Genomic DNA, 115,343 nt, shown 5'->3' on the forward strand with positions numbered 1-115,343 from the left:
AGCTCGCGGCGAATGGTTTTCACCGCATCGAGGACGTAGGGCAGATCCGCTTCTGGATTGACCACATCCAGTGCCATGATATCGGCTTCAGTACGCACCGGCTTTTCAAACTTGGGGCCTTCACCGGGCTCAAAGTACAAGCCCAACCCCATTGCATCAGGGATAGTGAGAATGTCCGAGAACAGAATGGCCGCATCCAGCGGGTAGCGCTCCAGGGGTTGCAGCGTCACCTCACAGGCCATGTCCGGGTTGCCGCACAAACCCATGAAGTTGCCGGCCCGCTCGCGGCTGGCCCGATATTCCGGTAGGTAGCGACCGGCCTGACGCATCATCCACACCGGAGTGACGTCCACCGGTTCGTGGGCCAGGGCGCGCAGGAAGCGGTCGTTTTTCAGCTCGGTCATAGTAATGGTCCGGTACAGTCGGAGAACGGGGGAGGGGAGCGGCGGATGCGGAGGTGTCGTAGGGCGGATAAGTGCGAAGCACGCATCCGCCGTCACCCAAGTTCTTACACTTCGAGGTAGTCCATGATCCCTTCGGCCGCTTCGCGCCCTTCCCAGATGGCGGTCACCACGAGGTCGGAACCGCGCACCATGTCGCCACCGGCGAACACCTTCGGGTTGGAGGTCTGGAACTTGTACTGCTGGGTTTCCGGCGCTTCCACACCACCCCAGTCGGATACGGTGATGCCGTGCTCGTCAAACCAGGGCGCGGGGCTCGGACGGAAACCGAAGGCAATCAGCACCACATCGGCCGGCAAGACTTCTTCACTGCCCGGAATCGGTTCGGGACGGCGGCGGCCATTTTCATCGGGTTCACCCAGTTCGGTGGTCACCACTTTCACGCCTTCGACTTTGTCCTCACCAACGATGGCCACCGGCTGACGGTTGAACAGGAACTGCACACCCTCTTCTTTGGCGTTGGCCACTTCGCGGCGCGAGCCGGGCATGTTCTCTTCGTCACGGCGGTAAGCACAGGTCACGCTCTCGGCGCCCTGGCGAATGGAGGTGCGGTTACAGTCCATGGCGGTATCACCACCGCCGAGCACCACCACGCGCTTGCCTTTCACGCTGATGAACTCGCTCGGGTCTTTTTCAAACCCCAGGTTGCGATTGACGTTGGCCACCAGGAACGGCAGAGCGTCGTGTACGCCGGGCAGGTCTTCACCGGGGAAGCCACCTTTCATGTAGGTGTAGGTACCCATGCCCATAAACACCGCATCGTACTCCTTGAGAATTTCGTCCATGGTGATGTCGGTGCCGACTTCGGTATTCAGACGGAATTCCATACCCATTTCGGTGAAGATCTCACGCCGACGGGTCAGGACGTTTTTCTCGAGCTTGAATTCGGGGATACCGAAGGTCAACAGGCCGCCTATTTCCGGGTAACGATCAAAGACCACCGGTTTGACGCCATTGCGCACCAACACGTCGGCGCAACCCAGACCGGCCGGGCCGGCGCCGATGATGGCGACTTTCTTGTCGGTCCAGGTGACCTTGGACATGTCCGGCTTCCAACCCATGGCGAAAGCGGTGTCGGTGATGTACTTCTCGGCATTACCAATGGTCACGGCACCGAAGCCGTCGTTCAGGGTACAGGCGCCTTCACACAGGCGATCCTGGGGGCAGACACGACCACAGACTTCCGGCAGAGAGTTGGTCTGATGACTCAGCTCGGCCGCTTCAAAGATGTTGCCTTCGGAAATCAGCTTCAACCAGTTGGGAATGAAGTTGTGCACGGGGCACTTCCATTCACAGTAGGGATTGCCGCAGGAAAGACAGCGATGCGATTGACTGGCTGCCTGGTCCTGGTCAAACGGTTCGTAAATTTCCACAAACTCGTGCTGGCGCACTTCCATGTCTTTTTTGGCGGGGTCCTGACGGCCCACATCAATAAACTGGAAGTTGTTGTTTAAACGTCCGGCCATAATCACTGCCTCAGCTAATCGGTGTGAGCCCGCGCCGCACTGGCGAACGGGCTCTGTATCGTTCTAGTGTCCTGTGCGCCCGAAGGCGCACCGGCGGGTTATTCGCCGCGTTTTTCCATGTCGTTGAGCAAACCGCTCAGGCTCGCCGCCTTGGGCTTGACCAGCCAGAATTTACCGACGTAATCATCGAAGTTGTCCAGCAGGTTCTGGCCCCACTCGCTTTCGGTCTCTTCGGTAAATTCCGTGATGACCCGACGCAGGTAGTTGCGGTGCGCTTCCAGCGATTCGCCATCCACCCGGTGAATGTCCACCAGTTCGTGGTTGTAGCGATCCACAAAGCTGTTGTCCTCATCCAACACGAACGCAAAGCCGCCAGTCATACCCGCACCGAAGTTCACCCCGGTGCGACCGAGTACGGTCACCACGCCACCGGTCATGTACTCACAGCAGTGGTCACCGGCACCTTCCACGACGACGTGAGCACCGGAGTTACGAACGCCGCAGCGCTCGCCCGCCTGACCGGCCGCGAACACCTTACCGCCGGTCGCGCCGTACAGACAGGTGTTACCCATGATGCTGGTGTCCTGGGACTTGAAGCCGGAGTTGCGCGGTGGGCGCAGCACCAGTTTGCCGCCGGCCATGCCTTTGCCGACGTAGTCGTTGGCATCGCCTTCCAGGTAAATATACAGGCCACCGGCGTTCCACACACCCAGACTCTGACCGGCCACACCGGTGAGTTTTAGCGTAATGGGCTTATCCGCCATGCCCTGGTTGCCGTGGCGCTTGGCAATTTCACCGCTGATGCGCGCGCCGATAGAGCGGTCGCAGTTGGTCACGGTAAAGGCGTATTCACCGCCGGATTTGCTCTCAATGGCCGGCAGCACTTCATTGACCATCGCCTCGGCCAGCTCGCCCTTGTCGAACGGTTCGTTACGATCCACCGCGCACAGCTGCGGCTTGGTTTCCAGGAACTTGTCGGTGTAAGTGATGCGGCTCAGGTCCAGACGCTTCTGCTTGCTGGTCTGGCCTTCGATCGCTTCGAGCAGGTCGACGCGACCGACCAGATCACCCAGACTGCGCAGTCCCAGTCGGGCCAACCACTCACGGGTTTCCTCGGCAATAAACTTGAAGAAGTTCATCGCCATTTCAACGGTGCCGATGTAGTGGTTTTCACGCAGGTCGTCGCGCTGGGTGGCCACACCGGTGGCGCAGTTGTTCAGGTGACAGATCCGCAGGTACTTACAGCCCATGGCCACCATCGGGCCAGTACCGAAGCCGAAGCTCTCGGCGCCGAGCATGGCCGCCTTGATCACATCCATGCCGGTTTTCAGGCCGCCGTCGGTCTGCACCCGGACCTTGTCGCGCAGATCGTTGGCGCGCAGGGTCTGGTGGGTTTCACTCAGGCCCAGCTCCCAGGGAGAGCCCGCATAGCGGATGGAGGTCAGCGGGCTGGCCGCGGTACCGCCGTCGTAGCCGGAAATGGTGATCAGGTCCGCGTAGGCCTTGGCCACACCGGCGGCAATAGTGCCGACGCCGGGACGAGACACCAGCTTGACCGACACCTGGGCGTCCGGGTTGACCTGCTTGAGGTCAAAGATCAGCTGCGCCAGATCCTCGATGGAGTAAATGTCGTGGTGCGGCGGCGGTGAAATCAGGGTCACACCGGGCACCGAATAGCGCAGCCGGGCGATCAGATCATTGACCTTGCCACCGGGCAACTGGCCACCCTCCCCGGGCTTGGCGCCCTGGGCAACCTTGATCTGCAGCACTTCGGCATTGACCAGGTAGTGCGGGGTCACACCAAAGCGGCCCGAGGCGATTTGCTTGATTTTGGAGACCTTATCGGTGCCAAAACGGGCCGGATCTTCACCACCCTCGCCGCTGTTGGAGCGGCCACCGAGACGGTTCATGGCCTGCGCCAGACACTCGTGCGCTTCCGGCGACAAGGCCCCGAGGGACATACCGGCGGAGTCAAAGCGCTTGATGATGGCCTCGATCGGCTCCACTTCGCTCAGTGGAATGGCCTGAGCACTGTCTTCTTTGACTTTCAGCAGGTCGCGCAGCGTCGCCACCGGGCGCTCATTGACCAGGCTGGAGTAATCGCGCCACAGGCTGTACTCACCGGTCTGCACGGCACGCTGCAGGGTCTGGATCACGTCCGGGTTGAAAGCGTGGTATTCCTGACCGTGAACGTATTTGAGAATGCCGCCCTGCACCAGGGGCTTACGCGCCAACCAGGCGGTACTGGCGATGATCTTCTGGTCTTCTTCCAGATCCGGGAAGCCGGCGCCCTGAATGCGGGACTGAGTACCTTCAAAGCAGGTGTCCACCACTTCATCGGCCAGACCGACTGCCTCAAACAACTGCGCACCGCGGTAGGAGGTGATGGTGGAGATGCCCATTTTGGACAGAATCTTCAGCAGGCCCTTGTCGACGCCCTTGCGATACCCCTTGTACGCCTGATCGGTATCCAGCTGCAGTTCGCCGGTTTCCATCAGGTTGTTGAGCACGTAGTAGCTCAGGTACGGGTAAACCGCCGTCGCACCGTAGCCGATCAGTGTTGCGATCTGGTGGGAGTCGCGGGCCGTGCCGGTTTCCACAATGATGTTAGCGTCACAGCGCAGCCCCACCTTGGTCAGGTGGTGGTGCACCGCGCCGGTGGCCAGCAGGGCGTGGATCGGCAGCTGGCCTTTTTCCAGATGGTTGTCGCTCAGTACCAACAGCACCTTGCCCGCCTTCACCTGCTCGGCGGCGTCATCGCACAGCTTGGCGATGGCCTGCTTGAGGTTGTACTGGGCCGGATCGTAATTGAGCGACAGAACGGTCGCCTCATACCCCGGACGGGGAATATCCATCAGGGCACGGAACTTCGCCGGTGACAGCACCGGTGAGCGCAGAATCACCCGATCGGCGTGCTCTTCGGTCTCTTCGTAGACCGACAGTTCGCGTCCCAGACAGGTTTCCAGGGACATGACGATGGCTTCACGCAGCGGATCAATCGCCGGGTTGGTCACCTGGGCGAACTGCTGGCGGAAATAGTCGTACAGCGGCCGCTGCTTGGCGGACAAGACAGCCATGGGGGTATCGTCACCCATGGAGCCGACCGCTTCCTGGCCGCCCTCGGCGAGCGGACGCAGCACCTGATCACGCTCCTCGAAGGTGACCTGGTACATTTTCATGTAGGCCTTGAGCTGCTCTTCGGTGAGGCCGTTTTCGGCCACATCGTCTTCCAGAGTGGATTCGATGCGCAGCGCCTTCTCTTTCAGCCACTGCTTGTAGGGCTGGCGCCCCTTGAGCTGCTCGTCAATGTCCTTGGTGTGGTACAGCTTGCCGGTCTCGGTATCCACCGACAGAATCTGGCCCGGTCCAAGACGGCCCTTGGCCACCACGTCTTCCGGCTTGTACTTGTACACGCCGACTTCGGAGGCCACGGTGATGATGTCGTCTTTGGTGATCACCCAGCGCGACGGACGCAAGCCGTTGCGGTCCAGGGTACAGACCGCGTAGCGGCCGTCGGTGATCACCAGGCCCGCCGGGCCATCCCAGGGCTCGACGTGCATGGAGTTGTATTCGTAGAACGCACGCAACTGCGGATCCATGTGCTCGACATTCTGCCAGGCCGGCGGTACCAGCATGCGCACCGCACGGTGCAGCTCCATGCCGCCGGTGATCAGCACTTCGAGCATATTGTCCAGGCTGGAGGAGTCGGACCCATCGCGGTTGACCAGGGGCGCCACGCGATCCAGATCCGGCAGCAGGGGCGTGCTGAACTTGGAGGTGCGGGCCACGGACCAGTTACGGTTGCCCATCACGGTATTGATTTCACCGTTGTGCGCCAGCATACGGAACGGCTGGGCCAGGGGCCACTGGGGCAGCGTATTGGTGGAGAAGCGCTGGTGGAACACGCAGATGGCGGTTTCCAGGCGCGGATCCGCCAGGTCGGTAAAGAACTTGGGCAGGTCCACCGGCATCATCAACCCTTTATAGGAGATGACCGTGGAGCTGAAACTGGCAATATAGAACGCCTTGTCTTCGGCCAGGCGCTTTTCGGCCTGACGCCGGGCGAGGAACAGCCGGGCGTTAAACTGCTCGAGACTCAGGTCTCCATCGTTGTTGATAAACAGGTGATTGAAACGCGGCAGTGACTCCAGGGCAATCGGCCCCAGGCAGCTGCTGTCCACCGGCACCTCGCGCCAGCCCGCCGGGCTGAGCTCCTGAGCGCGCAGCTCCTCCTCAACCACATCGCGGGCCTTCTGGGCCTGGGCATCGTCGGTGCTGAGCATGATCGAGCCGACGCCGTAAACGTCAGTCAGCTCGGCGCCGCAGGCCTCCTTGGCCACGGTGCGCAGAAAGCCGTCCGGCTTCTGAAGCAGCAGGCCGCAACCGTCACCGGTCTTGCCGTCCGCCGCGATACCGCCGCGGTGGGTCATGCAGGTCAACGACTCGATGGCGGTTTCCAACAGGCGATGACTGGCCTTGCCCTTCAAATGGGCAATCAAGCCAAAGCCGCAGTTGTCTTTAAACTCATCTAACCTGTAGAGGCCCGTGGTCATACGCTGTCTCTCTCGATACCGATAGAATCCGGAACATGGCTCGCTCCGCTCACGCCCCAGACAAAAAAGCCCCTCCAAAAAGGGGCCAGGCAAATGGGCGCAGCATATTACCCGCAAGTGGCCCCAAAGGCAAGACGAGCGGGGCTCTCAGCGCCCAACAGTAAAGCTAATTTCGGCAAAATGGTGGTAAAAAGTCGAAATATTCAGTGATTTTCCGAGAACTCCCCCGGCTCCAGACAGACTGCCTGAATGACCGCTGAAGCCGGGCCCGTAGCACCGTCCGTCAGAACAGTCAGCAACACGGAGGGCCCACTCGACAAGCTACCACAGTTTTCCGAAGATACCTATACGGCCCGAACCGGATAAACGGTCAATTTGAGCGACCTTGCGCATTAGACAGCAATTCCCGGAGCCAGCTAGAATGGGGGCTCAGTGACACATTGGGTCGAAAGCAGCCCGGGTGTCAGCAGGAGAAACCAAAATCAAAACATCGGGACTTTGCATGCAGCTTACACATCTTTCGGGAAGCTTCCCTCGCGCTTTTTGGCGCATAGGCAAAACCGTCACCCTAACCTTTTTCTCCGTACTGCTTTTCTCAGGTTGCGAATGCGACACGGCGTGCGATGAGCGCATAACCGGAGGCTCCGACCCCAATAGCGGCGGCAGCAACGGTAGCAGCAGCTCAAGCGGCGGCACCCCAAACGGTGGTTCGGCCGACGATATTGCTTTGAACTGTTCCGAGTTAGACCCGGACACCGTTTATTTGTTGGGCTCGTTCCAGGAGTTCACGGGCGACCGGAGGGTTTTGATCGATCCGGAAGAACCAGAAGCACTATGTACGGCGTTTCCGGATGGAGTCGACGGAGGCGCTGTGACCAGTTCGGGCTCTCTGATCTATACCCACCATGGCAACAACGTTACCTTCGATGGAGGAACCATCTACCAGTTGACTCAGGATCCCCTGACCCTGAGCAGCGATGGATTGGAGTGGACTTACCCGATCAACCCTAACAACAACGACGAGCAGTTGCTATTTGGCAAATCCACCCAGCTGTTTATCCATCACGATAGCTCTGCCGCCGAGGTCGTTGACATCTACCAGGCGAAACTGGAATCAACCGACAAAGTCATATACCGTAACGACGAGTCTGATCCCTACTACACGCTGGAGCGCTCCGATCCATTCGACTCGCAAGTCTACATGCTGGGCGTCACACCTGATGGCTCGCTGTTGATGGGCGACTCTCAAACAGGCCTCATACTGGTAGACACCGACAGACAACTGACCCGGCTAGATGCTCCCGGCACACCGCCCTACCGCTTCAAGGAAACATCACGCCTGTTCACGGACTCAGTGACCGGGAGCCCAAGCGTCTGGGTCGTGCTCGAAGAGTTCAACGGCGCTGACACACCCAGCGACTGGCGTCGGTGGAGCCTGGACCTGACCACCCTGACCGTCAGCGACGACGGCCTGTTTGCCACACCCCCTCAGGACGTGGCGACGGAAACCGACAAGCTGAAGCTGGACGCTGACGGGGTGCTATGGCAGATCGCCTACAGCCCACTTGATGCCGAGCAGAACCTGACCTCTTACCTTGTGCGCAAACCCACACAGGCCTCGGGAGAGAGCTCCGCGATCATATACAGTGACGCCTACAACCCTGACGACACACGCTCCTGGAGCCGACAGGAACGTCCGTTCGCGAGAATTGGGCTCATCGGCGAGCTTGTCACGGCTCCTTAGTCTCGCCTTTTAGGCTACAAGCCTCGCAGCTCCCGTATCTCGCCATGCAGCTCACCCAATCGGCGGGGCCAAGGCCCCGCCTTCCTCTGGTCCTCAGGTAAGTCATTGATCGCCTCTCTGGCTGACTCAGTGCTTGAATAGCGACCGGTTACCACCACAAACCAGGGCTTCCCCTGACGGAGGGTTTCAAAGCTCAGGAGCTGTTGCCGGTTGGGCTGTGCCTCAATATAGCGATCCACCGATGCCCGGGAGCTGGCACCCAGAAGCTGTAGGGTATACTCGGAGGCGCGCCAGGAGAGCAGCACCTGCTCGTCTTCCGGAATGTCGGGCAAGCTGGAAGCCTGAGCAACGGCCGGCTCTTCCGAAGGGGGCTGCTCGGTCGGAGTTTTCGCCCCGGCCGCCGGCGCCGATGTTTCCTCGGGCTCAGACGCTTCATCGGGCTGTGGGATCTCCGGACGCTCCTCCACCGATGGTTCGGGGGACGGCGATTCGGGCAGCGCCCGCTCTGGCGCGGCCGACTCGGGTGTCTGGACGGTTTCTGCAGCGGGCTCCGATTCTGCAGAGGACTCCAGCTCTGTACGGTTGGACGCCTCGTTGCTGGGAGACAGCGTCAGGGTCTGGGTTTCTCTCGACTCGGGCAGCCGTGTCGTCGACTCACGCTCAGGGGCTCCGGAATCACCCTGATAGATAAACACCATCAACAGCACACCAAGCAGCACAGCAATCACCACAATATGCACCAGCGGCAGGGCATTGCGGCGCTCCCCCGGCCTGCCCGAGCTGGCGCGGGCGGAAACCGATTCAAGCAGCCAGCGACGGGCCTGCTCGTGCAGCCGGGGAATCCGCCCCTCAGCCCGACGCCACCAGGGTTCCACCTTTTCCTCGGTGAACAGCTCCGGCCCCATATAGTCGGCCATTTCCATGCGGAAGTTGAGGTAATCGGTGGCTTCTTCAAGGGAGAGTGGCGCCAGGTCGAAATCGTGGATCAGCACGTCGTGCATGTTGAACTGATCCAGCCGTGTGACCATCTCAGAGTCGGCAAACAGCACGATGTGCAGGCGCCGACCGGTGGAGTCCTGCCCCTGCAACAGACTGATCAGGGCTCCAAGTGTTTTCTCATCCAGATGATGGGCATCATCGATGATGGTCAGCGCCAGGCGGTCTTCTTCATCCGCTATCTGGGCGAAATGACGAAGCGCGGCGAGCAACCGACCCACCGAGGGGTTGTCGTCTACCGAGAGGGCAAAGTGCCTGGCCATTTGCCCCAGCACCGCTTCGGCGCCCGCGCCAGGCTCGGCGGTGAGCAGGCAAATGTCATCATCGAATTGAAAACTGTTGGCCAGCTCAAGGGCAACGCGACTTTTACCCACCCCGGATTTGCCCAGCACCGCCAGCAAACTGGCACTGAACTGACACAGGTGCTGTAACTGTTCGAGCAGAGCGCGTCGGCCACCGCCGCCAAAGAACGCAAATTCCGGGTCATCCCGGAAGGGATCTTCACTCAAACCGTAGTATTGACGATAATCCGCCACAGGGGATTCCGGGGCGGCCGATTGACCCGCTAGGTTGTCGTGCTCCGAGCTGTCTGTTGGGTCGGTGTTCATAAACGCTCTCCCGGAAAGGATTGTCGCTAGGCGCCCGGTGGCGCGGTATGTTCATCCGCCCGACAGGCTGCAAATGTTTCCTGTAATAGATCCTGTTCGATATCGCTGGTGATCAACGCTTCGCCGAGTTTGCTCAGCAACACCAACCGCAGCCGACCGTCGACCACTTTTTTATCCACCCCCATCAACTGCAGGAAATCGTCGGGAGTCATGCTGGCCGGTGCTTTCACCGGCAGGTGGGCCCGCTCCAGCAGGCGAACAATCCGGTCCAGCTCATCAGCCGTAATGGCCTCTCGTCGATGGGACAGGTCTGCCGCCATCACCATACCTGCGGCGACTGCTTCACCATGCAACCAGACGCCATAGCCCTGATGGGTTTCAATCGCATGGCCAAAGGTATGCCCCAGGTTGAGAATGGCGCGCAGCCCACCTTCTCGCTCATCCCGGGCCACAACCTGCGCCTTGTTCTCACAAGAACGCTTGACGGCATAGGCCATCGCTTTAGGGTCCCGCGCCAGGAGATCGGGCAGATTCGACTCCAGCCATTCAAAAAATTCCCGATCGGATATCAGGCCGTATTTGATCACCTCGGCGATACCCGCCGACAGCTCGCGCGGAGGTAGAGATTCCAGCACGGACATGTCCGCGATCACCGCTTGCGGCTGATAGAAAGCGCCGATCATGTTTTTGCCGAGCCGGTGATTGACACCGGTCTTGCCCCCCACAGAGGAGTCCACCATGGATAACAGGGTGGTCGGCAACTGAATGAAATCCACTCCACGCTGATAACACGCAGCGGCGAAGCCCGCCATGTCACCCACGACACCACCGCCCAAGGCCATGATTGTCGTCGTACGATTGTGTCGAGCCTCGAGCAGACCATCAAAAATCTGATTCAGCGTCTCCAGATTCTTGAACGATTCTCCGTCGGGTAACACGGTAGTATCGACCTGATAGCCGTCGAGAAGTTCGATCAGAGCGGGCAGGTAAAGCGGCGCGATGGTATCGTTGGTGACGATGTATACCTGCTTGGCGCGCACGTGGCGTACCAGCAGCTCCCGGTTCTTCAGGAGCTGCTCGCCAATATGAATCGGGTAGCTGCGATCGGCGAGATCAACGGTCAGAGTTTGCATAGTCGGCACTGCGTTCGGGTTGTCGGAAAACCCTCATCTTAGCACACCGCCCGAAACTTTAACCGAGCTCAATCCTGGCCTAGACGTTCGGCAATATCCCGCGCCACCACCTTCGGCGGGCGTCGGTCGGTCACCACCACCCAGTCCGCTACCGCCCGGTACAGAGGGTCGCGCTGCTCAAGCAACTCGACGATTTTCTGGCGGGGGTTGTCCACCTGCAACAGCGGGCGCTTTTTGTCCTTGGCGGTGCGCTCTACCAAGTGTTCCACCGAAGCGGTCAGGTAGCACACGCGGCCACCGCGGTGCATCACCTCGGCATTTTCGGGGCGCAATATGATGCCGCCTCCGGTGGCAATCACGGCGCCGGGCTCCTCGGCCAGCTCGGCCAGAACCGCCGACTCGCGATCACGAAAACCGGACTCGCCTTCGACATCAAAAATCCAGGGGATATCGGCACCGGTGCGCTGCTCGATCACACGGTCGCTGTCATAGAAGGGGACTTTCAACTCGGCCGCAAGAAGGCGGCCGATGGTTGATTTGCCGGCCCCCATGGGGCCGACCAGAAACACATTATTGGGCATGGATCAGTCAGTTAAGGTATCGGCCATGATTTTGGGGGTAATGAACACCAACAGCTCGCGTTTTTCCTGACTGGTAATGTCCCGCTTGAACATACGTCCCAGTACCGGGATGTCGCCCAGGAACGGAACCTTGTCTTCGCCCTTGACCTGTTCAACCTGGAAGATACCACCGAGCACGACCGTTTGGCCATTTTGCACCAGCACTTTGGTCATCACCTCGGTCACATCAATGGTGGGAATACCGGAAGCCTGGTTAAGAGCGCCGACAGAATCCTGATTGATCACGAGGTCCATGATGATGCGGTTATCAGGCGTAATCTGTGGTGTGACATCGAGCTTCAACACGGCTTCTTTGAACGCTGTGGTGGTCGCACCACTGGCCGAGGCTTCCTGATAGGGAATTTCCGTACCGGACATGATGGTCGCCTGCTGCTTGTCCCCGGTGATCACCTTGGGCTGGGAAACGATCTCGGCCTGACCATTGTTCTCCAGAGCGGACAGCTCCAGGTCGATAAAGGCACTGTCGGACAGAACGCTGAAAGCGAAGCTACCGGCCGAATTGTCGACCCCCAGGTCCACCATCATGTTCTCTTCCAGATCCAGTGTGCCGGTTCCGGTGAGCCACTCGGCGGGCGAGCCCGGGTTAGAGTCGAGACCGGCTGTGGAGCCCGCCACTTCGACCAGCGTATCGGAGGAGCGATCAAAGCCGACGCCACCCCAGCGAACCCCCATTTCACGACGGAAGTCGGTGTTGGCAATCACCAGACGGGCCTCGATCATCACCTGGCGGATCGGAATATCAATCTGTTCCACCAGGCGCTTGAAGGCTTCGATACGATCAGCGGTATCGGTGATGATGATGGAGTTGGTGCGCTCATCGACGATCGCATCACCCCGCTCGGACAGAACACTGCCAGTCGCGCGGTTACCGCCCTGACCACCCGATGAGCCACCACTGCGGCCACCCTCGCCTTCCTCACCACGGAACAGTTCAAACATCTCCCGGGCATTGGCGTAGCGAACCCGAATGTACTCGGTGCGCAGCGGTGCCAGCTCTTCCAACTGTTGACGGGACTCGAGCTCCTGACGCTCACGCTCAGCGATCTCGGCCGCCGGCGCCACCATCAGAACATTGCCGTTCTGACGCTTGTCGAGGCCTTTGGTTTTCAACACCAGATCCAGCGCCTGATCCCAGGGCACATTATCCAGACGCAGGGTAATCCGGCCCTGGACCGTATCACTGGCCACAAGGTTGAGGTCGGTAAAGTCGGCAATGATCTGCAGTACACTGCGCACTTCGATGTCCTGGAAGTTCAGGGACAGTTTGTCGCCGGTGTAACTGAACTCCTGATCCCGCGCTTCAATTTCCCGCTCGGTCAACGGCTTAACGCTGATCACATACTCATTGTCGGCCTGGTAGGCCATGTAGTCATATTCGCCATTGGCATCAATATTCAGGATGGTTCCGCGGCGGTCCTGAGAGGCCGACACCATGGTCACAGGGGTGGCGAAATCCACCACGTCGAGACGACGGCGGAGCGCTTCCGGCAAATTGACCCCACCCAGCTCAAGCTCAATGCCTTTGGCCGTTTCGGTGACATCGGCACTGATGTTGTCATCGGACAGGTTGATGATAACTCGGCCTTCGCCTTCCTCACCACGACGGAAGTCGATATTGGTGACCCGAGGTTCACTGTCGGCGCGGGGGGCCGTTTGCGACTGACGGTCGCCCGCAACGCTGGTCGCCTGTGCGGGGCGGGAAACATAGCCGCCCTGGGCCGCGCCCACCTCGAGCACATAGGTATTACCGTCCACCCGTGCACTGTAAGTGGTCAGTTCGCTAAGGTTGAGAATCAGGCGCGTGCGGCCTTGGGAACTAAGCACCAGCGCGCTCTTGCTGTTCTCGAACGACAGGGGGAAACGCCGCTGTTCCAGTGCGCTGGTTACCTCCGGGAAGTCGAGCACGATACGTGCCGGCTGCTCGATGGTGTAGCCCTCGGGTTCCGGCGGCATGTCATCGAAGCCCAAACGGACTTCGAATCGCTCCCCCGGCAACTCCGAGAACTGGATGTTGTTCAGTGACTTGGCCCACACAAGGGAAGGCGCCAGACAGACCAGTAACAAGGCTAGATTTCGCATGGTTAACCCCAATAAGCACAGTGCTCGCATGATGGCCTATTCCTTTTCTTGTAATTCAATAATTCTGGGACGCTCGACCCAGCCGTTGGCGCCATCGGCGACGATTTCCAAAAGTTCAAGCTGTGACCGCGATGCGGACACGATGCGTCCATGATTTTTACCCAGGTAATTACCCTCCGTGACCGCGTGAACACCGCCTTGGCCGTCGTTGATCAACGCCCAAAGCTGACCGTTTTTGGTCAAGGTGCCGACCATGGTCAGGTTGGCCACGTTAAAGCTTTCCAGATACTCTTTTTCCCGATTCAGATCCGGCTGAACCTGTTTACCACTTAGCTGCACCCGCCGCTCCTCTTCCCGGGCCGGCGGATCAAACGGGCTGCGCAGGGTCATGGCGCTGTAGCTAAACGGCCGGTATGGCTGGAACGCCGGCAGGGGCTCGATCTGCCCCGCCGGACGGGCCTTGGTCTGCTGGATATACTGCTGCAGGTCGCGGTGATCGGACGAACTACCACAGGCGGTCAGCGCGGCCAGACAGATGGCTAAACTGGTAAACGTTATAATTCTATTCATCACTAGATTCATCCTGTGACTTATAGCGATAGGTCTTCGCCCCGATCTGCATGGTCAGCGTTCCGCTGTCTTGTTGGCGGGCAATCGTGAAGTTGTGCAGCGTCACGATACGCGGCATGCCGGCAACACCACTGACGAACGTACCCAGATCGTGATAGCCGCCTTCAACATCAATGCTGATGGGCAGTTCCACGTAGTACTCGGACTGCTGCTCGGACTCCAGGCGGATACTGTTGATGTCCAGTCCGCTTTCAGACCCCCGGGCATCAATGTCTTCCAACAGACCCGGCACCTCGGTATCACTGGGCAAACGGGAGAGCAGTGCGCCGAACGACTTTTCCATTTCAACCATCTGCGCCCGGTACTCTTCCAGGTTGGCGGCCTGGAAACTCTTGGTCTCGAAGGTCTGGCGCAGATTGGTCTCTTCAGCCACCACGCGATCAAGCTGGGTATTCAGATCTTTGACTTTCAGGTAATAGGTCAGCGCAAAGACCACGACCACCAACAGCACACAGACGAATATCTTGCCCGGCAGAGGCCAGACACCAATGCGTTCAAAGTCGATGTCGTTGACATCAAAGTTTTTCAACTGCTCCAGGGTATCGGAAAATGCCATGATCAGTTTCCTCCCTCATCAACACCGGCCTGATCTGCCGGCGCAGAGGTGCGTACCGACATTCTGAAGGCATTTGCCTGTTCACCCTGCTCCGGTGCGGCGGTCACCGAGCTCAAATTGGGCGCCGCGAACCAGTCGGACTCATCAAGATTGCGCATAAAACTGGAGACCCGATTATTGGACTCCGCGATGCCTTCGAGCAGAATCACTTCGCCTTGGCGCTCCAGCCGGTTCAGATAGACCCCGTCAGGTACGGCACGCACCATCTCATCGAAATAGCGCACGATTACCGGCCGCTTGCCCTCCAGGTCCTGAATCACCCGCATGCGGGCCAGCAACTCTTCGCGTTTCTCGCGCAGCTCCCGGATCTCGGCCACCGCCGCTTCCAGAGCCGAAATTTCGGTCTTGAGCAGTCGGTTGCGGGCTTCCTGATCAGAAATTGAGGACTGGATGCTCGATACCCACAAGTAGGCCACCAGGCCCGCGAGAATCAGCACACCCACCAGGATGCCGATAAACTCTTTTTTCTTCTCCTGGCGGTAGGCTTCCCGCCAGGGCAATAAGTTGATTCTTGCCATCAGTCGAAACTCCTCAGCGCCAGACCGGCCGCGATCATCATCGAGGGGGCGTCATTGGCCAACGCGACCGCATTCACTTTCGAGGACACCGACATATTGGCAAAGGGGTTGGCCACCAGGGTCTGGGTGCCGAGCTTCTCTTCAATCAGCCCGACCAGCCCCTCCATGGACGCGACACCACCGGCGAGCACGATGTAGTCCACATCGTTGTACTGGCTGGCGGAAAAGAAAAACTGCAACGAGCGGGTCACCTGCTGGACCACCGCCTCTTTGAAGGGGCCGAGCACTTCTGACTCGTAATCATCCGGCAGACCGCCCTGCTTCTTGGCCAGCCCGGCTTCTTCCATTGACAGTCCATAGCGCCGCTGGATTTCCTCGGTCAGTTGCTTGCCACCGAACAACTGCTCTCGGGTATAAACCGTCCGGCCATCCACCAGAACGCTCAGCGTGGTCATGGTCGCCCCGATGTCGATCACCGCGACTACCTGGCCGTCCTGGTCTTCTAGCTGCTCTGCAACCAAGCCGTAGGACCGCTCCATTGAGTAGGCTTCCACATCGACCACTTCTTCCTGAAGATCGGCCAACTGCAGAACGTTGACCCGCAGATCGATATTCTCCCGCCGACAGGCCGCCAGCAGGACTTCCACCTGCTCGGGGTTACGGGGCGATTCGCCCTGCACCTCGAAATCGATGGCCACTTCTTCCAGAGGGAACGGAATGTATTGATCGGCCTCTATAGAGATCTGAGTCTCCATGGCGTCGTCGCTGAGCCCTGCCGGCATGTCGATCATTTTGGTGATCACGGCAGAGCCGGCAACCGCAACGGCCGCGTGCTTGAGCTTGGTTTTGGATTGCTTGACCACCGTTCGGACCACATCGGCGACCGCTTCGGGGTCGTTGATGTTTTTCTCGACCACCGCCCCAGGGGGCAGCGGGCGTACGGCATAGGTCTCCACCCGGTAGCGATCACCGTGTCGGCTGAGCTCCAGAAGCTTGACCGACGTTGAACTGATGTCCAACCCCAAGACCGGCTTCGCCCTTTTTTCCAGGAAGCTTAGAATGCCCATTTTTCTATCTATATCCGTAACTTAGAGGAAGTTTATGTTATAGGACTTTAAGTTAAGCCTGCAACAAGACCGCGCATATGTAAACAGGCAAAAAGCCCGTATAATGCGGCGACTTGCCGCCATTTTCGCTAACTTATTAATTCTCATAGAAAAAATGCCTATCAAAAAGTCTTATCTGAACCTGCTTTTCTGGTTGTTTATCGCCGGAACTGGCGCCTCCCTCACCGTTTTGGCGGGGTTGTACCTCTATCTGAGCCCCAAACTGCCCCCAGTGGAGAGCCTCAGGCAAGTTCAATTACAGACCCCTCTGAGGGTTTATTCAAGCGACGGCAAGCTGATTGGCGAGTTTGGTGAACAGCGTCGCACACCGGTTTCGTTCGAAGAGCTGCCTGACCTTTACATTAAAGCGTTATTATCCGCCGAAGATGCGGAATTTTACGACCATCCGGGCGTATCTATTCGCGGACTTTTGCGAGCCGCGTCACAATTATTGAAAACAGGTGAGATTCAATCGGGGGGAAGCACCCTCACGATGCAGTTGGCCAGGGATTTTTTCCTGAGTCGGGAGCAGGTTTTTTCCCGTAAATTCAATGAGATCCTGCTGGCTCTTCAGATTGAGAACGAGCTCACAAAACAGGAAATTCTTGAGCTGTTCAGCAATAAAATGTTCTTCGGCAATCGCGCCTACGGTATTCAGGCAGCGGCCCAGATTTACTACGGCGAGGACATTGACGAGCTGGAGCTTCATCAGTGGGCCATGATAGTGGGCGTTCTCAAAGCCCCCTCGGCCTACAACCCCCTGGCCAACCTCGAGCGAGCCATGATTCGGCGCAACTGGATTCTCGGCCGCATGCTGGAGCTGGGGCACATTGATCAGGCCACCTATGAAGTCGCCATGAACACGCCAGACGATGCCCGCTATCACGGTGCCACTCTGGAGCTCTATGCGCCCTATGTCGCCGAGCTGGCCCGCCGCGAGGCCGTTGACCGGTTTGGCGAGAACGCCTACAACGCTGGTTACAAAGTCTACACCACGATCCACAGTGACTATCAGGCGGCGGCCCAGCAGGCAGTGGTTGACGGGCTGCTGACCTACGATTGGCGTCACGGCTATCGCGGTCCCGAGCAACAGCTCGGTGAGCGCCCGGAAGACCTGTCCAGCTGGCAGGAACTGCTTTCGGACACCCCGGTCTACGGCGGCCTACTTCCCGGCCTTGTGCTTTCGCTGGAAGAGCGCTCGGCCGAGATTCTGCTGGCCAATGGAGATACCATTGAGCTGGGGTGGGATCAGAGCCTGTCGACCGCGCGCCGCTATCTCAACGAAAACGCCCGCGGCCCGCTACCCGAGAGCGCAAGCGATGTCCTGGCGGTCGGCGACCTGATCCGCCTGCGCCAGATTGGCGGCGTGTGGCATTTGCGCCAGCTCCCCCAGGCCCAGGCCGCGCTGGTCAGCCTCGACCCGCGCGATGGTGCTGTGCGCTCGCTAGTAGGTGGGTTTGACTTCCGCCAGAGCAATTTCAATCGCGCCCTGCAGGCGGCCCGCCAACCCGGGTCCAGCTTCAAGCCATTTGTTTATACCGCCGCGCTGGAGAATGGCTTTACCCCGGCGACCATCGTCAACGATTCCCCCATTGTCATCGAAGACGCCAGCCTGGAAGGCGCCTGGCGTCCGGAGAACGACGGCGGCACCTTCCTCGGGCCGACCCGGTTGAGGGAAGCGCTGTACCGCTCCCGCAACCTGGTCTCGATCCGGGTGCTGCGCAGCATCGGCCTGCCGGCGCTCCTCGACACGCTCGAGAAGTTTGGCTTTGACCGCGAGGCCTTGCCGCGCAACCTGTCCCTGGCACTGGGGAGTCACGCCCTGACCCCCATGGATATGGCGCGCGGTTACGCCATCTTCGCCAACGGCGGCTTCCGCATTGCACCCTATCTGGTTGAACGCATTGACGATGATCACGGTGAAGCGCTGCATGTCGCTCGCCCCGCCACCGTCTGCGAAGACTGTGAGCGCGAGCAGGAAGAAGAGGAAGAGCCGGTCAGCCTGATCGCCGACATCTACGCCAGCGAGCCCGAACGCGCGGCCGAGACCGGCCCGGACGAACGCCTGGCGCCAGAGCAACCCGCCCAACTGGCGCTGCTGGATGAAGACGAAGCGACCCTGGAGCCGCTCCCCATCGCCCCACGAGTGCTGGGTGAGCGCACCGCGTTCATCATAGACTCGATGCTGCGCGACGTCGTGGCCCGAGGTACCGGCCGTCGAGCCAGAGTGCTGGACCGGGCGGACCTCGCCGGCAAAACCGGTACCACCAACGGCCCACGTGATGCCTGGTTCGCCGGTTACAACCCCGACCTGGTCACCGTCGCCTGGCTGGGCTTCGACCAGAACACGCCGCTGGGTCGAGGCGAGTACGGCGGCACGGCCGCACTGCCGATCTGGATTGATTACATGCGGAGCGCACTTGCCGGTAAGCCGGACCGCCCGGCACCGCAACCCGAAGGCATCGTGACCGTGCGCATTGACCCAGAGAATGGCCAGCGGGCTCAGCCCGGGGACCCGGATGCGATCTTTGAGATTTTCCGTGCCGAAGAGGTACCGCCGTACAACGATAATGGCAACGGCAATGGCAGCAGTGACAGCGAACGACTGCCGGAGGAGCTGTTTTAGGGGCGGCCCGCAGCCGGTCGCTCGATGGCGAAGCCGGACGGTACGGACAGGACCAGCGGTTTGAACCCGCGGCGAACCGCACGGCTTCCGGCGCGACTGGTCACCCAGCCCCGAACTTCGATCCTCTGACCGGGCGCCAGAACCGGACTGGACGACCACACGGAATCGGGCACCTTCAGTACGAGGGGCCCGTCAAGCTCCAGCCAGACCGAGCCACCGCCTCGGCTGACATCCGTGATCGTTCCACGGATTCGCTGAAAACCGGTGTCCTGCAAGGTCAGGCCGCTCGCCTCAAGGGCCGGCCATTGGTTCTCGGCCCACACCCCACGGGACGCCGCCCGCGCCTCACCTTCCGCCTCAGACAGGCAGGAGGCCAAGGTCATGTTCGGCGGTATCGCGATATGAAAACCCAGCCCCTGACGCAACAGGGCGGCTTCCAGGCTCTTTCCCTCCAGGGTGAACAGGTGTCCCAGGGTGCGGCCGTAGTGGTCGTGCCGCTCCTGATCCTGGACCAGCAGAACCTCACTCTCAACAAGCTGTTTTTTTAATTCCTCGCGCGCTGCTTTTGCCAGCGGCTCTGCGGGCCGCCCCTCGCGCGCCAACTCCGGCGCGTTGATGCCAATCAGGCGCACCCGGCGCCCATCGGCCAGGCGTACGCTGTCGCCGTCATGAACCCCAGCCACCTGTACCGACTCGTGCTCAAGCCCCTCCGGCAAGGGGCAGGCAGCGCCGGGAAACGCGCTCAGGGCCAGTAGGGCACCCAAAAAAACGCCGCGGGTTTTATATGAGAATACGCTGAAGGCTCTGCAGGAAAATACGCTGAAGGCTCTCCATAAAAAAACGCCGAGGGCTCTCGCCCCCGGCGTTTTCATGTCGCTTATCAGCAAGGGCCCAAGGGCCATGCCAATCGCCTTATTTGGCGGCGATGCGGCTGCCGAAACGCTTCTTGAAGCGATCGATACGGCCGCCGGTGTCTACCACTTTCTGCTTACCGGTGTAGAAGGGGTGACATTCTGAACAAACGTCAACCAGGAAATCTTTACCCAGAGTAGAGCGAGTCTTGATGGTATTGCCGCAGCTGCAGGTCGCAGTTACGTCTTCGTATTTGGGGTGTAAATCAGCTTTCATGGTGAATGCCTTTCATCTTTGTGCCGCCACTCAGTCGACCTGAGCCCATCTGGAACGCAGGATTTTGCCGAGCACCGCACAACGGTTAATGGATACGGCTGGTTTTGAGAGCTGGGCATACTACCAGAAACACCCGGCAACGCAAGGACTTTAGAGCATTTTTCGTACAGGCACGAGCGCTGCCAAAGGGGCCGTCAATCGGTTATTCTGGGCGCCTTTTGAATTCAACCACGCGACGGGAGTACATGGCCGCCCCTACTGTTCTGGAAATCGCCCTGCCCACACCGCTGCGCCGCCGGTTTGATTACCTGCCGCCAGAAGGGGTAGACACCACCCTGCTGAAGCCGGGGCAACGGGTACGGGTGCCCTTCGGCAACCAGCGTCTGATCGGGCTCATTCTCCGGGTAAAAAGTGAGTCATCACTCCCGCTGCAGAACTTGCGCCCGGCCGAGGCCCTGCTCGACACCAAGCCACTGTTGCCGGACGATCTGTGGCGCCTGTGCCTCTGGGCGGCCGATTACTATCAGCACCCCATTGGCGACGCCCTGCACACGGCCCTACCGGTGCTGCTGCGCCAGGGCGAGCCCGACCGGGAGAAAGGCGAGCCCTACTGGCAACTGACCACCGAAGGCAAAGGCCTCCCCGAGGGCGCCCTGAAGCGGGCCCCTCGCCAGGCGGAACTGCTCGCCGCCCTGCAACAACGGGGGGCATTGAACCGGGCGGACCTGGCGGCATTGGGCATCGCCCGCAGCCACGTCAAGACACTGGAAGACAAGGGACTGGTATTCAGCCGTGAGCAAGTGCTCACACCATCGCCGGAACCCAATATTCTGAGGGATACCCCGCTTACGCTCAGCGATGAGCAGGCCGCCGCCCTGGCCCAGATTCCAGAGGACGGCTTTCACATCAGCCTGCTCGACGGCACCACCGGCAGCGGCAAAACCGAGATTTACCTGCAGGCCATCGCCCGCACCCTGTCTCAAGGTCGGCAGGCCCTGGTACTGGTACCGGAAATTGGCCTGACCCCCCAGACCCTGGCCCGCTTTCAGCGCCGCTTCGCCCAACCCGTGGTGGCCCTGCATTCGGGCATGAATGACCGCGAGCGGCTCGATGCCTGGCTGCAGGCCCGGGACGGTCGAGCCCGGATCGTGATCGGCACCCGCTCCGCCATTTTCACCCCCATGGCTGATCTGGGCATCCTCATTGTGGACGAAGAGCACGACAGCTCCTTCAAGCAGCAGGACGGTTTTCGCTACTCGGCCCGGGACCTGGCCGCCCTCCGCGCCCACCGCCTGAACATTCCACTGATTCTGGGCAGCGCCACGCCGTCGCTGGAAAGCCTGCACAACGCGCGCACCGGCCGCTACCATTACCTGCGCCTGACCCACCGGGCCGGCAATGCCCGGGCACCGGAGTTGCTCACTCAGGATATTCGCCGCCAGCCCCTGGATGAAGGCTTCAGCCGCGATACCCTGGAGCGGATTCGCACCACCCTCGATGCGGGCAACCAGGTTCTGGTCTTTCTCAACCGACGCGGCTACGCCCCCACACTGGAATGCCCGGACTGCGGCTGGCTGGCCGAGTGCCGCCACTGCGACACCCGCCTGACCCTGCACCAGACTCCGCGCCATCTGCACTGCCACCACTGCGACCATCAGCGCGCGGTGCCCCGGGCCTGCCCATCCTGCAAGAGCACCCGCCTGCAGCCGCTCGGCCAGGGCACCGAACGCAGTGAAGAAGCCCTGCAACGACACTTCCCTGACACCCGGGTGCTGCGGGTCGACCGGGACTCCACTCGCCAGAAAAACGCATTCCGCGATCTGGTTGAGGAAGTTCACCGGGGCGACCCCTGCATTCTGGTGGGCACCCAGATGCTGGCCAAAGGCCATCACTTTGCCGACGTGACGCTGGTGGTCATTCTCGACTCGGATGCCGGTCTGTTCAGTACCGACTTTCGCGGCCCCGAGCGCATGGGCCAGTTATTGCTTCAGGTCGCCGGACGGGCCGGGCGCGCGGACAAACCGGGGCAGGTCATCATTCAGACCCACCACGCCGAGCATCCTCTGGTGCGCACCCTGCTCGAGCGGGGCTATCACGCCTTTGCCGAGCTGATTCTCAGTGAACGGCGCCTGACAGGGCTGCCCCCGTTCCGGCACATGGCGCTGATCCGCGCCGAGTCCAAGCGACCGGAAAATGCGGTCGCCTTCCTCAAACAGGTTCGAGCCCTGGCCGAGCAGCGTCACCCACCCGGTCACGAGCTGGGCTATCTGGGGCCTTTGCCCGCCATGCTGGAAAAGCGCGGTGACCGGTTCCGCTACCAGTTGCAAGTCAATGCGGCCAACCGGGGAGCACTGCAAAAGCTGTTGAGCCAGTTGGCCCCGGAAATGGAGCAGCACGCCCTGGCCAAGCGCAATCGCTGGTCCATTGATGTCGACCCACAGGATATGGGCTAGTGTTCGCCCGCCCCAAAGACCACTGGCCGGGCGGGTCGGCGATGGGTACAATTGCCGCGCTGTGACCACTGGAAACCAACGCGATCATGACCCGAGACTACGCCAAGAAAAATCGTCCTGCCCCCCGTCGCAACCGGCCCAAGAGCCAGGTGCCCGGCTGGGTGTGGCTGTTTACCGGGGCGGTGCTCGGGGGCTTTATCGTGTTTCTGATGCGCCTGACCGATGTCGAGGTCCCGGAAACCGACCCGGCGGACACCGCGACCCAAGAAACCCAGACCGCGCAGCCGGTGGAGCCCCAGGCCGAGCCCAGCAACCCCAAACCGCGCTTCGATTTCTACAAGCTGCTGCGAGAGAGCGAAGTGATCGTCCCGGCGACCGAGCCCAGCGAGAGCCAGGCAAATGCCGAGCAAAACGACACCGCCAACCGGGACGAATTCATCCTGCAGGTGGGCTCCTTCCGCAAGGCCACCGAAGCGGACAGCCTGCGCGCCCAGTTGCTGCTGCTGAACCTGGACGCCTACACCGAGCAGGTAACTCTGAACAACAACGAGACCTGGCACCGGGTGCTGGTGGGACCATTCAGCAACCAGTCCCGCCTGGCCAGCGCCCGCTCTACCCTGGTGTCCAACGACTACCACGCGCTGGTGCTCAAGCGGAAGAAACAATAACCGCCCGTCCGCCTCCCTTGCTTGCTTGAAATCCCGGGGCCCAGCCCCCACTTCTGCCATTCAGACTTCATACTTATTGCATTGATAAAGGATGGCTTGTGGAACAATACCGAGGAACCACGATTCTCTCCGTGCGCCGCAACGGCCAGGTCGCCATTGGCGGCGACGGGCAGGTGTCGCTGGGCAACACCATCATGAAAGGCAACGCCCGCAAGGTTCGCCGCCTGTACAAAGATCAGGTGATCGCGGGCTTCGCCGGCGGCACCGCCGATGCCTTCACCCTGTTCGAGCGCTTTGAAGCCAAGCTTGAAGCCCACAACGGCCAACTGACCCGCGCCGCTGTGGAACTGGCCAAAGACTGGCGCACCGACCGGGCCCTGCGCCGCCTGGAAGCCCTGCTGGCAGTGGCCAACGCCGAAGCGTCCCTGATCATTACCGGTAACGGCGATGTCATTCAGCCGGAAGATGACCTGATTGCCATTGGCTCCGGTGGCGCCTTCGCCCAGTCCGCCGCCCGCGCCCTGCTCGATAACACCGAACTGGATGCCCAAAGTATCGTCGAAAAAGGACTGACCATCGCCGGCGACATCTGCATCTACACCAATCACAACCAGACCATCGAGACCCTCGGCTACTGAGCCTCGCTGGCCTGACGAACTGACGAGTCCGTTATGTCAAACATGACCCCCCGGGAAATTGTCCACGAACTGGACAAACACATCATCGGCCAGAACGAAGCCAAGCGAGCCGTGGCCATCGCCCTGCGCAACCGCTGGCGCCGGATGCAGGTGGATGAAAACCTGCGCGCCGAAATCACCCCCAAAAACATCCTGATGATCGGCCCCACCGGGGTCGGTAAAACCGAAATCGCCCGCCGCCTGGCCAAGCTGGCCCACGCGCCCTTCATCAAGGTCGAGGCGACCAAATTCACCGAGGTCGGCTACGTCGGCCGCGACGTGGAATCCATCATCCGCGACCTGGTGGACATCTCCATCAAGATGCACCGCGAACAGGCCATGAAAACCGTCCAGCACCGCGCCGCCGAAGCCGCCGAAGAGCGCATCCTGGACGTACTGCTGCCCCCGGCCCGTGGCGGCGACACCGAAAACACCGGCGAATCCGGCACTCGCCAGATCTTCCGCAAAAAACTGCGCGAGGGTGAGCTGGACGAGAAAGAAATCGAAATCGATGTCGCCAGCACCCCCATGGGCGTGGAGATCATGGCCCCTCCCGGTATGGAGGACATGACCAGCCAGCTGCAGAACATGTTTTCTTCCCTGTCCAAAGACAAGAAGAAGACCACCAAAATGACCGTCAAGCAGGCCTTCAAACAGCTTCAGGAAGAAGAAGCCGCCCGCCTGATCAACGACGAAGAAGTCAAAGCCGACGCCATCAAAGCGGCCGAACAGAACGGCATCGTCTTTATCGATGAAATCGACAAAGTCGCCAAAAAAGGCGAAACCAGCGGCGCCGACGTCTCCCGCGAAGGCGTCCAGCGCGACCTGCTGCCGCTCATTGAAGGCTGCACCGTGAGCACCAAACACGGGATGATCAAAACCGACCACATCCTGTTCATCTCCTCGGGCGCCTTCCACCTGAGCAAGCCTTCGGACCTGATTCCGGAGCTACAGGGCCGACTGCCCATCCGCGTCGAACTCAACGCCCTGACCCCGGATGACTTCGAACGCATCCTCACCGAACCCAGCGCCTCCCTGACCGAACAACACCAGGCGCTGCTCAAAACCGAAAGCGTCGAAGTGGTCTTCAAACCCGACGGCATCCGCCGCATTGCGGAGACCGCCTTCGAAGTCAACGAAAGCACCGAAAACATCGGCGCCCGCCGCCTCCACACCCTGCTCGAACGCCTCCTCGAAGACGTCTCCTTCGACTCCGGCAGCCAGCAGACCAGCGTGGAAATCGACGCCGATTACGTGCAGAAGCAGTTGGGTGAACTGGCGAAGGATGAGGACCTGAGTCGGTATATCCTGTAGTTGGGTCAACAAGGTCGCTCCATAACAGGGGCGAGCCCCGGGGTGTTGTTGCAAGACCGTAAGCGGAGGGACTCCGCGAGGCGAGCCCCCAGGGATGGGTTCACGGCGTGTCTTGCAACAACACCCCGGGGATCGACCCGGCGCTAGAGGCACCTAAACCACAGGACCATCTACATGACGCCCGACAAAATCCTGCTCCACAAGAAATCCCGCCAACTGGAACTCACCTACGGCGACCAAAACTACCGCCTGGACGCCGAGTACCTGCGTGTCCACTCGCCGAGCGCCGAAGTGCGCGGCCATCACGGTCAGGGCGGGCAACTCCCGTTCGGCAAAAAACAGGTCGCCATTGCCCACATCGAAGCAGCCGGCAACTACGCCCTGCACATCGTTTTCGACGACGGCCACGATTCTGGCATCTACACTTGGGATTATCTGCACGATTTGTGTGTCAATAAAGAAACCCATTGGCAGAAATACCTGGACGATTTACACCAACAGGGTAAATCCCGGGATCCCGACACACAGATTGTAAAATTGATGTAGTAACGGTAGGTCGGATTAGCGAAGCGTAATCCGACACTTTACCGACGGCCTTGAAGACAAGTGACAAGGCAATCCTTCGTTCAACCTACGATACTAAAGGGTAGCCCGGCGTCTGCAGGGTCTATCGTTCAGAGACCCGCCGTGAATACATCCCTGTAGGCTTCTCGTCGACATCCATGTCTCCGAGAGTCTCTGAACGATAGACCCTGCAGCCACCTCAGTGCCATTAGCGCACGTAGGTGGAAGAGTGTGAACCTACCCATGAAGCCACGTTGTCGGTCGGAGTTTCTACCAACACGCAGCCAGAACAGGACTCAACAATGAATCGTTTGACTAGACTATCTTTCGTTTTCATCTTGCTGGCCGTCATCACCGCCTGCGCCGGCCCCAAGGTCTCACAGGACTATAACGAAGACACCGAATTTGATCCCGGCTGGGGCCGCTATGAATGGCGCGGTGGCACGTCGCAGATCGACGGAGTGTCCCACAGTCGGTTGCAGCGCATCACCGAGCAGGCGATGGTGCAACGCGGTTACCGGCTTGATCCCGACAACCCCCAGCTTTATGTCAGCGTCAGCGGCACTACGCGCGCCGCGGTAGGTGGCGGCAAGTCGGTGGGCATTTCCATCGGGTTGCCCGTGGGTAATAGCGGCAGTATCGGACTTGGGGGTAGCAAGAGCCTGGAAGACCGCAAGCAGGAGGGGGTGATCATTGTGGATATCACGGATGCCGAGAGCAATGAGCTGGTCTGGCGTGGTAGCGCGGAAGGGATTGCCTTGCGGGATTTTGAGTTGGCGCGAGAGCAGCAGTTACGAAAAGTCATTGGTCGGTTATTGGCGCAGTTTCCGCCGGAATAAACTCAGGCATTTATGCGGCGCCAACTTCAGTGAAGCGTCACGCCCGGGCCGGGGAGGGGAAGCCCTTTCAAGACACGCCGTGAACCCATGACGTGAAGGGATTCACTAATGCCGAGATGGCATGGGTTCACGGCGTGTCTCACAAGGGGTTACCCAGGCGGAGCATTCCAATACGAAGCACAGAACCGATAGCGAATTACAACTCGTCGCGGAACTGCATGGAGTGCAGGCGGGCGTACTGGCCGCCGGCGGCAAGGAGTTCGGTGTGGCTGCCGACTTCCAGAATTCGGCCTTCTCCCATCACCACGATCCGGTCCGCTCGCTCGATGGTGGACAAGCGGTGCGCTACCACGAACGTGGTGCGGTTTTTCATCACCTGCTCCAACGCCGCCTGAATATGACGCTCTGACTCCGTATCCAGGGCCGAAGTGGCCTCATCCAGAATCAGGATGGGGGCGTCTTTGAGAATGGCGCGGGCGATGGCCAAACGCTGACGCTGCCCGCCGGACAGACGTGCGCCGCTCTCACCGATCAGAGTGTCGTAGCCCTGGGGTAACTGCTCGATAAACTCGTGCGCATGAGCCGCTTTGGCCGCTTCGCGCACTTTCTCCGGGTCCGTGGCCGCCAGCGCGCCGTATGCGATGTTGCCCGATACCGAATCATTGAACAGCACCACGTTCTGATTGACCAACGCCACCTGCTCGCGCAGGTTATCCAACCGGTAGTCTTCCAACGGGTGGCCGTCCAGCAGAATGCGGCCTTCACCCGGATCGTAAAAACGGGTCAGCAGGCTCACCAGGGTGGATTTGCCGCTGCCGGAGCGTCCCACCAGGGCAATGACTTCGCCCGGTTTCACATCCAGATCAATGTGTTGTAAAACCCAGTCGTCACTGCTGTCGTAACGGAAGCTGACGTCCTCAAAACGCACCTCGCCCTGGGCTCGCTTGACCGTGCGATCACCGGTATCTTTTTCCGTCGGTTCATCCAACAACTGAAAAATACTGTCCGCCGCCGCGACGCCTTTCTGAATGGTGGGAACGACTTCACTCAGTTGGCGTAGCGGTTTCAACACCAGGCCCGCGGCCGTGAAATAGGCAATGAAAGCACCCGGATCATTGATCTCCATCACCGTCAGGGCGACATAGAGCATCAGCCCCATTGAGAGCGCGACCAACATTTGCATAATCGGGGTATTGAGAGAAGAGGTGAACACGATTTTCATGTTTTGCAGATAGTTGCGCCAGCTGGCCTGATTGAAGCGACGCTTTTCATACTCTTCGCCGCCAAAGCTGCGCATGACCCGATAGCCATGGATCATCTCGGAAGACACCTGGGTAATGTCCCCCATACTGTGCTGCACCTTGGCACTCAAACGACGCAGGCGCTTACCGACATACCCGACAATGCCTGCAATCAACGGCGCCACCAGAAGCAATAGCAATGTCAGCTTCCAGTCTTTGTAAAGCAGGAAGCTCATCAGCGCGAGTACGGTAGCGCCTTCGCGAATCAGTATTTTCAGGGCATCGGTTGCCGCCGTCGTCACCCCATTGACGTTATAGGTGATCACCGACATCAGGTGCCCGGAACTGTGCCGATCAAAGTACTGACCGGGAAGCAGGGCCATATGATCAAACAGACTGACCCGCAGTTTGTGCACGATGCGAAAGGCCAACTGCGAAATGAAATAATTCCCGAGAAAAGCCCCGACACTGCGAAAGAAAACAATGCCCACAATAATGAGCGAGGGCATATAGGCCGGACCGCGCCCATCGAGCGTGGTGGCAGAAGCGTCTGCTGAGGCCTGGCCACCTGCAAAGGGGTTCGCCAAGTAGGCAGGCTCACTGGTTTTCTCGGCGCCAATAAAGTCCAGCAGGTATTCCATGAACTGGGCCATGGCCGGCTGGGAGGCGGAGTAGATCACAAAACCAAAGACACTGATGGCAAATAACACCCAGTAGGGTTTGATATAGGCCAGTAAGCGAAGATATACCTTGAGGGAAGCGGTATCGGTCTGCCGCAGCGTGTCTCGGGAATGAAGGTCGTGAGAGAGCGGCGTGCCTTTATCGCTCATGATGCAGGGGGTCCTCCTGAAGCGCGCCCTCCGGAGAGGGCGCGTTTTGGATCAGCGGTTCAGCCAGCCACCGGTGCCAGCCATTCGGTGTGGCCGGACAACTTGCCCTTGACCGCATCGAAGTAGAGTGACTGCAGCTGGGTGGTGATCGGGCCGCGACGACCCTCGCCAATCACCCGACCGTCCAGCTCACGAATGGGCAGAACCTCGGCCGCGGTACCGGTAAAGAAGGCTTCATCGGCAATGTAGACTTCATCCCGGGTGATGCGCTTTTCCCGGACTTCGTAACCGCAATCCGCCGCCAACTGGAAAATGGTGTTGCGGGTAATGCCGTCCAGACAGGAGGTCAGCTCCGGCGTGTAAAGGACGCCATCACGCACCAGGAACACATTCTCGCCGCTGCCCTCGGCCACATAGCCTTCATTGTCCAGCAGCAGGGCCTCTTCACAGCCGCTGTCCAGCGCCTCGCGCAGGGCCAACATCGAGTTGATGTAGTTGCCGTTGGCCTTGGCCTTGCACATGGTGATGTTCACATGGTGGCGAGTGTAGCTGGAAGTGCGCACCTTGATGCCCATGTCCCGCGCTTCCGGGGACATGTAGGACGGCCAGTGCCAGGCGGCGACCATCACGTGCACCTTCAGGTTATCGGCGCGCAGGCCCATGCCCTCGGAACCGAGAAACGCCATGGGACGCAGGTAGCTTTCATGCAGGCCGTTTTCCCGCACCACCAGCTTCTGGGCTTCGTTCAGCTCATCTTTGCTGTAGGGCAGGTCCATCCGCATGATATGGGCGGAACGGAACAGCCGGTCGGTGTGCTCCTTCAGGCGAAAAATACAGGTGCCCCGGTCGCTGCTTTCGTAGGCGCGCACGCCCTCGAACACGCCCATGCCATAGTGCAGGGTGTGGGTCAGTACGTGAACCCGGGCATCCCGCCAGGGCACCAGTTCGCCATCCAGCCAAATAACGCCGTCGCGATCGGCAAATGACATAACCAACTCCTAAATATGAAATTCGTGGGGCCGTGGTCGACGCTCGGCAGGACCGATCATTGATGGGATTCCAGCAGTTGCCGCCACAGGCCAGTTACTCGGCGCCGCTCCTCGGCAAAGGGCGCGCCATCCTCCAAGACTGCCTCCTGGCGCTGTAGCGCGAGGCGGTGGCCGGTGGACCGATAGGCCTTGTAGGCATCAATCAACTGGGCGACGGCTTCTGCGCCCAACCGGCCGGATTGTTCCAGCGCACCGAGTATGCGGATGTTGTCGGTATACTCGGTGAGCCCAGGCTCACTCTCGGCCCAGGCTAAAACCGTATATTGAACCATAAATTCAATATCGACGATACCTCCAGCGTCCTGCTTGAGATGAAAAGGCGTCTTTTCATCATCGCCCTGAGCGCCCGGCTTGGGGCGGGTTCCGAGGTGCTCGCGCATTTTCTGGCGCATCTTGATCACCTCCTCACGCAGCGCCGCCAGGTCCCGCGACTGACACAGCACCTGTTGCCGGACCTGCGCAAAGGCCTCGGCCAGCTCGGCATCGCCGGCCACCACGCGGGCCCGCACCAGCGCCTGATGCTCCCAGGTCCAGGCTTCCTGTTGCTGATACTTCTCAAACGCCGGTAAGGAAGTGGCCAGCATGCCCGCATCGCCATTGGGGCGCAGGCGCATGTCCACCTCGTACAGGGTGCCCGAGGGCATCCGGGTATTCAGAATGTGGATGATCCGCTGGCCCAGGCGGGTGTAGAACACGTTGTTGTCCACCGACTTTTCGCCATCGGTTTTGCCTTCCGGGTCGCTGTTGTGAATAAACACCAGGTCGAGGTCCGAGCCATGGGCCAGCTCGATCCCGCCCAGCTTGCCATAGCCGACGATCACAAAGTTGGGGTGTTGCTCCGGTTCGCCCCGGGAATTGCTCGGGCGACCGTGGCGCGGAATCAACTGCTCCCAGGCCAGCTCCAGAACGTGCTCCAGAATCACTTCGGCCAGATCGGTCAGGTAGTCACTGACCTTCATCAGCGGCAGGGCCCCGGTCACCTCGCTGGCCGCCACCCGCAGCGCGTGGGCGGAACGGAAATAGCGCAGCGCTTCCATATGCCCCTCAAGGTCATCCCAGGCGGTGCGCAGCAGCTCACGGCGCAGTTCATCGCGCAGCTCGTCTTTACCCGGCGGCGCGTAGAGGCTCTCCGGGGTGAGCAGCTCATCCAGCAACGCCGGGAACCGGGCCAGCTCATCCGCGATCCAGGGGCTCGCCGCACAGAGCCGGACCAGTTGCTCCAGCGCCACGGGGTTTTCCACCAGCAACACCAGATAGGCACTGCGGCGCACGATCGAGACCACCAGCGGCTGAATCCGCGCCAGGGTATCGCCCACCGACTCCCCCTCGCCGAGCATGGCGAGCAGGCGGGGCATAAAGGCATCCAGACGATCCCGGCTGCTGGCCTGCATGGCCACCACCTGACGGTGCGAGCGGATGTCCGCCAACACCGACAAGACCCGCTCGGGCTGATCAAAGCCCTGCCCGGTCAGCCAGTCCACGGCTTCGTCACCCTCCAGGCTGCCCTCCCAGAGTGACACCCAGTCCTGCAGGTTCTCGGGCTCCTGCCCCTGATCGGCATCCGGGTCGGCGATCACCTCCTGGAACTCGCGATTGACCCGCGCGCGGTGCTCGGCAAGAGTGTCGGAAAACGCCTCCCAGTTCTCAAAGCCCAACACCCAGGCCATCCGGCACTGTCCATCGGGGTCGGACGGCAGAGCCTGGGTCTGCCGATCCTGATAGCCCTGGATCGCATGCTCGGTGTTGCGCAGAAACTCATAGGCATCCAGCAGAGCCTGACCACTGCCCTCGGGCAGATAGCCCTCCGCCTCCAGCAGGGGCAGCAGCTCACACACCTGTCGCTCACGAAGGCGCGGGTCCCGCCCACCGCGAATCAGTTGGAACACCTGGACCACAAACTCGATTTCCCGAATACCGCCCTCACCGAGCTTCACATCCTCGCTCATGCCCCGGCGTTGCACCTGGCGGCTGATCAGTCCCTTCATGGCCCGCAGGGATTCAATCACGCTGAAATCGATGTACTGGCGATAGGTGAACGGCCGCAGCAACTCCACCAACTCCTCCGCCGCCGGCTTGGCCCCCTCACCGCTGGCCGCCACCGGACGGGCCTTGATCATGGCATAGCGCTCCCAATCCCGGCCCTGGCTCTGGTAGTATTCCTCCATGGCATCGAAATTCGACACCAGCGCCCCGCTCTGACCATAAGGGCGCAGGCGCATATCCACCCGGAACACAAAACCTTCCGCGGTGGGCGCATCCAGGCTTTTGATCAACCGCTGCCCCAGGCGGGTGAAAAACTCCTGATTGCCCAGCGAGCGCGACCCACCCTGGGTCTCCCCCGCCTCCGGGTAGGCGAAAATCAGATCGATGTCCGAAGACACATTCAGCTCCCGGGCCCCCAACTTGCCCATGCCAAGCACAATCAACGGCTGCGGCTTGCCGCTGTGCTTACCGGTCGGCACCCCCCAACGGGGTTTGAGCTGCTCAAAATGATAATCCAGCGTGCTCTGAATAGCCGCCTCGGCGAAGCGGGACAACTCATCGGTAATCTCCCGCATGGAACCCAGACGATTCAGGTCCCGCCAGATGATGCGCACCATGGCCCGGTGACGCTCCCGACGCAGCACCTTATCCAACGCCCCATCATCCTCACAGGCCGCCACGGCCTCGACCAGATCGGGAAAAGAGTCGTCCTCCAGCGGCGCAAACAACGCCCCGGAACGCACCAACTCCAACAACAGCTCCGGTCGGGTCGTAGCGGTTTTCGCGATGTATTCGCTGGCGGCGAACGCAGTGTTCATCTGTTCGCGGAACGCCGCTTCCGACACCCCTTTGGGCAAGAGTGACTCCGGACGATCCAGCTCCCTCTGCTCGATGACCTCGTAAAAGTCATCGAAGCGTTTGCGGGTGGCTTCGTGGAGTTGGGTGGGGACCTGGTTTGGGTCGAACATAAATTTGGGAGCTCCGTTGTTTGTTCTGTTGGGGCTTTAAAGTTGGGTTACGGCGGATGCGCTTCGCATTCCGGGGCGTCGGGCCGATCCGCCTTAGCCAATCATTCACTTTGGGTTACGGCGGATGCGCTTTGCTTATCCGCCCTACGCGAACTTTGGTACTGAGGGCTGTTGAGGGGTATAGCCTTTGGAGACTCTCGGAGGCAGGGAGCCGACGAGAAGCCCCCAGGGAAGGGTTTACGGCGGGTCTCCAAAGGCTATACCCCCCAACAGACCGGACCTCCACAGAACCACCCACAATCATCAGCGTTCTTTTTCGGGAGGTGGAGCGACGCGCATGACTTCTTCTACGGTGGTCAGGCCGGCGGCGACCTTCTGGGCGCCGGATAAGCGAAGCGTGCGCATCCCCTCGCGCATCGCCTGCTTGCGCAACTCCCCCAGACTCGTCTCAGTCCCGATCCGATCCTTCACCGACTCCGACAACAGCAGAATCTCATACAACCCCTGACGCCCCAGATACCCCGTATTGCGACACTCAAGACAACCCACCGGCCGATAAATCCGCTGCGGCACCGACACCTTCCAGGGCGTCACCAACTGCTGCCAGTCCTCCGAACTGATCTCCCCCTCCTCCTTACAGTGCGGGCACAACGTGCGTACCAGACGCTGCGCCATCACTCCCAAGAGAGTCGCATTGATCAGATAGGGCGGAATGCCCAGGTCCAGAAGACGCGCCACCGTCGCCGGCGCATCGTTGGTATGCACCGTGGACAACACCAGATGTCCCGTCAAGGCCGCCTGCACGGCCATCTGCGCCGTCTCCAGATCGCGGATCTCCCCGACCATGATGATGTCCGGGTCCTGACGCATCAGGGTGCGAATGCCCGCCGCGAAATCCAGCCCGATCTTGTGATGCACCTGGGTCTGATTGAAATGCTCCTCCACCATCTCGATCGGGTCCTCGATGGTGCTGACATTCACCTCCTCCGTGGCAATCTGGCGCAGCGAGGAATAAAGCGTGGTGGTTTTCCCCGACCCCGTGGGGCCAGTCACCAGAACAATCCCGTTGGGCCGCTCAAGCATGCCCCGCCAGCGTTCGTAATCTTCGCCCACCAGGCCTAGGTCGGCAAAGCTGCGCAGCAGCACGTCCGGGTCGAAAATCCGCAGTACCAGCTTTTCGCCAAAGGCGGTCGGCAAGGTAGACAAGCGCAGCTCCACTTCGCTGTCATCGCTGCGCCGGGTCTTGATCCGACCATCCTGGGGCTTGCGCTTCTCGGCGATGTTCATCCGGGCCAGCACCTTGAACCGGCTGGTGACCGCGTTGGCGACATTAGCGGGCAATTCGTACACCGGATGGAGCACCCCGTCGATGCGAAACCGCACCCGGCCCACTTCCCGGCGCGGCTCGATATGAATGTCACTGGCGCGCTGGTCGTAGGCGTACTGCAGCAGCCAGTCGACGATTTTCACCACATGCTGGTCGTTGGCCTCCGGGTCCTCGCTGAAGCTGCCCAGGTCCACCAACTGTTCGAAGTTACCCGCACCGCTGGCGCCGGGGCCGCCGCTGGCCCGATTCACCGAGCGGGCCAGGGTGTAGAACTCCACTAGATGCCGGTCAATATCCGCCGGGTTGGCGAACACCCGTTTGACGCTGCGCCGCGCCACGTGCTCCAGCTGGGGCTCCCAGCCGGTGATAAAGGGCTGGGTGCAAGCCACTACCACAGTTTCCTGGGTCACTTCCACGCAGAGGATGCCATGGCGCTTGGCGAAGGCGTAGGACATTACATCCGTCACCTTGGGCACGTCGATTTTGAGCGGATCGATGTGATAGACCGGCAGCTCGGCCTTATCCGCCAGCCAGGCAGTCAGGGTATCGCCATCGAGTACCTTGCCCGGGCGGGCCAGATCCTCCAGCCCCTGGGAGGCAATATAGGCCAGGGGGTGCATCATTGCCTGCTCGCGGGTCCGGACGGCACCCAGCAAGCGATTGGCGTCTTCCTGCCCCAGGCGATCATCCTTGACCAGATCATCCACCAGGCGGCGTAAATCGAGGCTATGCTGTGCAGTAGCAACTGAGGCCATAAGGCGCATTCCCGTTCTTTAATCAATGCGCCCGATTGTAGCCTGTCTGATCCGCGGACAACACCAAGGAAAGGCGCTTCGCCCCGTACGAACCATACACGGCAGGGGTATGACCAGGGATTCTGTCATAAAAATGTCAAATTCAAGGGTGACCTGCCGGGCATAAGTTTTTATACTGCCCGCACTTTCGCAAGGGGGAACTACCGCTATGGCTATCAACAACCCTTTCTCGAACCTGTTTGGGCGCTCTCCGATCAAGCCCATGCAGGAGCATATGGCCGTGGCCATCCGCGCCACCGGCGAGCTGCAGCGCTTCTTTGAGTGCGTGATCGCCGACGATTGGGAGCAGGTCGAAACCGTTCAACAGCGCATTGTCGAGCTGGAGCGCGAGGCCGATGCCCTGAAGAAGCAGCTCCGCCTGCACCTGCCCAAGAGCCTTTTCCTACCCGTCCCGCGCACCGATCTGCTGGAACTGCTGAGCATGCAGGACCGCATCGCCAACCGCGCCAAAGACATTGCCGGCATCATGCTCGGCCGCAAGATGACCATTCCCGCCACCATGCAGGACATGACCCTGGAGTATGTGGGCGCCGCGGTGAAAGCCGCCGAGCAGGCGCTGGTGGCCATCAACGAGCTGGATGAACTGCTGGAAACCGGCTTCAGCGGTCGGGAACTGGGCATTGTGGAAAAGATGATTCAGGAGCTGGATGCCCTGGAACGCAAGACCGACCAACTGGAAGTGGAAATGCGCGCCACCCTGTACAGCCTGGAGGCCGACCTTCCGCCGGTGGACGTGATGTTTCTGTATAAGGTGATCGACTGGATCGGTGACCTCGCCAATCGCGCTCAGGATGTCGGTGGCCGTCTCGAACTGCTGCTCGCGCGTTAATTCAATCCTGCAAATGACTATTGGGGTAACCACATGACCGTGATCGCAGAATACGGCCAGACGCTGCTCATCCTCGCCTGCATCTTTGGCGTCTTTATGGCCTGGGGCGTTGGCGCCAACGACGTCGCCAATGCCATGGGCACCTCGGTGGGCTCTCGAGCCCTGACCATCAAACAGGCCATTCTGGTGGCCATGGTGTTCGAATTCCTCGGCGCCTACCTCGCCGGCGGCGAGGTGACCTCCACCATCCGCAAAGGCATTGTCGACCCCGTCATCATGGCGGAAAACCCGGACCTTCTGGTCTTCGGGATGCTATCCGCCCTTCTGGCGGCCGGCACCTGGCTGTTGATCGCCAGTATTCTCGGCTGGCCGGTATCCACCACCCACTCCATCGTCGGCGCCATTGTCGGTTTCGCCGCCGTGGGCATTTCCATGGAAGCCGTGGCCTGGAACAAGGTGGGCACCATTGTGGCGAGCTGGGTGGTATCGCCCCTGCTGGCGGGTACCATTTCCTTCTGGCTGTTCCGCTCGGTACAGAAGCTGATCCTCAATACCGAAGACCCCTTCAGCAACGCCAAGCGCTATATTCCACTGTACATGTTCGCCGTAGGCTTCCTGATCGCCATGGTAACCCTGGTGAAAGGCCTCAAGCATGTGCTGAGTGATTCGGCTTTTCAGCCCAGTTTCTTCCAGAGCATGGGAGTATCCGCCGTGATCGGCGTCCTGGTCGCGCTGCTCGGCATGCGCATGATGCGCGGCATCAAGAGAGACAACGAGGCCGACTCGGTCAACCGCTTCACCAGCGTTGAACGGGTATTCGGCATTCTGATGATTTTTACCGCCTGTGCCATGGCCTTCGCCCACGGCTCCAACGATGTGGCTAACGCCGTGGGGCCGCTGGCGGCCGTGGTCAGCGTGGTGCAGACCCAGGCGGTCAGCGCACAGGCGGTGGTACCCGCCTGGGTCCTGCTGATCGGTGCGGCAGGCATCGTCGTGGGCCTGGCGACCTACGGCTGGAAGGTGATTGCCACCATTGGCAAGAAAATCACCGAACTGACCCCAAGCCGCGGTTTTGCCGCCGAACTGGGCGCGGCCGGCACGGTGGTTCTGGCCTCCGGCACTGGCCTGCCGGTATCCACCACGCACACCCTGGTAGGTGCAGTATTGGGTGTTGGCCTGGCACGGGGCATCGGCGCTCTGAATCTGCGGGTGATTGGCACCATTTTCATGTCCTGGGTTATCACTTTGCCCGCTGGGGCCGGTTTGGCCATTCTGTTTTTCTTCTTCTTCAAAGGCGTGTTCGGGTAATCCCAATATCACCAAGGTGGATGACGGCCCCTTGGGCCTTATCCACCCTACCGACGCCACGACATTCATGCCTCGCGCCAAATTTCGGGTTACGCCTTTGGCTAACCCGACCTACCCGGGTTTGTTGGCGTGCCCTACCGATGATTTCCGTCCTGTATTACACTGCCGATACATTCTCTGAATCCGGCCGTGTATGACTTTCGATCTCAAACTGTATTCTGACCAGCTGGCCCAGTTGGTCGCCCAACCGTCGGTGAGCTGCTCCGACCCCCAATGGGATATGGGCAACCGCAAGGTGCTCGACCTGCTGGCCGACTGGCTCGAGGCTCGCGGCTTCCAGTGCGAGCTTCTGGCAGTGCCGGGCAAGAGCGGCAAGCACAACCTGATTGCCACCAAGGGCTCCGGCGCCGGTGGGCTGGTTCTGTCTGGCCACAGCGATACCGTACCCTACGATCAGAACCGCTGGCAGAGCGACCCCTTTTCGCTCACGGAAAGAGACGGCAAGCTCTACGGTCTGGGCGCCACCGACATGAAAGGTTTTTTCCCGGCGGTGCTCGCGGCCATCGATGCGGTTGCTGATCAACCTCTGGCGCAACCCTTGATCGTCATCGCTACGGCCGATGAAGAGAGCAGCATGAGCGGCGCCCGGGCGCTGATGGAGCTGGGGCGCCCCAAGGCGCGCTACGCGGTGATTGGGGAACCGACCGAGCTGCGCCCGGTGCGCATGCACAAGGGCATCATGATGGAGTCGATTCGGGTGCGCGGCGCCAGCGGGCACTCCTCGAACCCGGCGCTGGGCAAGAACGCTCTGGAAACCATGCACGGGGTCATCTCCGAGCTGCTCACATACCGGAGTGAACTGCAGACCCGCTACCGCAATCCCGGCTTTCAGGTGGATGTGCCCACCATGAACCTCGGCTGCATCCATGGCGGCGACAACCCCAACCGGATTTGCGCCGAGTGCGAATTGCATTTCGACCTGCGGGCGCTGCCCGGCATGGACAACGACGAGCTGCGCGCGGCCATTTACCGGCGCCTGCGCCCCATTGCCGAGCGCTCGGGTACCGACATTGTGTTATCGGAACTGTTTGCTGGCGTGGAGCCCTTCGAGCAGGACGAGCACTCCGCCCTGGTAAAGGCCTGTGAGCGTCTCACGGGCCACACCAGTGAGGCGGTGGCCTTCGCCACAGAGGCCCCGTTTCTGCAATCCTTGGGCATGGAGACGCTGGTGCTCGGGCCCGGCTCGATCAACCAGGCCCATCAACCCGACGAGTTTATCGACATTCAACAACTGGCACCGGCGGTGGACATTCTCAGCGGGCTGATTGATCGCTTCTGCATCCAGCCCGACACGGCGGCGTCCGAAGCCCCTGTGTCTGACAAAAGGAACTAACGCTTTGACCGGTTCAACCCAAGACTACGTCAAATGGTTCAGGCACTCCTCGCCCTACATCAATGCACACCGGGGTAAAACCTTTGTATTGATGTTGCCCGGCGAAGCCCTGGTGCACCCCAACTACGGCAACATCATCTACGACATCGCCCTGCTCAGCAGCCTGGGAGTACGACTGGTGGTAGTGCACGGTGCGCGACCGCAGATTGATGCCCGACTGGCCGAGTCCGGCATCGAGAGCCAGTTTCACCGCAACCTGCGAGTCACCGACGCCGCCAACCTGGAACAGGTCACCCAAGCCATTGGCCAGGCCCGCATTCAGATGGAGGCGGCCCTGTCCACCGGGGTGCCCAACTCCCCCATGCACGGCGCACGCATGCAGGTGATCAGCGGCAACTTTGTGGTGGCCATGCCCCACGGCGTGCTCGACGGCGTCGATCTGCAGCACACCGGCAAGGTCCGCCGGATCAACACCCGCTCACTCAATACCGTACTCGACTCCGGCGCCATCGCCCTGCTCTCGCCGCTGGGTTACTCCACCACCGGTGAAGCCTTCAACCTTTCCTTCACCGATGTCGCCACTCAAGTGGCCTCCGCACTGAAAGCGGACAAGCTGTTGGCCTTCATTGAAGCCGAGGGGGTCAGCGATGCCAGCGGCGAACTGGTCAGGCAGTTGGCTGTGCAGGAGTGCCGGGACTTTCTGGAACAACAGGGCGAACAGATCAGCGGCGATATCCGTCAGGCACTCTCGGCCTGTTACCTGGCCTGCCTGCAGGGCGTGCCCCGCGCCCAACTGTTCAGTTACGCCGCCGACGGCGCCATGCTCAGCGAGCTGTTCACCCGGGACGGTATGGGCACCATGGTGCACTCGGACAGTTACGAACAACTACGCCGGGCCACCATCGATGATGTGGGCGGGATTCTGGAGCTGATCGCGCCGCTGGAGAATGAGGGCATTCTGGTGCGCCGCTCCCGGGAGCTTTTGGAGACGGAGATCGACCGGTTCCATGTGCTGGAAAAGGACGGCACCATCATCGCCTGTGCGGCCATGTATCCCTTTGAGGAGAGTGCGGAACTGGCCTGTGTGGTCACCCATCCGGAGTACCGCAAGGGCGGCCGGGCGTCGACGCTGCTCACTCAGATGGAGAAAATGGCGCGGCGTCAGGGCATCAAGCAATTGTTTCTGCTGACCACCCAGACGGCTCATTGGTTTATCGAGCAGGGGTTTGTTCAGGCGCAGATTGATGACCTCCCTGTTGCGCGGCGTCGGTTGTATAACTATCAGCGGAATTCGAAGATTTTTATCAAAAACCTATAGGACAGGTTGAGAAACCGTTAGAGCTTCGTATCGAAACGCTGCGGTTGGGTATACTGTTCCCGGACCGTGGAGCGGGGGACCCGCGATGCGAGCCTACATGGATGTATTCACGGCGTGTCCGGGAACAGTGCACCCTACACCGGACCGGACGCGACACCACCCACAGGGTTTTCTGCTATTATTGACGCCTTTTTTATTACGTCAGACGAAGAGTAGAACCATGCCCGTTTATCGCTCCAAGACCACCACCGCTGGCCGGAATATGGCTGGTGCTCGCGCCCTGTGGCGTGCCACCGGGATGAAAGACGAAGACTTTCATAAACCCATTATCGCCGTCGCCAACTCCTTTACCCAATTTGTGCCCGGCCATGTTCATCTCAAGGACATGGGCCAACTGGTCGCAAGGGAAATCGAAAAAGCCGGTGGTGTGGCCAAAGAGTTCAACACCATTGCGGTCGACGACGGCATCGCCATGGGCCATGACGGCATGCTCTACAGTCTGCCCTCGCGAGACATCATCGCCGACTCCGTCGAGTACATGGTCAATGCCCACTGTGCCGACGCCCTGGTGTGCATCTCCAACTGCGACAAAATCACCCCCGGAATGCTGATGGCCGCGATGCGCCTGAACATCCCTGTGATTTTTGTATCTGGCGGTCCTATGGAAGCGGGCAAAACCAAACTCGCAGATCACAACCTGGATCTGATTGATGCCATGGTCATTGCCGCCGACGACTCGGTGGACGACGAAACCGTGGCCGAGTACGAGCGCTCCGCCTGCCCGACCTGCGGTTCCTGCTCCGGGATGTTCACCGCCAACTCCATGAACTGCCTGACCGAGGCACTGGGTCTGTCACTGCCCGGTAACGGCACTCTATTGGCGACCCACGCCGACCGGGAGGAGCTGTTTCTTGAGGCCGCCCGACGTATCGTGGACATCACCAAGCGCTACTATGAGGAAGACGACGAGCGGGTGCTGCCACGCTCAATCGCCAACTTCAAAGCCTTTGAGAACGCCATGGCCCTGGATATTGCCATGGGCGGTTCCACCAATACCATTCTGCACCTGCTGGCGGCCGCGCAGGAAGGCGAAGTCGATTTCACCATGTTCGATATCGACCGTCTGTCCCGCGAGATTCCTCAGCTGTGCAAAGTCGCACCCAACACTCAGCTCTATCACATTGAAGACGTGCACCGCGCCGGTGGGGTCATGAGTATTCTGGCCGAACTCAACCGGGCCGGTCTGCTCCATGCCGACCTGCCCACCGTTCACAGCAACACCTTCCAGGAGGCGCTGGATCACTGGGATATTACGACGACCACCTCCGATGAGGTACGCACCTTTTACAAGGCCGGTCCGGCGGGTATCCCGACCCAACAGGCGTTCAGTCAGGCCACTCGCTGGCCCAGCCTCGATGACGACCGCGCCAACGGCTGTATCCGCTCACTGGAGCACGCCTTTACCCGCGAAGGGGGCCTGGCAGTCCTGAAGGGCAATATCGCCCTGGACGGCTGTGTGGTGAAAACCTCGGGGGTCGATGAGAGCTGCTGGGTGTTTGAAGGGCCGGCGCGCGTAGTGGAAAGCCAGGACGAGGCGGTCGATGCGATTCTCAGTGGGAAAGTCAGAGCCGGCGAAGTGGTAATTGTCCGTTATGAAGGGCCTCGCGGTGGTCCCGGTATGCAGGAAATGCTGTATCCCACCAGCTACCTGAAATCCAAGGGGCTGGGTAAGGATTGCGCACTGCTGACCGACGGCCGTTTCTCCGGCGGGACTTCTGGCCTGTCGATCGGACACGTATCGCCGGAAGCGGCGGCGGGTGGCGCCATTGGTCTGGTAGAGGACGGCGACACCATTCTGATCGATATTCCCAACCGCAAGATCGAGGTGCGCCTGAGTGACGAACAACTGCAGGCGCGCCGCGACGCCATGAATGCGCGGGGGGCGTGGAAACCCCAAGAAGCCCGTCCGCGCAAAGTCAGCACCGCCCTGAAAGCCTACGCCATGCTGGCGACCAGTGCCGACAAAGGCGCCGTACGGGATCTGAGTAAGCTCGACTGAGCCCGTCTTGCGGGCACTTGGCAGGGACGCCTCGCGCGCTGCATTCAATTTTGCCCGATACAAAAAAACCGGCTCGAGGCCGGTTTTTTTGTGCGTTGAGAGCAGAGGCTTAAGCGCCTGGCAATACCAGACCGTCTTCCTCTTCCCACTTACGCTTGCGCTCCTGATAACGCTCTTCTTCTTTACGAGCCTTCTCTTCGCGCGCTTTCTCTTTCTCGGCGAAACTGATCCACTGCTTGGCCGCTTCTTCGCTGCGCTTGTCTTTGGCCGCTTCCTTCAGAGTCTCAATCGCATCGTCATACTGCTCCAGATTGACATAGGCAGTGCCCATGCGCAGATACACCTGGTCAGCACGTTCAACCCCTTTATCCAACGCTTCACGAGCTGCGTCGATAGAGTCTTCGTAGCGATCGTTCAACATGTAGATAGCGGACAAGCGCGCAAACAGATCGCCCTCGTCAGACTTCTCGGCCGCCTTTTCCATTTCAACCATGGATTTTTCAACTTCCTGAGCCATGCTCCAGGCATTGGCAAGAAGCTCCAGATTGCGGGAGGTCGGCTCGATGATCTCATCCTCGTAGATACCTTTTTCAAGGACCTTGGCGGCCTTGTAAGGGATATCCCGATCGAGATACATGGAAGCCATGGATACCAGGATGTTTTCCTTGTCCAGGCCGTCGAGCAGATACACCACTTCCAGGGAGTGCAGACGATTGTCGAACTCTTCCAGCAGGCTGTACATGTCAGACAGCTGGCGCCAGGTCGACACCTTCGGGTAGTCCCGAACCATCTTCTTCAGCACATTCAGCGTGTTTCTGTAATCTTCTTTTTCGAAGTACAACAGACGCTGCATGGCATACCAGTTTTCTTCGGGAACCTCGCCATCCTGCTCGGCCATCTCAACCGCTTCGTTGACATGAACCAGCGCACGATCCGCATCACCCATCTGGTAGAACAGCAGAGAGAACACGTAGTACTGGTCGGCGTCGATACTGGTGACCATGTTGGTCCAGTTTTCGAAGGCGTCCAGTGCTGCATCAAAGTTCTCTTCCTGCATGTGCAGCTTGCCCAGAACCTGCCATGTGGAAGTTTCCAGACCCGATGGAATCTGCGGAGAACGAGCTACAACCTTTTCGAACGCATCAATGGTGCGATCCATGTTATCCATCTGGAAATGGACATTGGCAACGAAGTTGTAGATCTGAGCCTGCTCATAGGCGTTGTATTCGCCGATGTTGCGTTCCATTTCCTGCAACAGACGCAACGCTTCGTTCAGGTCCGGCTCACGACCGGAATCTTCTTCCGGATCAATGAAACTCTGAACCTCAGAGAGCTCTTCGTTCAACCGCTGACTGATACCGGGAATCCGGCGGGTTTCCGGCGGCGTGCTGGACGGCCTGATGAGCTCCTGGGCCATAACACTGCCCTGAAGCCAACCACTGGCCTCCGGTGCCACCTCATTCACAACCACAGTAGAGACGGCAGGAGCGGTGATCAGCGCCGCCGCCAACAGGCTGCGATTCAGCGTACCGGCAAAAAATGCTTGTAGTTTATTCACTGTCATAACCCCCAACCTACTCGTCCGCCAGTTCAAAGACGAAACGATAGCTAACACCGGCCACTTCCACCGGCTCGCCGTCTACAGTCCGCGGACGGAACTTGAAACGCTCTGCAGCGCGAATCGCCGAACGGTTGAAGATACTGGTCTCGCGACCTTCGGTATCCACAGCATCCACCACCACTACGTCACGAGTTGAACCGTTAGTCGTCACGGTAAAGCTTACCGTCACAAAACCCTCGATTCCGCGCTGAGCCGCGCGACGTGGATACTCGGGCGCCACGGCCACGATAGGCATATATTCGCCGTCACCGGAGAAGTTGCCACCCGTGCCCATGTTCATGTCGAGCCCCATACTCGGCGCGGCCATGTTCAGAGCACTCGCATCAACATCCGGAGAGTCAAACTCGGGCTCCGGAATATCCGGCGGAGGCTCATTGGGATCCTCCGGCTTCTGTGGCTTAGCCGCCTCGTACTGAGTTTCAATCTCCGTATCCGGCATATGGATGTCGGCGATTTTACGGTCTTCCGGCTTTTCGTCCTGACCAAGGTCGGAGTTGATCAAGGACTGCATCAAAAACAGCAGGGCCACCGTCACGACGACCGACAACCCCCCCGCGATACCTACTCTTGCAAAATTCATAGCAGCCTAGTTCTCTTCAGTGGAGACAGCGACGTTGGTAATACCCAGCTCGCGTGCGGATTCTGTAATGGCGATAACAAACTCCATATCCGCACCCTGGTCCGCCTGGATAACCACTGTCCCATTCGGGTTTTCGGCCTGCAAACGCTCAATTTGAGCCCGGACACCACGTTTGTCCACCTGCTGTTTGTCGATCCAGATTTCGTTATTTGCGTTAACGGCAATCAGAATCGCAGCCTCTTCCTTCGGATCCGCGGTGGTCGCTTCAGGACGATTGACTTCAATCCCCGTCTCTTTAATGAATGTAGCAGTCACGATGAAGAAGATCAGCATGATGAACACCACATCGAGCATGGGCGTCAAGTCAATGGCCTGAGCTTCTTCTTCGGCTTTCTGATTGTTCCTGCTCATGGGATATCTCTTAAATACCGGGTTTAAACTGGGTGCTCGCCTTAGTGATCCATCGTCAGGTGATCGGCAAACAGGTGATTTTCGCGATCGGCAATCCGCTCAAGGTAAGTGTTGGCAAACAGGCCGGAAAGGGCCGCCACCATACCTGCCATGGTCGGAATTGTTGCCCGCGATACGCCGCCGGCCATCTGTTTGGCGTCGCCGCCGCCCGTCATCGCCAGAACGTTAAACACCTCGATCATACCGGTCACGGTACCGAGCAGACCCAACAGAGGGCACAGACTTACCATGGTGGCAATCATGTCCATGTTGGTGTTGATCTTCTCGGAGATCCGGGAAATCATCGCCTCACGAATTTGGTGGGCATTCCACGATTTCCGCTCACTACGGCTTTCCCACTGATCCAGTGCCGCCTGGACATCGCTTTTCAGACCACCTTTGAAGTACCAGACCCTCTCAAAGATGAGGGTCCACATCAGGAAGGTTAGGATGGCGATGAGCACAAGCACACCGCCCCCTTGATCCAAAAAGGCTTTAATGGCTGCAAACGCTTCCATTATTGCCGTCATGGTCTATCTCCTACTTATTGCGCTCGGAGTTCTCGGCAACGATGCCGGTAGTCTGCTCATCCAGAATGTGGATGATACGCTTGGCGCGACCGTTAACAATGGTGTGCAGCAATACTGTCGGAATTGCCACAACCAGACCCAGAACGGTGGTGATCAGAGCGGAGGAGATACCGCCTGCCATGTTCTTCGGATCGCCGGCACCAAAGATGGTGATCGCCTGGAAGGTCAGAATCATACCGACCACGGTACCCAACAGACCCATCAGCGGCGCGACGGCAGCAATGATCTTCAGCAGGGCCAGACCACTTTCGATCTTCGGACGCTCTTTCAGAACGGCTTCTTCAAGCTTCAGTTCCAGAGTCTCGGGATCAACCCCTTTGTTGTCCTCAGCCACCTGCAGCACACGACCCAGCGGGTTGTTGGCGCTCGGGGTGCTGGACTTCAGCTGAGAGGTCACTTTGGCACTGACCGCACTCAGGACGATGATCCGCCAGATACCCAGCAGGAAGCCGAAGATACCCACGGCGGTGATGACGTAGCCTACGCCGCCGCCCTGATGCCAGCGCTCACCCCAGGTGGGGCTGTCGATCAGCGCGGTCAGCAGAGAACCGCCGGTCGGGCCAGTCGGGTCGATACCCACACGAACGAGGCCAGAATCGGCCGCTTGCAGGTTGGCAGCCGCGTCCTGAATGTTGCCGGCAGGCTGACGAGCCAGCTCTTCCATTTTGGCACCATCCGGAATAAAGGCCAGGTACTTGCCTTCGGACACCAGGTTGTAGGAACCGATACGGACAACTTCCTGATCCACCTTGTCGCCATTGGGCTTGATCACTTCGCCATTAAACGTGACGATGCGACCGCTTTCGACCATCTGACGCTGCACTTCGTACCACAGGCGCTCGATTTCCTCGATGCTGGGCAGACGAGTGTTGCTGTTCATCTTGTCGATCAGGCCATTCAGGAACTCACCCCGGTTCGGGTATTGAGCACTGATGATTGAAGTCTGAATGTTAGAACGCAAGTCACCTGCAGTTGAGGTCAGGTGACCGAACAACTCACGCAGAGAACCCAGACGCTCATTCAACTGGTTGCGCTTGGCATCCACTTCGAGCTCTTGCTCGTCGTAGCGGGCTTCCAGGGTTTCAGAGCGGTTTTCTTCTTGAGCCCGGGTATTGCGAGCCTGTTCCAGCAACTGCTGCTGCTGGCCGCGCTCCTGACGGAACTCAGCTTCGCGCTGACGGTGCTCCTGGGATTCGTTGACACGTGACTCACGCACCATCTCCAGCAGCTCGTCGAGCGAACCGGCCTGGTCATCGTCTTGGGCCAGAGCGACATTGGCGCTCAGCAGACCCGCGGTCAGGGCAACCAGAGAGCCCTTCAAAAACGTCATCTTCATTGTGCTGCCTCCGGAGCCTGAACGGGTAACATCATGATGTCCTGGCTTGCCTGGTCACGGGCAATGCGCAGACCCTTGAGAATGTGATTCCGGTAAGAATCATCGAGCGGAACCCAGGCTTCCTGTTCTTTATCCCAGGCGCCCTGCTGCTCGGTATCTGTGGTCTGATACATGAGGGAGATACGACCAACGCGCAGAATGTTCACTTCGCGCTCCTGGCCATCCACTTCCAGCGAATCGCGGTAAGTATCGAGGAAGCGACCGTATTCAGATTCGATGCGATAGGCTTCCAGAACCTGGCGGAACTTTTCCGCCACGGAAATATCGGCGCGATCCTGATTGTCACGCAACATCTGCAAGCGGGCACGACGTTCGTCCAGGTGGAAAGGCATGTCCAGCTCTACGAACTGCTCCAGTGCGTCCAGCATGTTCATGACCAGCGGCTGAATCTGACGCTCGATCACGGTGACCTGCTCGATGGACTGATCCAGATCGCGCAGTACGCGCTGCTGGGCTTCGATTTGACGCTCCAGCTGGAGATTGTAGGTACGCAGACCTTCAATTTCCTTGTTTACCACCTTGAACTGCTGCAGCAGATCGTCGGTTTCCTGGGCCAGGCGGTCAATCCGCTGTTGAGATTCCTGGGCCATTGCGGTTTTGGCCTCACCGACCTGGAGAATCTGCTCCAGGGTTTCATCTGCCACGGCAACGCTACCCATTAGCGCGCCGGCAGAAAGCGCGGTGGTCAGAGCCACGGCTTTCAATCGCTGCTTTTTCATATTTCCCCCAACTCGGGTGCTTGCATCAGATGAGTTTGCGACAGGCAGCTGCCACACAACACGTTATCCACACAGTGCCTTCAAAAGGCTGGCAAAAACCTCTACGAGGCAGCCAAGAACGCAGCATTGTAATAAGAGGCTTACTTCACATTCAATGCTTTAAGGAAACCGTTTCCTAAGTGGGTAGATCGGTATCACTCAGGTAACAAATTGTCCCGCTGACTGTCTGATTAAAGTAACACCTGCTTAAAAATTGACCAATGCTTTTGCGCTGTCATCAAACGGTAATACGATCGTACCGTTGAAAGACGTGCCCCACCGAAGCGTCATTCGCTCCGGGCTGCTCGTCGGTGAGGTGCCACTCTTCGCCATTGAGCGACGGAAAGTGGGCATCCCCTTCCACCTCCAGGTCGATCCGGGTCAGATAAACCCGATCGGCCAGAGGTAAACTCTGGCGGTAAATCTCTTCACCGCCCATAACCATGATTTCCTCAGCGTCCGGCTGCTCCCGGCGGGCCAAGGCTATCGCGGCCTCGATACTGGTCACCCAGCGCAGGCTCGGATCCCGCGCCTCTCGAGACTGCCGGCTCACCACAATGTTGAGTCTTCCGGGCAGCGGGCGCCCGATGGACTCATGGGTCTTGCGTCCCATGATGACCGGTTTGCCCAGAGTAACCGACTTGAAATACTTCAGGTCGCCGGGCAGATGCCAGGGCAGCTCATTGTTCCGGCCAATGACTCCATTGCGGGCGGCCGCCACTATTAAGGCCACAGTCATACGTCGAGGTTCCCCTTTTCTGTGACGAACTTCACACCGCAATCGGTGCCTTGATTCTCGGATGGGGGTCGTACCCCTCGAACTGGAAATCTTCCAACTGGTAATCAAACACCGATTCCGGTCGGCGCCCGATCACCAGCTTTGGCAACGGCCGGGGTTCGCGGCGCAGTTGCTCGTAGACAATATCGTCGGTCAGGTGATTGTGGTACAGGTGACAATCACCGAAGGTGTGCACAAAGTCCCCCACCCCCAGGTCACACTGCTGAGCAATCATGTGGGTCAGTAGCGCATAGCTGGCAATATTGAAAGGCACCCCCAGGAACAGGTCGGCGCTGCGCTGGTAGAGCTGACAGGACAATTTCCCGTCCGCCACGTAAAACTGGAACAGGGTATGGCAGGCCGCCAGGGCCATCCGCCCCTGCTCGGCGTTCTTCTGGGGGCTCAGGGACTCATCCGGCAGGTCCGCCGGATTCCAGGCACTGACAATCAGGCGCCGGGAGTTGGGGTTGGTGCGAATCTGCTCGATCACCTCGCCGATCTGATCGATGGTGCGACCATCGGGGCAGGCCCAACTGCGCCACTGCTTGCCGTAGACCGGGCCCAGATCTCCCTCCGCCGTGGCCCATTCGTTCCAGATTTTACAGCCACGCTCTTGCAGCCAGGTGACATCCGTGCGCCCCTGCAGAAACCACAAGAGCTCGACAATCACACTTTTCAAGTGCACGGTTTTGGTGGTGACCAACGGAAAACCGTCAGACAGATCAAACCGAAGCTGTCGCCCGAATACCGACCGGGTGCCGGTTCCCGTCCGGTCCCCACGATCCAGACCGTTGTCGATGACATCGCGCATCAGCGCCAAATACTGTTGCATGTTGAATTACCTGATCCCCAAAAACGTTCGAACTCAGCGTCCCGACTGCCGGCGCTTGACCTGTTGCTGCCAGCTCCACACCAGCAGTCCGATACCGAGAATGAGCATCGGCAAGGAGAGCAATTGCCCCCGGGTAACCCAGCCAAACAGGTCAAAACTGATGTGCTGATCCGGTTCGCGGAAAAATTCGGCAAAAATTCGGAAACAGGCGTAGAGCACCAAAAACAGCCCCGCCACCGTGCCCCTGGGGCGAGGTTTGGATGAATACCAGTACAGCACAGTAAAGAGTACCAACCCTTCCAGGGTTGCCTGATAAAGCTGCGAGGGATGCCGTGCAATGCCCTCGGGGTCTTTGGGAAATACCATGGCCCAGGGCACATCGGCCGCGCGCCCCCACAGCTCCTGACCAATAAAGTTACCCAGGCGCCCCAGCCCGAGACCAATAGGGACGAGTGGCGCGACAAAATCCGTCAGTGCCAGGAATGACACTTTGCTCCGCCAGGCGAACAGGGCGAGCGCCACGATGACCCCGAGCAGCCCACCGTGGAAGGACATTCCCCCTTCCCAGACCCGAAACAACCAGATCGGGTCGCTCAGCCAATAATTGAAATGGTAGAAGAAGACATAGCCAAAGCGCCCCCCCAAAATCACCCCGAAAGCCACATAAGTCGTGAGGTTTTCCACCTGGGAGCGCTGGACCACCGTATGCGGAAAACCAGCCCGGCGCAGAGCCAGAAGCCAGGCGCCGGCAAAGCCGAGCAGGTACATCAGACCATACCAGTGAATATCCAACGGACCATAGGACTGGCCGGCAAACTCAAACGGGCCAATACTCACGGCCACCGGGTCAATTTCGGGGTATTTCATAAGCCTTGCTTATCGCAGTCAGTGAACGGTGGGACAAATCAGTGCGGGGGAATACTACCACTGTTGGATGACGAACACAGTGCCTTCGCCCGACCGGCACTCAATCGGTGGAGCTGGCGGGGCGAATCAGGCGCGTTGCGCCGAGATCACGCAGGGTGTCGTCGACGCGCTGGCGGATCTGATCGGCGTCCGGCAAGGTCATCACCTCAGAAAGCAACGCTCGCGCCTGCTCCAGGCTGATACTGCGAATCACCGACTTGACCTTGGGCAGGTTGGTGGCGTTCATCGACAGCACGTCATAACCCATGGCCATCAGCAGAATGGCCGCCCCCGGGTCACCGGCCAACTCACCACAGATCCCCACGCTGACGCCCTCGGCGTGACCGTCGTCGACCACGCTGCGCAGCGCCCGCAGCACCGCCGGATGGTACGCCTGATAGACATCGGCGACCCGGGCGTTATTTCGGTCCACCGCCAGCAGGTATTGGGTCAGGTCGTTGCTACCCACCGACAGGAAGTCCACCCGGGCCGAGAGCTCTCGGGCCTGATAGACCGCCGAGGGCACTTCGATCATTACCCCGAGCGGCGGCAGCTTGACCGAGTGGCCCTCTTCCAGCAATTCATTGAAGGCCCGATAGATCAGTACCTTGGCCGCCTCCAGCTCGGGCACGCTGGTAATCATCGGCAGCAGAATCCGCAGGTTATCCAGGCCCTCGCTGGCCTTGATCATGGCGCGAATCTGGGCCAGAAAAATCTCCGGATGGTCCAGGGTGACGCGGATGCCGCGCCAGCCCAGGAAGGGGTTTGCCTCTTCGATGGGGAAGTAGGGCAACGCCTTGTCCCCGCCGATATCCAGGGTCCGCATGGTCACGGTGTGAGGCGCGAACGCCGAGAGCTGCTCCTGATAAATGGAGCGCTGCTCCTCCTCACTGGGAAAGCGATCGCGCAGCAGAAAAGGGACTTCAGTGCGGTACAAGCCGACCCCTTCGGCGCCGCGCTCCAGGGAGCGAACCACGTCGGTCATCAGACCGGTGTTCACCCATAGCGGCAGCCGGTAGTGATCGGTGGTTTCACAGGGCAGGTCCTTGAGCGCTTCCAGGCCCTTGACCAACTCCTGCTCTTCGAGATAGATCGCCTTGTAGTGCTTGCGCAGCTCCGGGCCCGGGTCGGTGTATACCGTGCCCTTGTAGCCGTCGACAATCAGGGTCCGCCCATCCACCTGAGTGTAGGGCAGGTCCACGGCCGCCATCACCGTGGGGATATCCATGGCCCGGGCGAGAATGGCCACGTGGGAGTTGCTCGAGCCCTGCACCGACACCAGGCCGGCCAGCTTGTCTTTGGGAATTTCGCCGAGCATGGAGGCGGTCAGCTCTTCACCCACCAGAATGGTCTGATCGGGATAAATGCGGCACTTCTGGTTGGACTCCTGCAGGTAAGCGAGTACTCGCCGACCCAGATCTCTCAGGTCCGTCGCCCGCTCTCTGAGATAGGCATCATTCATGCTGCTAAAGGTGCGTTCGTGCTCCAGAATCACATCGGCCCAGGCCGAGGGTGCGGCAGTCCCCTGGCGAATCCGTTCCGTGACTTCTTTCCCCAGAGACGCATCATTGAGCATCGCCAGATAGGCATCAAAAAGCGCCTGCTCTTCCCGGTTCAGCCGGGTTTTAAGCTGCTCTCCCAGGCCTTTGATATCTTCCCGCACCGCCTGCAGGCACTTCTGGAAAAAGGCGAGCTCCGCCTCCACATCGGTGCAGGTTTTATAGGGTACCGAGCGCAGATCGGCCGGCGGGGTGATCACCACCGCCTCGCCCATGGCAATCCCGGAGGCTCCGGACACACCGGCAAATTTGGCTTGCGCCGCCTTTTCGCCAATGGCCACCATCACTCCGGTCGCTTCGGCGTGGGCGATCACCCCCGCCAATTGGGCCGACATGGTGACCAGAAACGCTTCATCGCCCTCATCGAACCGCCGCCGCTCCACCTGCTGGACCACCAGCACCCCCAGCACTTTACGGTGGTGGATAATGGGAACGCCGAGGAACGAGCTGAAGCGCTCCTCACCGGTTTCGGGGAAGTATTGGTAACTGGGGTGGGTTTCAGCCTGCTCGAGGTTGATGGGTTCTTCCCGGGTAACGACCCGGCCAACCAGACCTTCACCGTCTTTCAGTCGCACCCGACCGACCGCGTCGGCGTTGAGCCCCTCGGTCGCCATCAGTACGTAGTCGCCCTCGGGGCCGCGCAGATACACCGAGCAGACCTCGGTTTTCATGGCGGTCTTGACCCGGGAGACGATGATCGCCAGCGCGGTCTTCAGGTCCCGCGCCGCGTTAACCTCCTGGACGATGGAACGCAGGGAGTTCAGCATGTGCGGCTCGCCGGTGCACGGGCCGGATCAAACCAGGCGGCCTCGAGTTGGCTGTGGTAGGGAGAGAGCTCCTTGAGCGCTCGGCGGTAGACCTCGCGCTTGAAGGCAACCACTTTCGCCAGCGGATACCAGTAGCTGACCCAACTCCAGTCATCGAACTCGGCCCGACCGCCATTTTCAAGGCAGATCCGGCTCTCGGGAGATTTCAGTCGCAACAGAAACCACTTCTGTTTCTGACCCAGGCAGAGCGGCTGGGAATTGTGGCGTACCAGCCGGCTGGGCAGCCGGTAGCGAAGCCAGCCCCGGGTGCAGGCGAGCATTTCCACATCCGCCCGGGTCAGCCCTATCTCTTCCTGCAGCTCCCGGTACAGCGCCTGCTCCGGGGACTCACCTTCATGAATACCACCCTGCGGGAACTGCCAGGCATCCTGCCCCCCAACGCGCCGCGCCCAGAGCAACTGGCCCTGGTCATTGGTCAATACAATACCCACATTGGGGCGAAAACCTTCGGCGTCTATCACGGGACTCAGCCAATCCTTATTTCAGTCGTTATAAAAGTACTCTGGCCTATTGTTCCATAAAGTCATTGCGCTCAGCAATTGGCGCAGTTGAGCCCGGCCTGAGGAGCCGCTATGCTTAGCGGCTTTAGCCAAGCAACCGCAGGTACCCCGTGAGTCTCGCAATCTTTGACCTGGACAACACCCTGATCGCCGGTGACAGCGACCACCGCTGGGGCGAATTCCTGATCCACAAGGCGCTGGTCGATCCCGGGGAGTACAAATCCCGCAACGACGACTTCTATCGCGCCTATCAGGACGGCAGCCTGGACATTCACGAGTACCTCGGGTTCTCCCTCGCGCCCTTTGCCTCCCTGAGCGACCAGCAGGTGGCCGAGCTGCAGCGCGAATTCCTGTCCGAGTGGATCGAGCCGTTGATGCTGGACAAGGCGCAGGCGCTGATTCAGAGCCACCGAGACCAAGGGCATCAACTGTTGATCATCACCGCCACCAATGATGTGGTCACCACCCCAATCGCACAGCGCCTGGGCATTCCCCATTTGCTGGCCAGTGAGGCCGAGCGCGGCCCCGGCGGCTACACCGGGCGCCCGACCGGCACGCCCTGCTTCCAGGGCGGCAAGGTCACTCGTCTTAAGGAGTGGCTGAAAGAACACCCCCACGCTCTGGAACACGCCCACTTCTATAGCGATTCGGCCAACGACCTGCCACTGCTGGAGTCGGTGGGTTACCCGACCGCCGTTGACCCGGACCCGCGCCTGGCCGAAGCCGCGCAGGCACGTCAATGGCCGATCATCAGCCTGAGGAACTGACCATGCGGTTCCCCCACTCCCTCCCATTACTGACCGCCCTGCTGTTGATCGGCTGCGACCCGGGTCCGGAGTCCCCTGGCCCCACTCCCGATGAATCGCCCCGCGAGACACAGAGCATCGCCGCCCCCGACCCGGCGCTGGCCGACAGCACCCTGTCGGCTTGGCAGCAGGGCGAGCAGTGGCTCAGTGAGGCGCGCACGGCCTGTGCTGCAATGCACGAGCGACTCGACGCTTTTCTGGCTCAGCCGGGGGAGGACGGCCTAGTGGCCACCCGTGAGGCCTGGCATCAGTGTCACACTCGCTGGCACCATCTCGAGCCGCTACTGACTCTGGGTGAGAGCAGTCCCGGCCTGTTTGGCGACCTACGGGAAGTCGCCTTTCAGGTGGATGCTCACCCCATCCAACCCGGGTATCTGGATGGCCTGGAGAACTATCCCTACAGCGGCATCGTCAACGACATTACCCTCTCCATAAACGCGCAGACCCTGCGCGAGCAGCACGGTCTGACCGATGAGGCCGACGTGGCTCTGGGCCTGCACGCGCTGGAGTTCCTGCTCTGGGATGAGCAGGGCGACCGGCCGGTAAGCGACTTCGAGCCCCGCACCTCCGCCGGAGACGACCCGATGAACGCCGAACGGACCGTCGATCAACTGCCCAACAACCGCCGCCGCGCCCTGGTGCGTCTGATCAGCCAGTTACTGCAGGACGACCTGGCACTGCTCGAGCAACACTGGCAATCCACCAGCGGGCGACTTCCCGCCACCTACCGAAAGCTCAGCCCGGCCAGCCGACTGCCCCTGTTGAGCGACGCGCTCCGGTCACTACTGCAGGAGCGTCTGCCCCGGGAGCTGGCACAACTCGAAGAACCTGAACAGGCCCACAACGCCTTTGCGGGACAATCCCTGAGTGTGGTGGTCAGCGCCCTTGCCGGCACCGACCAGTTGCTGAACGCCGGAGATCCAGCGGTCGTGCAGTGGTTGATCCCCGAGCCGAAGCGCACTGACTGGCAGACCCAATGGCAGACACTGAGCCGGAATCTGAATGAAGCGGACGAGATTGATCCCCAGGGCTTGAGCGAGCAACTTCGGTCGCTCGGACAGGCGCTGAGCACGCCGGCGCCCGAACTCGCACCGGCGCCGTAAACATGACAACCCGACAACCCGGACCTCACGGAAAGGAGGGGCCTGATGACCAGACGCCAATGGCTGCTGAGTCTGTCACTGCTGTTTTCGCTGTTCGCATCGCCCGCCTGGGGCAATGATCCGCACGCGTCCCACACCCTGAACATCACCCCGGGGCAGGACACCTACGACCTGACCGGCAGGGCGCTTATCCTCGAGCAACCCGAGGGGCGCAGCCTCTCGCCCTCAGAGCTGTTGGCCGATACGACCAGAGACTGGCAACCCCTGTCATCCTCCGCCCCCAACTTCAGCTTCAGCGACCGTGCCTACTGGCTCCGGCTGGATATCACCAATACCGACACCCGCACCCGGCGGTTGATTCTGGATATTGCCCAACCCCTGCAGGATTACATTGACGCCTGGTGGATGATCGAAGGCGGTACTGTCCGCGAGTGGCATACCGGCGACCGCCGGCCGCTGAGTGACCGCCCCTTCCGCTACCGGGCCTTTGCGCTTTCATTACCGCTGACGCCCGATCAGAGCGGAACCCTGCTGATCCGCTTCAGCAGTCACGACGGTCTCTACGATGCACTGCCACTGACCCTCAGCAGCGACGCCGCGTTTTTCAAACGCAATGATGCCGAGTCCCTCGGATTCGGCTTTTATTACGGCGCCATCACCATCCTGCTGCTTTACAATCTGATCGTCGGCCTGGTCACCCGCGAGCGGAACTTTGTGCTCTACAGCGTCTACCTGTTCTTTTTCCTCAGTTGGAATCTGGCGTTCCGCGGCTACCTGGGCATCAGCCTGCTGGCCGACCACCCCACCCTCAACAATATGGCGGTCGCGGTACTGTCCTGTGGGCTGTTTTTCTCCCTGGTGGCGTTCACCCAGGGCTTTCTCAACCTAAGACAGACTCTCCCACTCACCGGCCGATTGCTCTGGGGGCTCAGCGCCCTTTTGCTGATCCCCACAGGGCTGGCGGTCATGGACGTTTACGCATCCACTTTTGCGGTGCTGATTCCGATCGCCGTTGTGATTCTTCTGACGGTGCTTTATGCCGGAGCCCGCGCGTCGCTCCAGGGGTCGGTCTCCGCCCGTATCTTTCTGCTCGCCTGGACGCTGTTGATCGGCGCAGTGTTTGCCTACTACGCCCGGGTATTCGGTTTGTTGCCCTCAAGCTGGTTATTGGAGAATGCCCTCAACCTCGGCTCACTGATCGAAATTCTCGTGCTGTCCCTGGCTTTGGCCTACCGTATCAACGAACTCAAACAGAAAGATCTGGTCAGCCAACAACAGCTGATCGATCAGAAAGAACAATTGAATACCGAACTGCAACAGCGGGTGGAAACCAAAACCCGCGAGCTGCAGAACCTGGCGGACAAACTGGAGCGGGAGTCGATTACCGATGCCCTGACTGGCCTGCTCAACCGACGCACGTTCTATCCGAAACTGGAAAGCGAACTGCGCCGACTGCAACGTGAACCCACTCAAACCCTCTGCCTGACACTTCTGGACCTGGATCACTTCAAGGCACTGAATGACCACTACGGACACCCCGCCGGGGACCGGCTACTCAAAGAAGTAAGCGACCTGCTGCAACTGCACTGGAAACGGTCGGGGGATGCGGTGTTTCGCCTGGGGGGCGAGGAGTTTGCGATACTGTTTTATACTCGGAACCTGTACACCGTCTCAGAGCGCCTGGAAGCCTTCCGCCAGGCGCTGAAAACCATTCCCCTGCCGACCTCGCCACCGCCAACTGACAGTGTCCCGACGCAGCTGACCGCCTCACTGGGTGTCGGGCTGGTCAGCGCCCTCTACAGCCTGAGCCCGGATGAGCTGTACGCGATGGCCGACCGGGCGCTCTACTCGGGCAAGGACCGCGGGCGGGACTGCATTCATTACTGCTCTGCCACCGACCGCACCCCCCGGCCCCGGCTGGAACATCAGTGAGGTCAGCCGCCCTCCGTAGCCCGAAACGCCGGACCATGAAACGCGATGGCGGCTTCCGCCTCAGCCAAACCACAGACGGCGGGCTCCGGCACCTCGCCCCCGGCCATGACTTTTAGTACCGAGTGCACGCCATGGGAGAGCGACTCCAGGTTATAGCCACCCTCGAGGACCATCACCAACCGCCCCTGACAGTGCTCATCAGCCAGCGCCTGTAAAATACCGGTCATGGCGGCAAAACCTTCATAAGACACATTCAGCGCCAAGTCATACCCGTGAGCATCAAATCCCGCAGACACCAAAATGAGATCCGGCTTGAAGTTGGCCACCGCCGGGGCCAGCAGTTCACGCAGGATTTTCAGATACACCCGATCCCCGGTCCCCGCAGGAACCGGGACGTTCACGGTGGTACCCTCCCCCAGTCCGGCACCAACTTCTTCGAGCGAGCCCGATCCCGGATAAAAAGGGGCGGCCCGATGAATGTCAAAAAACAACACATCCGGATCGGCATAAAAAATGTCCTGGGTGCCATTGCCATGGTGGGCATCCCAATCCAGAATCAGGACCCGCTCACAGCCCAGCGCCGACTGGGCGTGAGCCGCCGCAATGGCAACATTATTGAACAGACAAAACCCCCGGGCCCGCACTGGTTCAGCGTGATGGCCCGGCGGACGAACTACCGCGAAGGCCCGATCGGCCTGACCATCGAACACCGCTTCCACTGCGGCGATAGCGGTTCCCGCCGCCACCTCCGCCGCTTCGACACTACCGGGCGAAACCGCCGTGGTATCCATGTCCAACCAGGCGCTCTTTCCCCGCAAGGCATAAATATCCTGTAAGTAGGCACTGGTGTGCACCCTCGACAGCTCTTGATAGGAGGCCGCCCGCCCCCCCATTATACGAACACCCTCAATCGGCTCGCGCACCAGCAAGTCGAGAATCGAGCTCACCCGCCCAGGGTGCTCCGGATAACGCCACTGGACATTCAGCCCCGAGAGGATCTGTCGCACCCGTTTATCCAGGCGGCCAGGTAAAAATGCCGCGTTGGTATCCGGTTCATGCGCGAGCACCCGCTCGTCATAGCAAACCAGCACCTCCTTTCCCCCGGTCATGCTTGCCCCCTCTCAGTCCAACTGCTGTCTCTTGAGCATATACCAGCCACCCAGGTTTCGCTGTGTCCTAAAAAGCATCAACCACTCATGCCTCCGCCCCAAAAAGGTGCAGCGGCGTCCGCCAAGGACATCGACCGTCAGCAAGCGAATCCTGTTACGTTCGAAAAACCCCATGCAGATCAATCACTTCAGTCCAGACTTTCGCGATTGGTACGGATTCTGCACCTGCCCACACAGGACCGTTTGATCTCCAGCGATCAGGCACGGACCGGGACGTCCGCCTTCATCATTGAGCGATGCCATGACCCCCGGGACGACCCGGACGGCCGAGGAGGGCCGGCTTACCATCTGGACGACCAGATACCTTGAGCACAAACCGAGAGGTAATCCAGATGACACCCGGCAAAGTTTCAGACAATCCACACACCGCCTTCCAGACGCTGCCGGTGGTCGATGTGTCGGGCCTGGGGTCGAGCGACCCGAGCCAGCGCCAGGCCGCCGCCGAGCAGTTGGGTCAGGCGGCCCGCGATGCCGGCTTTCTGTATGTGGTCGGCCACGGTATCCCCGCCGACTACACCGAGCGACTGATCGCCCGGACCAAAGCATACTTCGCCTTGCCCTACGCCGAAAAAATGCGTCAGTACATTGGCCACTCCGTCAATCACAGCGGCTACGTCCCGGAAGGGGAGGAACGCTTTTACGGCGCCAAGAGCGTCGACAAAAAAGAAGCCTACGACATTGGCTACGATATGCTCGAGCCGGCACATCGCCGCCCGATGCTGGGCCCCAACCAATGGCCGGACATGCCCGGTTTCAAAGAAGACATACTCCCCTACTACCAATCGGTGCTCGCCCTCGGGCACCAATTGTTTCGCGGTTTTGCGCTGGCGCTCGGCCTGGCCGAAGACACCTTTAGCCAACACATCCGTCGCCCGCCCAGTCAGTTGCGGCTGATTCACTACCCGTACAATCCGGACCTGCCGCCGGACACCCCGGGGATTGGTGCCCACACCGACTATGAGTGCTTCACCATTTTGAAGCCCACGGCGCCCGGACTCGAAGTGCTCAACGGCGCAGGCGAGTGGATTGATGTTCCACTGCAGGACGATGCCTTTGTGATCAACATCGGTGACATGATGGAAGCGCTCAGCAACGGTGCCTTCGTGGCTACCTCTCACCGGGTCCGTAAAGTGGCCGAGGAGCGCTACTCCTTCCCGATGTTCTGCAATCTCGATTACGACACGGTAATTGAACCGCTGCCCGAGTTGGTCAGCGACGATCAGCCACCGCGCTACGAACCCCTGATCGCCGGGGAGCACCTGTACGCCCAGACCATTCAGACGTTCGAATACCTGAAACAGCGCCTGGCCCGAGGCGAACTGGAGCTGCCAGAGGGCGCCAAAGGCCTGTCCTCGTTCGGCCAAAAGGCGGGGGGCGCGGTATGACTCTGCAGGAATTACTGGAACGTCACGCTCGACCGGCCACCGCCGGCGTGCCCGACTGGATGCTGGGCTGTTTTCGTCGCCGCTGCATCAGTTTCGCCAGTGGCGAGTCCGACAACCAGACCATCGTGTACTGGTTCCAGAGCCGCAATACCACCATCGATCTGCGACTGCCGGTTGCAGAGCAGCAGGTGCCCGCCAAGGCACTGAATGAATACAGCCCTGCGGAACTGCGCCGCATCACCGACTACGAAGGCTGGGAAGCGCGATCGCAATGGGATGGCGAACTCATGAGCTGGTTTGACGAGACCGCACTGCAGACCCACAACCGCTGGCCGGAGCCGGCCGAGCTCAAGCGCATCGGCAACTGCATGATCGAGTTCGCACCGAGCGGCGCCTACGTAGAGGATTGGCGCGCACAACCCTCCGAGGCCGGCCCCCTGATCGGACTGCGGATGATCGAGCAACGCAACCTGGATACCGGTGACTGCGTTCACCGCGGCGGCGGACTGATCATCGCAGGCGATCATGCGGCACTGGTGCTCGGTCGCCCGGAGCCGTTGTCGAACGATGCAAGCCTCCAGGAGCAACTTGAGTCGGCCAGTCCGGACACGATACAGCGCCTGTTCGATTTTGAAACCTCTGTAGCTCAGGGCTCAATAACCAAAGGCTTTACCATTCACCACACCACCCGATCCGCCCGACTCGGCCAGCCCCTTTTGCCAGACGCCAGGTCCGACTGGTTCGTTGAAGACCAGGAGGTGCGCCACCGATTTGAAATTGAGGGAGTCACCCACGAGCGCCGCTACCTGATCGACACCCTGGAGGCGCATTGCCCGTTCGATCTGCACACACCCTGGAGCTCAGAGGCCAAAGCCTGGTTCGGCCGGGAAGCCGCCACCCTGACCCGCTACACCCAAGTTCTCAATTAAAAGCCACCGGAGAAACATCATGACCCTTCGCATTCTGAAAACCCTGACCCTGACCGCGCTGCTGTCGCTGTCCGCCGTTTTTGCCCACGCCCAGGAGGAACCGAAGAAATTCACATTGGCCTGGTCGATCTACGTCGGCTGGATGCCCTGGTACTACATCAACGAAACCGGCCTGATGGACAAGTGGGCCGACAAGTACGGCATTGAAGTCGAGCTGGTACAGATCAACGACTACATTGAACCGATCAATATGTACACCGCCGGGCGCTTCGATGGCGCGACCATGACCAACATGGATCTGCTGACCATTCCGGCGGCCTCAGGCGTCGACACCACGGCACTGATCACCGGCGATTATTCCAATGGCAACGACGCCGTGGTACTGAAAGACCGGGATAGCCTGGAAGACATAAAAGGTCTGGATGTCTACCTGTTGGAACTATCGGTCTCCCACTACACGCTAGCCCGAGCGCTGGAATCGGTGGGCCTGACCGAGCGGGACATCAATGTCATCAACACCTCCGATGCGGATATCGCCAGCGCCTTCAACGACCCGGCGGTGCAGGCCAGTACCCTGTGGAACCCGCAACTGGCCGAAGTGATGAAGCACCCGAAAGCCAACAAGGTGTTTGACTCGACCCAGATTCCCGGTGAAATTCTGGACATCATGGCAGTCCGCACCGAAACCCTGGAAGCCAACCCCGAGCTGGGTAAAGCGGTCACCGGTGCCTGGTTTGAAGCCATGGCGATCATGAATTCCGATACGCCGGAAGGTCGCGCCGCCAAGCAGATGATGGCCGAAGCGTCCGGCACTGATCTGGCCGGCTATCAGCTGCAACTCGATGCCACCGAGCTGTTCTACACCCCGCAGCAGAAGCTGGCGTTTGCCACCAGCGAGCAACTGGCCGAAACCATGTCGTTCGTCACCGAGTTCTCCTTCCGCCACGGACTGCTGGGCGATGGGGCCCCGTCAGCCGATTACATCGGCATTGAATTGCCCAATGGCGACATCTGGGGTAACGAGAACAATGTAAAAATGCGTTTCAACAACGAGTTTGTCGAGATGGCAGCGGAAGGAAAACTGTAAAGGTAAGCGGAAGCGGTAAAGGATGAGCCCAATACGGCACTGACCCGGAAAGTCAGTGCCGTACCCGGTAGCCATCGAGCAACGTATTCACATCTTCGAGCAATGGTTCCAGCGTCTGATCGTCCACATGCCGCTGGGCAAAAGTGCGCAAGCCCATGATCTGCACCTGAAGCAAACGCGCCAGCCGCTCACAATCGACATCCCCACGCAGTTCGCCCTCGCGCTGGGCGCGCTTGAGCAAGTCCTCGAAGATCTCCTCAATGTCGGTCAACAGCTCATTGACCCGGGTTCCCAAAGGCTCATCCTCCTCGGTCACCTCCAGTAGCGTTTTTACAATCATGCAGGCACGCGCGGGCGGTTCAGACGCCGGAGAGTCCCCGATGACCATGTGGCGCAAAAAAGCCTGCAGGGCATTCATGGGGGATTGGGCCGCCTTGAGCTGCTCGTCCAGCTGTTTCAGTAAGTCCGAGGCGTAGACATCCAGCGCCTCCAGAAACAGGGACTGTTTACTGCCAAAGGCGGCGTAGAGACTCCCGGGGCGCATATCCAGCGCCAGCTCCAACTGCTTGAGCGAGGTACCGTGGTAGCCCCGGGCCCAGAACAGCGATACCGCTTTGTCGAGAGCGGTCTTGCGGTCGTATTTGGCGGCTCTTGGCATGGTGCTTACCTCGGGTCTTCAGGGGCGTGGCCACCATTTGACCACAGTTCAGCCTGCTTCTCAAAAGTAAAACCCGGGTCAAAGGTAAAACCCGAACAACTGGGATACACTGGCCCCATGAGCACCCCCATTCCCGCGACGCGCTATTCATCGAGCCCCCTACGCCACCTCGCCTGGCTGCTGAGTGCACCACCGCTCTGGCAGGAGGCCTGGCGCTGGCATCTATCACCCCACGAACAGGAGCGCATCCGCATGACGCTGGACCATTGGGCTGCCCACCCGGAAGCGGGCCCAGCGTTCCTCAGGGACACACCGCCGCCGCGCCTGGGGTTGTATTTTGAACGCCTGTACGACTGCCTGATGACCGAGCTGTTGGGGTGGGAAAAAGTGATCAACAATCTGCCGATTCGGGGACAGGGACGAACCCTGGGCGAGCTGGATTTTATTTTTCGTAACCCCGATACCGGCGAGCTTGAGCACCACGAAATTGCCGTGAAGTTCTACCTGGGCCATCCGGCCCCCGATGGCATTGAGCCACTCTGGTACGGTCCCAACGCCCGGGACCGACTGGACCTGAAAACCCGCCACCTGCGTGAGCACCAGAGCCGATTGACCCACCGCCCGGAAACCACAGAAGCCCTGCGGGCGCTCGGCATCGACACGCCCCGCACCGCCCGGGTCATCATGCCCGGCTACCTGTTCTATCCCTGGCAGGAGGACTACCCCGCGCCGGTCCAGGCCCCACCAGATCATTTGCGCGGGCACTGGTTGTATCTGGAAGACATCGAACAGGTGGACACCCGTCACTGGGTGCCACTGAAAAAGCCCCACTGGCTCGGGCCCTGGATGCAGACCTCAACTCCCGACGTCAAGGCCACCCAGGCCACACTCGCGCAGATTCACGAGAGAGCAACCCCTCGCCTGTTTTCCGCCTTGGCACCCGACCCGGAATCCGGCTACTGGGTCGAGCGCGACCGCTTTTTTGTCATGCCCAGCGCTTGGCCCGACAGAGCCTGAAATCTCTCAATCACGGCTCGTGCATAAACCGCAGAAATTCCCGGTAGTCATTGACCTCATTGGTTGACCCTGACGTGAACCGGATCAACTGACCCGGCTGGCGCTGAGCCAGTGCAAAGGCATCCAGCGGGTGAACCGTACCCAGTTTGGGATAGCCACCGATGGTCTGACGGTCTTTGAGTAAAATGATGGGCTGACCACTGGGAGGGACCTGAATGGCGCCAAAGGGAATGCCTTCGGAGACAATCCCTCCTTCGGTCGGATGCAGCCCCGGCCCGTCCAGGCGGACGCCCATGCGATCGCTCTGGGTGGATACCCGATACTCACTGGCGTAAAACCGGTTCATCTGCGCGTCGTCAAACAGGGCCCGCTGCTGGCCTTCCATCACTCGCACAGTCAGCGGTTCAGCGTAGTCGGGAATAAAGCGCGGCGGCACTCGGCGCAACATTCCGGGCTCACTAACGGCACAGGGCAAACGGTCGCCCTCCTGTAACGGGCGCCCCCGACCATCGAGCCCGCCCATCTGCTCGCGCACCACCGTCGCTACCGACCCGAACGCATGAGCGACCACAAACCCGCCGGCCACCGCCAGGTAGGCCCGAACACCACTGCGGGGAAATCCGAATTGCAGCCGATCGCCGGCCTTGACGTTATGGGTCTGCCAATTGGCCAATGCCACGCCATTACAGCTTGCCTGCAGGTCAGCACCGGTCAGGGCAATGCGGATGGCTTTCTCTACTCTTAATTCCAGCCCCCCCAGTGTAATTTCCAGGGCAGCACTGTTGGGTGAATTATCCAGGAGCTTGTTGGCCCAGAGAAACGCCTGCTCATCCGCGGCCCCTCCGGGGGTCAGCCCCAGGTGCTGATAGCCAAACCGCCCCAGGTCCTGCAGCAGCGTCAGCATACCGGGCTTGATTACGGTCAGTCCGAAGGTGGGACGATCAGTCATCCAGCCACCCTCCCTGCGCGAGAAACTCGTCCCGGCTGATGGACACAAACCGCACCCGGTCGCCCGGTGCGACCGGGCATAAGTTGTCCCGGTCGGAGTCGAACATCTTGAGCGCGGTGCGCCCCAGGAGATTCCAGCCGCCCGGTGTACTGACCGGATACACTGCCGTCTGCCGGTCTGCCAGCGCCACTGAGCCGACCGGTACGCTCTTTCGGGGACTGTCCAAGCGCGGCGTGGCCAACTCGTCCGCCACCTCGCCGAGATAGGCAAAACCCGGCGCAAAACCGATGGTATACACCGTGTATTCCCGCGCGGTATGGCGGCGAACAGCCTCGTCGATTGTAATCCGGTGAAAAGCGGCCACTCGCTCCAGATCGGGTCCTACCGAGGGGTGGTAGTACACCGGAATCTCCACCAGATGGCCGACCTGGGAAGGCGCCGTGGGTAGCTCGCTCAGTAACGACTCAATGAGGGGAGCGAGGCTATCAAACGATTCGTATCGCGGGTCAAAACCGACCAGCAAGGTGGTATAAGAGGGCACCAGATCTCGCACACGGCCGGTCAACCGGCTGGCGAGACAATCCGTGGCCGCACGAATTTTTGGCACCAGAGCGGGGTCAATACGATCACCAAAGCGCAGCAGGAGGCCGTCCGCTCCGGCGGGCTCTAGAGTCCAGTCCGCCAAAGGTCAGTTCTCCTGGTACCAGCCATCCAATGCATCACGAATACGCCGCACCGACCGCACCGAGTCGTCGTTATCTCCGTGCACACACAGGGTGGTGGCATCGAGGGTCAGCGTCTTTCCCTCCAGCGTCTGCACCTGGCCACTGGTAGCCAGGCTGAGCGCCTGGGCCACAATCACTTCGGGATCATTATGAACGGCTCCGGGCACAGACCGCGGCACCAGAAACCCCTGCTCATCGTAGGCCCGATCCGCAAACGCCTCAAACCACAGCCGCACCCCGAATTCATCGGCCACTGTCCCCACAGCTTCGTTATCGGCCGTGGCCAAAACCATCAAAGGCAAAGAGGCATCGTAGGTCGCCACCGCTTCCAGTACGGCACGCAGTACCGACTCATGGCGCATCATATCGTTGTACAGGGCGCCGTGGGGTTTGACATGAGAGAGCGCCATTCCGTGCACTTTGGCAATACCGGCAAGAGCGCCGATCTGATAATGCGCCAGGGCCACAATCTCCAGAGGGCTGCACTGCATACTGCGGCGGCCGAAGCCCTGCAGATCCGGATAACTGGGATGGGCGCCAATATCAACTCCGGCCTGCTTGGCCAACAGCACCGTGCGAGTCATGGTGACCGGGTCCGAGGCGTGGAAGCCGCAGGCAATATTGGCCAGATCCACCAGCGGCATGACGTCTTCATCCCGCCCCATGGTCCAGGGACCAAAGCTCTCGCCCATATCGCAGTTGAGCAGTAGCCGGTTGCGCGGCTGGCCGAATGTCATAGAGGCCTCTCCAAGCGTCAGTAGTTGCACGAGTTTACCCTAATCACCGGAATCGGTTCGAGGGCATGTTGGGAAGCGGAGCGCCGGGGGCTCCCGTATATCGTATTGTCCTACAATAAGTGCTAGCATTCTTGCTGCGTAAAAACGGCATAAACAATAAAACGAGAGAATGGAGAACAACCGCATGAGATTCCTTGCGCGCGCCCTATCGCTATGCACATTACTGCTGGCCGCTGGCTGTCAGCATACGGCGGAACCCCGCTCCCCGGAGCTCACATCCGAATCGGTCAAAAACCTGACCCAAAAAGTGGCCGACTGGCAGATCGAGCATTTCGAGGAGCAGGGCAAGTACCGCGCCCTGCCTCAGGACCCACCGGACTGGGCCAACCGGGAGCAATACCACGACCTGGAGTGGCACAACGGCGCGCTCTACGCGGGCATGAACCAGTGGCGCAAAATCGCCGACGATCCCAAGTATACCGAGTGGTTGAAGATGATCGGCGAGCGCAACGACTGGGCCCTGCACCGGCGCCCCTACCATGCCGATGACCACGTGGTGGGCCAGTTCTACCTCGCCCTGTACGAAGACTTCAATGACCCGGCCATGCTGAACCCGGTGCGGTCCCAATTTGACTGGATACTGGAAAACCCGAAAACCGGTACCCTGGACTGGAATGCCGAAAACACCCACGCACACGAGCGCTGGGGCTGGTGTGATGCCCTGTTTATGGCGCCCCCAGTGTGGGCCCGGCTGGCGAAAGTCACTGGAGAGGAAAAGTACCTGGATTTCATGCACCAGGAATACCTCGCCACCTATGACCTGCTCTGGAGTGAAGAGGATCAGCTGTTCTTTCGGGACTCCAGTTTCTTCGATCAGCGCGAGAAAAACGGCGAAAACATTTACTGGTCCAGAGGCAATGGCTGGGTATTCGCCGGCCTGGCGCTGATGATTCCCGATCTGCCTAGAGACTGGGAGCAACGGGATTTCTATCTCGAACTCTATAAAAAAATGGCTCGCAAGATCCGCTCCGTCCAGCGAGACGATGGTACCTGGTCCATGGGGCTGCTCGGCGACCCCGCGCAGTATCCGATCAAGGAAACCAGTGGCACGGCGTTTTTCACCTTTGGCCTGGCCTGGGGCATCAACGAGGGCATTCTGGATCGAGACACGTATGAACCAGTGGTACTGAACGCCTGGCAGGCGCTGGCCGATGCGGTGACCGATGAAGGCCTGTTGGGGCATGTGCAACCGGTCGGCGCCGCACCGGGGGAGTCCTTCCCGGATTACACCGAAGTCTATGGCGTCGGTGCCTTTCTGGCCGCAGGCTCGGAAGTCTACAAGCTGCTTGAGTCACAGGAAACGGCCAACGATCAAGCCGCCAAGCCCACCGTTCAGACCTTCATGCACAACAGCGGCTGGTGCTGGTTTCAGGACCCGCGCGCCATCATTCACGACGGGCAGTTGATCATCGGCGGGGTGGCAGGCAACGGCATCGGCGACGCGGCGGTGGGGGTATACGATCTGGAAAATCGGGTCATCCTGGGCAGAACCAGCCTGCACAAGCACTTTGACCATGACGATCACAATACCCCGGCGTTTTTTGCCCGTCCGGACGACAGTCTGCTGGCGGTGTACGCCCGTCACAGCACCGAGAACAAGCACTATTACCGCTTCTCCGATAGCGACGATTACCTGAGCTGGGGCGAAGAGCACACGCTGGAGAGCGGCGAGCCGGTTACCTATATGAACCTGTACGCTCTGGCCGCCGAAGACACTCTTTACAACTTCTACCGGGGCATTGAATGGAACCCCACCTTCGTCACCTCCAATGATGAAGGCGCCAGCTGGGGCGACCCCGTTCACTTCATCAAAAGTGAGGTGGAAGGGCGCAACCGACCCTACCCCCGCTACGCCAGCAACGGACAGGACACCATCGCCGTTTCCTTTACCGACGCTCACCCACGAGTGCACGGCACCAGTATTTACTACGCCGAATTCCGGAATGGCAGTTTCTACAAGGCTGATGGTAGCTTCATCAAAAACCTGAAGAGGGATGGGCCGCTGAAGCCATCAGAGGCCGAGCGGATATTCGAGGGCGGGGGCGGCGGTTTCCGGGGCCACGAACTCAGCGCTCACAACAGCGCCTGGACCAGCTCGATCGTACTGGACGAGCAGGGTCATCCCCATATCGGCTACTCGCTCTACCTGAGCAATAACGACCAACGCTACCGCCTGGCGTCCTGGGATGGAGCGCAGTGGATTGATCGGGAAGTGGCCCACGCCGGCGGCCGACTGTACGAGCGCGAAGCGAGCTATACCGGGCTGATCACGCTCGACCCGTCAGACCCGAACCACGTGGTGATTTCGACAGATGTTCACCCAAAAACCGGGGAAGCATTGGGCGGCAAACATCAGATTTTTCGCGCGCATATTGGCGAGGGACAGAAAACCGCTGACATTCAGTGGGAACAGGTGACCGATGATCCGGCGCGCCACAACATCCGCCCCATGATCATTCCGCAGGAATCCCATAGCGTCATTGCCTGGCAGCGCGGGCAATACACTACCTACACCGATTATTACCTGGATACCGTGGGGATCGTTTACTGATCAGCGGGTTTTCCACATGTTGGCCACGGCCTTGTCGCTTCCGAGAAGGCCCACCACCGCACAGACAATACTGCCCGACAGAAAAACCACGGCAGGGATCAGGCCGCCCAACACAGAAAACTTGACGGCCGCAAACAGGGAGCCCGACGCTATGACCAGGAACAGAACCGCCACCACAATCAGAATGGTGCGGTGCAAGGGCTTGTAAGCATAGCGCGCTTCGCCCTTTTCGAAGTGATTGAGAATAGGCGAAAACAGCTTTTTCATAGAACCCCCGCAAAGATTCACTATTATAGAGCCATAGTCTCCGCCATTACCACCGCCAGCCCGGTAAATCCTCACTGCTCGTCAACGCACACTTTGGGCGGCGCGCCCTACCCAGAGGATGGCAACACCGCCCCGCAATTGCTCAGTACCGCGGATGCGCAGATGTACTCGTCCCAGTATGGGCATCAATCATCCAGCTCAAAGACTCCGTTCAGGAACGCAATCATATCGCTGACCGTCGGTTCCGAGAGTTCTTCAAAGCAGCCCTGGGTGTAGTCGTTGCAACCACTGTCCAGAAATCCGTGACCCCTGCCTTCGTAAATCTTCAGGGTGGCAGGCTGGCCCAAGGCCTTCAGCGCATCCACATAAGCGCGCGCACTGGCCGGAGTCGTCAGCTGGTCTTCCGACCCGACGTGAACAAACTGGGGTGGTAAGGGGTACTCCTCGGCACTGACCAGGTACTGATCCGGTGATACCGCCTGATAGTACTCGGGATTATCTTCGACATTGATATCGTCGCCAAACATGCCGCGCGCCTCGGCGCCGCCCCAGGCCCAGAACGGATTGCTGTCCTGCTCGAAACCACCTTTGGCCGATTCGTACAGGCTGAACGCCGCATAGCTCAGAATGGCCGCCTGCACCCGCAACCCATCCTCCCTGGCTACGGCCTCGGCGGTCATCCCCTCAGGCAAGTAGGTCGGGGTGAAACCCAACGGTTTGGAATCAAAGCCGTCATTGCTCAGCGTGCGCCCCGCCAGCGTCACCATGGCAGACAGATGCCCGCCCGCGCTATCACCGGTCACGGCAATGCGATCCGGGTCGCCACCGTAGCGCTGGATGTTGTCTTTCACCCAGAGCACCGCTCCCATGGCATCTTCCACGATTTCATCCATGGTGGTGGTGTTATCCAGGTCCCCCAGCAGGCGGTAGTTGATGTTCACCGTCACCAGATCAGCACGTCGGGCAATGGTGTCCGCCAGGTCCGTCATGATGGACTGATCGTTCACCAGCCAGCCACCGCCGTGAATGACCACCAAAACGGGCCGGGCCTGAGTGTCGGTTTGCGGCACCGCAATATCCAGGGTCAGATCAAACCCTTCCGGGCTGGCCCAGACGATATCTCGATGATGGTTGATTTCGTGCTCCACGGGTACGCTGGAGCATGCAGACACGGCGAGTGCGATACACACAGCGCCGAGTATCTTTGTCAGGAATCTCATATCCAATACCTTTGCCGGGAATAACGTTATTGTGGACCATCGACCATAATGGTCGGATGCACTTTAACAGTATTCCGGCAAAAGCTCAGCCCCAACTAATTAACGGTTCGAACTCTCGGTGACAGGGCTTTCAAGGTGGTAAAGCCCGCCCGTATCCGTGCGGCGGTGGTGATCCAGCACATCACAGCGAAGAGGCCCGCCAGCCAGGGGAAGTATTGCGGGAACAGGCAGAACAGCACCAACGCCACGATGGTCTCGGTGCCCTCGGCCAAACCGCCCATGTAGTAGAGGGATTTCTGCGGGTAGTCCGGACTGTTGAGCTGGTATTTGTTAGCCATGATGGCAAAGGCGAGAAAGGTGGTGCCGGTGCCGACGAAGGAGAGCATCAGCAGCGCGGACCAGAACGCGTTCTGCTCCGGGTTGGCGAGCAGAAAACCGAAGGGAACGGCATTGTAGAAAATGAAATCCAGCACGATATCCAGAAAGCCGCCAGAGTCGCTAATGCCCTGAATTCTGGCAAGGGCGCCATCGAGGCCGTCGCTCAGGCGGTTGAGCACAATCACCACCAGTGCGGCGACGTACCATTCCAGCGCGAGCAGTGGAATGCACAACATCCCGATGACGAAACCGCCGACAGTCACCTGGTCGGCGGTAATGCCCAGGCGATCCAGTCGTGCGGCAAGCCAGCGCAGCGGCGGGCGGGTCAGTGGAATCAGGCGGGTATCGAGCATTAAGCGACTCCGGGAAGGTTAACGCGGCGCGAAGCGATAGCGCGCCCGTCGGTTCAACAGGGCGGCGGATAGTAACAGTATCAGGGGCAGCAAGAGTTGCCAGAACGCATAGAGCCCCAGCAGACGGCGGTCCCCACCGCTGCCAATATTGACCGCTTCGGTGGTGACGGTCACCACACGGCCGGCCCCCAGCAGCTGGGTGGGCAGGTACTGGGCGACACTGACCGAAAAGGCGATCACCCAGGCATAGAGTATCGGCTGCTTCAGAATGGGCAACAGGATCCGAAACCAGCACGCCGGTGCTGAGTAGCCAAGGCTCTGACCCACCAACAGCCAGCGTCGATTGAACCGGCGGTAATCACCGGAAAGCATCAGGTAGGCATAGGGAAAGGTGAACACACAGTGGGCCCAGAGCACCCAGTGCCAGTGCGGATCGAGACGCAGGGCGCTCAGACCGAACTGCCAGCCCATCACCAGTGGCAGCTGCGGCAGCAATAGACCGAGCAGCATCAGCCACTGGGGTGAATAGCGTTCGCGCCGGGCCTGCCACTCCAGACATACCAGTGCCGCAACCAGTCCAACACTGGCACTGAGAAGCGCGAGTTTGACCGTCTGCCAGAGCAGCGGCGCGAGGAACGGCCACTCGCTACGCCAGGTGGACAGACTGAACGCGCCGGGCAATAGATCCGGATAAAACCAACTTTGCGCCAGCGACCAGACTACCAATGCCCCCATGACCCCCAGGGAAAGCGTCGCCATAAAGGGCAACCACAGGCGCGCGATGGACTGCAGACGTCGGCCCAGAATTTGAAGCCAGAGAGGCATTTTGATATCGCCCTGTCGATGCCAGCGCAGCAGACCCGAATATAGGCGTTCGTGTTGTCGGTTAAGCCACAGGAGAATGACCGCCAATGCCACCAGCATCAGGCTGCCCAGCAGTGCCGAGTGAGCCGCCTGAGCCGAAAAATCCTGCTGCCACTGAAACACCTGCTGGGCCCACACGCCCGGAAGATTGGGGCCGATCAACAGCGGTACATCCACCACCGACAGGGTGTAGATCACCACCGCTGCCATGGGCAGACGCAGCCGGGTCAACAGTTCGGGCACAATCAGTTGCCACCAACTGGCGAGCCGGGAGTGGCCCAGAGTCTGCCCCGCCTGCAGGTAGCGCTCCGCCGGGATCTGGGTCAGGGCGCTCTGGATCATCAGGAGCAGAAAGGGGATTTCCTTCAGCAGCAGCACCCAGAACAGGGTAAACAGGGACCGATCCGCCAACAGCGCCGAAGCCGGCGGTGACTCAAAACCACCAAACAGACTGTGCCAGCCACGCACCAACCAACCGGTGGGACTGAATAAAAACAGCACGCCCACCGCAAAAGCCAGATGGGGAATGGAGAGCAACGGGGCGAGCCATCCGAGCAGGCGCGGTGATGGCCGCGCGCTGAAAGCCAGTGCCACATAGCAGGCCAGCAGCGGCGCCAGAGTCGCCAGCACCAGAGAATAGCCGATGGCCGTCATCAGCCCCGGCGCCCGCACAAACTCAGTGACGGCGTCGGCACTCAGCCCGGACAGTTGACCGACGTAGGGCCATACCGCGACTGCCAGGGGAATGCCCAGCAGGAAAGCCAGACACAGCCCGGCCGTGGCGTTCAGGGTCGGACTTACTGGTAGCGCGCGAGCCAATGTGCCTCCAGCCGTTCCTGCCAGCCGGCATGCAGCTCCTGAGCGGTGGGCAACAGCGCCTCCGCCTCATCCAGCCTGACCACCGCCGGATCGCCCCAATAACGCGGGTCCGCCTTGCGGGCCTGAGCACTGCGGGAAATCAGAAAATTGATCACCACTTTCGCCGCTGCCTTATGGGAGGCGTTGTGCGGCACCGCCAGGTAATGACTGTTGGTGATCGCGCCCTGGGCAAAATAGTGCTGGGTTACCGTCTCCGGCAAGCGGCCATTACGGACCTTGCTGTCCATTTCCTGGGGATTGAAACTGAACGCCGCATGCAGCTGCCCATCGGCCAACCACTGCAATTGCTGAGCGGAGTCCTGCGGAAAGGCCCCACCTTTTTCCCAGAGTAGAGGGTGCAATTGATCGAGATAATCCCACAGTACAGGCAGCAGGTCCCGTTCGGCACTACGACTGGGTTCGCGGTAGAGCCGCTGGTCATTATCGGCCAGAGCCTGCAGCAGGGACTTCAGAAAGGTGGTGCCAATAAAATCCGGCGGTTTGGGATAGCTGAGCCGGCCAGGGTTCTGTTGGGCATAGGTCAGAAGCTGCTCCGGGGTGATGTCGGATTCGGCAAAGCTGCCGTCGCGGGCGATGATGTTGAACTGGCCCATGCCCCAGGGCACTTCGAAGCCGTCCACCGGCACCCCAAAGTCCGTCAACAGCGGCAACTCGTCCGTGAGCAGATGAACGTGATTGGGAATCGCACTCAGCAGATCCGGCTCAAGTGACTTACTCTCTTTCAGTGCGTGAAAATTTTCGCCGTTGATCCACAGAAGATCAATCGCACCACCCTGCTTCCGACCGGCAGCCTGGTCACTGCGCAAGCGATGCACCGCCTCGGCGATGTCGCCGACTTTGACGTGGCGCAGGTTGATGCCGTACTGCCGATTCAGGTGCCTGCCGGCCCAGCGCAGATACTGATTGACCGAATTTGAGCCACCCCAGGCGTAAAAGAACACCGTGCTGCCGCGCGCCTCCTGCACCACGTCGGACCAGTCCTCGGCGGTTTGTTCGGCCTGGACCACGACCGCGCTGCTCATCAGAAGCAGCGCGGTCAGGGCGCGCTTAAAAGCGCTGGGTAAACTGCAATTGAACATGCCGTGGCAATTCCGGAAAGACCAAAGAGGAACCAAAATACCCGCCTTCAAACACCGGTGTCCAGTTTTCTTCGTCGGTGAGATTGAATACATCCAGGCGGATGCGACTGGCGCCCTGATTGAACTCATAGGCCAGGTTGGCGTTCAGCGTGAACTGCTCGGGAATGGTGACCGTCTGCAGGTAGTCCAGCGGATAATCGCTGGTCAGCACGGCAGAGCCACCCACCGACCAACCCTCGGCAAAGAGGTACCCACCCGCTGCGGACAGGCTCCAGTCCGGCAGGCCGTGCAGACGCTGGTTGGACGCGGGGAAGGCAGCGAAGTTCGGCGCACCGACGCCGGTGCCCTGAATGATATCCGGGCGGGAGTCATCGAAGGCATCCGCCACCTGTTCCGCGGCCTGAAACGCAGCGGAATGATCGAACTCGGCATCCAGCCAGTTGGCGCCCACGCTTACCCAGGCGGCTTCCCCACGGTAAAAGAGCTGAGCCTCCAGACCCCGGGTAGCCACCCCGCTGTTGCTGCCATCGCGGTTGCGCAGGCTGCGTGTCTGGTCGAAAACCGCCGCATCCGCATACCAGGGTGAACCGGCGGGTGCGTATTTCAGACCAACTTCGTGCAGGGTATTTTCGGTGGCGAAGTTGAGCGGGTCGATCTGGTTGTTCGCTCCGAGCACATTGCCACCGGCCATGCTGTTGGAGGTGGACTCGCTGTAACTGCTGGTCGCGTATAGCGTGACCGACTCGTTCGGACGGTAATGCAGAGTCGCTTCACCGGCCTTGAGGAAATCATTATGGTTATCCCGCGCCGCCTCGACACCCTCGGGCGCTATGGGATCTCGTGCGGAAACATCGTACCAGTCGCCCCGAGCGCCCAGCGTCAACTGCAGACGTTCGGTCAGCAGTTGACGATGCTGAACAAACAATCCGCCCTGCACACTGGAGGAATCCGTCGTGTCTGACAGGTTGAAATCCCCTACATTGTCGCCGTCGATGTCGTACTGAGCGCCCGGGGAAACGAACAGGCCCGGGCGCAGCTCCACCAGACGTGCCTTCTGTGCGTCGGTCAGCGGGATTTCCCGATTGCTGAGCGGACCGGTCAAGTCCGTGGGCAGGTCGGCCTCGGTGGTGAACTGGCTGTAGCCGAGCACGTCGTTGTAACGCAGGTTGGCGCCCACCGTGGTGTTGTGAATATGCAGCTCGGTGCGGTTTTCCAGCGTATCGGCCCCGTCGACAATTTCCACAAAACTGTTCTGGGCGATTTCCTCGCGCTCCAGATGTTCGTAGTAGGAGCGGTTGACCAGGCGAATCGAGTCCGCCAGCTCAATGTTGAACACCGAATGCAGCAACAGGGTTTCCGCCCCGTTGATGTCATCTGGATGGGTATGTACCCGGTTGCGGGGGATCTTTACCTCGCCCGATGGACTGACGACCGCAAAGGCGCCCGGTACCCTGGAACCATTGGGCTGGACACCCTGCCCCTGCACGTACAGACCGTGATCGATCAGATCCTGGGTCGGACGATTGATACCCGCATTATCGGTCCACTCCACATCATAGTATTCCAGCGACACATTCCACTCAAAATGATCGCTGGGCAATATACGGTAGGCGGCAAAAAGGTTGGTGCTGTCGAGCCCGGCATAGTCGTAGAAACTGCCTTCGTCTTTATGCTCCAGGCTGATCCGGACCCCCTGACGCTCAGGATCGATCACCCAGGAATAATCCAACTGCGCGCCGTACTGGTCCCACTCGCCGCCGGTCAGACTGACACGACCTTCCGGCTCACTCAGGTCTGGACGCTTGGGCGTGATATTCACAAAGCCACCGGTACGCTGAGTGGTGCCGAGAATCACCGAGGGCGTACCGCGCACAATATCGATCTGTCCCACGGAGTTGAATGACAATGGAATACCCAGGCCATTATTGCCCACCTGGCGGCGCATGCCGGCCGAGAAGACTTCGCCCAACTGACCACGCAGCGTCGGCAGACTGGGCGCACCAAAGCCTTTGGCCTGGAAGGTGTTGGGAGCGACCCGCTGCAGCTCCTGCAGGTTGTCGATGGCCGCTTCGTTCAGCAAATCTTCGGTCACCGGGGTGATTGAACGGCCGATGTCGGCGATGGTCTGGCCCAGGCCAAAAGGCCCGTCGACTTCGTCGCTGCGCACATTGCCCATACCACTGAGGGCTTCGCCCACCACGAGGACATCCTGAATGCTGCTGGTTTGGGCGTGAGCGGGTAGCGCGGCCATTAGAGCGGCGCTGGCGCACATCGTGCGTAGCGCCGTCGAGTGCGGTGATCGGATGGTAAACCGATTTTTCATTAATGCTTTACTCCATTTGATACATTCATCATTGTCTTACGGCGGATGCGCCTTCGGCTTATCCGCGCTACACATACTCTCGGAACACGCTTTCCGTAGGACGGGTTCCGCCGTTCGAAGGGCGAAACCCGCGTTCGCCGGTTACCATGCTAGAAGCGACTCAACACAAGACCGGCAGCAAGCGGGCCACTATGCCATTCGCTTGAGACGCCGGAGAAGGGGCACCCCCACGGGCATCGAAGGCCATCCGCTCCACTACCGCCGGGAAGGTCCGGTCTGCTCCAAACCCCAGCATCGGCAACAACAGTGGTGCAAGCCACGGTTTCTTGGGCTCCAGCTCCCACCACACAGTCACCTGGCTTTGTACTGGGCTGTCTTTGGATGGCTCAACGTCCCAGCCACCAGTCATTTGTGTTGCCGGGAACGGGAAGTCCGGCTCGGAAGCCAGAAAACGTAAGGTAACAGAGCGCCCCGTTTCAAATTCTATACACTCCTCTGCCCAACGCTTGCCGCTACGGTCGGAGCAAACTCGTACCGCCCCTTTACCCGGTTCGCGACCATTCATCAGTTCTGAATGCTTGAGCATGGGCACATAATTCTGGATGTGCCCCAGATTCGAAATGACACGCCACATAGCCTCGGCAGGTGAATTGACCGACACCTGAAGACAATGCCGATAGCGGTTCACCCCCGCAACGGCGTGCAAATGCCGAATCCCGCGCATTTGCAGCACCGCTAAGCTCAGCACGACAACCGCAACAGCCCCCACCAGCCATTGGCCAGTAGATGATAACAGCCCCGGGACCAACACGAACGGAAAGGTACCTACCACCCAGAGCAAGTCGGCAGCGCTGGCATACAGGGCGCGCCAGCTTGCAGGGCGGGACCGCGTTGCCTGGTGTACAAGATCAAAAGCAAACAGCGCCAGGCCCACCGCCAGCCAGGGCAAAACACCCGCAATTTCCACCCCGAGCCAGGTGCTGACTTGCCCGGGAGTTGTAAACATCACGATAGCGCTGGCAAAGGAAAATACCGCATTCCCCAGCAAGGCAAGGCGCAGCGGGCGAGCATTCAGATACTCGTTCATGTTCATGTCCTCTGTGTGGCCTGAAGTCATTGCAAGGTCCGGCAGACGCCGACAGAACGCAGTCGTTTGAACTGTCGGTTTCTTACAACCAAAGAACTACTTTTTACCATTCAGACGCCAATCGTAATCGAGAAAGCGATAATCCACCGCGTCCTGGCGGAGTTGTTCTTTCTCGGTTTCACTTAAACCGAGGCTATTGGCATAGCGCAAGAAGAACGCATTCAGGCTGTCGATACCCTGCCAGCCGCGTTCAAAGTCTTCGCGGTACCATTTGAAAATGGAGGACACTTCAAGTTGGCCGTCGCGAAAGCGGTTGCGGGTTTCATCCCGCAGAAAGCGCTCGGTGCTGTCCTCCAATTGTTGTTCGAGCTGCTCGGCGGTGAAAGGCTCGGTGCGCAAGGCGGGGCAACCGATGGAAGCGCAGTTGACGGCGAAGTGGATGCGCGGTTCATTGTAGGTGCCCGGTTCGCGGATGATTTCATGTTCGACCTGGTCGAGGTGCATGTCTTCACCGAGCAGGGTGAAGAAGCGTTTATTCCAGGGATTTTGCCAGAAGCTGCCGGTGTCTTTGATGGAGTCGACGGGATAATGATCAACAATGAGTTTCAGCGTAAAAGCGTTATAGGCATTGATCAGGAACGCGAGTTGTTGGTCTTTGTTCCAGTTGTCGAAACTGGTTTTTTCGACACCGGAGAGTCGTTCCAGGTATTGGTCGAGGTTGTCCGGGTCAGCTTTGAGCGCTGGGTAGTCCACCGTGGAAGCGGTACCGTCTTCACGCCATTCGACGTGGTTTTCAAGCACCTCAGCGTAGGTTTTGTGTTGGTGGTCGAAGTCGCTCGATATAGCCAAACCACTTAGCATGGATAAGGCAACAAAAACGATTCCTTGCATAGAGCGCTTGATCGATTCATCACGTCCGGCACGTCGGTCCGAACACCGTTTCAAGACACGCTGCAAGTACATCCCTGTAAGCTCGAGAGCGCTAGTCCCACGGCTCACGGTCTTGAAACGGTGTTCGGACCGCCGCACCTCTGCACTCCGAATTTCCTCGTTGCGGGAAGAATGCTGACCCAGTTTTACGTAGGGCTGGTAAGCCGAAGGCGCACCTGCCGCAAATATACGTGACGCTATCATCTGTCACCTCCCCTTCTCCAGGTGTGAAACTTCTCCAACCATTTCAAAACCGCCTCGGGTTTGTGGGCTTTTTTCCACTCGCCGGCGGTGTATTTGTTGGCTTCGGCAAGCGTTGGATAGGTGTGGATGGTGCCCAGTATTTTGTTCAGGCCCAGGCCGTGGCGCATGGCGAGGATGAACTCGGCCATGAGGTTGCTCGCTTCGGTGCCAACGATGACCACGCCCAGGATTTTGTCCTTGCCTTTGGGCGTCAGGACTTTGATGAAGCCGGTGGTGGTGCTGTCGGCAATGGCGCGGTCGAGTTCGGCCAGTTCAAAGCGGGTGACTTCGTAGTCGATCTCCTGCGCCTTGGCGTCCGCTTCGCTGATGCCCACCCGGGCAATTTCCGGGTCCAGGAAGGTAGTCCAGGGAATGACGGAGTAATCGACCTTGAAGCGTTTGAATTGCCCGAACAGGGCATTCACAGCGGCGTACCAGGCCATGTGCGCGGCGGTGTGGGTGAACTGGTAGGGCCCGGCCACGTCGCCGGCAGCATAGATATTGGGGTAGAGCGTCTCCAGGTATTCGTTGGTGACGACGGTGCGCTCGGTGCGAATGCCCAGTTGTTCCAGGCCATACCCGGTCAAGCGTGCTTTTCGGCCCACGGCCACCAGTACTTGGTCGAACGGGATGCGTTTTTCTTCGCCCTGGTGTTTGACCACCAGAACTTTTTCACCACCGTCACGCTCGCAGCGCAAGGCTTCGTGCCGGGTCAGCACCTCAACGCCATCGGCCATCATCGCCTCACGTGCTATATCCGACACCTCATCGTCTTCTTTGGCAAGAATGCGCTCACCCCGTTCGATCTGACTCACTTTGGACCCCAGGCGGGCGAAGGCGTGAGACAGCTCCGACCCGATGGGGCCACCCCCGAGCACGATCAGGCGCTTGGGTGGTTCGTCCAGCTTGGCGAAGGTATCCCAGAGCGTATCGCTGGTAACGTAGCCGACGTCGTCCAGACCGGGCAACTCCGGCACCAGCGGCTCGGCCCCGGCGGCAATGACAATGCTCCGGGTGGTCAGGCGCTGGGTGCCTCCGTCGTTCAGCGCGATGTCGACGGTCCAGGGGTCCACAATAGTGGCGTAGCCCTGAACCACATCAACGCCCAGACCGGTGTAGCGCTCGACACTATCATGCGGCTCGACCTCCTTGATGACCTTGTGAATCCGTTCCATCACGGTGCGGAAGCTGAAGGTCGGCTGCTGGGCGTTCAGGCCATAGTGGTCGGCGTGGCGCATCTGGTGGGCGACTTTGGCACTTTTGATCAGCGCTTTGCTGGGAACGCAGCCGTAGTTCAGGCAGTCGCCGCCCATTTTATGGGCTTCCACCAAAGTGACTTTGGCTTTGACCGTCGCGGCGATGTAGGAAGAAACCAACCCGCCCGCGCCGCCGCCAATGACGACCAGATTACGATCAAACTGCCTGGGCTTGCTCCAGCCTTTGTAGGCGCGGCGCCGCTGAACCATGCGCACTATGCCTTTGGCAATCCAGGGGAAGATACCCAGTAGTGCAAAGGAGAGAATCAGTTCCAGCGAAAAAATCCCGCTCACACTGTCGATATCCGCCAATTGAGTGCCGGCATTCACGTAAACGGCGGTACCGCCGAGCATGCCCACCTGGCTGACCCAATAAAAGGTCCAGGTCTTCAGCCGCGTCACCCCCATCACCAGGTTGATGACGAAAAAGGGAAACAATGGAACCAGGCGCAGCGTAAAGAGGTAAAAGGCACCATCGTGCTCGATACCGCGGTTGATGGTCTTCAACCGCTCGCCAAAACGCTTCTGTACCGAATCACGTAAGACAAACCGGGACACCAGGAACGCCAGAGTAGCACCGACGCTGGATGCAAAAGACACCAGCAGCAGACCCTGCCCAAGACCAAACAGAGCGCCACCCGCCAGTGTCATGATGGCAGCTCCGGGCAAAGACAGGGCAGTAACGACGACATAGATAATGAAGTAGACCGCGGGTACCAATACCGGAAGTTCGGTCAGCCAATGATCAAACTGCGCCTGACTGTTTTTGAGTTGCTCAAGTGTCAGGTAGTCGTTCAAACCAAACCCGAAGAAAGCGGCCACCAGGGCGGCGACAAAGGTGATGATGATCAAGCGTTGCATTCTGCGTCCTTCTGATCTACGAAATACCCTCTGCCGGTGGTTCCGGCGTGGGATTGAGTCGGTCTGTCGGCCCTAAGACCGGATTCTTACAAACGGGTGCCGTTTGTACGCAACACCTGCGGTCAAAGATGCCCACAGGCGTTGGAGAGTGACTATGATAGCAGCTATGCTTTGACGGCAGTCCTTGCCCTCAAGCCCCGGAGCCACTTATGTCCCAACCGGTCCTTCTGTTCGATGTGATTGAAACGCTATTTTCTCTGCAACCACTTCGCGACCGAATGGCAGAGGAAGGGTTGGGGGAGCCGTACGCAGACTTGTTTTTTGCCCAGCTCTTGCGGGACGCCTTCGCGCTGTCTGCCACCGGGGTGTTTCATCCCTTTCCCGCTATCGCCGCCGGAACGCTAAAAGTTGTGTTAAGCAGTGCAGGCAAGGCGGCTGACGCGCCGCAAGTCAAGCGACTACTCTCAAGCTTCTCTGAGTTACCCGCGCATCCCGACGTGGCCCCCGCGTTGGCACAGGCCCGCTCAGCCGGCGTCAAAATCATCCTTCTTACCAACGGCTCCGCCGACAATACTCGCCAGCTGGTGGCTCGGGAGGGTCTGAGCGCGTTGGTGGACGGCATCGTTTCCATTGACGAGCACTCTGTCTGGAAACCCCAGCCCACGCTTTATCAGGCCGTGTGCAAACAGTTCAATACGCCCCAGGCAGAAACCACCGTAATTGCCGCCCATGCCTGGGACGTGCACGGAGCCCGGCAGGCGGGTCTGCGGGCCGTGTGGGTCGAGCGTCAGGATCACTACTTCCACGAGTTGATGAGCGCTCCATCGGGCGAGGCCCGTACGCTCCCAGAAGCCGTCTCGATGGCGTTGATCAGATCAGGCAGGCATTAAGCCGGCCCCTCTCTACGTTGAATTTGAAGTTCTAGTCTTGCGCATTGCCGTAAATAGACACAACGCAAGGTGCGAGTGGCACTCCCCTGTTAATTCCGGTACACGCTACCACTCGAAAGCCGTATGGCGGGCGAGTTCCTCCGGCTCAAGAACCCCTTCGTACCGTCGGTCATCGATGATCCAGGTGGGGTAGCTAATGATATCTTCGCGCACGCAAACACGCGCCCTGGGCCCCTCTCGACCAAGAGGGCTGCACTCCACATAAGGCAACTGCTCTGAGGCCTGGTGAAACAGACGCTTTTGCTGTTGACACGCCGAGCACCAAGAGGCGCCATAGAAAACAGCCCCGCGCTCCTCCAGATGCTCAGCCAGGGCTTCAAGCTTGGCTGGTGGTGGCGGCTGCCAAAAGTCGCTGTAGTAATAAATGTGAAGGGATCCAGTCACCACCAAGGCCAGGATGGCTGAGTTCAACGGCCAGTACCACCAGACAGGTGATTGGGTCGCCGCCGGGCGCTGCCAGGCCAAAAGCGCGACTACCCCGGCCAGAGTTGCCAACGATGCCAGGCACCAGAGGCAAACAGTCTGCAGCTCCACCAGGCCTACCATCGTCAGGTAGAGGCTGATCGCCAACCCTGCCACTGACAGACGCCACACTCGCCGCCAACGCTTGGTGGGAGCCGGCGTGCTCAGGACCACCAGCAGCATCAGGGTGTACAGCACAAAACCCCAGAGCGACAGGGGCAGCCCCAGCACCCGGGACCAACGGCTATTCTGGACCAGGTCGCAGCCCGAGCCGTCACCACACAGCGCCGGCCCCGAGTCCAGCCAGGCAACGCCGGTCAGGTAACCGGTGATCGCCAGTCCCAGCCCCAGCAGTGCCAACAGCGGCCAGTTGGGCGGTGTATTCGTCCGGGTTTGCCTGGTTTTGGCACTCGGTTTTCGCGGGTGTTTTTTTGCCATTCGGATCGGCTCGCTGCTGGGTTTTAATTCTTGGGCGTTCGGGTCATTAAGACGCCGACTTTACTGGATCTTACCATCTGGGGTGAGATGCACAACGCACCGGCCGTCACTGTTGGCAATCAGACGGGACGGCTGCACCTACCCTGCCTTTTCTGGGCATTGACTCCGTAGCCGACTACGGTAGTAGTCTCTTCTCAATGACCCATGTTCAGAGGTGAGTGATGACGAGCTCCAATTCAGGTGGCGGCCCCCTGGCGGCTGGAGGCATCGCCGCGCTTCTGGCATCGGCCTGCTGCATCGGGCCACTGGTACTGATTACCCTGGGCGTTTCCGGTGCCTGGATCGGGAACCTGACAGCGCTCGAACCCTATCGTCCGATTTTCATCGGCGTCGCGTTGGTGGCCATGTTCTTCGCCTGGCGCCGCATCTACCGACCGGCGGAAAAGTGCCAGCCGGGAGAAGTGTGCGCCATACCGCGAGTCCGGGTCGCCTATAAAGTGATCTTCTGGATGGTATCCATCCTGGTCCTGATCGCCCTGCTGTTTCCCTACACCCTGCCTCTGTTCTATTAAGAAGGAGATCGGCCATGAAGACCTGTTTCGCCCTCATTACGCTTATTGCTTTGCTCAGTGCGCCCGCCCTGGCAGGGCTGCGGACTGTCACCCTATCGGTGCCAGGCATGACCTGCGCTGCTTGTCCGTTCACCGTGAAGGCCGCCCTCAACAAGGTGGACGGTGTCTCGCAGATCGAGGTGAGCTACCCGGATCGCGAGGCGGTGGTCACCTTTGATGATACCCGGACCTCACTGAAGGCGTTGACCGACGCCACAAAAAACGCCGGCTACCCCTCAAAGCTGAAATCCTCAGAAGCGGACCGGGAGTGAGCATGAAAGATGCCAATAGCCCCTTGCACATTGCCGTGATCGGCAGCGGCGGGGCGGCCATGGCGGCTGCACTGAAAGCGGCCGAGCTCGGCGCCCGCATTACCCTGATCGAACGCGGCACCCTCGGCGGTACCTGCGTCAATATCGGCTGCGTCCCCTCAAAGATCATGATTCGCGCCGCGCATATCGCGCATCAGCGCAAGACCAGTCCCTTTGATGAGGGGCTGAGTGCACAGCCGCCCGACGTGAACCGGGAAAAACTGTTGGAACAGCAGCAGACCCGTGTGGAAGAACTGCGTGACGCCAAGTACGAGGCCATTCTGTACGACCACCCGGCGATCACGGTACTGAGCGGTGAGGCCCGGTTTGTCGATGCCAACCATCTGGTGGTCGCACTGCACCGGGGCGGCGAACAGACGGTGAGCTTTGATCGTGCCTTTATCGGAACCGGCGCCCGCCCGGCCGAGCCGCCGATACCCGGGCTGGCCGATACGCCCTACCTGACATCCACCCGCGCATTGACGCTGGACAACATTCCCGAACGGTTGATCGTGATCGGCGCCGGCTTTGTCGCCCTGGAGTTGGCCCAGGCATTCGCCCGGCTGGGCAGTGAGGTCACCGTACTGGCCCGAAGTCGACTGCTGTCCAGTGAAGACCCCGCGATTGGTGGGGCCATAGAGGCCGCATTCAAGCGAGAAGGCATTGCGGTGTACAAGCAGACCCAGGCCAGTCGTGTGGACTGGACCGACAATGAATTCACCGTCGACACCAATGCCGGTGTTTTTTGGGCGGAGCAACTGCTGGTGGCGACCGGTCGCACCCCCAATACCGAAACCCTGAATCTCCAGGACATCGGTGTGCACACCCCGGGCGGCGCGATTGAGGTGGATGAGCACCTGCAGACCGCGGCTCCAGGAGTCTATGCCGCCGGCGACTGCACCGATCAGCCGCAATTTGTCTATGTGGCCGCCGCCGGGGGCAGCCGGGCGGCCGTCAACATGACCGGTGGCGAAGCGACGCTGGACCTCAGCGCCATGCCGGGCGTGATGTTTACCGACCCCCAGGTGGCCACCGCGGGTCTGACCGAAGCTGAAGCAATAAGGCAAGGCTTCCGCGTGGATACCCGAGTGCTCGACTTGGAGAACGTGCCGCGAGCGCTGGTGAATTTTGAGACCCACGGTTTTATCAAAATGGTTGCCGAGCGCGACTCGGGACGTTTGCTGGGCGTGCAGGCGGTAGCCGCCGAAGCCGGCGAACTGATTCAGACGGCGGTGATGGCGTTGCGGGCAGACATGACTGTGGAGCAGATCGGCAACGAACTGTTTCCCTACTTGACCATGGTCGAGGGCCTCAAACTCTGCGCACAGACCTTTACCAAGGATGTGAAGCAGCTGTCCTGCTGTGCGGGATGAAGGTTAGTCTGCAGGCCGCCAAACTTCCACTTGGTGGCCTGCAAAATGCGTCGTCCAAACTCGGCCTTCGGCGTCTATAGCCACCGCCATCTCGGAATGACCGGGACCTTCAGAAGCGGTACCGAAGGCCGTCAGAAAATCGCCCTCGGCCGTGAATTTCTGGATGCGATCGTTATAGAAGTCGGCGACGAACACGGTTCCATCAGGAGCGACGTCAATTGAGGTCGCGGTAGTAAACCATCCCCTGAAGGGGCCAAAAATATTCATGCCGAAGGGCCCACCCCATTTACGGATGAAGGTTCCATCCGGACCAAACTGTTGGACCCGATCGTTATAACCATCGGCGACATAGAAGCCACCGTCCGGGGCGAGCGCGACGTCAGCGGGGTAACTGAACTCGCCGGGACCTCTGCCTGCGCCGCCCCAGGACTCCAGCACCTCGCCATCCGGCGTGATGTGCACAATGCGCTGGCCGTAACTATCGGCAATCAATAAGGTTCCGTCGGCACGCACCGCCACGCCGCCGGGGCTGTCGAGACCGTCTTCCGCTTCAATGGCGCGTTCATGCTCGCCGGCCAGCGTAAAAACGTGTACCACATCGTTTAAATAGTCGGGCACATAGAGCTTGTCATTGGCAATAGTGATGTTCATCGGTCGACCGAGATTTTCGGCACCGAAGTCACGCAGAAACTTGCCCTTCTTATCCAGTACCTGAATGCGGCTATTGCGGGCATCGGCGATGAACACTTCCTCAGCGGTGACGGCGATACCGGTGGGGCTGTCAAACTCGGCCGGGCCCTCGCCTTTTTTGCCCCAGCTTTGCACCAACTCATAGGGCGGCTCCTGATTCCAGTTGATCGCCCCACCCGCCCCAAGAAACAGGGCAAGGAGCACCAGAATCGCAAGTAAACCGTAGCCCAGCCATCTGCCCAATCGGATCATGCGCGGTCTCTTCTAGAAGTTGTGACGAAAGCCTGCGCGCAGGATGTAGTCGTACTGGATCGCGTCACCCCTGGGGTCTGCGGCCACCGGCAACTGTACCGTTCCTTCAAGGATCCAACTCCGGGTGACGTACTGCAGGCCGGGAGCCAACAGCCACTGGGTACCCCCCGAGTCCGGATCGAGACCGGAACCCATCTCGTCCCGCTCACGATGGATGAGATTGGACTCGAGCAACGCATAGACGAAGCCCGGTGCGCCGCCCTTCAGACTCCCCGGCCAGACCCGGTACTGCAACGAGGCGTCGAAGCGCGTTTCATCGCCTCGCGCGAAACCCTCGTGACGACCGTTTTCACGATACAGCAGCTGCGCGTCCCACTGGTACTGCAGCGTTTGATAGGTGACCACGACGCCGCCGAAGGCATCCCAGGCGCCATCGCCCGCCTGCAGTGGTCGCGGCAACTTGCCGAGCTCGTCGCGATCATTGGTATCGCCGGTGGGTGCGGTGACACCGAGCAGGGGAGCCACGCGAAAGGTGCCACCCGTGAAGTCATTCTGGTACAGCGTGTAGCGGCCAAACAGCGAGGCGTCGCCGAAGCCGTCGGTGCCACGCTCGACTCGGCCCAGAGGCGTGGTGACTTCAAGCTCTCTGTCGAAAAAATAGGGAACCATGCCGAAAACGGCCACCTTTGAATTGACCCCGTAACCCAGCACGCTGCCCAGCGCCTGCACCGAGACGTCGCGATTCATGGGCCCGCCGCCGGAGCGCTCGCGCAGCACCAATTGCTCGCGCCAGAGGGTTTGTCCCTCGGCCACCGGCAGCGCAGTGTTGAACGTATTGGGAGCGGCGGTCACAGTGCTCGTACCAGCCAGCAGCAGGACACCAAGCAGCGCTGACACATTTCCGGTTGGAGTGTGGTTACCGCGCATCACGGCCTCCCGATCCGCTGTCAGCCTCCGAGTAGGATCGCAGCGTAAAGCCCGCCTCCTTGACGGCCTGACGCGCCCGCTCTTCGGAGAGTGTTTTGTCGTCTTGAAGGGTGACACGCACCACGCTTTCCCCCACGTCGACCTCGACGTCGGTGACGCCGTCGATCTTTTTCAGACGCTTCTCGATACCGAAAGCACAGAACGGACAGGCGAGACCGTCCACACCCAGTACGTATACATTGTCGGCGGCCAGTGCGGAAGTGCTGAGCACCAGACCCGCCAACAGCAGGGATAGTCTTGTAGCCATGACGAAGCCTCTCTTTATGAACAGACAATGACAGTCCAATACTTGGCGTTAACGCCAAGGCTCATCAATCGCTCCGATTGACATCCACCCGTGTACTGAAAGGGACGCCTGCCTAGTTGCGCGCCACCTTGAATTATTACAATGAGTTCAAAAAAGCCTTACCGTGATTGCGTACAGCTCACCCGAGCTCTGGCGCAATTCGACTTGCACTCACTGAAGGTCTGCCCAGGGATGACCGACACTCCCGCCTCGCTCGTCCTAATCTCGATACAGCGACGCTATCATGGGGCAAGTAATGTTGGACTGGCTCAGGCAGGATCGAACCATCCCATCGAGCACCTTTTCTATCTGTCGAAGCCCACGAATCTTTGCCCGCACCTCGAGCAATTTGCTTTCGCCCAATCCCCTGGCTTCATCGCAGTGGGTGCCATCATCCAGCCTCAGTAACTCGCCCACTTCCTTCAGGCTGAAACCCAACCACTGAGCCGATCGAATAAAGTGCAAGCGGGACAAGGCGCGCTCATCGTACTGGCGTATGCCGCCATAGGGTTTTTCCGGCTCCGGCATCAGGTCGCAGCGCTGATAGTAGCGAATGGTCTCGACATTTACACCGGCGGCCTTCGCCAGGGTACCAATGGTCATGGATGTACTCATCAAGTGTTGCCCCCCCATTCCGGTGCGAACTCAAGCCTGGCCCGGTGTTGATCGTCTATAAAGAACATCGGGTGGCTATTCGAAAGAATACACCAGTCCCAATGACCATTGTCGGCGCGTCGTGAACTGTAAGCTGCCACTCAGATCCCGACTGACCGGCACCACCGTGCTGGCCCGGACCGCCAGCACTGGGGTAAAGGTGTATTGCGCCGAGAAGGAGGCATTCACCCACTGCCCCCCGGTGTTGGGCAGCTCGCCACCAAAACGGGTGTGCGCATCAGCCTCACGCATTTCCAGCGCACCCTGCAGGGCCAGCCCGTAGTCACTGGAGTAACTCACGCCAGCGGACAGGTTGGTTTCCCCTTCAAATGAGTATTCGCGACTGTTTTCCCCCGTTTCCGAGTGACTCAGGGAGACGAAGGTTTTCCAGCGTGCCTGCTGACTGTAAGCCCGCGCCCAGTATACCCACGCCGTGCCACCCCAGGCTCCCTGCCCCGGTTGCATGTCCTCAAGAAACAGCGGAGAGCCATTGTCTTCCTCCCCGGTGGGTATACGGACGGCCAAACCGTAAGTGAGCTGCTGGCGATTAAACACTGTTATCTTTTCCGGTGTGTAACTTGCCGACAGAAGGCTATCACCCACCCCCGTCGACACCTGATTGGCTTCGTTGCTGATCCCCACTTGGCGTTCGTGACGAACGTAGGAGGTCAAGGCTCCCAGCGTCCAGCGGTCGGTCAGGCCGTACCCAAAGTTTACCAGCACGGTTTCGCTCGTCCGATCCCGATCGGTTTCATCATTGATTCGTTCACTGCCCGCCACCAGGTCGCTGATATCGTGAAAATTATAGTCGATTGACAACTGCGCCTCGCCCACCTTAGTGGCGACAAACCCGTCGGAATTCGACAGGGGCACACCCGCACAACTGCAGGTGGCGGACAGGGCAGCGGGGCCGTAGAGAGCCGCACTGATCGAAGCCATTCCGATTCCAAGCCAACGGTTCATGGTTCATACACCTCCGCTCCGGGAAAGAAGGCCGCCCAGGCAAACCAGTAAGCGATGTAACTGAACATGGGCTCGAGCTGCTCGCCCTCTCGCATTCCCGACTGGGCTCGGCCAAAAATATCCCAGCGCGTACCTTCCTGATCCTCCATCACTACCGGACCGTCCGCTACTGCCTCGAACGTCAGCTGAGTGCCATCATCAAGCACGGCATTGAAGGCCATGGCAAAATTTCGGCCTGAACTGCCCACGACAACATAACCATCATTGACTTCGTTGATCACTTCAACCTGCTCGGTAAAATTTTCTATGGGATAAACCTTACTGAACTCTCCGATACGAACCCCCAACACGCGGGTTTTGAGATGCAGGCGCTCATCCCGATCACTGACTGGAAAAATCAGGTTGTTGTCAGTGCGGAAGGAGCCGTAGGGGTAACGGTTATAGTCCCGACTAAAGCCGGTCTGTGTGTCCATCACTTGAGAGTCCGGGTACATGGCACGCCAGTTCCCCCAGGTCGTTTCCACCACTGCAAGGCGCCGGGCCTCCTCTCCGGCCCTGGGTCCGCGCACAGACTCCGCCAGCATCTGGGACCAATAGCTGTCGGTTTCCCGGTCGTACAGGATCAGGTTGGAATTGAACAGCAGCCCGGATACCCCATAGGTCGGGTCGGCCGCTTCGCTGCGACCCTCCCACAAGAGCGCCGAACCCGTTAAGGGACAGTAGGAGATGGAATAGGGCGTGTCCCCAAAGTGCTCATTGATAATTTCATGCCAGTCCAGAATCCGGTGGGGATAGGCACGAACTTCACCTTTGAGGTTGACCCCTACCACCAGATCGGAGTCATCCAGATATCTGGCCTGGGAGGCAGCCAGGTAGTTGGGATCACTGATGGCAGGAATGCCATCCTTACCAGGCCCGCCATCCAGAACTTCTGACTCGGGAATCAACCACTCCCCGGACTCAGGGGTCGAGCCATTGTCGTCGGATCCACCTCCCGACCCCGATGAACTGCCGCCGCAGGAAGACAGCAACATGATACAAAGTACCAGTGAAACGATTTTCATCACTAACCCCCAATCACATTTGACTGTGTCGGAGTTAGTCGCACACCGGGAGCGTTACTTACAGTAGAAGCGTAAAATGTATCTGATCATGGTGGACCCAAGCACTAACCCGGGACAATCCGGGCACCGAGAATGATTCCCAGATCGTAAAATTCCTGCAAGATCAGCTCGCCCCCGGTCATCAGGGCATCGGGGTCCACCCCCGGGGACTCGGACTGCATTTGCTCGAGCAGTTGCCGACCGCTCAGCCCAGGCTTCGCCTCAAGTAGCGCCAACAAGCGCGCGGTAAAGGCATTCAGTGCCATAAACGAGACCCGTCGGTCGCGGCTACGGTATACCAGTACCCAAGTGGGCTGCTCCGGGGGTTCCTGGGGCTGATAAGTCGGACCGATCTGGTGAACCGGGTACCGGTACTCCAAAGGCCAGGCCAGGGGCGAGAGCACCGGATGGCCCGCCATGACGTCTTTATGCAGACCCGGCTCAGGCTCGGGGTTGGTTGCAATCTGCAACGCCAGTTCCACCCACTCGTAGTGCAACAGTTCCGCCATAAAGGGTGGATCTTCCGGGGTGAGGAGACGTTCGTCGGAATTGACATAGTCAATGTACTCTCGCCCTATTTCCGAAAACAGCGGGCTTTGACAGCGGTGAATCTGCATAAACCGCCGCACTTCCTGTCGCCACCACTGTTCCGGCATCAGGGATTTGAACACCGGAAAGTTGTTGCTCAGAAAGGTATTCAGGTTGTTGAAAAACAAATCCTGATAGATTTTCATTCGACGAGCTTCAACTTCCGTATTCGGTTGGCCCTCCGGGTCACGGATGGCGCCAGCGAAACGCTTCAGCGCTTCGCGGTAATCATCGGGTACCGACATGGGCCACCTCGTTCTGGTGCGCGCGAACGGTGTCCACCTCGCTCAGCAGCTCCGGCAGCGGCGGGAGATTGAAGTCCCGTTCCAGTAGGGTCGGACAGATGCCCGCATGGTCGTAGGCCACATCCAGCAGTTGCCATACCGGGTCTATGACATTCGCTCCGTGGGTATCCACCAGCAGGTCTTCCGCTTCCCGGTAGTGGCCGGCAATGTGCATGTAATGAATGCGCTCGGCGGGCATGGAACGAATAAAGGCCTCGGGATCATAGCGGTGATTGATGCTGTTGACGTAGGCATTGTTGACGTCCAGCAGCAGATTGCAATCCGCCTCTTCAAGCACCGCGCGAATGAAGGTGGCCTCGTCCAGCTCAGGCACGGGCATGTCCGGCGTGGTGACAGGGGCATAGTAGGACACATTCTCCAGAGCAATGCGCCGCGCGAGAATATCCTGAACCTGGCGTACGCGTTCGGCAATCCAGCGCACACCACTTTCCGTGAAAGGCACCGGCATCAGGTCATAGAGGTGACCGTCGTCACTGCAGGCACTCAAGTGTTCCGAGTAAAGCTCAATATTGTGCTCATCGAGAAACTGTTTGATTCGGGTCACAAAGTCCACATCCAGGGGCGCCGGACTGCCGATGGACAGGGATAGACCGTGGGTACTGAACGGGTAACGTTCGGTCAATGCGCGGAATTTTGCGCCAAGCCGACCTCCCATCGCCATCCAGTTCTCTGGAGCAACTTCGAGAAAGTCGATACGACCATTGGGGGACGACGGCAACTGATCCAGCAACTCGCGCCGCAGACCTAACCCGACACCTTGGACTTTGGGCAGAGGCATACTCAGACTCTCTCTCGCTCTCTGGAATCAAAAGCAGGACGGGGCATGAAGCCCCGCCTGGCTATCGCATCAAGCGCCGCACTTACCTTCACCGCACTTGCCTTCAGCATCCTTGTCTTTCTTGTCTTCACCGCACTTGGCTTCGCCGCACTTGGCCTCGCCACCCTTTTTCTCTTCGCCGCACTTGGCTTCACCACATTTGGCTTCACCGTCTTTCTTCTCGCCACCATGGTTGTGAGCCAATTGACTGTAACCGCTGGAGAGTGTTTCGGCCGAAAAGGGGTTTTCGGCGACAGCGGCCTGGCTACCCAGGCCCAACAACAGAGCGGTACTGGCAGAGGCGATCAGGGGATTTTTCATGGATTTCATGGTCTTGCTCCTCAATGGGTGGTTTTTCAATCGGGATTCAGCTCAGGGATAGGTTACGGCTCCCCCCCTTAGCCGGATCATAGCGCACTTTATGGACAACATCAGCCAATGACGAAGGCGCCATACCGCCACCGGCCAAGTACTTATTGCGCAACCTCGGAGCTCCGCGCAATCGCCCACTGCCCAACCCAGTAATCGAGACTGACATAACGCCCCGCACCGGTAAACAGCAGACTGAACAACATGATGAAATAGGTGGCGGCGAATTCAATGCCGTTATTGAGTATGACAAACGAACCGCGGCCGGTCAGCCAATCGTAATGACCGTGCTCACGCAATATGTCACGTCCACGCTCAAGGCGTTCCGCCGCCTCCAGCACCCGGTCGTTCGCCAACCAACTGCCTGCATCAGAAATCGCCAACCAGCCATTCTGCCAGTGGACGGTCACGGCCGCGACCAGCATGGTGAACATCAAAGGAATACTGATCCAGCGAACCGCGAATCCGACAATCAGAAGAATGCCACCCAGAAATTCGGTGCCCGCAGCCAGCGCCGCCAGCACTTCCGGCATGGGCAGCCCCAGCCCCCAGTCCGGATTGCCAAACCAGGCGGCCGTACTCTCGAAGTTACTGAGCTTCTGCCAACCCGCCTGAAGCATTACTGGGGCCAGATACAAGCGCAGCAATAAAGATGGTAGTCCATCCAGGTGGCGTAAGCCGGATGACGAAAATTCCAGTCGACGGTAGAGCCCCACAATATGATTCATCTCGGATTCCTTATTGTTCCAGGTGATGCTTCAACTATGGGGTTCAGTCGGGATGGATTAGGTTTTATTACACCGAATTTATTCTTAATTTCTATGGCCTTAAAGACTCACCGCCCAGTCGGGCAGCCAGGTCAAGGCCCAGGCTTCCAGCACTTTATCAATGCCCGTTAACGCCATCATGCCGAGCAGCAATAACATCCAGCCCAGCAACACTTTCCCCCGACTAGCATTGTTGATCAGCCCCAGAGCGGCGCGTCCCAACAGTCGCCGCGAGAACAGGCCCGCGCCCAACAAGACCGCCGCAGTCCCGATGCTAAACACCAGCATGGTAAGAAACGCCATGAACATCTGCTGCCCCATGGACGCCAAAGCGATGGCGGCCCCGAGGGTGGGGCCCACACAGGGAAGCCAGACAATGCCCAACAGAAAGCCGACCCCGAACTGGCCCGACCAATGGCTTGGCTCTCCAGATGGATTGAATCTGGAGGTCAAACCCGAGAGAGGAACACTAATCCAATCCCCGAGCGGTTTGATGACCAGCAACAAGCCCACTAGAATCAATAGCGATGCCGCCACATACCGGAACAGCTCCGGGTCGAAACCGGCACTCACTAGGAAAAAGCTCAGCAGGGTTCCGGCCAACGCAAAAGAAAGACTGAGACCCAGCGCCAAAACATAGGGTCCCCACTTACTCTGACCGCTGGCCGAACCCATCACGATGGGCACCAGCGGCCAAACGCAGGGCGACAATATGCTCAGCGCGCCGGCGAGCAGGGCAAGCGGTAGCGCGGCTAACTCCAGACTCATTGCACCTGCCCGGCAGCTTCATTGAGCGCGTCAAAAATGACCTCTTTTCGGGTTTCTGCAACGCTGAACCAGAGACGGTCTTCGCCCTTGTACAAAATCAGAGTGGACTGGCGGGGCGCCTTGAAGTGCTTTACCCATTCTTTCTGATCGTCGAAATCAATATTGAGAATGGTCAGTGGCACCTCGGGATTTTCCGTCTGGTATTCCGCCAACGCCTCACCCTGTTTTGCGCAGGTGGGACACCACTCGGCATGCACGTCCAGCAGAATCAAGGTGTCACTCTGTGTCTGCAATGCTTTAAAACGCTCTTCGGTAAAGGGGACTTTCTCCACCTCTGCACTTACCGCGTTCAGGGCAAAGGTAAAGCTGATCATCGCCAGCATATATTTCAGGATCGACATTGGTTTGGCTCCTTGGTGGAAGAATAGAAGAAAACCTGAGCACGAGACTCAGGACAAAAAAAACTCAGTGGTCTCTCTCATCATCGGAAAGACGATCATCGTCCCGCTTTTGGGTGTAGGTGCGAGAGGCTGTGCGAAGAAAGTCCAACTGCCCGTCAAAGCGACGACAACCGGCGCACATCATGGTGTGGAAGCGCAGGGCCATGCGCTCCCTGGTGGATAGCGCCCGCTCTTTTGATTCAGACGTTAGCCGGGTAGCTTCGTGACAATTCATCATAAGGGTTGGCTCCTGTTGAACCAGTGGTGCTCCAGACAAGCGCGCAAACGGAGTCGGGCGCGATGCAGAAGCACATGCAGATTACTGACGGTCAGGGAGACCGCCTCACAGATTTCGTCGGTGGTGAGCCCGATAAACTCCCGCATCATGAACACGCGCGCCTGTTTGGCGGGGAGGTGCTCCAGACAGGTTTCAAAGACCTTCCAGAAGTGTCGGTCCTCCAGTGCGGCATCCGGGTCTCGCCAGGCGTTAGGGCGATCCTCGGCGTGCCAGAACCCCTTATCATTAAAGAGCTCTCCCACCTCATCCGACTCTTCATCTTCGCGCATTAAACTGCTTTCCGTCACCAGGCGCTTCTGGCGTCGAAAATGATCGGTTATTTTGTGCTTGAGAATGGCGAAAACCCAGGTCTTGAACGCCGACGCACCCGCAAACGACCGGGCATTTTTTAATGCTCCCGCCAATGCCTCCTGAACAGCGTCCTCGGCTGCGCTTCGATCAGATAATTGCAGCTGTGCAAAGCGCAGCATCTGCCGGCGCAGTTCCATCAGGTAACGATCGTCATTAAAGAACTCTCGGGACTCTTGCGGTAAGCTCATGATGTGTTCTCGTTATTGGTCGGATAAGATTCTCGTCGCAATATACACTCTTCAGTAAATCGCACTCGCGCCGCGCTGTAGGAGGCAACGCAGTATGGCACCAGAAAATTCAGCACGACGTGCGGCCATGAGATCGCATCTTGTCCGTAAAATGCAGAACCTTGATTGATCAGGTTCAATAATAGGCCCACCACCAGCGCCACTTTCAGCGCATTCCGAGGTACCGGCGCCCGCCATGCATGGCGCCATATACCTCCAACACTACTCAGCATGTTGTCCATAATGACCCCAGGTGCCAAATGAGCACCGTTTCACGCTCGAATAAAAGACAGGTTCCGTACCGTCTCCCGAACCACGTCGACTATCAGTGCTTCATCGGCCTCGGGCTCCAACTTATTGGCATCCCCTCGGTTGCCTGTCGGCACCACCTGAATGGAGCCATTCTCACGCAGCACCAAAAATTCACCAGAACAACTTCGACAGTAAATCGGATCCGCACTGCGATGATGGCGCATAACCACCAGCGTCGGACCGCACATGGGACACTCCTGCAATGGAATCCCCTCATCGCTGTGGCCTTGAATATGTTCCAGGTCAGCCTTGTCAACCAGGTTGACCAGAACATCAGCCCAGCGAGCATCAAACTGAGTACCTCGCCCGGCCATCACAACGTCCAAGGCCCTATCAATTGACATCGGTTGCCGATAGGGCCGGGCGCTGGTCATGGCATCAAAAGCATCGGCGACACCCACCACTCGAGCAATGTCCGGAATCTCGCGCCCTCTCAATCCTTTGGGGTAACCGTTGCCATCCGGTCGCTCGTGATGCAACAACACCGCAGGCTTGACCAGGTCGGCCAATGGATGCCCCGCCAACAGGCGGGCTCCTTGCTCCGGATGCGTTCTGATCACCGCAAACTCGTCCTCATCCAGCGGCCCGGGCTTGCGCAATATGTCATCCTGAATGCTGATCTTGCCCAGATCGTGGAGAAATCCACCCAGCCCGATCTGCGCTACCTCTTGCTCCGACAGCTCAGCCACTCGGGCCATCAACTGTGCATAACGGGATACCCGCCAGAGGTGGCCACCGGTGTAAGGGTCTCGCGCCTCAACAAACCAGGCCATCATCAGTAGGCTGGTCAGCAGATCTTCCCAGTAGCGCTGCTGATCTGATGCCTGCGCCGGCCGCCTGCTACGGCTGCCTCCAAACCATGCCTGCAATCCCATATCGCCTCCCACACTCACCCTCGGGCTCAGTTCTGTTGCGAGCCCAATGCAGGGCACGCACTTCAACCGCTTTTTTTCTGTCGCAACAGGTACGAGGTTTATTACAGCGGGGAGGTCCTAGCGCGATTATTTTTTAACGCTCAGCGTCCAACGGGTATCCAGATCACGTAGCAGGTATAACGCTATGCAGGCCGCCAACATCGGCCAGGCCGCGAAGAACAGCAGGTTATTGAACGCATCCAGGTACTGATTGTAGGAGGAGAGCGTCGATACACCATGAAGTAACAACACCAGCCCATAGGTTATCCGCTTCCAGAGACCGGCCACGAACGCCAGAACCAGGGCCAACTCCACAACCCCAATCGCGTAGAAGATCTCGGTCGAAAAGCCTCCCAGGCCATAAAAGCCCTCGAAAATCCGGGCGGAGTGCTCGGGTTGAACAAACTTATCCAGAGTCCACATCAGCATGACGATAAAGACTCCCAGGCGAAGCAAGAAGAGGGACCAGGTCAGACGTGCTTGTTGTTGCATTCTCTTTTCTCCTTTCAGGCAGTGGTTGGCAGAGAACGGTAGTTATCCAGCAGGCTAAAGACATCAGCCAGCAGGGATTCGAGAACGCCAGGTGTGAGATCGCGCTGGGCGTAGGTGCGCAGCCCCATGATCTGCACCTGCACCACACGCGCCAGGCGACCTGGGTCCACATCGGAGCGAAGATCCCCCTGGGCCACTGAGCGTTTCAGCAGTTGTTCGATGGCAAGCTCCATGCTGCCCAGCAGCGCATTGACCCTGGTGCGCAGCGGTTCATCGTCCTCGGAGACTTCCAGCAGTGTTTTGACGATCATGCAGGCTCTGGCAGGCGGCTCTGCGCCCCCGAGGCACCCAAGGACCAGTTCGCGTAAAAAGGCTCTCAGAGCCTCCAACGCACTCGGCTCCCGTTTCAGATGGCCCTGAAGTTCGCTCGCCATGGCGGCGGCATACCGATCCAACGCCTCCAGAAAGAGCGTCTCCTTATTGCCAAAGGCGGCGTACAGGCTGCCCGGACGCATATCGAGCGACTGCTCCAGGTGTTTTAGCGAGGTGGCATGGTAGCCACGAGACCAGAACAGACGAACGGCCTGATCAAGCGCTTCCTGTCGGTCATATTGAGGCGCGCGTGGCATGGAAATCCTCTGGCACATTTATAAAAAAGCGACTAGCGAGAAATATACTTGAACAAATACTCAATAACAACTACAGTGATCTCGTAATTGAGCAATCATTCAACAAAGGAGCACCTCATGAGCGATTTCAAACTGCACGACCTCGATAGCGCACCGGAAGAAGCCAAACCCCTGCTGAAGAAGTCCCTGAGTGACTTTGGCATGATCCCGAACCTGCACGCGGTGATGGCCGAGGCGCCGGATACCCTTGCGGGCTACCAGACGCTGCACGAACTGGTGCTGAATTCCAGCCTGAACAAGGACGAGAAAACCGTGGTCTGGCAGAGCATCAACGTGGAGAACCAGTGCCACTACTGCGTTCCCGCCCACAGTGGCATTGCCCGTTCCATGAAGGTGTCGGAGGATATTGATAACGCCTTGCGGGACCAGACACCGCTGCCGGATGACAAGCTGGAGGCGCTGCGCGATTTCACCCTGTCGGTACTGCGCAAGCAGGGCAATGTCAGCGATCAGGACCTGAAGGCGTTTTATGCGGCGGGGCACGGCCACCGGCAGGTACTGGAAGTGATTCTCACCGTCTCCCAGAAGGTGATGAGCAACTACATCAACCACATTGCCGGCACACCGGTCGACGAGCCGTTCAAGGCGTTTGAGTGGAAGGCGTCGTAATTGACTGAAGCCACCGGGCCCTCGCCCGGTGGCTTTTTGCGGGTCAGGGCAGGTACACCCGGACAAACACCGCTTTCAGATAATCGGTCTCGGGGATGGCCGGGTGCACGGGATGATCGGCGCCCTGCCCGCCCTGGGCGATGATCTGTACGTGACGGTCCAGGTGCCGGCCGGCACCGCGCACGATATCGGTCAGCGATTCCCGGGCCAGGTGCATGGAGCAGGACGCCGACACCAGCAGGCCATCGCGGCCCAGCAGTCGAATGGCCAGCTCATTGATGTGGCGATACGCCGCCTCTCCGGCCTTCTGGTCCTTGCGCCGTTTGATAAACGCGGGCGGGTCCAGCACCACCACATCGAAAGTTTCACCGTCGGCGATCAGTGCCTTGAGCACGTCAATGGCCTTGCCCTGAAGCGCGCTGACCCGGTCCGCCACGCCGTTCAGCTCGGCATTGGTGGCCACTCCGTCCAGCGCCGTGGCCGAGGCATCCACACAGACCACTTCCCTGGCGCCGGCGTTGGCAGCCGCCACACCCCAACCGCCCATATAGGAAAAGACATCCAGCACCCGGCGATCCCGACACCAGCCCTGCAGGCGGGCGCGATTGTCGCGGTGATCGTAGAACCAACCGGTTTTCTGACCCTGTCCTACCGGAATCCGGAAGCGGGCCCCATTCTCCACCAGCTCCAGAGTGTCCGGCATGGTGCCGTGGGCGACTTCCTGATAGCGCGCCAACCCCTCCAGCTCTCGGGCGCCGTGATCGTTGTCCAGCAGAATGCCCGCGGGCTTCAGACACTGTACCAGTGCCTCGATAATATCGGCCTTGTGCCGCTCCATGCCGGCACTGGCAATCTGAACCACCAGATAGTCACCGAAGCGGTCCACCACCAGCCCGGGGAGCAGATCGGAATCGCCGTAGATGAGTCGGTAATAGGGGCCGGGAAAGAAGGCATCGCGCAAGGCCAGAGCCTGATTGATACGGTGCACGAGCAGGGATTTACTCAGGGGCTGCTCCGGATCGCGATTGACCAGCCGCGCGCAGATCAGGCCGGCCGGATTGACCACCGCCACCCCGAGCGCCTTGCCGGTGCTGGCCAGGACCAGCGCCTGATCCCCGGGCTGGAACGCCTTGAGCGGCGTTTTGGCCACGTCCACCTCGTTACTGTAGATCCACAGGTGGCCGCGTTTGAGGCGACGGTCGGTATTTTTCTTGAGCTGCAAGGGGGGCAATGACACGGGTCGTTCTCCAATGACGATCGACCGCCGGAAGTGGCGGCGCTCGCCATTCTACGCGAGACCACGACCGGACACGATCACTCCGGCTGTGGAATAGGCAGTTGGGATCTTTCGGCAAAGCGGCTCCGGTCTTCTTCGGTAGCGCCCTCACGACACTCTCCCCGCAGCCACATCTCGGCCCGGGACAGACGATAGTCCAACTCCAGAAAGCCCTCCCGGCAGTACCCGGTGAGTGTCACGGCCCGCTCGGCGTCGCTGCGCAACTGCCGGTACTCGCGGCTGCCCAAAGGCTCCCGACGACGATGCTCGGTCACATCCTTAGGGGACCGGTACACCTGCACCAGTGGCCGCTGACGGGCATCCGGCACATCCAGTTGATACACAAACAGTTTGCTGCTGTTGGGCCGCAGATCAATCGACAGCGTCTCTTTCAGGCCCCCGTAATGGCGCCCACCGCTACTGCACCCGATCAGCAGGGTACCGATCAACACTCCGGTCACGCCCAACCACCACCGGCCTCTGCCATTGCCCATATTCCGTTCCCCACTGCTCAAGATGTTGCCGTTCAGGCCGACAACCCAATACGAAACCCTAAAACATTTCCCTGGTATTGACCACCAGCGGAGCGACCCGGTGACCAAGTACAGCCGTTTACCATTGCCATTGGCCCCTGCCCGCAACGCCCTGCTGCTACTGGTGGCCACCGCCCTCATGGGTGACGCCACCGCCGGTCCCAGCCAACCACATTTTGGCAGCCACCCTCAGGGCACCCACGGCCAGCATACCGCACAGTACGAACCGGTCTCAGGATCGGACCCAGACGCCCCGCACCCGGCGGCCACGGCTTCACCGAGCACCGCCGCCCTGGCCTGCCCCCACGGAGCAAGGGAGTACCGTAAGTCATTGCTGATCACCGCCTTCCCCCGCCGGGAGCGGGCCGAAGCTAACGCAGGCGGCCTCTCGGGCGCCGAGCAGGCTCTGGCTGAGCGCCTGGGAGAACACCTGGCCCGGGGCAACCAGCTGTTTCAGTACCAACTGATCGGGCAAAGCCTGCCGGAACCGTCCGCCAATTCGGGCCAGCCCATTCGCCAGTTGGCCCGGGAGCATGGCACGCAACTGGTGCTCAGCGGCACACTCCATGACCTGGGCATGGCCCGCCCCGGGGATGCGCTCAACCCCGGCCTGGTGACCCGCGCCCGCAACGCCGCCGTCAGCACCCTGCGCCTGAAGCCAGAATGGGACACCCGGCAACGGGATTTTGTTCTACAGCTGAATTTACACGATGGCCATACGGGACAGCGATTACACACGCGGAGCTACCGTTTGGCGGGAATATGGAACCCCAGACGCCCGGAGCGCGCCCGATTCGGGACCCCGGCGTTCTGGGAGACCGACTACGGCCAGAAGATTGAAGCGGTGTTGGCCGAGGCGGGCCGGGCGTTGAACGAAGTGATTCGCTGCCAGCCTCTGGTGGCGCGTCTGGACCCACCCCATTCGGGCGCAACCACACTGCTACATGCCGGACACGTCCAGGGGTTACAAGTGGGGGACCGACTGCCTCTGCACCGGATCAGCCTGCGGCCCATTCCGGGGGAGTATCGGCAGTACAGCGCGCACCGCCTGGAGAGCGGCGTTCATCTGAGGGTGGAGAAGGTTCACCCTCAAACCAGCGAGGTGCGCCTGGAGGGCGCCACCTCACTGCACGGTGAACACTATGCGGTGACACCGGGCCAGGCACCCTCAGAAAACGAGGTGTACACCTGGCTTCAGAACTGACTCTGTCTCAGGGGCTGACTCAGGCGTCGGCCGGCTGCGAGGACTCGCCCTGCTTGCGAACCTGCTGTACCGCCTGGGCGAATACCGCATCGAAGTTGATCGGAGGCAGCATCAGGGGCGGGAAACCGCCGCGGGACAGCGTGGAGTCAATCACTTCGCGCGTGTAGGGGAACAGGATCTGGGGGCAGGTGGTGTTGATCACCTGGCTCAACTGGGCTTTCTCCAGCCCCTGAATCGCGAACAGGCCAGCCTGCTTCACTTCCACCAGAAACACCACCTTGTCATCCATCGTGGCGGTGATGGTCATCAACAGCACCACTTCGTAGTGGTTTTCATCCAGGTTGTTGACCTGAACATTCAGCTCCTGATCAATTTTCGGTTTCCAGGCACGGTTGAAGGATTCAACGCCCATGGGCGTTTCAAAGGACAAATCCTTCAGGTAGATCCGCTTGATCTGAAGACCGCGCGGCGCTTCCTGAGTGGCGCCAGCGCCGTTTTCCTGAGTGGTGTTTTCATCTGCCATAATTAGGTTTCCGTTGGTTCAATCAATTAGCCCTGAATCGGCCGCTGTCGGTGAGCGCTCAGCCCAGCATGTCATCCAGCTTGCCGCTCTTGTCCAGTGCCCACAGGTCCGTGAAGCCACCCACATGGGCGTCTCCAATCCAGATCTGAGGCACCGTGCGCTGACCACTGTCAGCCATCATCTTTTTACGCAGGGAGGGATCCCGATCCACCCGAATCTCTTCAAATGCCACCCCTTTACCTTCCAGCAAATGCTTGGCATTGACGCAGAACGGGCATATCGCCGTGGTGTACATCACTACTTTCGCCATTCTAACCTCCTGCGGATCAGCCTTTCACCAAGGGCATACCCTGGTTCTGCCACTCGGTAATACCGCCGGCCAGACGGCGTACATCAAAGCCTTTCTGCCCCAGGGTACGGCCGGCCGCCCCCGCGTGCTGACCGAGCTTGTCCGCCACCACGATGATCTTGTCCCGGTGCGGCGCCAATAGCTGCTCTGCCTCTGCCGTCACTTTTTTGTAGGGCAGGTTCAGCGCGCCGGAAATATGGCCGGCTTTGAACTCCGACGCCTCGCGCACATCCAGCAGCACCGCCTCCTCGTTGTTGAGCAGGCGGGTCACCTCAAACGCGGGAATGGGCTTGCCATTCTTGATGCGCTCGCGCATGGCGTACACCAGCATCAACACCGCCAGCGTGGTGATCAGAAGCCATTCTTGACTGACAAATACAAAAAATTCCACGTCTTCGCCTTCCTCAACTCGAATCGGGGAGAATCCGCGCACGGCTTACCCGAGGCGGAGCGCGCCGCAGTATACACTATCAGACGTCCTTTTCTCAGCGGCTGACGTAGAGTTACCACGGGTAACGCGTTAGAATGGACCTTTTGTACCCGGTTGCGACCCGCCGGGTACTGGCAATGGCCATTCCATTCGACCTTCATTCAGCGACTCAGAGAAGTGACCGTAACTATGACCGCTAACCAGACTGCTGCCAAAAAGCCTACCGTATTGATCGTTCTGGATGGCGTTGGCTACTCGGAAAAGACCGAGCACAACGCTGTGTACAGTGCCAACACCCCGGTTCTGGACCGCCTCTGGAAAGAGGCTCCGCACAGCCTGATCGCCACCTCCGGGATGGCGGTGGGCCTGCCGGAAGGCCAGATGGGCAACAGTGAAGTGGGCCACACCACCATTGGTGCCGGCCGAGTGGTCTACCAGAATTTTACCCGCATCAATAAAGCCATCGAAGATGGCGAGTTCGCCGAGAACCCGGCCTACGCCGCGGCCATCGACACAGCCAAAGACGCCGGCAAGGCCGTGCACGTGTTCGGCCTGCTGTCCGAAGGGGGCGTTCACAGTCACGAAGACCACATTTTTGCCATGGTGGACGCTGCCGCCAAACGCGGCGCCAAGGAAGTGTACCTGCACGCCTTCCTGGACGGCCGCGACACCGCCCCGCGCAGCGCCAAGGCCTCTCTCGAGAAAGCCGAAAAGCAGTTCGCCGAGCTGGGCGTTGGTCGGGTGGCCAGCATTGTCGGGCGCTACTTCGCCATGGACCGGGACAACAACTGGGATCGAGTAGAGAAAGCCTACAACGCCATGGCCTGCGGCACCGGCGAATTTACCGCCAAGACCGCCGTTGAAGGCCTGGCCGCCGCTTATGAGCGCGATGAAAACGACGAATTCGTCAAAGCGACCGTGATTGCCGGTGACGGCCAGGAGCCGGTCACGATGCAGGACGGCGATGTTGCCATCTTCATGAATTTCCGCCCCGACCGGGCCCGCCAGATCACCCGCGCCCTAATCGAGAGCGATTTCGACGGCTTCAAGCGTCAGTGCGAGCCCAAGCTGGCCGACTTCGTGATGACCACCGAGTACGCCTCGGACATCAAGGCCAACTGCGCCTTCCCGCCCCAGGAGCTGGTGAACTCCTTTGGCGACTACCTGGCCAAGCAGGGCAAAACCCAACTGCGCATTGCCGAGACCGAGAAATACGCCCACGTGACCTTCTTCTTCAACGGCGGCACCGAATCCGAGTTTGAAGGCGAGGATCGCATTCTGGTGCCCTCGCCGAAAGTGGCCACCTACGACCTGCAGCCAGAAATGAGTGCTCCGGAAGTGACCGACAAACTGGTCGAAGCCATCGAGTCCGGGAAGTACGACGCCATCATCTGCAACTACGCCAACGGCGACATGGTGGGCCACTCGGGCATCTTCGAAGCGGCGGTCAAATCCGTTGAAGCCGTGGATGAGTGCCTGGGACGGGTGCTCGACGCCACTCTGAAAGCGGGCGGCGAAGCGCTGGTGACCGCTGACCACGGCAACGTCGAGGAAATGTACGACCCCGAGTCCGGCCAGGTCAGCACCCAGCACTCCACCCTGCCGGTGCCCCTGATCTACGTCAGCTCGCGCAAAGGCAGCATCGCCGAAGGCGGCTCCCTGGCCGACCTGGCACCCACCATGCTGCACCTGATGGGCCTACCCCAACCCAAGGAAATGACCGGTCGCAACCTGGTCACCCTGAGCGAGTAATCCACAGATGGGGCGACCTCCCGGTCGCCCCATCGACGGCAAGGTTCCCCCCCATGATGATCGCTGCGCGTGTCCAAGGCCTCGGAAAGTACCTGCTCTGCCTGTGCCTGATCCTGAGCGGCGCTGCTCAGGCCAATGACCAGGCCGACTATGAAGCGCGAATGCAGGAGCTTCAGAAGACCATTGAGCAGTTGCAACAAGAACTGAAGAAAACCCAGGGCTCCCGGGATGAGCTCAAGGAACAGCTCGAATCCTCGGAATCCGATATTGGCGAGCTGCTCAAAAAAATTGAGCGCATCGAGTCCGACCTTGAGCAACAGAACAGCGACCTGCAGAGCCTGAAGCAGGAGCGCAACGAGCTGGATCAGTCCCGACAGGCTCAGCAGCAGGCCGTTGCCGAACAGGTCCAGGCCGCCTACTCCCTGGGCCGACAGAGCCAGATCAAGTTGCTGCTCAACCAGGAGAGTCCCCAGCGCGTATCGCGCCTGTTGCGCTATTACGATTACTGGCTGGAAGCGCGCACCGATAAAATCGAGCGCTACCTGGAGACGCTCTCCGAGCTGGATCGCATCGAGCCCCGCATTGTCCAGAAAACGGCTGAGCTGGCCCGCAACCGGGACCAACTGAAAGCACAACACGAACGCCTGGCCGAGCGCCAGGAAAGCCGCCGCCAGACCCTGGCTGCCCTGAATCAGCGCATCCGCTCCACCGATCAGGAGCTAGCGGACCTGCAGAAGGACCGGGAGCGGCTCCAGTCGCTGCTGGACGAAATGGTCGCCGCCGTCGCCGACCTGGAAATGCCCGGTGGCGATACCCCGTTCAGCCAGCGCAAAGGTCGCCTCCCCTGGCCGGCCCAGGGGTCGCTGCGACACCGTTTTGGCAGCGCTCAGCTGGACGGTCAGATCACCCGCAACGGCATTGTCATTGGTGCCAGCGAGGGAGAGCCGGTACTGGCCGTGCACCATGGCCGCGTGGTATTTTCCGATTACTTCCGGGGCCACGGACTTCTGTTGATTGTGGACCATGGCGAGGGCTATATGAGCCTGTACGCCCACAATCAAAGCCTGTACAAAGAGACCGGCGAGTGGGTCAGCGCGGGGGAGACCATTGCCAGCGTTGGCAACACGGGCGGCCAGATTCAGGCCGGCCTGTATTTCGAGATTCGACACCGGGGCAAACCCACCAACCCCATGCCCTGGCTGGCGCAGGCTTGATCGCCTCATCCGGGATACCGGCTATAGTGAATTATGCGCCATACTGATTGTCATATTGTCATCCCCACGGCCACGCTCGCGGGAACCGATCCACACCGGACCCTCAAGTCAGGAGAACCGGATGCTGTACGCTAATTTCAAACAGGCTGCCCTGGCGGTACTGTTCGCCACCCTATCACCGCTGGCGCTGTCCCAGTCCGTGACAGACACCGCCACGCCCGAAGAGCAGGGCCTGCTGCCGCTCGAGGAGCTGCGCACCTTCACCCGGGTATACGACCATATTCGCAATGGTTATGTGGAGGAGCTGTCGGACGCCGAGCTGCTGGAGTACGCGATCAAGGGCATGATCGCCGAGCTGGACCCACACTCGGCCTATCTGGATGAAAAGTCCTTCGAAGATCTACAGGAAAACACCTCCGGTGAGTTTGGTGGCATCGGGATCGAAGTCGGGATGGAAGATGGCTTCGTCAAGGTGATCGCACCGATTGATGATACCCCCGCCCAGAAGGCCGGCATCGAGCCGGGCGATCTGATCATTCGCCTGGATGACCAACCGGTCAAAGGCCTGAGTCTGAACGAAGCCGTGGAGAAAATGCGCGGCCCCAAAGGCAGCGACCTGACGTTGACCGTGGTGCGGGAGGGCATCGACCAGCCTTTTGAGGTCACCCTGACCCGGGACATCATCAAGGTCAGGAGTGTGCGCGTACGGGTTGAAGATGACCACTACGCGTACATTCGAATCGCCCAGTTCCAGGTCAGTACGGGCCAGGACATGATTGACGCGCTGGAAGACCTGCGCGCGGAGCACGACGATATCCGCGGCATTGTGCTCGACCTGCGCAACAACCCCGGGGGCGTGCTGCAGACGTCGGTGGAGGTCGCCGATGCCTTTCTGAATGAAGGGCTGGTGGTTTACACCGAGGGGCGCACCGAGAACAGCGATATGCGCTACTACGCGAATGAGGGCGAAGTGGCCGAAGACCTGCCTATTGTGGTGCTGATCAACGACGGCTCCGCCTCGGCGTCTGAAATTGTGGCCGGTGCCCTGCAAGATCACGGTCGCGCCGTGGTCCTGGGGACCCGCAGCTTCGGCAAAGGCTCGGTACAGACGGTGGTTCCCATCTCTGAAACCCGGGCGGTCAAGCTCACCACGGCGCTCTACTACACTCCGAACGGTCGCTCCATCCAGGCTCAGGGCATCGTGCCAGACGTCACGGTCGAGCGCGCCCGGGTCACCGCCCTGCGCACCGGTGTCCGCTCCACCGAGGCAGATCTCGCCGGCCACCTGGGCAATGCCAACGGCGGGGAAGAGAGCAATACCCGCACCCGGAAATCCGAGCGAGAGGCCCGCGATGATGATATCGGCGACAACCAACTCCACGAAGCCATCAATATGCTCAAGGGGCTGCATATTTTTCAGCAGCGTCAGAAGGCCAATCTAGCCCAGCGCCTGCCCCCGCTGTCCGACAGCGACAATGCGCCCGAGCACGAGTCGGGAGCGGAGTAAACCCGGATGCTCCTGCCGTTGCTGCGCCTTACCCTGGTCGCCGTTCTGCTGCTGGGAGCGTCCCTGAGTCAGGCCGGGCAACTGGCGATCATCATTGATGATATCGGCTACAGCGCCGCTCTGGGAAAGCGCAGCCTGAACCTGCCCGGCAATTTCACCTTTGCCGTATTGCCGCACGCACCCCACGGCTCAAGACTGGCCCGCGAGGGGGCGGCAATGGGGAAGGAAATCATGCTGCACAACCCCATGAGCAACATTCGCAACCTGCCACTGGATGCCGGAGCGCTGGCCTCAGGCATGAGCCACAGGGACTTCATCCGCACCCTCGAGGACAACCTGAGGAGCATCCCTGAAGCCCGCGGCCTCAACAACCACATGGGCAGCCAACTGACCCAGGAAAGCGAGCCGATGGGCTGGCTGATGCAGTACTTGGGCGAACATGGCTATTACTTTATCGACAGCCGCACCACGGCGGACAGCCAGGCCTGGGAAACCGCCCGACGCTACCGGATTCCCACCCTCAAGCGGGATGTTTTCCTCGACCATGAACGTTCGGTAGAAAGCGTAATGCGCCAGCTCAAACAGGCCATCGAGCTGGCCCGTACCCGTGGCTACGCCCTTGCCATCGGTCACCCCTACCCCGAGACGTTGATGGTACTGGAGCAGATCACTCCCCTGTTGGCCGACGCTGGCGTCAACCTGGTACCCATATCGGTGCTTCTGGAGCGGCCCGAGGCCCCCCTGTCGATTGTCGGACGCAGTTGCCTGGCCCCCCCTCTCAGCCTTTGGCGCCCCCCAGTGGGCTCGCAATCGATGGCAGGCGGACCCGACGCGGCCACAGAAAAACTCAGCCCACTGGTCACCGAACGGCGCCCGTATCGCCTGAGTCAACATTTGCTATTAAATTAATATTGCTCTATAAAGACAGGAAGCGGTTGCGTAGCGGGTGTTACCGGCGCAGACACCGCACTTCGATCAGGGAATTCACCCCGGTCCCGGGGAAAAGCGATCAACCAAGCAGGTTAAGATTATGAGCGAGAACAGAGCAGGAGAACACGGCAGCGTCCCCAAGCGGACCGGACGTTTTCTGGAAAAAGACGGCTACTGGTATTACACCACCCGGGAGGGCGTGGACATAGGCCCCTTCGACAGCCGGGAGGATGCGGAAATCGGAGTCGGCGAATTCATCGACTTCATCTGCGCCGCCGAGCCCAAGGTAAAAGAAGCCTTAGAGAGTTACCGGGCCGCCTGACCTGCCCTCACCCAACGGACATCAAACCGCGAACGCGGCATTGAGAGCTAGCGCATCTCAATGCCGCGTTCGCGCATATAGGCCTTGGCTTCGGGGATGCTGTACTCCCCAAAGTGGAAGATACTTGCCGCCAACACCGCATCGGCACCCCCTTCCAGAACCCCATCCGCCAGGTGCTGAAGATTCCCCACTCCACCGGAGGCAATGATCGGTATCGACACCGCGTCGCTGATGGCCCGGGTCAGTTTCAGATCAAAGCCATTCTTGGTACCGTCGCGATCCATACTGGTGAGCAGTATTTCTCCCGCACCGTAATCGGCCATCTTGCGCGCCCACTGAACCGCATCAATCCCGGTGGGTTTGCGACCGCCGTGGGTAAAAATCTCCCACCGGGGCGCCTCGCCCTCACCGCTGACCTGTTTGGCATCGATGGCAACCACAATACACTGGGACCCAAAGCGCTCGGCTGCGGCTTTGACAAACTCCGGATCGGACACGGCCGCAGAATTGATGCCCACCTTGTCGGCCCCGGCATTGAGCATGCGACGAATGTCTTCAATCTTGCGAATACCTCCGCCCACGGTCAGGGGAATGAACACCTCGGCGGCCATGCGCTCGACGGTATGCACGGTGGTATCCCGCCCTTCGTGACTGGCGGTAATATCCAGAAAGGTAATCTCATCCGCGCCCTGTTCGTTGTAGCGCTTGGCCACTTCCACCGGGTCACCGGCATCACGGATATCAACAAACTGAACGCCTTTGACCACACGGCCATTATCGACGTCGAGACAGGGGATGATGCGTTTTGCTAAAGCCATGAATAAACCTGCTGTGGGATTCGTCACGTCCGGCCCGAAGTGGGGTAGAGTGTTCCGGGACACGCTGTGAATACATCCCTGTAAGCTCCACAACGCGAGTCCCTCGGTTGAGGGTCCCGGAACACTCTACCCCACTCCGGGCCTCTGCACGTCGTAGAGAATTTCGTCATCCATTCAAAGTCGGCTGATTGGGTCGCGGGCAGTCCCCAAACCCAACCGGAAATTCACCCAAAGTTACAAGGATGGCACTGAGGGCGGAGGCGGGGTAAACCCTTCGGAGACTCTCGGAGACATGGATGTCGACGAGAAGCCCCCATGGATGGGTTCACGGCGGGTCTCCGAAGGGTTTACCCTGCCTCCGCCCGGACGACCTGACAAGCACCAAGTCGGACGTTACGATTAGGACCCAGCCGAATCACAATAAGCCTGGGCTTCAGCCACATCCAGCGAGCCTTCATAAATCGCCCGGCCGGTAATCGCTCCGGTAATGCCCTGATCGGATACCTGACGCAACGCCTTGATATCATCCATATTGGTAATACCGCCAGAGGCGATCACCGGGATGCTCGAAGCGTTAGCCATCGCCAGCGTCTGCTCCACATTCACACCCTGCATCATACCGTCGCGGGCAATATCCGTGTAGACAATCGCACTGACGCCATCTTTCTCAAAACGTTTCGCCAGATCCGTCGCCTTCACCTCAGACACCTCGGCCCAACCATCCGTCGCCACCAGACCGTCTTTGGCATCCAGACCGACAATGATATGCCCCGGAAACCGGCGGCACATCTCGGTCACAAACTCCGGCTCCTTCACCGCCTTGGTGCCGATGATCACATACTGCACACCCGCCTGCAGGTAATGCTCGATCGTCTCGGCGCTGCGGATACCGCCGCCGATCTGGATCGGCAGGTCCGGGTAAGCCCGGGCGATGGCCGTCACCACCTCGCCGTTGACCGGTTTGCCCTCAAAGGCGCCGTTCAGGTCCACCAGGTGCAACCGGCGGCAACCGGCGTCCACCCAGCGTTTGGCCATGGCGACCGGGTCGTCAGAGAATACGGTGGAGTCGTCCATCAGGCCCTGGCGCAGTCGTACGCATTGGCCGTCTTTCAAATCAATGGCGGGGATAATCAGCATGTTTGGGTGAGTCCCGTTAATCAGTGTTGGAGTCGTTTCTTTACGGCGGATGCGCTTCGCTCCGAATCGTCGGACCGATCCGCCCTACGTGGACCGCGGTGCTATGCGTAGGGCGGATAAGGCCGAAGGCCGCATCCGCCGTTACCAAAAGTCAGGGCTTGCCATTCCAATCCACAAAATTGCGCAACAACTGCAACCCGGCCGTATGGCTTTTCTCCGGGTGGAATTGCACGGCAAACAGGTTGTCCTGGGTCAGCGCCGCCGCGAAGGTGGTGCCATAGTCGCAGGTGCCGGCCACCTGCTCGGGGTTGCCGGCCTCCACATAGAAGCTGTGCACGAAGTAAAAGCGTGCATCCTGCTCGATGCCCGCCCAGAGCGGGTGGTGGGTGTGGTGGACCTGGTTCCAGCCCATGTGGGGCACCTTCAGGCGTTGGCCGTCGGCGTCTTTCAGGTCGGCGCCAAAGTAGCGCACCTGCCCCGGCAGCAGACCGATGCAGTCTACGCCACCGTTCTCTTCGCTGCGGTCCATCAGCGCCTGCATGCCGACGCAGACGCCCAGCACGGGCTTGCCGCTGGCAACCTGCTCGCGCAACAGTTCATCAAATTTCAGGCGCTTGATTTCCGCCATGCAATCGCGAATGGCGCCTACCCCGGGGAACAACACCCGGTCGGCGGCGCTCACCTGGGCCGGATCACTGGTGACCAGTACCTCGGCTTCAGGTGCGACATGCTCCAGGGCACTGGCCACCGAGTGGAGATTGCCCATGCCGTAATCGATGACCGCTATCTGTTGGCTACTCATAACTTACAGGCTGCCCTTGGTGGAGGGCATCACGCCCGCCATGCGGGGGTCTTCCTCCAGCGCCATCCGCAGTGCCCGGCCAAAAGCCTTGAACACCGTCTCGATCTGGTGGTGGGCATTGTGACCGCGCAGGTTATCGATGTGCAGGGTAACCTGCGCGTGGTTGACGAAACCGTGGAAAAATTCGGAAAACAGTTCGGTATCGAACTTGCCGATGCGCTTCTGAGTGAACGGAATGTCCATCATCAGACCGGGACGACCGGAAAAGTCGATCACCACCCGCGACAGCGCTTCGTCCAGGGGAACATAGGCGTGGCCATAGCGGCGGATGCCTTTTTTGTCCCCCACGGCCTTGGCCACCGCCTGCCCCAAGGTGATACCAATGTCTTCCACCGTGTGGTGGTCATCGATATGGGTGTCGCCATCGCAGGTGATGTCCAGATCGATCATGCCGTGGCGGGCGATCTGGTCCATCATGTGCTCCAGGAACGGCACTCCGGTGTCGAACACGCCCTTCCCTTCACCGTCCAGATCCAGGCTGACGCTGATTTTGGTTTCCAGGGTATTGCGATTGACTTGGGCGCGACGGTTGGCCATAGGATCTCCAGAGACCGGGAAGCAAAAGCGGAATTATACCGCCAGTGCCCCACTGCTGTCATGGTGAAAGCCCCCGACAGGGGCAATGAAAGCATCTGGTTCGGAGAGCAAGTTTGCTAAACTGCCGGTTTTTGATCTGGAGTTCGCCATGCGTGTCCCCCGGGTGTTTACCGACCAGCCCCTGCAGGCCGGATCCACCGTGACTCTTGAAGAGGCGCCCTCCCGCCACCTGGCCAAAGTACTGCGCATGACGGCGGGGCGGGAACTGATTCTGTTTAACGGTCAGGGCGGTGAGTTTACCGCCACTCTGACCGAGGTGGGTAAAAAAGCCGTCGAGGCCACACTGGACGCCTTTACCGCCGAGGATCGGGAGTCGCCCTTGGATCTGGAGCTGGCCATTGGCCTGTCCCGGGGGGACCGGATGGACTGGGTGATCCAGAAAGCCACCGAGCTGGGCGCCACCCGAATCACGCCGCTGTTTACCGAGCGCACGGAAGTGAAGCTCAAGGGCGATCGACTAGAGAAGAAGAAGGAACACTGGCGCCAGGTGATCATCAGCGCCTGCGAGCAGTGCCAGCGAAACCGTTTGCCCACCCTGGCGCAACCTCAGGCGCTGGCGGACTGGCTGGCCGCCGAGCGGACCGCCGGCACTCGCCGATTTGTCCTTCATCACCGCGACAGCAAAGGGCTCCCGGCCCAAGAAGCGCTCACTCACGTGAGTCTCCTGGTGGGACCGGAAGGGGGACTATCGGAAGAGGAGATCGAGCAGGCTCGGGCATTCGGTTGTGAACCCCTGACGCTCGGCCCCAGAGTAATGCGCACCGAAACCGCCCCGGTAGCGGCCATCAGCCTGGCGCAGTATCTCTGGGGAGATTGGCGCTGAGGCCACCACCAGCGCGGTTTTACAGACTGCTAGAGGAAGAGGACGACGAGCTGGAGGAGCCCGAACTGGAACTTAAGCCATCCACTTCCTCGACCACAATCAGGTCCGCACGGGACTCGACATAGTGGAGCTCCCAGGTACGGAAGGGAATCTCGTCATCGCAAATGGCGTCTTCGTCCGCCTCGCTGAGGCGGTAGTTGAACACCACTTCAACGACGTTTTCATCCTCGGTAATGCTGAACGCGCGAACCCGGTTCAGGTTCAGTTGTTGCGCACACTCGCTGTCGTCGAACCAGCCGCTGTCATACAGAATCACCTGCCCGGCCTCAAAATCCGGGGCCACCACGAAATCATCGATATCCCGGTAGGCGTCGATCAGAAATTCGTAGTCTTCCAGGTCGCGAATGATCTCGATGCGCCGACTGTCGACATCCGTCGCGGGAAACCCGGTGTTGTTCCGGTCGGTAGTGCTGTTTTCGTACACAAAGCTGACCGCGACCGGGTCGCGAATTTCTTCAGGCTCGGAGGGGTTGAAAGCTTCTTCGCGCTCACCGCCGCAGCCGATGAGGATTGTGGCCAGCATCGTGGTGATGCCGGCCGTCAGGGTATGGGTTTTCATCCGTCAGTTTCTCCGCGAGGCGGCTCCTTATCGATACCGTCTGATGGGTACAGACTGGTTGTTGGTCGACCCGAGTCTTCAGACGCGGGTCTTCAGATAGTCCAGGACGCGCTGCTCGAGACCGGGCACATCGGGAATGACCGCGTCTTCCCCCGCCCAGCTGACCTGCATCAGCTCGTAGGGGTTGGTGGGTGAGACATCGCGCACCTGCAGCTCTTCCGGGGTCACACGGGCCAAGCGCGGCAGGCCCTGAGCAATAAGAGCCACAAAGTGAATATGTTCACTCACCCCGGTGGTATTGAACACGGCTACCCGGGCATAGTTCCCCGGGGTGGGACGAGGCTGGCCATTGAGGCACTCGAAGGAGGCCAGGGGGATGGTCAGATCCCGCCAATGATAGTCGCCCAGATACCAGTCTGGAGCGCCCGGTACATGATCTATCTGACCGACCGGGACAATCTCCGCTACCGAGACGTTGGGTACCAGCAGGGTCTGACCCTGCAGGGGAATCAACAGACTGGCCACTTCCCGGACTTCCGGCGTTTCAGTGAGCTGCGGGGCTTTCATAGGGTCGGACTTCCTCAATCAGTGTTTGCGCTGAAGCGCGGCAGTGGGCACTCAGGCGGTTCGCCAATTCCCCGGGGGTGCCGGTCAACTCGACCGCACCGGTCGCCAGGGCGGCATCGGGCATGGAGGTGCTGGTACAGCTCTGGGGCGTCTGGGCCCAGACCTTGCCCCCGCGCTGACGCACCAGCCGGCAGGCCGCCGCGCCATCATTTCCCATCCCGGTAAAAACAATCAACCCCAGTTGTTCGCCGTAGACCCGGGCGGCGTTCGCCACCAGTTGGTCCACCGAAGGGGCATAGGGGCCACCCCAGGGCTCATCGGCAATGGCCACAGTGCCATTGTCCAACAGGTCCACCCGCTCACAGGCCGTCACGATCAATAGCTGGTTGGCCTGTATCACCGCGCCATCGCTGGCCAGGGCCGCCGGGTACGGACTCTGGCTCATCATGCGCACCAGGGTGCCGGTGTAACTGGTATCAATGTGCTGCACGTAGATGAAAGCGACGCCCAGCCCCGGGGGCAGTGACGACAGAAAATCCTTCACCGCCGCCGGGCCACCGGTTGAGGCGGCCAGGACCCACAGCGCCTTGGCCCGGGGCACCCGCTGCAGGTTGATATCCCCCGCCAACTGCCGCAACTTCGCCAGGGTACGCTTGAGCCAGGCGTTGTGTTCCTCACTGCCGGGCCGGTATTCACTGCTGTCGCTGATGATCAGCGGTGCATCACTGTGCTCAAGGAGCGCCTGTACCGGCTCGGGCGGCTCGGCGTCCGGATCCAGTGCCACATCCACCACCCAGGCATCGGCGCTGTCCGGGGCCGGGCCGTCCGCTTGGCACTGATCAAGCATGAGCGAGGCCACCAGTTCGTGGCCCGCCTCGCGCGCGCTCAGGGCCAGGTACTGACGCTTGAGCGGGCTATCGACCAGCAAACCAATTCGCAAGCCCGTCACGATCAATGCGCCTGCGCTGTTTCCAGAAGCTCGCGGATGTTATTGAGCAGCAGCTCTTCCTGGTAGGGCTTGCCCATGTATTTGTCCACACCGATATTGAAGGCCCGCTCCCGGTGTTTTTCCCCGGTACGGGAGGTAATCATGATGATCGGGATGTCCTTCAGCCTCGAGCTACTGCGCATATTGCTGGCCACTTCGAAGCCGTCCATGCGCGGCATTTCGATATCCAGCAGCATGACATCCGGGATATGGTCCTGGAGCGTAAGCAGTGCTTCGGCACCATCTTTGGCGGTAATGACCCGGAAGCCCTCGCGCTCCAGGAAGCGGCCGGTGACTTTGCGCACGGTCACGGAATCATCCACCACCATGACCACTTTTTCCTGTTCATCATCGCGTCCGTAGGGCGTCTCGGCTGGCTCCAACAAGGTCGCATTGGGCATACCCAGCGCCAGTTTTTCACGCATGAGGGCGTGGGGATCGAGAATCACCACCACGCTACCGTCACCCATGACCGTGGCGCCGGACACCCCGCTGACCGAACTGAACTGCATGCCCAGGGTTTTCACCACAATTTCACTGCTGCCCAGCAGGCGATCGACCTGCAGTGCCACGGTATGCTCGGCGCTGCGTACCAGCACCACCGGCAGTGGCAGAGACTGACCATCGAGCTTCGGACGGGCATCGCTGTCGAGCATGGTGCCCAGATAACGGACCTGATACTCCTCACCCGCGTATTCGAAGCGCGCACTCTCATCGGAGTAGTAGTGCTCCAGCTCAAAGGGGCTGACGCGCACAATACCCTCGATAGTGTTGAGCGGAACCGCGTAGTAGTCGTCGCCAATCTGGATCATGAGGGCGCGGTTAACCGACACGGTGAACGGCAGGCGGACGATAAACTCCGACCCGTGACCGGATTCAGAGTTGATGAACATGGAGCCACCGAGCTGTTTGATCTCGGAGTGGACCACATCCATACCGACCCCACGGCCGGATATCTGGGTGACCTTGTCGGCAGTACTGAAACCGGCATGGAGAATGAACTGCATGATATCCCGGTCACTGAGCTGGGCACCCTCGGTCATCAGGCCGCGCTCGACGGCTTTGGCGCGCACCCGCTCGAGGTTAATACCCCGGCCATCGTCGGCCAGGCGCAACACCACATCGCCGCCCTCGCGGGCCAGACTGAGCATGATCCGCCCCGCCGCAGGCTTGCCCGCCGCGGTGCGTTCGTCGGCGGTTTCGATACCGTGGTCCACGGCGTTGCGCAACATGTGCTCAAGAGGCGCCACCATCCGCTCCAGTACCGAGCGGTCCAGTTCACCCTCGACATTATCCAGCTCGAATTCCACATCCTTGCCCAGCTCGGTCGCCGCCTGACGGACAATCCGGCGCAGGCGCGGCACCAGCCGGGAGAAAGGCACCATGCGCGAGCGCATCAGCCCTTCCTGCAGATCGGTATTGATCCGTGACTGCTGGAGCAACAGGGTTTCGGTATCGCGATTTTTGTCCGATAGGGTGTTTTTCAGGTCGAGCAGATCCGAGGCGGACTCCATCAGCGAACGCGACAACTGCTGTAACTGGGAGTAGCGGTCCATTTCCAGCGGGTCGAATTCCTCGTGCGCTTCCATCTGCTCCTGACGGAAAATCACCTGGGCTTCGGTTTCGATATCGAGGCGGCGCAACTGCTCCTGCAGACGCACAATGGTCGAGTCCATTTCATCGATGGCCAGTCCCAGATCACCCACCTGCTCCTCGATGCGACCCCGGGTAATGGAGGTTTCACCGGCCAGGTTAACCAGCTCTTCCAACAACTCGGCGGACACCCGGACCACTTCCTGAGGACCACTGCGACGGGCCGCCAGATGCTGAACCTGGGCGCCGCCATTGCCGCCCCCGGACGCACTGATGGCGCCACCGCTGGGCGGTACCGGAGCCGATGTGGCGGTATTGCCGGGTTTGGGCTTGGGTGTGAACGGCACCACATTGCCCGTTTCCGGGTCCCGGGTGACCGGAACCGGGCCACCGGACTGAGGCGCGGTGGCGCTGGGCGGAGGCGGCTCGACCGCCTCGTCGGGGGCATCACCGGCCATCTGCGAGCGCACCCGGGCGACCCCGGCGTGAATCTTATCCTGGAAGTCAGTCAGACGCTGGAAGAAGGCCCGGTCAATGGTGTCGCGCTCGCGCATACCGATGAGCAGGGTCTCGAAATCGTGGGCCAGATCGCCCACGTCGGTAATACCGGACAGTCGAGCACCGCCCTTCAGGGTATGCAGAGAGCGTTTGAGTTCTTCGGGCAGATCCGGATTGCTCCAGTCTTCCT

General features: G+C 59.8%; 107 protein-coding genes (2 of these 107 running past the window's edge). 33 read left to right on the forward strand and 74 right to left on the reverse strand.

Going from position 1 to position 115,343, the window contains the following annotated elements; all coding sequences use genetic code 11:
* The 3 genes from hemE to gltB form a co-directional block, all read right to left on the reverse strand.
* Positions 1-404: the 5' end (the start) of a uroporphyrinogen decarboxylase gene (gene hemE, locus EDC38_RS09825; RefSeq protein WP_123638359.1), read on the reverse strand. 664 nt of this gene lie to the left of the window's left edge; the window shows 404 of its 1,068 coding nt (coding positions 1-404); it begins with the start codon at positions 402-404; its stop codon lies off the left edge, out of view.
* Between the two features lie 104 nt (positions 405-508).
* A complete protein-coding gene (locus tag EDC38_RS09830) occupies positions 509-1,927 on the reverse strand; it encodes an FAD-dependent oxidoreductase (protein ID WP_123638360.1) in 1,419 nt (472 codons plus the stop codon).
* A gap of 98 nt (positions 1,928-2,025) precedes the next feature.
* Positions 2,026-6,480 carry a glutamate synthase large subunit gene (gltB, locus tag EDC38_RS09835; protein WP_123638361.1) on the reverse strand — a complete coding sequence of 1,485 codons (4,455 nt, stop codon included), beginning with the start codon at positions 6,478-6,480 and terminating at the stop codon, positions 2,026-2,028.
* Between the two features lie 871 nt (positions 6,481-7,351).
* Between gltB and EDC38_RS09840 the strand changes: the two genes are divergently transcribed.
* Entirely contained in the window at positions 7,352-8,224 is an 873-nt protein-coding gene (locus EDC38_RS09840) for an SMP-30/gluconolactonase/LRE family protein (RefSeq protein WP_123638362.1), read from the forward strand.
* Between the two features lie 14 nt (positions 8,225-8,238).
* Here EDC38_RS09840 and EDC38_RS09845 read toward each other — a convergent pair whose 3' ends face one another.
* The 8 genes from EDC38_RS09845 to EDC38_RS09880 form a co-directional block, all read right to left on the reverse strand.
* Positions 8,239-9,828 carry an SPOR domain-containing protein gene (locus tag EDC38_RS09845; protein WP_123638363.1) on the reverse strand — a complete coding sequence of 530 codons (1,590 nt, stop codon included), beginning with the start codon at positions 9,826-9,828 and terminating at the stop codon, positions 8,239-8,241.
* Between the two features lie 26 nt (positions 9,829-9,854).
* The gene (gene aroB / locus EDC38_RS09850; protein WP_123638364.1) at positions 9,855-10,961 is read right to left on the reverse strand and encodes a 3-dehydroquinate synthase; all 1,107 of its coding nucleotides are present in this window, start codon (positions 10,959-10,961) and stop codon (positions 9,855-9,857) included.
* Positions 10,962-11,029: 68 nt separating this feature from the next.
* Entirely contained in the window at positions 11,030-11,542 is a 513-nt protein-coding gene (aroK, locus tag EDC38_RS09855) for a shikimate kinase AroK (protein ID WP_123638365.1), read from the reverse strand.
* Between the two features lie 3 nt (positions 11,543-11,545).
* Positions 11,546-13,681, reverse strand: coding sequence for a type IV pilus secretin PilQ (locus tag EDC38_RS09860; protein ID WP_123638366.1), 2,136 nt, complete (start codon positions 13,679-13,681; stop codon positions 11,546-11,548).
* 36 nt (positions 13,682-13,717) lie between these two features.
* A complete protein-coding gene (locus tag EDC38_RS09865) occupies positions 13,718-14,251 on the reverse strand; it encodes a pilus assembly protein PilP (RefSeq protein WP_123638367.1) in 534 nt (177 codons plus the stop codon).
* The gene (locus EDC38_RS09870; RefSeq protein WP_123638368.1) at positions 14,244-14,867 is read right to left on the reverse strand and encodes a type IV pilus inner membrane component PilO; all 624 of its coding nucleotides are present in this window, start codon (positions 14,865-14,867) and stop codon (positions 14,244-14,246) included. The genes EDC38_RS09865 and EDC38_RS09870 overlap by 8 nt, the downstream gene beginning before the upstream one ends.
* A gap of 2 nt (positions 14,868-14,869) precedes the next feature.
* Positions 14,870-15,445, reverse strand: a complete 576-nt coding sequence (locus tag EDC38_RS09875) for a PilN domain-containing protein (protein WP_024461350.1) — start codon at positions 15,443-15,445, stop codon at positions 14,870-14,872.
* The gene (locus EDC38_RS09880; RefSeq protein ID WP_024461351.1) at positions 15,445-16,512 is read right to left on the reverse strand and encodes a pilus assembly protein PilM; all 1,068 of its coding nucleotides are present in this window, start codon (positions 16,510-16,512) and stop codon (positions 15,445-15,447) included. Before EDC38_RS09880 ends, EDC38_RS09875 begins: the two co-directional genes overlap by 1 nt.
* Positions 16,513-16,666: 154 nt before the next feature.
* On the opposite strand from EDC38_RS09880, the gene EDC38_RS09885 reads away from it, so the two are divergent.
* Positions 16,667-19,177 carry a penicillin-binding protein 1A gene (locus tag EDC38_RS09885; protein WP_123638369.1) on the forward strand — a complete coding sequence of 837 codons (2,511 nt, stop codon included), beginning with the start codon at positions 16,667-16,669 and terminating at the stop codon, positions 19,175-19,177.
* Here EDC38_RS09885 and EDC38_RS09890 read toward each other — a convergent pair.
* Together EDC38_RS09890 and rpmE are read right to left on the reverse strand one after the other, a co-directional pair.
* A complete protein-coding gene (locus EDC38_RS09890; protein WP_170162887.1) occupies positions 19,174-19,941 on the reverse strand; it encodes a thermonuclease family protein in 768 nt (255 codons plus the stop codon). The two genes, EDC38_RS09885 and EDC38_RS09890, sit on opposite strands and share 4 nt — an antisense overlap.
* 148 nt (positions 19,942-20,089) lie before the next feature.
* On the reverse strand, positions 20,090-20,305 hold the full coding sequence (gene rpmE / locus EDC38_RS09895) for a 50S ribosomal protein L31 (protein ID WP_123638371.1): 216 nt from the start codon (positions 20,303-20,305) through the stop codon (positions 20,090-20,092).
* A 245-nt stretch (positions 20,306-20,550) separates the two neighbouring features.
* Here rpmE and EDC38_RS09900 point away from each other — a divergent pair, with 245 nt between their 5' ends.
* The 6 genes from EDC38_RS09900 (at position 20,551) to EDC38_RS09925 (ending at position 26,820) form a co-directional block, all read left to right on the forward strand.
* On the forward strand, positions 20,551-22,758 hold the full coding sequence (locus tag EDC38_RS09900) for a primosomal protein N' (protein WP_123638372.1): 2,208 nt from the start codon (positions 20,551-20,553) through the stop codon (positions 22,756-22,758).
* 86 nt (positions 22,759-22,844) lie between these two features.
* Positions 22,845-23,426 carry an SPOR domain-containing protein gene (locus tag EDC38_RS09905; protein WP_123638373.1) on the forward strand — a complete coding sequence of 194 codons (582 nt, stop codon included), beginning with the start codon at positions 22,845-22,847 and terminating at the stop codon, positions 23,424-23,426.
* 98 nt (positions 23,427-23,524) lie between these two features.
* Positions 23,525-24,064: an ATP-dependent protease subunit HslV gene (gene hslV / locus EDC38_RS09910; RefSeq protein WP_123638374.1), complete on the forward strand. Its 540-nt coding sequence runs from the start codon at positions 23,525-23,527 to the stop codon at positions 24,062-24,064.
* Positions 24,065-24,097: 33 nt separating this feature from the next.
* Positions 24,098-25,417, forward strand: a complete 1,320-nt coding sequence (gene hslU, locus EDC38_RS09915; protein WP_123638375.1) for an ATP-dependent protease ATPase subunit HslU — start codon at positions 24,098-24,100, stop codon at positions 25,415-25,417.
* Between the two features lie 174 nt (positions 25,418-25,591).
* A complete protein-coding gene (locus EDC38_RS09920; RefSeq protein WP_123638376.1) occupies positions 25,592-25,963 on the forward strand; it encodes a gamma-butyrobetaine hydroxylase family protein in 372 nt (123 codons plus the stop codon).
* Between the two features lie 320 nt (positions 25,964-26,283).
* Positions 26,284-26,820 carry a DUF4136 domain-containing protein gene (locus tag EDC38_RS09925; RefSeq protein ID WP_123638377.1) on the forward strand — a complete coding sequence of 179 codons (537 nt, stop codon included), beginning with the start codon at positions 26,284-26,286 and terminating at the stop codon, positions 26,818-26,820.
* A 196-nt stretch (positions 26,821-27,016) separates the two neighbouring features.
* On the opposite strand, the gene msbA is transcribed toward EDC38_RS09925, so the two are convergent.
* The 4 genes from msbA to tfpB form a co-directional block, all read right to left on the reverse strand.
* Positions 27,017-28,891: a lipid A export permease/ATP-binding protein MsbA gene (gene msbA, locus EDC38_RS09930; protein WP_123638378.1), complete on the reverse strand. Its 1,875-nt coding sequence runs from the start codon at positions 28,889-28,891 to the stop codon at positions 27,017-27,019.
* A gap of 59 nt (positions 28,892-28,950) precedes the next feature.
* The gene (locus EDC38_RS09935; protein WP_024461362.1) at positions 28,951-29,880 is read right to left on the reverse strand and encodes a branched-chain amino acid transaminase; all 930 of its coding nucleotides are present in this window, start codon (positions 29,878-29,880) and stop codon (positions 28,951-28,953) included.
* A 56-nt stretch (positions 29,881-29,936) separates the two neighbouring features.
* Entirely contained in the window at positions 29,937-32,891 is a 2,955-nt protein-coding gene (gene glnE / locus EDC38_RS09940; protein WP_123638379.1) for a bifunctional [glutamate--ammonia ligase]-adenylyl-L-tyrosine phosphorylase/[glutamate--ammonia-ligase] adenylyltransferase, read from the reverse strand.
* Between the two features lie 303 nt (positions 32,892-33,194).
* A complete protein-coding gene (gene tfpB, locus EDC38_RS09945) occupies positions 33,195-34,973 on the reverse strand; it encodes a type IV pilus assembly ATPase TfpB (protein WP_123638380.1) in 1,779 nt (592 codons plus the stop codon).
* A 208-nt stretch (positions 34,974-35,181) separates the two neighbouring features.
* On the opposite strand from tfpB, the gene EDC38_RS09950 reads away from it, so the two are divergent.
* The 5 genes from EDC38_RS09950 to ilvD all read left to right on the forward strand — a co-directional run bounded on the left by EDC38_RS09950 (position 35,182) and on the right by ilvD (position 41,940).
* A complete protein-coding gene (locus EDC38_RS09950) occupies positions 35,182-35,862 on the forward strand; it encodes a TIGR00153 family protein (RefSeq protein ID WP_024461365.1) in 681 nt (226 codons plus the stop codon).
* 33 nt (positions 35,863-35,895) lie between these two features.
* The gene (locus EDC38_RS09955; protein WP_123638381.1) at positions 35,896-37,170 is read left to right on the forward strand and encodes an inorganic phosphate transporter; all 1,275 of its coding nucleotides are present in this window, start codon (positions 35,896-35,898) and stop codon (positions 37,168-37,170) included.
* A 193-nt stretch (positions 37,171-37,363) separates the two neighbouring features.
* Positions 37,364-38,563 (forward strand): acetylornithine deacetylase, encoded by a 1,200-nt coding sequence (gene argE, locus EDC38_RS09960; protein ID WP_123638382.1) that lies wholly within the window; start codon positions 37,364-37,366, stop codon positions 38,561-38,563.
* Positions 38,564-38,567: 4 nt separating this feature from the next.
* Positions 38,568-39,881 (forward strand): amino-acid N-acetyltransferase, encoded by a 1,314-nt coding sequence (argA, locus tag EDC38_RS09965; RefSeq protein WP_123638383.1) that lies wholly within the window; start codon positions 38,568-38,570, stop codon positions 39,879-39,881.
* Between the two features lie 220 nt (positions 39,882-40,101).
* Positions 40,102-41,940: a dihydroxy-acid dehydratase gene (gene ilvD, locus EDC38_RS09970; RefSeq protein ID WP_123638384.1), complete on the forward strand. Its 1,839-nt coding sequence runs from the start codon at positions 40,102-40,104 to the stop codon at positions 41,938-41,940.
* 109 nt (positions 41,941-42,049) lie between these two features.
* On the opposite strand, the gene EDC38_RS09975 is transcribed toward ilvD, so the two are convergent.
* From EDC38_RS09975 to EDC38_RS10025, 11 genes are all read right to left on the reverse strand, one after another.
* Positions 42,050-43,498: a tetratricopeptide repeat protein gene (locus EDC38_RS09975; protein WP_170162888.1), complete on the reverse strand. Its 1,449-nt coding sequence runs from the start codon at positions 43,496-43,498 to the stop codon at positions 42,050-42,052.
* Between the two features lie 16 nt (positions 43,499-43,514).
* Positions 43,515-44,141 (reverse strand): energy transducer TonB, encoded by a 627-nt coding sequence (locus EDC38_RS09980; protein WP_123638386.1) that lies wholly within the window; start codon positions 44,139-44,141, stop codon positions 43,515-43,517.
* 6 nt (positions 44,142-44,147) lie between these two features.
* The gene (locus EDC38_RS09985; protein ID WP_123638387.1) at positions 44,148-44,552 is read right to left on the reverse strand and encodes an ExbD/TolR family protein; all 405 of its coding nucleotides are present in this window, start codon (positions 44,550-44,552) and stop codon (positions 44,148-44,150) included.
* 41 nt (positions 44,553-44,593) lie between these two features.
* Positions 44,594-45,121 (reverse strand): MotA/TolQ/ExbB proton channel family protein, encoded by a 528-nt coding sequence (locus EDC38_RS09990; protein WP_024461373.1) that lies wholly within the window; start codon positions 45,119-45,121, stop codon positions 44,594-44,596.
* 10 nt (positions 45,122-45,131) lie between these two features.
* Positions 45,132-46,517, reverse strand: coding sequence for a MotA/TolQ/ExbB proton channel family protein (locus EDC38_RS09995; RefSeq protein ID WP_123638388.1), 1,386 nt, complete (start codon positions 46,515-46,517; stop codon positions 45,132-45,134).
* The gene (locus EDC38_RS10000; RefSeq protein WP_123638389.1) at positions 46,514-47,296 is read right to left on the reverse strand and encodes a DUF3450 domain-containing protein; all 783 of its coding nucleotides are present in this window, start codon (positions 47,294-47,296) and stop codon (positions 46,514-46,516) included. Before EDC38_RS10000 ends, EDC38_RS09995 begins: the two co-directional genes overlap by 4 nt.
* A 277-nt stretch (positions 47,297-47,573) precedes the next feature.
* A complete protein-coding gene (gene folA, locus EDC38_RS10005; protein WP_123638390.1) occupies positions 47,574-48,074 on the reverse strand; it encodes a type 3 dihydrofolate reductase in 501 nt (166 codons plus the stop codon).
* Between the two features lie 31 nt (positions 48,075-48,105).
* On the reverse strand, positions 48,106-48,945 hold the full coding sequence (locus EDC38_RS10010; RefSeq protein ID WP_123638391.1) for a thymidylate synthase: 840 nt from the start codon (positions 48,943-48,945) through the stop codon (positions 48,106-48,108).
* A 33-nt stretch (positions 48,946-48,978) separates the two neighbouring features.
* Positions 48,979-49,812 (reverse strand): prolipoprotein diacylglyceryl transferase, encoded by an 834-nt coding sequence (gene lgt, locus EDC38_RS10015; RefSeq protein WP_123638392.1) that lies wholly within the window; start codon positions 49,810-49,812, stop codon positions 48,979-48,981.
* 100 nt (positions 49,813-49,912) lie between these two features.
* The gene (ptsP, locus tag EDC38_RS10020; protein WP_123638393.1) at positions 49,913-52,177 is read right to left on the reverse strand and encodes a phosphoenolpyruvate--protein phosphotransferase; all 2,265 of its coding nucleotides are present in this window, start codon (positions 52,175-52,177) and stop codon (positions 49,913-49,915) included.
* Positions 52,171-52,698 carry an RNA pyrophosphohydrolase gene (locus EDC38_RS10025; RefSeq protein WP_123638394.1) on the reverse strand — a complete coding sequence of 176 codons (528 nt, stop codon included), beginning with the start codon at positions 52,696-52,698 and terminating at the stop codon, positions 52,171-52,173. Before EDC38_RS10025 ends, ptsP begins: the two co-directional genes overlap by 7 nt.
* 149 nt (positions 52,699-52,847) lie before the next feature.
* On the opposite strand from EDC38_RS10025, the gene EDC38_RS10030 reads away from it, so the two are divergent.
* Genes EDC38_RS10030 through EDC38_RS10040 form a run of 3 tightly spaced genes read left to right on the forward strand, consistent with a single transcriptional unit; the run spans position 52,848 to position 56,578 of the window.
* Positions 52,848-53,504, forward strand: a complete 657-nt coding sequence (locus tag EDC38_RS10030; RefSeq protein ID WP_123638395.1) for a histidinol-phosphatase — start codon at positions 52,848-52,850, stop codon at positions 53,502-53,504.
* Positions 53,477-54,646, forward strand: coding sequence for an imelysin family protein (locus EDC38_RS10035; protein ID WP_123638396.1), 1,170 nt, complete (start codon positions 53,477-53,479; stop codon positions 54,644-54,646). The genes EDC38_RS10030 and EDC38_RS10035 overlap by 28 nt, the downstream gene beginning before the upstream one ends.
* A gap of 45 nt (positions 54,647-54,691) precedes the next feature.
* Positions 54,692-56,578, forward strand: a complete 1,887-nt coding sequence (locus tag EDC38_RS10040; RefSeq protein ID WP_123638397.1) for a sensor domain-containing diguanylate cyclase — start codon at positions 54,692-54,694, stop codon at positions 56,576-56,578.
* 2 nt (positions 56,579-56,580) lie between these two features.
* Here the strand turns inward: EDC38_RS10040 and EDC38_RS10045 are convergent, their stop codons facing one another.
* Positions 56,581-57,687, reverse strand: coding sequence for a histone deacetylase family protein (locus EDC38_RS10045; RefSeq protein WP_123638398.1), 1,107 nt, complete (start codon positions 57,685-57,687; stop codon positions 56,581-56,583).
* A gap of 392 nt (positions 57,688-58,079) precedes the next feature.
* On the opposite strand from EDC38_RS10045, the gene EDC38_RS10050 reads away from it, so the two are divergent.
* The 3 genes from EDC38_RS10050 to EDC38_RS10060 are packed head-to-tail and all read left to right on the forward strand — an operon-like array spanning position 58,080 to position 61,148.
* Positions 58,080-59,132, forward strand: coding sequence for an isopenicillin N synthase family dioxygenase (locus tag EDC38_RS10050; protein WP_123638399.1), 1,053 nt, complete (start codon positions 58,080-58,082; stop codon positions 59,130-59,132).
* A complete protein-coding gene (locus tag EDC38_RS10055) occupies positions 59,129-60,061 on the forward strand; it encodes a hypothetical protein (RefSeq protein WP_123638400.1) in 933 nt (310 codons plus the stop codon). The genes EDC38_RS10050 and EDC38_RS10055 overlap by 4 nt, the downstream gene beginning before the upstream one ends.
* Before the next feature lie 19 nt (positions 60,062-60,080).
* Positions 60,081-61,148 (forward strand): putative urea ABC transporter substrate-binding protein, encoded by a 1,068-nt coding sequence (locus EDC38_RS10060; RefSeq protein WP_123638401.1) that lies wholly within the window; start codon positions 60,081-60,083, stop codon positions 61,146-61,148.
* A gap of 52 nt (positions 61,149-61,200) precedes the next feature.
* Here the strand turns inward: EDC38_RS10060 and EDC38_RS10065 are convergent, their stop codons facing one another.
* A complete protein-coding gene (locus EDC38_RS10065; RefSeq protein WP_123638402.1) occupies positions 61,201-61,806 on the reverse strand; it encodes a TetR/AcrR family transcriptional regulator in 606 nt (201 codons plus the stop codon).
* Between the two features lie 117 nt (positions 61,807-61,923).
* Between EDC38_RS10065 and EDC38_RS10070 the strand changes: the two genes are divergently transcribed.
* On the forward strand, positions 61,924-62,823 hold the full coding sequence (locus EDC38_RS10070) for a DUF1853 family protein (protein ID WP_123638403.1): 900 nt from the start codon (positions 61,924-61,926) through the stop codon (positions 62,821-62,823).
* 10 nt (positions 62,824-62,833) lie between these two features.
* Here EDC38_RS10070 and EDC38_RS10075 read toward each other — a convergent pair whose 3' ends face one another.
* The 3 genes from EDC38_RS10075 to EDC38_RS10085 are packed head-to-tail and all read right to left on the reverse strand — an operon-like array spanning position 62,834 to position 65,234.
* Positions 62,834-63,772 carry a 5-oxoprolinase subunit C family protein gene (locus EDC38_RS10075; protein WP_123638404.1) on the reverse strand — a complete coding sequence of 313 codons (939 nt, stop codon included), beginning with the start codon at positions 63,770-63,772 and terminating at the stop codon, positions 62,834-62,836.
* Positions 63,765-64,457, reverse strand: a complete 693-nt coding sequence (pxpB, locus tag EDC38_RS10080) for a 5-oxoprolinase subunit PxpB (protein WP_123638405.1) — start codon at positions 64,455-64,457, stop codon at positions 63,765-63,767. The genes EDC38_RS10075 and pxpB overlap by 8 nt, the downstream gene beginning before the upstream one ends.
* A 3-nt stretch (positions 64,458-64,460) precedes the next feature.
* Positions 64,461-65,234: a 5-oxoprolinase subunit PxpA gene (locus tag EDC38_RS10085; RefSeq protein WP_123638406.1), complete on the reverse strand. Its 774-nt coding sequence runs from the start codon at positions 65,232-65,234 to the stop codon at positions 64,461-64,463.
* Between the two features lie 184 nt (positions 65,235-65,418).
* Between EDC38_RS10085 and EDC38_RS10090 the strand changes: the two genes are divergently transcribed.
* Complete coding sequence (locus tag EDC38_RS10090; protein ID WP_211331066.1) at positions 65,419-67,845, forward strand: glycoside hydrolase family 88 protein; 2,427 nt, start codon at positions 65,419-65,421, stop codon at positions 67,843-67,845.
* Here EDC38_RS10090 and EDC38_RS10095 read toward each other — a convergent pair whose 3' ends face one another.
* The 9 genes from EDC38_RS10095 to EDC38_RS10135 all read right to left on the reverse strand — a co-directional run bounded on the left by EDC38_RS10095 (position 67,846) and on the right by EDC38_RS10135 (position 79,585).
* Positions 67,846-68,112: a hypothetical protein gene (locus EDC38_RS10095; RefSeq protein ID WP_024461393.1), complete on the reverse strand. Its 267-nt coding sequence runs from the start codon at positions 68,110-68,112 to the stop codon at positions 67,846-67,848. It abuts the gene before it with no gap.
* Between the two features lie 185 nt (positions 68,113-68,297).
* Positions 68,298-69,332 carry an alpha/beta hydrolase gene (locus EDC38_RS10100; protein WP_246004378.1) on the reverse strand — a complete coding sequence of 345 codons (1,035 nt, stop codon included), beginning with the start codon at positions 69,330-69,332 and terminating at the stop codon, positions 68,298-68,300.
* 95 nt (positions 69,333-69,427) lie between these two features.
* Positions 69,428-70,063: a CDP-alcohol phosphatidyltransferase family protein gene (locus EDC38_RS10105; RefSeq protein WP_123638408.1), complete on the reverse strand. Its 636-nt coding sequence runs from the start codon at positions 70,061-70,063 to the stop codon at positions 69,428-69,430.
* A gap of 18 nt (positions 70,064-70,081) precedes the next feature.
* Positions 70,082-71,746, reverse strand: coding sequence for an ABC transporter permease (locus EDC38_RS10110; RefSeq protein WP_123638409.1), 1,665 nt, complete (start codon positions 71,744-71,746; stop codon positions 70,082-70,084).
* Positions 71,725-72,885, reverse strand: coding sequence for an ABC transporter substrate-binding protein (locus tag EDC38_RS10115; protein ID WP_123638410.1), 1,161 nt, complete (start codon positions 72,883-72,885; stop codon positions 71,725-71,727). The genes EDC38_RS10110 and EDC38_RS10115 overlap by 22 nt, the downstream gene beginning before the upstream one ends.
* Positions 72,854-75,208: a TonB-dependent receptor gene (locus tag EDC38_RS10120; protein ID WP_123638411.1), complete on the reverse strand. Its 2,355-nt coding sequence runs from the start codon at positions 75,206-75,208 to the stop codon at positions 72,854-72,856. The genes EDC38_RS10115 and EDC38_RS10120 overlap by 32 nt, the downstream gene beginning before the upstream one ends.
* Positions 75,209-75,368: 160 nt before the next feature.
* Positions 75,369-76,295, reverse strand: coding sequence for an SRPBCC family protein (locus tag EDC38_RS10125; RefSeq protein WP_170162889.1), 927 nt, complete (start codon positions 76,293-76,295; stop codon positions 75,369-75,371).
* A gap of 96 nt (positions 76,296-76,391) precedes the next feature.
* Positions 76,392-77,144, reverse strand: coding sequence for a DUF547 domain-containing protein (locus tag EDC38_RS10130; protein ID WP_246004379.1), 753 nt, complete (start codon positions 77,142-77,144; stop codon positions 76,392-76,394).
* Between the two features lie 281 nt (positions 77,145-77,425).
* Positions 77,426-79,585: an FAD-dependent oxidoreductase gene (locus EDC38_RS10135; protein WP_123638414.1), complete on the reverse strand. Its 2,160-nt coding sequence runs from the start codon at positions 79,583-79,585 to the stop codon at positions 77,426-77,428.
* A gap of 209 nt (positions 79,586-79,794) precedes the next feature.
* On the opposite strand from EDC38_RS10135, the gene EDC38_RS10140 reads away from it, so the two are divergent.
* Positions 79,795-80,475 (forward strand): haloacid dehalogenase type II, encoded by a 681-nt coding sequence (locus tag EDC38_RS10140; RefSeq protein WP_123638415.1) that lies wholly within the window; start codon positions 79,795-79,797, stop codon positions 80,473-80,475.
* Between the two features lie 105 nt (positions 80,476-80,580).
* Here EDC38_RS10140 and EDC38_RS10145 read toward each other — a convergent pair whose 3' ends face one another.
* The gene (locus EDC38_RS10145) at positions 80,581-81,435 is read right to left on the reverse strand and encodes a vitamin K epoxide reductase family protein (protein WP_123638416.1); all 855 of its coding nucleotides are present in this window, start codon (positions 81,433-81,435) and stop codon (positions 80,581-80,583) included.
* Between the two features lie 221 nt (positions 81,436-81,656).
* Between EDC38_RS10145 and merT the strand changes: the two genes are divergently transcribed.
* The 3 genes from merT to merA are packed head-to-tail and all read left to right on the forward strand — an operon-like array spanning position 81,657 to position 83,730.
* Positions 81,657-82,007, forward strand: coding sequence for a mercuric ion transporter MerT (merT, locus tag EDC38_RS10150; RefSeq protein ID WP_123638417.1), 351 nt, complete (start codon positions 81,657-81,659; stop codon positions 82,005-82,007).
* 14 nt (positions 82,008-82,021) lie between these two features.
* On the forward strand, positions 82,022-82,318 hold the full coding sequence (gene merP / locus EDC38_RS10155) for a mercury resistance system periplasmic binding protein MerP (protein WP_123638418.1): 297 nt from the start codon (positions 82,022-82,024) through the stop codon (positions 82,316-82,318).
* Between the two features lie 2 nt (positions 82,319-82,320).
* The gene (gene merA, locus EDC38_RS10160; protein WP_123638419.1) at positions 82,321-83,730 is read left to right on the forward strand and encodes a mercury(II) reductase; all 1,410 of its coding nucleotides are present in this window, start codon (positions 82,321-82,323) and stop codon (positions 83,728-83,730) included.
* Positions 83,731-83,733: 3 nt separating this feature from the next.
* Here the strand turns inward: merA and EDC38_RS10165 are convergent, their stop codons facing one another.
* The 18 genes from EDC38_RS10165 to EDC38_RS10250 form a co-directional block, all read right to left on the reverse strand.
* On the reverse strand, positions 83,734-84,672 hold the full coding sequence (locus tag EDC38_RS10165; protein WP_123638420.1) for an NHL repeat-containing protein: 939 nt from the start codon (positions 84,670-84,672) through the stop codon (positions 83,734-83,736).
* 12 nt (positions 84,673-84,684) lie between these two features.
* A complete protein-coding gene (locus EDC38_RS10170; protein ID WP_123638421.1) occupies positions 84,685-85,599 on the reverse strand; it encodes a transporter family protein in 915 nt (304 codons plus the stop codon).
* Positions 85,589-85,906 carry a heavy-metal-associated domain-containing protein gene (locus EDC38_RS10175; protein ID WP_123638422.1) on the reverse strand — a complete coding sequence of 106 codons (318 nt, stop codon included), beginning with the start codon at positions 85,904-85,906 and terminating at the stop codon, positions 85,589-85,591. The genes EDC38_RS10170 and EDC38_RS10175 overlap by 11 nt, the downstream gene beginning before the upstream one ends.
* Before the next feature lie 258 nt (positions 85,907-86,164).
* Entirely contained in the window at positions 86,165-86,548 is a 384-nt protein-coding gene (locus tag EDC38_RS10180) for a MerR family transcriptional regulator (protein WP_211331067.1), read from the reverse strand.
* A gap of 87 nt (positions 86,549-86,635) precedes the next feature.
* Positions 86,636-87,538, reverse strand: a complete 903-nt coding sequence (locus EDC38_RS10185; protein WP_123638424.1) for a TonB-dependent receptor — start codon at positions 87,536-87,538, stop codon at positions 86,636-86,638.
* A 20-nt stretch (positions 87,539-87,558) separates the two neighbouring features.
* Positions 87,559-88,626, reverse strand: coding sequence for a DUF3179 domain-containing protein (locus EDC38_RS10190; protein ID WP_123638425.1), 1,068 nt, complete (start codon positions 88,624-88,626; stop codon positions 87,559-87,561).
* Positions 88,627-88,730: 104 nt separating this feature from the next.
* Positions 88,731-89,498 (reverse strand): HvfC family RiPP maturation protein, encoded by a 768-nt coding sequence (locus tag EDC38_RS10195; protein ID WP_123638426.1) that lies wholly within the window; start codon positions 89,496-89,498, stop codon positions 88,731-88,733.
* Entirely contained in the window at positions 89,482-90,336 is an 855-nt protein-coding gene (locus EDC38_RS10200) for an HvfB family MNIO-type RiPP peptide maturase (RefSeq protein ID WP_123638427.1), read from the reverse strand. The genes EDC38_RS10195 and EDC38_RS10200 overlap by 17 nt, the downstream gene beginning before the upstream one ends.
* Positions 90,337-90,405: 69 nt before the next feature.
* Positions 90,406-90,705, reverse strand: a complete 300-nt coding sequence (locus EDC38_RS10205; protein WP_123638428.1) for an HvfA family oxazolone/thioamide-modified RiPP metallophore — start codon at positions 90,703-90,705, stop codon at positions 90,406-90,408.
* A 143-nt stretch (positions 90,706-90,848) separates the two neighbouring features.
* Positions 90,849-91,472 carry an HvfX family Cu-binding RiPP maturation protein gene (locus tag EDC38_RS10210; protein WP_123638429.1) on the reverse strand — a complete coding sequence of 208 codons (624 nt, stop codon included), beginning with the start codon at positions 91,470-91,472 and terminating at the stop codon, positions 90,849-90,851.
* 99 nt (positions 91,473-91,571) lie between these two features.
* Entirely contained in the window at positions 91,572-92,279 is a 708-nt protein-coding gene (locus EDC38_RS10215; protein ID WP_123638430.1) for a cytochrome c biogenesis CcdA family protein, read from the reverse strand.
* Positions 92,276-92,680, reverse strand: coding sequence for a thioredoxin family protein (locus EDC38_RS10220; protein WP_123638431.1), 405 nt, complete (start codon positions 92,678-92,680; stop codon positions 92,276-92,278). Before EDC38_RS10220 ends, EDC38_RS10215 begins: the two co-directional genes overlap by 4 nt.
* A gap of 64 nt (positions 92,681-92,744) precedes the next feature.
* Entirely contained in the window at positions 92,745-92,957 is a 213-nt protein-coding gene (locus tag EDC38_RS10225; RefSeq protein WP_123638432.1) for an anti-sigma factor family protein, read from the reverse strand.
* A complete protein-coding gene (locus EDC38_RS10230; RefSeq protein WP_123638433.1) occupies positions 92,954-93,556 on the reverse strand; it encodes an RNA polymerase factor sigma-70 in 603 nt (200 codons plus the stop codon). Before EDC38_RS10230 ends, EDC38_RS10225 begins: the two co-directional genes overlap by 4 nt.
* Complete coding sequence (nrtS, locus tag EDC38_RS10235; RefSeq protein ID WP_342769068.1) at positions 93,553-93,837, reverse strand: nitrate/nitrite transporter NrtS; 285 nt, start codon at positions 93,835-93,837, stop codon at positions 93,553-93,555. The genes EDC38_RS10230 and nrtS overlap by 4 nt, the downstream gene beginning before the upstream one ends.
* 30 nt (positions 93,838-93,867) lie before the next feature.
* Positions 93,868-94,782 (reverse strand): HD-GYP domain-containing protein, encoded by a 915-nt coding sequence (locus EDC38_RS10240; protein ID WP_123638434.1) that lies wholly within the window; start codon positions 94,780-94,782, stop codon positions 93,868-93,870.
* Between the two features lie 126 nt (positions 94,783-94,908).
* Positions 94,909-95,313 carry a hypothetical protein gene (locus tag EDC38_RS10245; RefSeq protein WP_123638435.1) on the reverse strand — a complete coding sequence of 135 codons (405 nt, stop codon included), beginning with the start codon at positions 95,311-95,313 and terminating at the stop codon, positions 94,909-94,911.
* Between the two features lie 14 nt (positions 95,314-95,327).
* Positions 95,328-95,942 (reverse strand): TetR/AcrR family transcriptional regulator, encoded by a 615-nt coding sequence (locus EDC38_RS10250; protein ID WP_123638436.1) that lies wholly within the window; start codon positions 95,940-95,942, stop codon positions 95,328-95,330.
* A gap of 117 nt (positions 95,943-96,059) precedes the next feature.
* Between EDC38_RS10250 and EDC38_RS10255 the strand changes: the two genes are divergently transcribed.
* Positions 96,060-96,611 (forward strand): carboxymuconolactone decarboxylase family protein, encoded by a 552-nt coding sequence (locus EDC38_RS10255; protein ID WP_123638437.1) that lies wholly within the window; start codon positions 96,060-96,062, stop codon positions 96,609-96,611.
* A gap of 43 nt (positions 96,612-96,654) precedes the next feature.
* Here the strand turns inward: EDC38_RS10255 and EDC38_RS10260 are convergent, their stop codons facing one another.
* Positions 96,655-97,848, reverse strand: coding sequence for a class I SAM-dependent rRNA methyltransferase (locus EDC38_RS10260; RefSeq protein ID WP_123638438.1), 1,194 nt, complete (start codon positions 97,846-97,848; stop codon positions 96,655-96,657).
* Between the two features lie 77 nt (positions 97,849-97,925).
* Positions 97,926-98,381, reverse strand: a complete 456-nt coding sequence (locus EDC38_RS10265; RefSeq protein WP_123638439.1) for a hypothetical protein — start codon at positions 98,379-98,381, stop codon at positions 97,926-97,928.
* A 100-nt stretch (positions 98,382-98,481) separates the two neighbouring features.
* On the opposite strand from EDC38_RS10265, the gene EDC38_RS10270 reads away from it, so the two are divergent.
* Positions 98,482-99,624, forward strand: a complete 1,143-nt coding sequence (locus EDC38_RS10270) for a flagella assembly protein FlgT middle domain-containing protein (RefSeq protein ID WP_170162890.1) — start codon at positions 98,482-98,484, stop codon at positions 99,622-99,624.
* A 19-nt stretch (positions 99,625-99,643) separates the two neighbouring features.
* On the opposite strand, the gene secB is transcribed toward EDC38_RS10270, so the two are convergent.
* From secB to EDC38_RS10285, 3 genes are read right to left on the reverse strand one after another with little or no spacing between them, the layout of a single operon-like run.
* Positions 99,644-100,147 (reverse strand): protein-export chaperone SecB, encoded by a 504-nt coding sequence (secB, locus tag EDC38_RS10275; protein ID WP_024461406.1) that lies wholly within the window; start codon positions 100,145-100,147, stop codon positions 99,644-99,646.
* Positions 100,148-100,205: 58 nt separating this feature from the next.
* Complete coding sequence (gene grxC, locus EDC38_RS10280; protein WP_123638441.1) at positions 100,206-100,457, reverse strand: glutaredoxin 3; 252 nt, start codon at positions 100,455-100,457, stop codon at positions 100,206-100,208.
* 16 nt (positions 100,458-100,473) lie between these two features.
* The gene (locus tag EDC38_RS10285; protein ID WP_024461408.1) at positions 100,474-100,887 is read right to left on the reverse strand and encodes a rhodanese-like domain-containing protein; all 414 of its coding nucleotides are present in this window, start codon (positions 100,885-100,887) and stop codon (positions 100,474-100,476) included.
* Between the two features lie 228 nt (positions 100,888-101,115).
* On the opposite strand from EDC38_RS10285, the gene gpmI reads away from it, so the two are divergent.
* The 5 genes from gpmI to EDC38_RS10310 all read left to right on the forward strand — a co-directional run bounded on the left by gpmI (position 101,116) and on the right by EDC38_RS10310 (position 106,651).
* Positions 101,116-102,678, forward strand: a complete 1,563-nt coding sequence (gene gpmI / locus EDC38_RS10290; protein ID WP_024461409.1) for a 2,3-bisphosphoglycerate-independent phosphoglycerate mutase — start codon at positions 101,116-101,118, stop codon at positions 102,676-102,678.
* A gap of 53 nt (positions 102,679-102,731) precedes the next feature.
* Positions 102,732-103,892, forward strand: coding sequence for a murein hydrolase activator EnvC family protein (locus tag EDC38_RS10295; RefSeq protein WP_123638442.1), 1,161 nt, complete (start codon positions 102,732-102,734; stop codon positions 103,890-103,892).
* A gap of 121 nt (positions 103,893-104,013) precedes the next feature.
* Complete coding sequence (locus EDC38_RS10300) at positions 104,014-105,399, forward strand: S41 family peptidase (protein ID WP_123638443.1); 1,386 nt, start codon at positions 104,014-104,016, stop codon at positions 105,397-105,399.
* Between the two features lie 6 nt (positions 105,400-105,405).
* Positions 105,406-106,308 carry a divergent polysaccharide deacetylase family protein gene (locus EDC38_RS10305; RefSeq protein ID WP_024461412.1) on the forward strand — a complete coding sequence of 301 codons (903 nt, stop codon included), beginning with the start codon at positions 105,406-105,408 and terminating at the stop codon, positions 106,306-106,308.
* 121 nt (positions 106,309-106,429) lie between these two features.
* A complete protein-coding gene (locus tag EDC38_RS10310; RefSeq protein ID WP_123638444.1) occupies positions 106,430-106,651 on the forward strand; it encodes a DUF6316 family protein in 222 nt (73 codons plus the stop codon).
* Positions 106,652-106,698: 47 nt separating this feature from the next.
* Here EDC38_RS10310 and hisF read toward each other — a convergent pair whose 3' ends face one another.
* The 4 genes from hisF to hisB all read right to left on the reverse strand — a co-directional run bounded on the left by hisF (position 106,699) and on the right by hisB (position 110,005).
* Positions 106,699-107,469, reverse strand: a complete 771-nt coding sequence (gene hisF, locus EDC38_RS10315; RefSeq protein WP_123638445.1) for an imidazole glycerol phosphate synthase subunit HisF — start codon at positions 107,467-107,469, stop codon at positions 106,699-106,701.
* A gap of 399 nt (positions 107,470-107,868) precedes the next feature.
* Positions 107,869-108,606, reverse strand: a complete 738-nt coding sequence (gene hisA / locus EDC38_RS10320; protein ID WP_024461415.1) for a 1-(5-phosphoribosyl)-5-[(5-phosphoribosylamino)methylideneamino]imidazole-4-carboxamide isomerase — start codon at positions 108,604-108,606, stop codon at positions 107,869-107,871.
* A 151-nt stretch (positions 108,607-108,757) separates the two neighbouring features.
* Positions 108,758-109,408, reverse strand: coding sequence for an imidazole glycerol phosphate synthase subunit HisH (gene hisH / locus EDC38_RS10325; RefSeq protein ID WP_123638446.1), 651 nt, complete (start codon positions 109,406-109,408; stop codon positions 108,758-108,760).
* 3 nt (positions 109,409-109,411) lie between these two features.
* A complete protein-coding gene (hisB, locus tag EDC38_RS10330; protein WP_024461417.1) occupies positions 109,412-110,005 on the reverse strand; it encodes an imidazoleglycerol-phosphate dehydratase HisB in 594 nt (197 codons plus the stop codon).
* Positions 110,006-110,153: 148 nt separating this feature from the next.
* Between hisB and EDC38_RS10335 the strand changes: the two genes are divergently transcribed.
* Complete coding sequence (locus EDC38_RS10335) at positions 110,154-110,888, forward strand: 16S rRNA (uracil(1498)-N(3))-methyltransferase (protein WP_123638910.1); 735 nt, start codon at positions 110,154-110,156, stop codon at positions 110,886-110,888.
* Positions 110,889-110,907: 19 nt separating this feature from the next.
* On the opposite strand, the gene EDC38_RS10340 is transcribed toward EDC38_RS10335, so the two are convergent.
* The 4 genes from EDC38_RS10340 to EDC38_RS10355 form a co-directional block, all read right to left on the reverse strand.
* Complete coding sequence (locus EDC38_RS10340; protein ID WP_024461419.1) at positions 110,908-111,507, reverse strand: hypothetical protein; 600 nt, start codon at positions 111,505-111,507, stop codon at positions 110,908-110,910.
* Between the two features lie 78 nt (positions 111,508-111,585).
* Positions 111,586-112,074: a chemotaxis protein CheW gene (locus EDC38_RS10345; RefSeq protein WP_123638447.1), complete on the reverse strand. Its 489-nt coding sequence runs from the start codon at positions 112,072-112,074 to the stop codon at positions 111,586-111,588.
* On the reverse strand, positions 112,052-113,023 hold the full coding sequence (locus tag EDC38_RS10350) for a chemotaxis protein CheB (RefSeq protein WP_246004380.1): 972 nt from the start codon (positions 113,021-113,023) through the stop codon (positions 112,052-112,054). The genes EDC38_RS10345 and EDC38_RS10350 overlap by 23 nt, the downstream gene beginning before the upstream one ends.
* Positions 113,024-113,025: 2 nt before the next feature.
* A protein-coding gene (locus EDC38_RS10355; protein WP_123638448.1) for an Hpt domain-containing protein crosses the window boundary here: on the reverse strand, positions 113,026-115,343 show its final stretch. 3,814 nt of this gene lie beyond the right edge of the window; the window shows 2,318 of its 6,132 coding nt (coding positions 3,815-6,132); its start codon lies off the right edge, out of view — the gene reads right to left on this strand; the stop codon is at positions 113,026-113,028.

It is taken from the genome of Marinimicrobium koreense (assembly GCF_003762925.1).
Lineage (GTDB): Bacteria > Pseudomonadota > Gammaproteobacteria > Pseudomonadales > Cellvibrionaceae > Marinimicrobium > Marinimicrobium koreense.

What these genes read in the sequence shown, in the direction of transcription:
- nrtS (WP_342769068.1), bottom strand. Translation starts at nt 93,837, where the DNA reads ATGGACAACATGCTGAGTAGTGTTGGAGGTATATGGCGCCATGCATGG.
- EDC38_RS10145 (WP_123638416.1), bottom strand. Translation starts at nt 81,435, where the DNA reads ATGGCAAAAAAACACCCGCGAAAACCGAGTGCCAAAACCAGGCAAACC.
- EDC38_RS09830 (WP_123638360.1), bottom strand. Translation starts at nt 1,927, where the DNA reads ATGGCCGGACGTTTAAACAACAACTTCCAGTTTATTGATGTGGGCCGT.
- EDC38_RS10040 (WP_123638397.1), top strand. Translation starts at nt 54,692, where the DNA reads ATGACCAGACGCCAATGGCTGCTGAGTCTGTCACTGCTGTTTTCGCTG.
- EDC38_RS10180 (WP_211331067.1), bottom strand. Translation starts at nt 86,548, where the DNA reads ATGACCATTGGTACCCTGGCGAAGGCCGCCGGTGTAAATGTCGAGACC.
- hslU (WP_123638375.1), top strand. Translation starts at nt 24,098, where the DNA reads ATGTCAAACATGACCCCCCGGGAAATTGTCCACGAACTGGACAAACAC.
- EDC38_RS09925 (WP_123638377.1), top strand. Translation starts at nt 26,284, where the DNA reads ATGAATCGTTTGACTAGACTATCTTTCGTTTTCATCTTGCTGGCCGTC.
- EDC38_RS09870 (WP_123638368.1), bottom strand. Translation starts at nt 14,867, where the DNA reads ATGGCATTTTCCGATACCCTGGAGCAGTTGAAAAACTTTGATGTCAAC.
- hisF (WP_123638445.1), bottom strand. Translation starts at nt 107,469, where the DNA reads ATGGCTTTAGCAAAACGCATCATCCCCTGTCTCGACGTCGATAATGGC.
- EDC38_RS10115 (WP_123638410.1), bottom strand. Translation starts at nt 72,885, where the DNA reads ATGTTCAATTGCAGTTTACCCAGCGCTTTTAAGCGCGCCCTGACCGCG.
- EDC38_RS10335 (WP_123638910.1), top strand. Translation starts at nt 110,154, where the DNA reads ATGCGTGTCCCCCGGGTGTTTACCGACCAGCCCCTGCAGGCCGGATCC.
- EDC38_RS10250 (WP_123638436.1), bottom strand. Translation starts at nt 95,942, where the DNA reads ATGCCACGCGCGCCTCAATATGACCGACAGGAAGCGCTTGATCAGGCC.
- merT (WP_123638417.1), top strand. Translation starts at nt 81,657, where the DNA reads ATGACGAGCTCCAATTCAGGTGGCGGCCCCCTGGCGGCTGGAGGCATC.
- EDC38_RS10195 (WP_123638426.1), bottom strand. Translation starts at nt 89,498, where the DNA reads ATGTCGGTACCCGATGATTACCGCGAAGCGCTGAAGCGTTTCGCTGGC.
- hisH (WP_123638446.1), bottom strand. Translation starts at nt 109,408, where the DNA reads ATGAGTAGCCAACAGATAGCGGTCATCGATTACGGCATGGGCAATCTC.
- EDC38_RS10255 (WP_123638437.1), top strand. Translation starts at nt 96,060, where the DNA reads ATGAGCGATTTCAAACTGCACGACCTCGATAGCGCACCGGAAGAAGCC.
- tfpB (WP_123638380.1), bottom strand. Translation starts at nt 34,973, where the DNA reads ATGGCCTCAGTTGCTACTGCACAGCATAGCCTCGATTTACGCCGCCTG.
- EDC38_RS09905 (WP_123638373.1), top strand. Translation starts at nt 22,845, where the DNA reads ATGACCCGAGACTACGCCAAGAAAAATCGTCCTGCCCCCCGTCGCAAC.
- argE (WP_123638382.1), top strand. Translation starts at nt 37,364, where the DNA reads ATGACTTTCGATCTCAAACTGTATTCTGACCAGCTGGCCCAGTTGGTC.
- hisB (WP_024461417.1), bottom strand. Translation starts at nt 110,005, where the DNA reads ATGGCCAACCGTCGCGCCCAAGTCAATCGCAATACCCTGGAAACCAAA.
- EDC38_RS10120 (WP_123638411.1), bottom strand. Translation starts at nt 75,208, where the DNA reads ATGAAAAATCGGTTTACCATCCGATCACCGCACTCGACGGCGCTACGC.
- folA (WP_123638390.1), bottom strand. Translation starts at nt 48,074, where the DNA reads ATGACTGTGGCCTTAATAGTGGCGGCCGCCCGCAATGGAGTCATTGGC.
- EDC38_RS10295 (WP_123638442.1), top strand. Translation starts at nt 102,732, where the DNA reads ATGATGATCGCTGCGCGTGTCCAAGGCCTCGGAAAGTACCTGCTCTGC.
- EDC38_RS10185 (WP_123638424.1), bottom strand. Translation starts at nt 87,538, where the DNA reads ATGGCTTCGATCAGTGCGGCTCTCTACGGCCCCGCTGCCCTGTCCGCC.
- grxC (WP_123638441.1), bottom strand. Translation starts at nt 100,457, where the DNA reads ATGGCGAAAGTAGTGATGTACACCACGGCGATATGCCCGTTCTGCGTC.
- aroK (WP_123638365.1), bottom strand. Translation starts at nt 11,542, where the DNA reads ATGCCCAATAATGTGTTTCTGGTCGGCCCCATGGGGGCCGGCAAATCA.
- EDC38_RS09920 (WP_123638376.1), top strand. Translation starts at nt 25,592, where the DNA reads ATGACGCCCGACAAAATCCTGCTCCACAAGAAATCCCGCCAACTGGAA.
- EDC38_RS09875 (WP_024461350.1), bottom strand. Translation starts at nt 15,445, where the DNA reads ATGGCAAGAATCAACTTATTGCCCTGGCGGGAAGCCTACCGCCAGGAG.
- EDC38_RS10200 (WP_123638427.1), bottom strand. Translation starts at nt 90,336, where the DNA reads ATGCCTCTGCCCAAAGTCCAAGGTGTCGGGTTAGGTCTGCGGCGCGAG.
- EDC38_RS10060 (WP_123638401.1), top strand. Translation starts at nt 60,081, where the DNA reads ATGACCCTTCGCATTCTGAAAACCCTGACCCTGACCGCGCTGCTGTCG.
- aroB (WP_123638364.1), bottom strand. Translation starts at nt 10,961, where the DNA reads ATGCAAACTCTGACCGTTGATCTCGCCGATCGCAGCTACCCGATTCAT.
- EDC38_RS10000 (WP_123638389.1), bottom strand. Translation starts at nt 47,296, where the DNA reads ATGAAAAAGCAGCGATTGAAAGCCGTGGCTCTGACCACCGCGCTTTCT.
- EDC38_RS09865 (WP_123638367.1), bottom strand. Translation starts at nt 14,251, where the DNA reads ATGAATAGAATTATAACGTTTACCAGTTTAGCCATCTGTCTGGCCGCG.
- EDC38_RS10340 (WP_024461419.1), bottom strand. Translation starts at nt 111,507, where the DNA reads ATGAAAACCCATACCCTGACGGCCGGCATCACCACGATGCTGGCCACA.
- EDC38_RS10090 (WP_211331066.1), top strand. Translation starts at nt 65,419, where the DNA reads ATGAGATTCCTTGCGCGCGCCCTATCGCTATGCACATTACTGCTGGCC.
- EDC38_RS10230 (WP_123638433.1), bottom strand. Translation starts at nt 93,556, where the DNA reads ATGAGCTTACCGCAAGAGTCCCGAGAGTTCTTTAATGACGATCGTTAC.
- EDC38_RS09980 (WP_123638386.1), bottom strand. Translation starts at nt 44,141, where the DNA reads ATGAATTTTGCAAGAGTAGGTATCGCGGGGGGGTTGTCGGTCGTCGTG.
- EDC38_RS09995 (WP_123638388.1), bottom strand. Translation starts at nt 46,517, where the DNA reads ATGAAGATGACGTTTTTGAAGGGCTCTCTGGTTGCCCTGACCGCGGGT.
- EDC38_RS10065 (WP_123638402.1), bottom strand. Translation starts at nt 61,806, where the DNA reads ATGCCAAGAGCCGCCAAATACGACCGCAAGACCGCTCTCGACAAAGCG.
- EDC38_RS10300 (WP_123638443.1), top strand. Translation starts at nt 104,014, where the DNA reads ATGCTGTACGCTAATTTCAAACAGGCTGCCCTGGCGGTACTGTTCGCC.
- EDC38_RS10190 (WP_123638425.1), bottom strand. Translation starts at nt 88,626, where the DNA reads ATGAAAATCGTTTCACTGGTACTTTGTATCATGTTGCTGTCTTCCTGC.
- hisA (WP_024461415.1), bottom strand. Translation starts at nt 108,606, where the DNA reads ATGCTGATTATCCCCGCCATTGATTTGAAAGACGGCCAATGCGTACGA.
- EDC38_RS09845 (WP_123638363.1), bottom strand. Translation starts at nt 9,828, where the DNA reads ATGAACACCGACCCAACAGACAGCTCGGAGCACGACAACCTAGCGGGT.
- ilvD (WP_123638384.1), top strand. Translation starts at nt 40,102, where the DNA reads ATGCCCGTTTATCGCTCCAAGACCACCACCGCTGGCCGGAATATGGCT.
- EDC38_RS10125 (WP_170162889.1), bottom strand. Translation starts at nt 76,295, where the DNA reads ATGAACGAGTATCTGAATGCTCGCCCGCTGCGCCTTGCCTTGCTGGGG.
- merA (WP_123638419.1), top strand. Translation starts at nt 82,321, where the DNA reads ATGAAAGATGCCAATAGCCCCTTGCACATTGCCGTGATCGGCAGCGGC.
- merP (WP_123638418.1), top strand. Translation starts at nt 82,022, where the DNA reads ATGAAGACCTGTTTCGCCCTCATTACGCTTATTGCTTTGCTCAGTGCG.
- EDC38_RS10100 (WP_246004378.1), bottom strand. Translation starts at nt 69,332, where the DNA reads ATGAGATTCCTGACAAAGATACTCGGCGCTGTGTGTATCGCACTCGCC.
- EDC38_RS10075 (WP_123638404.1), bottom strand. Translation starts at nt 63,772, where the DNA reads ATGACTGATCGTCCCACCTTCGGACTGACCGTAATCAAGCCCGGTATG.
- EDC38_RS09950 (WP_024461365.1), top strand. Translation starts at nt 35,182, where the DNA reads ATGGCTATCAACAACCCTTTCTCGAACCTGTTTGGGCGCTCTCCGATC.
- EDC38_RS10310 (WP_123638444.1), top strand. Translation starts at nt 106,430, where the DNA reads ATGAGCGAGAACAGAGCAGGAGAACACGGCAGCGTCCCCAAGCGGACC.
- EDC38_RS10170 (WP_123638421.1), bottom strand. Translation starts at nt 85,599, where the DNA reads ATGCGCGGTAACCACACTCCAACCGGAAATGTGTCAGCGCTGCTTGGT.
- EDC38_RS10215 (WP_123638430.1), bottom strand. Translation starts at nt 92,279, where the DNA reads ATGAGTCTGGAGTTAGCCGCGCTACCGCTTGCCCTGCTCGCCGGCGCG.
- EDC38_RS09955 (WP_123638381.1), top strand. Translation starts at nt 35,896, where the DNA reads ATGACCGTGATCGCAGAATACGGCCAGACGCTGCTCATCCTCGCCTGC.
- secB (WP_024461406.1), bottom strand. Translation starts at nt 100,147, where the DNA reads ATGGCAGATGAAAACACCACTCAGGAAAACGGCGCTGGCGCCACTCAG.
- EDC38_RS10165 (WP_123638420.1), bottom strand. Translation starts at nt 84,672, where the DNA reads ATGATCCGATTGGGCAGATGGCTGGGCTACGGTTTACTTGCGATTCTG.
- gpmI (WP_024461409.1), top strand. Translation starts at nt 101,116, where the DNA reads ATGACCGCTAACCAGACTGCTGCCAAAAAGCCTACCGTATTGATCGTT.
- EDC38_RS09885 (WP_123638369.1), top strand. Translation starts at nt 16,667, where the DNA reads ATGCCTATCAAAAAGTCTTATCTGAACCTGCTTTTCTGGTTGTTTATC.
- EDC38_RS10095 (WP_024461393.1), bottom strand. Translation starts at nt 68,112, where the DNA reads ATGAAAAAGCTGTTTTCGCCTATTCTCAATCACTTCGAAAAGGGCGAA.
- ptsP (WP_123638393.1), bottom strand. Translation starts at nt 52,177, where the DNA reads ATGCTGAACTCCCTGCGTTCCATCGTCCAGGAGGTTAACGCGGCGCGG.
- EDC38_RS10240 (WP_123638434.1), bottom strand. Translation starts at nt 94,782, where the DNA reads ATGGGATTGCAGGCATGGTTTGGAGGCAGCCGTAGCAGGCGGCCGGCG.
- EDC38_RS10175 (WP_123638422.1), bottom strand. Translation starts at nt 85,906, where the DNA reads ATGGCTACAAGACTATCCCTGCTGTTGGCGGGTCTGGTGCTCAGCACT.
- EDC38_RS10305 (WP_024461412.1), top strand. Translation starts at nt 105,406, where the DNA reads ATGCTCCTGCCGTTGCTGCGCCTTACCCTGGTCGCCGTTCTGCTGCTG.
- EDC38_RS10140 (WP_123638415.1), top strand. Translation starts at nt 79,795, where the DNA reads ATGTCCCAACCGGTCCTTCTGTTCGATGTGATTGAAACGCTATTTTCT.
- EDC38_RS10045 (WP_123638398.1), bottom strand. Translation starts at nt 57,687, where the DNA reads ATGACCGGGGGAAAGGAGGTGCTGGTTTGCTATGACGAGCGGGTGCTC.
- EDC38_RS10205 (WP_123638428.1), bottom strand. Translation starts at nt 90,705, where the DNA reads ATGAAATCCATGAAAAATCCCCTGATCGCCTCTGCCAGTACCGCTCTG.
- EDC38_RS09990 (WP_024461373.1), bottom strand. Translation starts at nt 45,121, where the DNA reads ATGACGGCAATAATGGAAGCGTTTGCAGCCATTAAAGCCTTTTTGGAT.
- EDC38_RS10010 (WP_123638391.1), bottom strand. Translation starts at nt 48,945, where the DNA reads ATGCAACAGTATTTGGCGCTGATGCGCGATGTCATCGACAACGGTCTG.
- EDC38_RS10105 (WP_123638408.1), bottom strand. Translation starts at nt 70,063, where the DNA reads ATGCTCGATACCCGCCTGATTCCACTGACCCGCCCGCCGCTGCGCTGG.
- EDC38_RS10225 (WP_123638432.1), bottom strand. Translation starts at nt 92,957, where the DNA reads ATGATGAATTGTCACGAAGCTACCCGGCTAACGTCTGAATCAAAAGAG.
- EDC38_RS10070 (WP_123638403.1), top strand. Translation starts at nt 61,924, where the DNA reads ATGAGCACCCCCATTCCCGCGACGCGCTATTCATCGAGCCCCCTACGC.
- EDC38_RS10035 (WP_123638396.1), top strand. Translation starts at nt 53,477, where the DNA reads ATGGCCGATCATCAGCCTGAGGAACTGACCATGCGGTTCCCCCACTCC.
- EDC38_RS10210 (WP_123638429.1), bottom strand. Translation starts at nt 91,472, where the DNA reads ATGAATCATATTGTGGGGCTCTACCGTCGACTGGAATTTTCGTCATCC.
- EDC38_RS09900 (WP_123638372.1), top strand. Translation starts at nt 20,551, where the DNA reads ATGGCCGCCCCTACTGTTCTGGAAATCGCCCTGCCCACACCGCTGCGC.
- EDC38_RS10245 (WP_123638435.1), bottom strand. Translation starts at nt 95,313, where the DNA reads ATGCAACAACAAGCACGTCTGACCTGGTCCCTCTTCTTGCTTCGCCTG.
- msbA (WP_123638378.1), bottom strand. Translation starts at nt 28,891, where the DNA reads ATGAGCGATAAAGGCACGCCGCTCTCTCACGACCTTCATTCCCGAGAC.
- gltB (WP_123638361.1), bottom strand. Translation starts at nt 6,480, where the DNA reads ATGACCACGGGCCTCTACAGGTTAGATGAGTTTAAAGACAACTGCGGC.
- EDC38_RS09880 (WP_024461351.1), bottom strand. Translation starts at nt 16,512, where the DNA reads ATGGGCATTCTAAGCTTCCTGGAAAAAAGGGCGAAGCCGGTCTTGGGG.
- lgt (WP_123638392.1), bottom strand. Translation starts at nt 49,812, where the DNA reads ATGAAATACCCCGAAATTGACCCGGTGGCCGTGAGTATTGGCCCGTTT.
- EDC38_RS10085 (WP_123638406.1), bottom strand. Translation starts at nt 65,234, where the DNA reads ATGACATTCGGCCAGCCGCGCAACCGGCTACTGCTCAACTGCGATATG.
- EDC38_RS09985 (WP_123638387.1), bottom strand. Translation starts at nt 44,552, where the DNA reads ATGAGCAGGAACAATCAGAAAGCCGAAGAAGAAGCTCAGGCCATTGAC.
- EDC38_RS10265 (WP_123638439.1), bottom strand. Translation starts at nt 98,381, where the DNA reads ATGGGCAATGGCAGAGGCCGGTGGTGGTTGGGCGTGACCGGAGTGTTG.
- EDC38_RS10220 (WP_123638431.1), bottom strand. Translation starts at nt 92,680, where the DNA reads ATGTCGATCCTGAAATATATGCTGGCGATGATCAGCTTTACCTTTGCC.
- EDC38_RS10345 (WP_123638447.1), bottom strand. Translation starts at nt 112,074, where the DNA reads ATGAAAGCCCCGCAGCTCACTGAAACGCCGGAAGTCCGGGAAGTGGCC.
- EDC38_RS10135 (WP_123638414.1), bottom strand. Translation starts at nt 79,585, where the DNA reads ATGCAACGCTTGATCATCATCACCTTTGTCGCCGCCCTGGTGGCCGCT.
- EDC38_RS09860 (WP_123638366.1), bottom strand. Translation starts at nt 13,681, where the DNA reads ATGCGAAATCTAGCCTTGTTACTGGTCTGTCTGGCGCCTTCCCTTGTG.
- rpmE (WP_123638371.1), bottom strand. Translation starts at nt 20,305, where the DNA reads ATGAAAGCTGATTTACACCCCAAATACGAAGACGTAACTGCGACCTGC.
- EDC38_RS10055 (WP_123638400.1), top strand. Translation starts at nt 59,129, where the DNA reads ATGACTCTGCAGGAATTACTGGAACGTCACGCTCGACCGGCCACCGCC.
- glnE (WP_123638379.1), bottom strand. Translation starts at nt 32,891, where the DNA reads ATGTTCGACCCAAACCAGGTCCCCACCCAACTCCACGAAGCCACCCGC.
- EDC38_RS09935 (WP_024461362.1), bottom strand. Translation starts at nt 29,880, where the DNA reads ATGTCATTTGCCGATCGCGACGGCGTTATTTGGCTGGATGGCGAACTG.
- EDC38_RS10050 (WP_123638399.1), top strand. Translation starts at nt 58,080, where the DNA reads ATGACACCCGGCAAAGTTTCAGACAATCCACACACCGCCTTCCAGACG.